The organism is Allobranchiibius sp. CTAmp26 (assembly GCF_017565405.1).
GTDB lineage: Bacteria > Actinomycetota > Actinomycetes > Actinomycetales > Dermatophilaceae > Allobranchiibius.
Map to the genome: position 1 here is coordinate 57672 of NZ_JAGEKR010000016.1, position 115343 is coordinate 173014.

At 69.8% G+C, this 115343-nt stretch carries 106 protein-coding genes, 1 tRNA gene and 1 pseudogene (2 of these 108 cut by a window edge); 58 read left to right on the forward strand and 50 right to left on the reverse strand.

Annotation, left to right across the window (positions count from 1 at the left end; all coding sequences use genetic code 11):
• The 4 genes from J4030_RS11825 to deoC form a co-directional block, all read right to left on the reverse strand.
• Positions 1-277, reverse strand: the start of a protein-coding gene (locus J4030_RS11825) for a glycerophosphoryl diester phosphodiesterase membrane domain-containing protein (RefSeq protein ID WP_208049432.1). 878 nt of this gene lie to the left of the window's left edge; 277 of the gene's 1155 nt are visible here — the first part of the coding sequence; the start codon lies at positions 275-277; the stop codon falls past the left edge of the window.
• A 115-nt stretch (positions 278-392) separates the two neighbouring features.
• Positions 393-1286, reverse strand: a complete 894-nt coding sequence (locus J4030_RS11830; RefSeq protein ID WP_208049433.1) for an aldehyde dehydrogenase family protein — start codon at positions 1284-1286, stop codon at positions 393-395.
• Positions 1286-2743 (reverse strand): aldehyde dehydrogenase family protein, encoded by a 1458-nt coding sequence (locus J4030_RS11835; protein ID WP_208049434.1) that lies wholly within the window; start codon positions 2741-2743, stop codon positions 1286-1288. Before J4030_RS11835 ends, J4030_RS11830 begins: the two co-directional genes overlap by 1 nt.
• A 5-nt stretch (positions 2744-2748) precedes the next feature.
• Positions 2749-3732, reverse strand: coding sequence for a deoxyribose-phosphate aldolase (deoC, locus tag J4030_RS11840; protein ID WP_208049435.1), 984 nt, complete (start codon positions 3730-3732; stop codon positions 2749-2751).
• A gap of 23 nt (positions 3733-3755) precedes the next feature.
• On the opposite strand from deoC, the gene J4030_RS11845 reads away from it, so the two are divergent.
• On the forward strand, positions 3756-4412 hold the full coding sequence (locus J4030_RS11845) for a hypothetical protein (RefSeq protein WP_208049436.1): 657 nt from the start codon (positions 3756-3758) through the stop codon (positions 4410-4412).
• Positions 4413-4631: 219 nt separating this feature from the next.
• Here the strand turns inward: J4030_RS11845 and J4030_RS11850 are convergent, their stop codons facing one another.
• Together J4030_RS11850 and J4030_RS11855 are read right to left on the reverse strand one after the other, a co-directional pair.
• Complete coding sequence (locus tag J4030_RS11850) at positions 4632-6266, reverse strand: phospho-sugar mutase (RefSeq protein ID WP_208049437.1); 1635 nt, start codon at positions 6264-6266, stop codon at positions 4632-4634.
• On the reverse strand, positions 6266-7096 hold the full coding sequence (locus J4030_RS11855) for a purine-nucleoside phosphorylase (protein WP_208049438.1): 831 nt from the start codon (positions 7094-7096) through the stop codon (positions 6266-6268). Before J4030_RS11855 ends, J4030_RS11850 begins: the two co-directional genes overlap by 1 nt.
• Before the next feature lie 40 nt (positions 7097-7136).
• Between J4030_RS11855 and J4030_RS11860 the strand changes: the two genes are divergently transcribed.
• Positions 7137-8534, forward strand: a complete 1398-nt coding sequence (locus J4030_RS11860; protein ID WP_307864671.1) for an NAD(P)H-quinone dehydrogenase — start codon at positions 7137-7139, stop codon at positions 8532-8534.
• Between the two features lie 166 nt (positions 8535-8700).
• On the opposite strand, the gene J4030_RS11865 is transcribed toward J4030_RS11860, so the two are convergent.
• A complete protein-coding gene (locus J4030_RS11865; RefSeq protein WP_208049439.1) occupies positions 8701-8886 on the reverse strand; it encodes a hypothetical protein in 186 nt (61 codons plus the stop codon).
• Between the two features lie 144 nt (positions 8887-9030).
• On the opposite strand from J4030_RS11865, the gene J4030_RS11870 reads away from it, so the two are divergent.
• Entirely contained in the window at positions 9031-9621 is a 591-nt protein-coding gene (locus tag J4030_RS11870; RefSeq protein ID WP_208049440.1) for a TetR/AcrR family transcriptional regulator, read from the forward strand.
• Between the two features lie 107 nt (positions 9622-9728).
• On the opposite strand, the gene J4030_RS11875 is transcribed toward J4030_RS11870, so the two are convergent.
• Positions 9729-11501: a biotin carboxylase N-terminal domain-containing protein gene (locus tag J4030_RS11875; protein WP_208049441.1), complete on the reverse strand. Its 1773-nt coding sequence runs from the start codon at positions 11499-11501 to the stop codon at positions 9729-9731.
• A gap of 93 nt (positions 11502-11594) precedes the next feature.
• On the opposite strand from J4030_RS11875, the gene J4030_RS11880 reads away from it, so the two are divergent.
• Together J4030_RS11880 and J4030_RS11885 are read left to right on the forward strand one after the other, a co-directional pair.
• Complete coding sequence (locus J4030_RS11880) at positions 11595-12443, forward strand: aldo/keto reductase (RefSeq protein ID WP_208049442.1); 849 nt, start codon at positions 11595-11597, stop codon at positions 12441-12443.
• A gap of 385 nt (positions 12444-12828) precedes the next feature.
• On the forward strand, positions 12829-13707 hold the full coding sequence (locus tag J4030_RS11885) for a hypothetical protein (protein ID WP_208049443.1): 879 nt from the start codon (positions 12829-12831) through the stop codon (positions 13705-13707).
• A 63-nt stretch (positions 13708-13770) separates the two neighbouring features.
• Here J4030_RS11885 and J4030_RS11890 read toward each other — a convergent pair whose 3' ends face one another.
• The 9 genes and pseudogenes from J4030_RS11890 to rfbA form a co-directional block, all read right to left on the reverse strand.
• A complete protein-coding gene (locus J4030_RS11890; protein WP_208049444.1) occupies positions 13771-15150 on the reverse strand; it encodes a VWA domain-containing protein in 1380 nt (459 codons plus the stop codon).
• Positions 15134-16027: a MoxR family ATPase gene (locus tag J4030_RS11895; RefSeq protein WP_208049445.1), complete on the reverse strand. Its 894-nt coding sequence runs from the start codon at positions 16025-16027 to the stop codon at positions 15134-15136. The genes J4030_RS11890 and J4030_RS11895 overlap by 17 nt, the downstream gene beginning before the upstream one ends.
• 395 nt (positions 16028-16422) lie before the next feature.
• On the reverse strand, positions 16423-16827 hold the full coding sequence (gene sodN / locus J4030_RS11900) for a superoxide dismutase, Ni (protein WP_208049446.1): 405 nt from the start codon (positions 16825-16827) through the stop codon (positions 16423-16425).
• A 133-nt stretch (positions 16828-16960) separates the two neighbouring features.
• Positions 16961-17284, reverse strand: a complete 324-nt coding sequence (locus J4030_RS11905; RefSeq protein WP_208049447.1) for a S24 family peptidase — start codon at positions 17282-17284, stop codon at positions 16961-16963.
• Between the two features lie 158 nt (positions 17285-17442).
• A pseudogene (locus tag J4030_RS11910) lies at positions 17443-18222 on the reverse strand (amino acid ABC transporter ATP-binding protein); the annotation flags it as partial.
• Positions 18219-19178, reverse strand: a complete 960-nt coding sequence (locus tag J4030_RS11915) for an amino acid ABC transporter permease (protein ID WP_307864672.1) — start codon at positions 19176-19178, stop codon at positions 18219-18221. The gene J4030_RS11915 and the pseudogene J4030_RS11910, both read right to left, overlap by 4 nt.
• Positions 19168-20124 (reverse strand): ABC transporter substrate-binding protein, encoded by a 957-nt coding sequence (locus tag J4030_RS11920; RefSeq protein ID WP_208049449.1) that lies wholly within the window; start codon positions 20122-20124, stop codon positions 19168-19170. Before J4030_RS11920 ends, J4030_RS11915 begins: the two co-directional genes overlap by 11 nt.
• Before the next feature lie 136 nt (positions 20125-20260).
• Entirely contained in the window at positions 20261-20863 is a 603-nt protein-coding gene (locus J4030_RS11925) for a dTDP-4-dehydrorhamnose 3,5-epimerase family protein (protein WP_208049450.1), read from the reverse strand.
• The gene (gene rfbA / locus J4030_RS11930) at positions 20863-21732 is read right to left on the reverse strand and encodes a glucose-1-phosphate thymidylyltransferase RfbA (RefSeq protein WP_208049451.1); all 870 of its coding nucleotides are present in this window, start codon (positions 21730-21732) and stop codon (positions 20863-20865) included. The genes J4030_RS11925 and rfbA overlap by 1 nt, the downstream gene beginning before the upstream one ends.
• Before the next feature lie 43 nt (positions 21733-21775).
• Between rfbA and rfbB the strand changes: the two genes are divergently transcribed.
• The 5 genes from rfbB (at position 21776) to J4030_RS11955 (ending at position 27612) form a co-directional block, all read left to right on the forward strand.
• Positions 21776-22804: a dTDP-glucose 4,6-dehydratase gene (gene rfbB / locus J4030_RS11935; RefSeq protein WP_208049452.1), complete on the forward strand. Its 1029-nt coding sequence runs from the start codon at positions 21776-21778 to the stop codon at positions 22802-22804.
• On the forward strand, positions 22801-23649 hold the full coding sequence (rfbD, locus tag J4030_RS11940) for a dTDP-4-dehydrorhamnose reductase (RefSeq protein ID WP_208049453.1): 849 nt from the start codon (positions 22801-22803) through the stop codon (positions 23647-23649). Before rfbB ends, rfbD begins: the two co-directional genes overlap by 4 nt.
• Positions 23650-23772: 123 nt before the next feature.
• Positions 23773-25260, forward strand: a complete 1488-nt coding sequence (locus J4030_RS11945) for a sugar transferase (RefSeq protein ID WP_208049454.1) — start codon at positions 23773-23775, stop codon at positions 25258-25260.
• 82 nt (positions 25261-25342) lie between these two features.
• Entirely contained in the window at positions 25343-26575 is a 1233-nt protein-coding gene (locus J4030_RS11950) for a serpin family protein (protein WP_208049455.1), read from the forward strand.
• Positions 26576-26643: 68 nt separating this feature from the next.
• Positions 26644-27612: a zinc-binding dehydrogenase gene (locus J4030_RS11955; RefSeq protein WP_208049456.1), complete on the forward strand. Its 969-nt coding sequence runs from the start codon at positions 26644-26646 to the stop codon at positions 27610-27612.
• Positions 27613-27693: 81 nt separating this feature from the next.
• Here J4030_RS11955 and J4030_RS11960 read toward each other — a convergent pair whose 3' ends face one another.
• The 6 genes from J4030_RS11960 to J4030_RS11985 all read right to left on the reverse strand — a co-directional run bounded on the left by J4030_RS11960 (position 27694) and on the right by J4030_RS11985 (position 35747).
• Positions 27694-28350: a GDSL-type esterase/lipase family protein gene (locus tag J4030_RS11960; protein WP_208049457.1), complete on the reverse strand. Its 657-nt coding sequence runs from the start codon at positions 28348-28350 to the stop codon at positions 27694-27696.
• 7 nt (positions 28351-28357) lie between these two features.
• Positions 28358-28531 (reverse strand): DUF6104 family protein, encoded by a 174-nt coding sequence (locus tag J4030_RS11965; protein WP_208049458.1) that lies wholly within the window; start codon positions 28529-28531, stop codon positions 28358-28360.
• Between the two features lie 144 nt (positions 28532-28675).
• Positions 28676-29713, reverse strand: coding sequence for a GNAT family N-acetyltransferase (locus tag J4030_RS11970; RefSeq protein ID WP_307864673.1), 1038 nt, complete (start codon positions 29711-29713; stop codon positions 28676-28678).
• Positions 29714-29721: 8 nt separating this feature from the next.
• Entirely contained in the window at positions 29722-33756 is a 4035-nt protein-coding gene (locus J4030_RS11975) for a multifunctional oxoglutarate decarboxylase/oxoglutarate dehydrogenase thiamine pyrophosphate-binding subunit/dihydrolipoyllysine-residue succinyltransferase subunit (RefSeq protein ID WP_208049459.1), read from the reverse strand.
• Positions 33757-33933: 177 nt separating this feature from the next.
• The gene (locus J4030_RS11980) at positions 33934-34746 is read right to left on the reverse strand and encodes an ABC transporter permease subunit (protein WP_208049460.1); all 813 of its coding nucleotides are present in this window, start codon (positions 34744-34746) and stop codon (positions 33934-33936) included.
• Complete coding sequence (locus J4030_RS11985) at positions 34746-35747, reverse strand: ABC transporter ATP-binding protein (protein WP_307864674.1); 1002 nt, start codon at positions 35745-35747, stop codon at positions 34746-34748. Before J4030_RS11985 ends, J4030_RS11980 begins: the two co-directional genes overlap by 1 nt.
• A 203-nt stretch (positions 35748-35950) precedes the next feature.
• Between J4030_RS11985 and J4030_RS11990 the strand changes: the two genes are divergently transcribed.
• Together J4030_RS11990 and J4030_RS11995 are read left to right on the forward strand one after the other, a co-directional pair.
• Positions 35951-37285: a hemolysin family protein gene (locus J4030_RS11990; protein WP_208049461.1), complete on the forward strand. Its 1335-nt coding sequence runs from the start codon at positions 35951-35953 to the stop codon at positions 37283-37285.
• On the forward strand, positions 37282-38325 hold the full coding sequence (locus tag J4030_RS11995; RefSeq protein ID WP_208049462.1) for a hemolysin family protein: 1044 nt from the start codon (positions 37282-37284) through the stop codon (positions 38323-38325). Before J4030_RS11990 ends, J4030_RS11995 begins: the two co-directional genes overlap by 4 nt.
• A gap of 100 nt (positions 38326-38425) precedes the next feature.
• Here J4030_RS11995 and paaK read toward each other — a convergent pair whose 3' ends face one another.
• From paaK to J4030_RS12030, 7 genes are all read right to left on the reverse strand, one after another.
• On the reverse strand, positions 38426-39721 hold the full coding sequence (gene paaK / locus J4030_RS12000; protein WP_208049463.1) for a phenylacetate--CoA ligase PaaK: 1296 nt from the start codon (positions 39719-39721) through the stop codon (positions 38426-38428).
• A 9-nt stretch (positions 39722-39730) separates the two neighbouring features.
• Entirely contained in the window at positions 39731-40777 is a 1047-nt protein-coding gene (gene paaE, locus J4030_RS12005; protein ID WP_208049464.1) for a 1,2-phenylacetyl-CoA epoxidase subunit PaaE, read from the reverse strand.
• Positions 40774-41292 carry a 1,2-phenylacetyl-CoA epoxidase subunit PaaD gene (gene paaD, locus J4030_RS12010; RefSeq protein WP_208049465.1) on the reverse strand — a complete coding sequence of 173 codons (519 nt, stop codon included), beginning with the start codon at positions 41290-41292 and terminating at the stop codon, positions 40774-40776. Before paaD ends, paaE begins: the two co-directional genes overlap by 4 nt.
• Positions 41286-42146, reverse strand: a complete 861-nt coding sequence (paaC, locus tag J4030_RS12015; protein ID WP_208049466.1) for a 1,2-phenylacetyl-CoA epoxidase subunit PaaC — start codon at positions 42144-42146, stop codon at positions 41286-41288. Before paaC ends, paaD begins: the two co-directional genes overlap by 7 nt.
• 10 nt (positions 42147-42156) lie before the next feature.
• Positions 42157-42441, reverse strand: coding sequence for a 1,2-phenylacetyl-CoA epoxidase subunit PaaB (gene paaB / locus J4030_RS12020; RefSeq protein WP_208049631.1), 285 nt, complete (start codon positions 42439-42441; stop codon positions 42157-42159).
• Between the two features lie 74 nt (positions 42442-42515).
• Positions 42516-43490, reverse strand: a complete 975-nt coding sequence (paaA, locus tag J4030_RS12025; protein WP_208049467.1) for a 1,2-phenylacetyl-CoA epoxidase subunit PaaA — start codon at positions 43488-43490, stop codon at positions 42516-42518.
• A gap of 106 nt (positions 43491-43596) precedes the next feature.
• Entirely contained in the window at positions 43597-45891 is a 2295-nt protein-coding gene (locus J4030_RS12030; protein ID WP_208049468.1) for a hypothetical protein, read from the reverse strand.
• A gap of 86 nt (positions 45892-45977) precedes the next feature.
• Between J4030_RS12030 and paaI the strand changes: the two genes are divergently transcribed.
• Complete coding sequence (paaI, locus tag J4030_RS12035; protein ID WP_208049469.1) at positions 45978-46388, forward strand: hydroxyphenylacetyl-CoA thioesterase PaaI; 411 nt, start codon at positions 45978-45980, stop codon at positions 46386-46388.
• On the forward strand, positions 46385-47014 hold the full coding sequence (locus J4030_RS12040) for a TetR/AcrR family transcriptional regulator (protein WP_243763259.1): 630 nt from the start codon (positions 46385-46387) through the stop codon (positions 47012-47014). The genes paaI and J4030_RS12040 overlap by 4 nt, the downstream gene beginning before the upstream one ends.
• 15 nt (positions 47015-47029) lie before the next feature.
• On the opposite strand, the gene J4030_RS12045 is transcribed toward J4030_RS12040, so the two are convergent.
• Positions 47030-48109 carry a peptidoglycan-binding protein gene (locus J4030_RS12045; RefSeq protein ID WP_208049470.1) on the reverse strand — a complete coding sequence of 360 codons (1080 nt, stop codon included), beginning with the start codon at positions 48107-48109 and terminating at the stop codon, positions 47030-47032.
• Between the two features lie 192 nt (positions 48110-48301).
• Positions 48302-48373, reverse strand: a tRNA-Arg gene (locus J4030_RS12050).
• A 203-nt stretch (positions 48374-48576) separates the two neighbouring features.
• On the opposite strand from J4030_RS12050, the gene lysA reads away from it, so the two are divergent.
• From lysA to rho, 5 genes are all read left to right on the forward strand, one after another.
• Positions 48577-49947 (forward strand): diaminopimelate decarboxylase, encoded by a 1371-nt coding sequence (gene lysA / locus J4030_RS12055; RefSeq protein ID WP_208049471.1) that lies wholly within the window; start codon positions 48577-48579, stop codon positions 49945-49947.
• A 1-nt stretch (position 49948) separates the two neighbouring features.
• The gene (locus tag J4030_RS12060) at positions 49949-51253 is read left to right on the forward strand and encodes a homoserine dehydrogenase (RefSeq protein WP_208049472.1); all 1305 of its coding nucleotides are present in this window, start codon (positions 49949-49951) and stop codon (positions 51251-51253) included.
• Positions 51254-51258: 5 nt separating this feature from the next.
• Positions 51259-52344, forward strand: a complete 1086-nt coding sequence (thrC, locus tag J4030_RS12065; protein ID WP_208049473.1) for a threonine synthase — start codon at positions 51259-51261, stop codon at positions 52342-52344.
• Positions 52345-52352: 8 nt separating this feature from the next.
• Complete coding sequence (gene thrB, locus J4030_RS12070) at positions 52353-53261, forward strand: homoserine kinase (RefSeq protein WP_208049474.1); 909 nt, start codon at positions 52353-52355, stop codon at positions 53259-53261.
• A gap of 313 nt (positions 53262-53574) precedes the next feature.
• On the forward strand, positions 53575-55539 hold the full coding sequence (gene rho, locus J4030_RS12075; RefSeq protein ID WP_243763290.1) for a transcription termination factor Rho: 1965 nt from the start codon (positions 53575-53577) through the stop codon (positions 55537-55539).
• A gap of 132 nt (positions 55540-55671) precedes the next feature.
• Here rho and J4030_RS12080 read toward each other — a convergent pair whose 3' ends face one another.
• Positions 55672-57063 carry an MFS transporter gene (locus J4030_RS12080; RefSeq protein ID WP_208049476.1) on the reverse strand — a complete coding sequence of 464 codons (1392 nt, stop codon included), beginning with the start codon at positions 57061-57063 and terminating at the stop codon, positions 55672-55674.
• Between the two features lie 283 nt (positions 57064-57346).
• Here J4030_RS12080 and rpmE point away from each other — a divergent pair, with 283 nt between their 5' ends.
• The 11 genes from rpmE to J4030_RS12135 all read left to right on the forward strand — a co-directional run bounded on the left by rpmE (position 57347) and on the right by J4030_RS12135 (position 71205).
• Positions 57347-57565 (forward strand): 50S ribosomal protein L31, encoded by a 219-nt coding sequence (rpmE, locus tag J4030_RS12085; RefSeq protein ID WP_208049477.1) that lies wholly within the window; start codon positions 57347-57349, stop codon positions 57563-57565.
• A gap of 93 nt (positions 57566-57658) precedes the next feature.
• Positions 57659-58747, forward strand: coding sequence for a peptide chain release factor 1 (gene prfA, locus J4030_RS12090; protein ID WP_208049478.1), 1089 nt, complete (start codon positions 57659-57661; stop codon positions 58745-58747).
• Complete coding sequence (prmC, locus tag J4030_RS12095; RefSeq protein ID WP_208049479.1) at positions 58747-59604, forward strand: peptide chain release factor N(5)-glutamine methyltransferase; 858 nt, start codon at positions 58747-58749, stop codon at positions 59602-59604. The genes prfA and prmC overlap by 1 nt, the downstream gene beginning before the upstream one ends.
• Before the next feature lie 535 nt (positions 59605-60139).
• Entirely contained in the window at positions 60140-61372 is a 1233-nt protein-coding gene (locus tag J4030_RS12100; protein ID WP_307864675.1) for a nucleotide sugar dehydrogenase, read from the forward strand.
• Positions 61373-61453: 81 nt separating this feature from the next.
• The gene (locus J4030_RS12105; protein ID WP_243763261.1) at positions 61454-62458 is read left to right on the forward strand and encodes an NAD(P)-dependent oxidoreductase; all 1005 of its coding nucleotides are present in this window, start codon (positions 61454-61456) and stop codon (positions 62456-62458) included.
• A 17-nt stretch (positions 62459-62475) separates the two neighbouring features.
• Positions 62476-63699, forward strand: coding sequence for a glycosyl hydrolase family 18 protein (locus J4030_RS18545; protein WP_208049481.1), 1224 nt, complete (start codon positions 62476-62478; stop codon positions 63697-63699).
• Positions 63642-65057, forward strand: a complete 1416-nt coding sequence (locus tag J4030_RS12115) for a glycosyltransferase family 2 protein (protein WP_208049482.1) — start codon at positions 63642-63644, stop codon at positions 65055-65057. The genes J4030_RS18545 and J4030_RS12115 overlap by 58 nt, the downstream gene beginning before the upstream one ends.
• A gap of 130 nt (positions 65058-65187) precedes the next feature.
• Positions 65188-66756, forward strand: a complete 1569-nt coding sequence (locus J4030_RS12120) for a polysaccharide deacetylase family protein (RefSeq protein ID WP_208049483.1) — start codon at positions 65188-65190, stop codon at positions 66754-66756.
• A 433-nt stretch (positions 66757-67189) separates the two neighbouring features.
• Positions 67190-67819, forward strand: a complete 630-nt coding sequence (locus J4030_RS12125) for a hypothetical protein (protein WP_243763262.1) — start codon at positions 67190-67192, stop codon at positions 67817-67819.
• 204 nt (positions 67820-68023) lie between these two features.
• Positions 68024-69646 (forward strand): GMC family oxidoreductase, encoded by a 1623-nt coding sequence (locus J4030_RS12130; RefSeq protein ID WP_208049485.1) that lies wholly within the window; start codon positions 68024-68026, stop codon positions 69644-69646.
• On the forward strand, positions 69643-71205 hold the full coding sequence (locus tag J4030_RS12135; RefSeq protein WP_243763263.1) for an aldehyde dehydrogenase family protein: 1563 nt from the start codon (positions 69643-69645) through the stop codon (positions 71203-71205). Before J4030_RS12130 ends, J4030_RS12135 begins: the two co-directional genes overlap by 4 nt.
• A gap of 127 nt (positions 71206-71332) precedes the next feature.
• Here the strand turns inward: J4030_RS12135 and J4030_RS12140 are convergent, their stop codons facing one another.
• Entirely contained in the window at positions 71333-72760 is a 1428-nt protein-coding gene (locus J4030_RS12140; RefSeq protein WP_208049486.1) for an amino acid permease, read from the reverse strand.
• Between the two features lie 201 nt (positions 72761-72961).
• On the opposite strand from J4030_RS12140, the gene J4030_RS12145 reads away from it, so the two are divergent.
• The 15 genes from J4030_RS12145 (at position 72962) to atpD (ending at position 87877) form a co-directional block, all read left to right on the forward strand.
• Positions 72962-73459 carry an SRPBCC family protein gene (locus tag J4030_RS12145; protein WP_208049487.1) on the forward strand — a complete coding sequence of 166 codons (498 nt, stop codon included), beginning with the start codon at positions 72962-72964 and terminating at the stop codon, positions 73457-73459.
• A gap of 49 nt (positions 73460-73508) precedes the next feature.
• Positions 73509-73964: a helix-turn-helix transcriptional regulator gene (locus tag J4030_RS12150; protein WP_307864676.1), complete on the forward strand. Its 456-nt coding sequence runs from the start codon at positions 73509-73511 to the stop codon at positions 73962-73964.
• A gap of 5 nt (positions 73965-73969) precedes the next feature.
• The gene (locus tag J4030_RS12155) at positions 73970-74380 is read left to right on the forward strand and encodes a VOC family protein (protein WP_208049488.1); all 411 of its coding nucleotides are present in this window, start codon (positions 73970-73972) and stop codon (positions 74378-74380) included.
• A complete protein-coding gene (locus J4030_RS12160; RefSeq protein ID WP_208049489.1) occupies positions 74377-76746 on the forward strand; it encodes an excinuclease ABC subunit UvrA in 2370 nt (789 codons plus the stop codon). Before J4030_RS12155 ends, J4030_RS12160 begins: the two co-directional genes overlap by 4 nt.
• A gap of 231 nt (positions 76747-76977) precedes the next feature.
• Positions 76978-77898, forward strand: a complete 921-nt coding sequence (locus J4030_RS12165) for an L-threonylcarbamoyladenylate synthase (protein ID WP_208049490.1) — start codon at positions 76978-76980, stop codon at positions 77896-77898.
• 9 nt (positions 77899-77907) lie between these two features.
• Positions 77908-79197 carry a serine hydroxymethyltransferase gene (gene glyA / locus J4030_RS12170; RefSeq protein ID WP_208049491.1) on the forward strand — a complete coding sequence of 430 codons (1290 nt, stop codon included), beginning with the start codon at positions 77908-77910 and terminating at the stop codon, positions 79195-79197.
• Between the two features lie 28 nt (positions 79198-79225).
• Positions 79226-80326 (forward strand): glycosyltransferase family 4 protein, encoded by a 1101-nt coding sequence (locus J4030_RS12175; protein ID WP_208049492.1) that lies wholly within the window; start codon positions 79226-79228, stop codon positions 80324-80326.
• 98 nt (positions 80327-80424) lie between these two features.
• Positions 80425-80904 carry a hypothetical protein gene (locus J4030_RS12180; protein WP_208049493.1) on the forward strand — a complete coding sequence of 160 codons (480 nt, stop codon included), beginning with the start codon at positions 80425-80427 and terminating at the stop codon, positions 80902-80904.
• 166 nt (positions 80905-81070) lie between these two features.
• Positions 81071-81889: a F0F1 ATP synthase subunit A gene (gene atpB, locus J4030_RS12185; RefSeq protein WP_208049494.1), complete on the forward strand. Its 819-nt coding sequence runs from the start codon at positions 81071-81073 to the stop codon at positions 81887-81889.
• A 70-nt stretch (positions 81890-81959) separates the two neighbouring features.
• Positions 81960-82166 (forward strand): ATP synthase F0 subunit C, encoded by a 207-nt coding sequence (atpE, locus tag J4030_RS12190; RefSeq protein WP_179482036.1) that lies wholly within the window; start codon positions 81960-81962, stop codon positions 82164-82166.
• Positions 82167-82225: 59 nt separating this feature from the next.
• Positions 82226-82825: a F0F1 ATP synthase subunit B gene (locus J4030_RS12195; RefSeq protein ID WP_307864677.1), complete on the forward strand. Its 600-nt coding sequence runs from the start codon at positions 82226-82228 to the stop codon at positions 82823-82825.
• Positions 82825-83646 (forward strand): F0F1 ATP synthase subunit delta, encoded by an 822-nt coding sequence (locus J4030_RS12200; protein ID WP_208049495.1) that lies wholly within the window; start codon positions 82825-82827, stop codon positions 83644-83646. The genes J4030_RS12195 and J4030_RS12200 overlap by 1 nt, the downstream gene beginning before the upstream one ends.
• Before the next feature lie 85 nt (positions 83647-83731).
• Positions 83732-85375: a F0F1 ATP synthase subunit alpha gene (gene atpA, locus J4030_RS12205; RefSeq protein ID WP_208049496.1), complete on the forward strand. Its 1644-nt coding sequence runs from the start codon at positions 83732-83734 to the stop codon at positions 85373-85375.
• Positions 85376-85456: 81 nt separating this feature from the next.
• The gene (locus J4030_RS12210; RefSeq protein WP_208049497.1) at positions 85457-86365 is read left to right on the forward strand and encodes a F0F1 ATP synthase subunit gamma; all 909 of its coding nucleotides are present in this window, start codon (positions 85457-85459) and stop codon (positions 86363-86365) included.
• A 27-nt stretch (positions 86366-86392) separates the two neighbouring features.
• A complete protein-coding gene (gene atpD, locus J4030_RS12215) occupies positions 86393-87877 on the forward strand; it encodes a F0F1 ATP synthase subunit beta (protein ID WP_208049498.1) in 1485 nt (494 codons plus the stop codon).
• Positions 87878-88127: 250 nt separating this feature from the next.
• Here the strand turns inward: atpD and J4030_RS12220 are convergent, their stop codons facing one another.
• From J4030_RS12220 to J4030_RS12230, 3 genes are read right to left on the reverse strand one after another with little or no spacing between them, the layout of a single operon-like run.
• Positions 88128-88961: a hypothetical protein gene (locus J4030_RS12220; protein WP_208049499.1), complete on the reverse strand. Its 834-nt coding sequence runs from the start codon at positions 88959-88961 to the stop codon at positions 88128-88130.
• A gap of 6 nt (positions 88962-88967) precedes the next feature.
• Entirely contained in the window at positions 88968-89687 is a 720-nt protein-coding gene (locus J4030_RS12225) for a type 1 glutamine amidotransferase (RefSeq protein ID WP_208049500.1), read from the reverse strand.
• A complete protein-coding gene (locus J4030_RS12230) occupies positions 89687-90979 on the reverse strand; it encodes a MurT ligase domain-containing protein (protein WP_307864678.1) in 1293 nt (430 codons plus the stop codon). The genes J4030_RS12225 and J4030_RS12230 overlap by 1 nt, the downstream gene beginning before the upstream one ends.
• A 149-nt stretch (positions 90980-91128) precedes the next feature.
• On the opposite strand from J4030_RS12230, the gene J4030_RS12235 reads away from it, so the two are divergent.
• The 3 genes from J4030_RS12235 to J4030_RS12245 are packed head-to-tail and all read left to right on the forward strand — an operon-like array spanning position 91129 to position 93182.
• Complete coding sequence (locus tag J4030_RS12235; RefSeq protein WP_179482021.1) at positions 91129-91395, forward strand: F0F1 ATP synthase subunit epsilon; 267 nt, start codon at positions 91129-91131, stop codon at positions 91393-91395.
• Between the two features lie 33 nt (positions 91396-91428).
• Positions 91429-91869 (forward strand): DUF2550 family protein, encoded by a 441-nt coding sequence (locus J4030_RS12240; RefSeq protein WP_208049502.1) that lies wholly within the window; start codon positions 91429-91431, stop codon positions 91867-91869.
• A gap of 2 nt (positions 91870-91871) precedes the next feature.
• The gene (locus J4030_RS12245) at positions 91872-93182 is read left to right on the forward strand and encodes an alpha-amylase family protein (RefSeq protein WP_208049503.1); all 1311 of its coding nucleotides are present in this window, start codon (positions 91872-91874) and stop codon (positions 93180-93182) included.
• Positions 93183-93269: 87 nt separating this feature from the next.
• On the opposite strand, the gene J4030_RS12250 is transcribed toward J4030_RS12245, so the two are convergent.
• The 3 genes from J4030_RS12250 to nucS all read right to left on the reverse strand — a co-directional run bounded on the left by J4030_RS12250 (position 93270) and on the right by nucS (position 96203).
• A complete protein-coding gene (locus J4030_RS12250) occupies positions 93270-93878 on the reverse strand; it encodes a cob(I)yrinic acid a,c-diamide adenosyltransferase (RefSeq protein WP_208049504.1) in 609 nt (202 codons plus the stop codon).
• 116 nt (positions 93879-93994) lie between these two features.
• Complete coding sequence (locus J4030_RS12255; protein ID WP_208049505.1) at positions 93995-95503, reverse strand: gamma-glutamyltransferase; 1509 nt, start codon at positions 95501-95503, stop codon at positions 93995-93997.
• A gap of 4 nt (positions 95504-95507) precedes the next feature.
• On the reverse strand, positions 95508-96203 hold the full coding sequence (nucS, locus tag J4030_RS12260) for an endonuclease NucS (protein WP_208049506.1): 696 nt from the start codon (positions 96201-96203) through the stop codon (positions 95508-95510).
• Between the two features lie 44 nt (positions 96204-96247).
• Between nucS and J4030_RS12265 the strand changes: the two genes are divergently transcribed.
• Together J4030_RS12265 and J4030_RS12270 are read left to right on the forward strand one after the other, a co-directional pair.
• Positions 96248-97837, forward strand: a complete 1590-nt coding sequence (locus tag J4030_RS12265) for a 3-hydroxyacyl-CoA dehydrogenase (RefSeq protein WP_208049507.1) — start codon at positions 96248-96250, stop codon at positions 97835-97837.
• A gap of 4 nt (positions 97838-97841) precedes the next feature.
• Positions 97842-98147 carry a hypothetical protein gene (locus J4030_RS12270; protein WP_208049508.1) on the forward strand — a complete coding sequence of 102 codons (306 nt, stop codon included), beginning with the start codon at positions 97842-97844 and terminating at the stop codon, positions 98145-98147.
• Positions 98148-98214: 67 nt separating this feature from the next.
• Here J4030_RS12270 and J4030_RS12275 read toward each other — a convergent pair whose 3' ends face one another.
• Positions 98215-98949: a TerC family protein gene (locus tag J4030_RS12275; protein ID WP_208049509.1), complete on the reverse strand. Its 735-nt coding sequence runs from the start codon at positions 98947-98949 to the stop codon at positions 98215-98217.
• Between the two features lie 106 nt (positions 98950-99055).
• Positions 99056-99490 (reverse strand): methylmalonyl-CoA epimerase, encoded by a 435-nt coding sequence (gene mce, locus J4030_RS12280; RefSeq protein ID WP_208049510.1) that lies wholly within the window; start codon positions 99488-99490, stop codon positions 99056-99058.
• An 85-nt stretch (positions 99491-99575) separates the two neighbouring features.
• Here mce and J4030_RS12285 point away from each other — a divergent pair, with 85 nt between their 5' ends.
• The 3 genes from J4030_RS12285 to J4030_RS12295 all read left to right on the forward strand — a co-directional run bounded on the left by J4030_RS12285 (position 99576) and on the right by J4030_RS12295 (position 103570).
• Positions 99576-100784 (forward strand): acetyl-CoA C-acetyltransferase, encoded by a 1209-nt coding sequence (locus tag J4030_RS12285; protein WP_208049511.1) that lies wholly within the window; start codon positions 99576-99578, stop codon positions 100782-100784.
• Between the two features lie 29 nt (positions 100785-100813).
• Entirely contained in the window at positions 100814-101773 is a 960-nt protein-coding gene (gene meaB, locus J4030_RS12290) for a methylmalonyl Co-A mutase-associated GTPase MeaB (protein ID WP_208049512.1), read from the forward strand.
• 72 nt (positions 101774-101845) lie between these two features.
• A complete protein-coding gene (locus J4030_RS12295; RefSeq protein ID WP_208049513.1) occupies positions 101846-103570 on the forward strand; it encodes an FAD-dependent oxidoreductase in 1725 nt (574 codons plus the stop codon).
• Here the strand turns inward: J4030_RS12295 and J4030_RS12300 are convergent.
• A complete protein-coding gene (locus J4030_RS12300) occupies positions 103521-103886 on the reverse strand; it encodes a hypothetical protein (RefSeq protein ID WP_208049514.1) in 366 nt (121 codons plus the stop codon). The genes J4030_RS12295 and J4030_RS12300 overlap by 50 nt on opposite strands.
• Here J4030_RS12300 and J4030_RS12305 point away from each other — a divergent pair.
• Positions 103879-104283 carry a DUF4232 domain-containing protein gene (locus J4030_RS12305; RefSeq protein WP_208049515.1) on the forward strand — a complete coding sequence of 135 codons (405 nt, stop codon included), beginning with the start codon at positions 103879-103881 and terminating at the stop codon, positions 104281-104283. The two genes, J4030_RS12300 and J4030_RS12305, sit on opposite strands and share 8 nt — an antisense overlap.
• A 29-nt stretch (positions 104284-104312) precedes the next feature.
• On the opposite strand, the gene J4030_RS12310 is transcribed toward J4030_RS12305, so the two are convergent.
• The 7 genes from J4030_RS12310 to J4030_RS12340 form a co-directional block, all read right to left on the reverse strand.
• Positions 104313-105104 (reverse strand): DUF2127 domain-containing protein, encoded by a 792-nt coding sequence (locus J4030_RS12310; RefSeq protein WP_208049516.1) that lies wholly within the window; start codon positions 105102-105104, stop codon positions 104313-104315.
• A 24-nt stretch (positions 105105-105128) separates the two neighbouring features.
• Entirely contained in the window at positions 105129-106811 is a 1683-nt protein-coding gene (gene ptsP, locus J4030_RS12315; protein ID WP_208049517.1) for a phosphoenolpyruvate--protein phosphotransferase, read from the reverse strand.
• Position 106812: 1 nt separating this feature from the next.
• On the reverse strand, positions 106813-107091 hold the full coding sequence (locus J4030_RS12320) for an HPr family phosphocarrier protein (RefSeq protein WP_208049518.1): 279 nt from the start codon (positions 107089-107091) through the stop codon (positions 106813-106815).
• A gap of 54 nt (positions 107092-107145) precedes the next feature.
• Positions 107146-108714: a PTS fructose transporter subunit IIC gene (locus J4030_RS12325; protein WP_208049519.1), complete on the reverse strand. Its 1569-nt coding sequence runs from the start codon at positions 108712-108714 to the stop codon at positions 107146-107148.
• A complete protein-coding gene (locus J4030_RS12330; RefSeq protein ID WP_208049520.1) occupies positions 108711-109157 on the reverse strand; it encodes a PTS sugar transporter subunit IIA in 447 nt (148 codons plus the stop codon). Before J4030_RS12330 ends, J4030_RS12325 begins: the two co-directional genes overlap by 4 nt.
• A gap of 67 nt (positions 109158-109224) precedes the next feature.
• Positions 109225-110172: a 1-phosphofructokinase gene (gene pfkB / locus J4030_RS12335; protein ID WP_208049521.1), complete on the reverse strand. Its 948-nt coding sequence runs from the start codon at positions 110170-110172 to the stop codon at positions 109225-109227.
• Positions 110169-110930 (reverse strand): DeoR/GlpR family DNA-binding transcription regulator, encoded by a 762-nt coding sequence (locus tag J4030_RS12340; RefSeq protein ID WP_208049637.1) that lies wholly within the window; start codon positions 110928-110930, stop codon positions 110169-110171. Before J4030_RS12340 ends, pfkB begins: the two co-directional genes overlap by 4 nt.
• A gap of 156 nt (positions 110931-111086) precedes the next feature.
• Here J4030_RS12340 and J4030_RS12345 point away from each other — a divergent pair, with 156 nt between their 5' ends.
• The 4 genes from J4030_RS12345 to J4030_RS12360 form a co-directional block, all read left to right on the forward strand.
• Positions 111087-112808: a methylmalonyl-CoA mutase gene (locus J4030_RS12345; protein ID WP_208049522.1), complete on the forward strand. Its 1722-nt coding sequence runs from the start codon at positions 111087-111089 to the stop codon at positions 112806-112808.
• 141 nt (positions 112809-112949) lie between these two features.
• Complete coding sequence (locus J4030_RS12350; RefSeq protein ID WP_208049523.1) at positions 112950-113795, forward strand: alpha/beta fold hydrolase; 846 nt, start codon at positions 112950-112952, stop codon at positions 113793-113795.
• 172 nt (positions 113796-113967) lie between these two features.
• Entirely contained in the window at positions 113968-114924 is a 957-nt protein-coding gene (locus J4030_RS12355; RefSeq protein ID WP_208049524.1) for a tetratricopeptide repeat protein, read from the forward strand.
• A gap of 12 nt (positions 114925-114936) precedes the next feature.
• On the forward strand, positions 114937-115343 hold the 5' portion of the coding sequence (locus tag J4030_RS12360; RefSeq protein ID WP_208049525.1) for an esterase family protein. It continues 331 nt past the right edge of the window; the window shows 407 of its 738 coding nt (coding positions 1-407); the start codon lies at positions 114937-114939; its stop codon lies beyond the right edge, outside the window.

Here is a 115343-nt window from a genome sequence, read left to right on the forward strand (position 1 = left end):
AGGCGCCGCCGAAGATGTCACCGAGGGTGAGCGGGCGCAGCGGCACGACACCGGGTTTCGGTGCCATCGGCCGGAACGGCGGCGCGGTGTACTGCGGCTGACCGCCCTTGGTCGGCGGACCCTGGGGTGGTCCGGCGGGGGGCACCGGTCCGTAGGCGCCGTACTGCGGGGGTGGTCGCTGGCCGGTCTGCTGCGGCGGGGGTGCCTGCGTGCCGTAGGCCGGCTGCTCACCGGTGTGGTTCGGACCCCCCGACGGGCTCACCCATCCGTCACTCATGGCCGAACCTTAACCGGCGCCGTCTGCCCATCCCGCCGAGTGGCGTACATATGTTTCGAGTGGCGCACTCCTACGGGGTGCACTCGAAATATATGTACGCCACTCGGGAAGGGAGTCAGGTGCCCTTGGGGTGCCAGACCGTCTTCGTCTCGAGGAATGCCCGCATCCGACGCAGGCTGGGAGCGGGCGCGAAGTCGGGTTCGACGGCGTCCGGCCCGTCGCCGGCGGGCCGCAGCACGCGCTTGACGGTGCCGGCGGCTGATGCCTCCAGCGCGGCCCAGTCGACGTCGGCGGCATTCGCCGCGCCAGTCAGGTCGATGGCGTTCACGTCATGGTGGGACGCGAGCCAGGGAGCGAGCTCCGCGGTGCGCCCCGTGACGATGTTGACCACGCCGCCGGGCACGTCGGAGGTCGCGAGCACCTCGGACAGCGTGACGGCCGGCAGCGGCCGATCCTCGCTGGTGAGCACCACCACGGTGTTACCCGAGACGATCGCCGGGGCGATCACACTGATCAGTCCCAGCAGCGAACTGCGTTGGGGCGCAAGAATGCCCACGACACCAGTCGGTTCGGGCGCCGACAGGTTGAAGTACGGGCCGGCGACGGGGTTGAGGTTGCCGAGCACCTGGGCGAGCTTGTCGGGCCACCCGGCGTACCAGACCCACCGGTCGATGGCGGCGTCGACCAGTCGTTCCGCGCGGGGGCGGGTCACGCCCTCGCTCGCGATCACGTCGGCCACGAACTGCTCGCGGCGACCCTCCAGTACCTCGGCCACGCGGTAGAGCACCTGACCGCGGTTGTACGCCGTCGCCCCGGACCAGCCGGCGAACGCCCCCCGCGCCGCGACCACGGCGTCGCGGACGTCCTTGCGGGAGCCCTGTGCGGCGTTGGCCAGGAAGGACTGCGAACGCCCCTGGGACACAACGGCGTACGAACGCCCGGACTCACTGCGCGGGAACTTGCCGCCGATGTAGAGCTTGTAGGTCTTGCGCACGTCCACCCGAGCCATCAGTCCTCACTCCCCGCCGCGACATAGGCCTCCAGGCCGTGTCGACCGGCCTCGCGGCCGTATCCGCTCTCCTTGTAACCGCCGAAGGGCGACGTCGGGTCGAACTTGTTGAACGAGTTCGCCCACACCACCCCGGCGCGCAGCCGGTCGGCGGTCCAGAGCACCCGCGATCCCTTGTCGGACCAGATGCCAGCGGACAGCCCGTACGGCGTGTTGTTGGCCTTGGCGACCGCCTCGGCCGGCGTGCGGAAGGTCAACACGGACAGCACCGGTCCGAAGATCTCCTCCTGCGCGACCCGGTGCGCCTGCGACACGTCGGTGAAGATCGTCGGCGCGAACCAGTAGCCACGGTCGGGCAGCTCGCACGGCGCGCTCCAGCGGGTCGCGCCCTCCGCCTCGCCGGCCTCGACGAGCGCGGTGATGCGGGCGAGCTGCTCGGCGGAGTTGATGGCGCCGACATCGGTGTTCTTGTCCATCGGGTCGCCGACCCGCAGCGTGCCGAGGCGGCGCTGCAGACGGCGTACGACGTCCTCGGCCACCGACTCCTGCACCAGCAGCCGCGACCCGGCGCAGCAGACGTGTCCCTGGTTGAAGTAGATGCCGCTGACGATGCCCTCGACGGCCTGGTCGATCGCAGCGTCGTCGTAGACGATGTTGGCGCCCTTGCCGCCCAGCTCCAGGGTGAGCCGCTTGCGGGTGCCGGCGATGGTGCGCGCGATCTGCTTGCCGACGTCGGTGGAGCCGGTGAAGGCGATCTTGTCGACGTCGGGGTGCTCGGTGAGCGCCTGTCCGGTCGCGCCGGCGCCGGTCACGATGTTGACGACCCCGGCGGGCAGGTCGGCCTGCTGGCACACTTGCGCGAAGAGCAGCGCCGTGAGCGGAGTGGTCTCGGCGGGCTTGAGCACCACCGTGTTGCCGGTCGCCAACGCGGGCGCGATCTTCCACGCCAGCATCAGCAGCGGGAAGTTCCATGGGATGACCTGGCCGATGACACCGAGAGGTGCCGGGCGCGCGCCCGTGGTGAGACCGGCGTACTCCAGTTTGTCGGCCCATCCCGCGTGGTAGAAGAAATGCGCCGCCGCCAGGGGGATGTCGACGTCGCGCGACTCCTTGATCGGCTTGCCGTTGTCGAGCGTCTCCAGCACCGCGAACTCGCGGGCCCGCTCCTGCAGCAGCCGTGCGATCCGGAAGAGGTACTTGCCGCGCTCAGCACCCGACATCGGACCCCACACCTGCGTGTAGGCCCGCCGGGCGGCGCGTACGGCGGCGTCGACGTCGGCCGCGCCGGCCTCGGCGACGTCGCTCAGCCGTTCACCGGTGGCCGGGTTGACGGTCTTGAACGAACCGCCGTCCGCCGGATCGACGAACTCGCCGCCGACGAAGAGTCCGTAGGAGGACGCGATGTCGACGACCCCCCGCGATTCCGGCGCCGGAGCGTATTCGAAACCCGTTGGCATGTCTCTCAATCCTCGGTGACGTAGTCGGATCCGGAGTAGGCGCCGGTGCGCAGCTTCTGCCGTTGCAGGAGCAGGTCGGTCAGCAGACTCGACGCGCCGAACCGGAACCACTGCGGGGTCAGCCAGTCCGGACCTGCCGTCTCGTTGACGGTGACCAGATGCTTGACGGCGTCCTTGGTGGTGCGGATGCCGCCCGCGGGCTTCACCCCGACCATCGCGCCGGTCAGCCCGCGCCAGTCGCGGACGGCCTCCAGCATGACCAGGATCACCGGGAGGGTCGCCGCGGGCGAGATCTTGCCGGTGGAGGTCTTGATGAAATCGGCGCCGGCGAGCATCGCCAGCCAGGAGGCGCGGCGCACGTTGTCGTACGTCGCGAGCTCGCCGGTCTCGAGGATGACCTTCAGGTGCGCGTCGGCCCGGTCGGGGTTGCTGCGGCAGACCTCCTTGACGGCGGCGATCTGGTCGAAGACGGTGCGGTAGTCACCGGACAGGAACGCTCCACGGTCGATCACCATGTCGATCTCGTCGGCGCCGGCGGTGACAGCGTCCTGGGTGTCCAGCAGCTTCACGGGCAGCGACGCGCGCCCCGAGGGGAAGGCGGTGGTCACGGCGGCCACGTTGATCCCGCTGTCGCCCAACGCCTCTCGCGCGACGGTGACCATGTCGTTGTAGACACAGATCGCTGCGACGCGCGGGGTCGACGGGTCGGCGCGGTCGGGGAGCATCGCCTTGGCGCACAGGTTGCGCACCTTGCCGGGGGTGTCCGACCCCTCCAATGTGGTGAGGTCGATCATCGAGATGGCCGTGTCGATCGCCCACGCCTTGCTGGTGGTCTTGATCGAGCGGGTGCCGAGCGCCGCTGCGCGGGCCTCGGCTCCGACCTGGTCGACCGCCGGGAGGCCGTGGAGCCAGGTGCGCAGGGACCGATTGGACAGGGCGGACACCCCGAGAAGGTCCCTCGCCTGCGACGTTGCAGTGGTTGCTGACACCGACGCAGCGTACCGTCAGCGCCATGCCGTCCCGACTGGCTCACACCCCCGACACCACAGCCCAGCGCCGGCAATTCCGGCAGACCGGGTCCATGGCGCTCGGCATCGTCACGATCGCGGTCTGCGCGCTGATCCTGCTGCTCGGCGTCCGGACGCTGGGCCGGCTGCATGTGCTCGACGTCGCCCTGCCCGTGGCCGTCGCCGTGTTCGCCTGGGCGATCTTCGTGCGCCCGTGCGTCGTCCTCACCGACCAGGCGATCGTGATTCGCAACCTCGTGCGCGACGTGCAGATCCCCTGGCAGTGCGTGAAGTCGACGCAGTCGCGGTGGAACCTGAAGGTGATCACCACCGGCGACGCGGGATACGGATCGTGGGCCATCACCAGCCAGCGCCGCCGCACGCCCCGCGTGCAGCGGTTGGGCTTCGGGGGCGGCGGCATCATGCCGTCGCGGGCCGAGCGTAGGCAGCCGATCGACACGGCGGCCTACCGGAACGCCCCCGAGCGTCCCCAGTCCGCGGCCGCGGTCGCCGCTCGGATCGGCGAGGAGAAGGCGCTGTTCGATCAGCGGCCGACGGACCTGGGCACTGGCGACGCCGTCGTACGCGTGCAACCCGCCTGGTGGGGCATCGCGGCTCTCGTCGGGGCCGTGGTCCTGGTGGTCGTCGGCATTCTGGGCTGAGCCGCCCCCGGCGCGTGGGTTGTCGGCGCTGCGGTCACTTTCCTGCACGCGCATACGCCGGCCGGGTGGGTTGTTGGCGCTGCGGTCACTTTCCTGCACGCGCGTACGCCGGCCGGGTGGGTTGTTGGCGCTGCGGTCACTTTCCTGCACGCGCATACGCCGGCCGGGTGGGTTGTCGGCGCTGCGGTCACTTTCCTGCACGCAAGCCCGGCGGCAGCGTCACTCCGGCGCGGTCAGGCGCTCCATGTCGGCGCGGATGGCCGCGAGCCGGCTCTGTGCGCTCGCCCGGTCGGCGTCGATCGCCTCCAGGTAGACCTTCAACTTGGGCTCGGTGCCGCTCGGCCGCACGATCACGCGGGTGTCGTCCGCCAGCAGATAGCGCAACCCCTCGGTGGGGGGCAGGCCGCCGTCACCCCGCGCCAGGTCATCGATGGACGAGACGCCCTGTCCGCCGACGCTGCCGGGCGGTGTCGTCCGCAGACGCGCCATGACGTCCCCGATCACCCCCAGATCCTCGACTCGCACCGAGAAACTGTCGGTCAGGTGATGGCCGTACGTCGCGGCGAGTTCGTCGAGCGCGTCCAGGAGAGTGGCGCCACGGCCGGCGAGCGACGCGGCGTACTCCGCTACCAGCAGCGCCGCGCTCACGCCGTCCTTGTCGCGCACCTGCGTCGGATCCACGCAGTAGCCGAGCGCCTCCTCGTAGCCATAGACCAGGCCGGGCACCCGGCTGATCCACTTGAAACCGGTCAGCGTCTGCTCGTGGCGCACGCCGTGGGCCGCGCACATCGCGGCCAGCAGCCGGGACGACACGATCGAGTTGGCCATCACCGCGTCGGCCGGCCAGTCCCGGCGCAGCAGGTGGTCGCCGAGCAGCGCACCGACCTCGTCGCCGCGCAGCATCCGCCACCCGTCGGTGTCCGCCACCGCGACGGCGCATCGGTCGGCGTCGGGGTCGTTGGCGATGACCAGGTCCGCATCGACCTCTCGCGCCAGGTCGAGGGCGAGGTCGATCGCACCTGGCTCCTCGGGGTTGGGGAAGGCGACCGTCGAGAACTCCGGGTCGGGCGTCTCCTGCTCGGCGACCGAGTGCACATCGTGGAAACCGACGCGGGCCAACGCATTTCGCGCCACCTGGGATCCCACGCCATGGAGGGCGGTGTGCACGATCCGTAGCGCACGCGGACCGCCGGGGGTGACGACGCGGCATACGGAATCGAGGTAGTCCGCCACGATCCCGTCGTCGAGGGTCTGCCAGCCGTCCTGCGCCTGTGGCACGGAGGCGGCGTCGGGCACCGCGGTGATGGCGTCGGCGATCTGCTCGTCGACCGGCGACACGATCTGGCTGCCGTCGCCGAGGTAGACCTTGTAGCCGTTGTCCTGCGGCGGATTGTGGCTCGCGGTGACCATGACGCCGGCATCAGCGCCGAGATCGCGGATCGCGAAGGCCAGCACCGGTGTCGGCAGCGGGTGCGGCAGCACCATCGCGTGCCCGCCGGCCGCCGTCACGACCGCCGCGGTGTCGCTGGCGAAGACGTCGGAGTTGTGCCGGGCGTCGTAGCCGATCACCACGGTGGCGTCGCGCGCGCTGCGCTGCTCCTGCAGGTACGCCGTGAGGCCGGCTGCTGCTCGCAGCACGACGACACGGTTCATCCGGGCCGGCCCTGCGCCCAGCGCGCCGCGAAGGCCGGCGGTGCCGAACTGCAGCAGTCCCGCGAACCGGTCCTCCAGGTCGGCCACCGCATCGGCGTCGCCGGCTTGCACGGAGGTCAGCACCCCCTCCAGCTCAGCGCGGGTCTGCGGGTCGGGGTCGTCGGCGATCCAGGCCCGCGCCCGCGCCTCGAGGGAGGCCATCACATCGCCCGTACGACGTCGGCGAGCAGCGCCCCGCACCGTGCGGCGGCGGCCTGCCCGGCCTCCAGCACCTCGCCGTGGGACAGCGGCTGGTCGCTCACCCCGGCCGCGGCGTTGGTCACCAGGCTGATGCCGAGCACCTCCAGACCGGACTGGCGCGCCGCGATGGCCTCGAGCGTGGTGGACATGCCGACGAGCTGGGCACCGAGGACACCGGCCATCCGCACCTCGGCCGGTGTCTCGTAGTGCGGCCCGCGGAACTGCGCGTAGACGCCTTCGTCGAGCGACGGGTCGACGGTGCGGGCGAGCTCCCGCAAGCGCGCGGAGTAGAGGTCGGTCAGGTCCACGAAGTTCGCGCCCTCGATCGGCGAGGCGGCGGTGAGGTTGATGTGGTCGGAGATGAGCACGGGGGTGCCGGGTGCCCATTCGCGGCGCAGGCCGCCGCACCCGTTGGTCAGCACGATCGTCGTGCAGCCTGCAGCCGCCGCCGTGCGTACGCCGTGCACCACCGCGCGCACGCCGCGACCCTCGTAGAAGTGCGTGCGAGTGCCGAACACCAGTGCGCGTCGGTCGGTCTCGCCGATCCGCACCGAGCGCATCGTGCCGGTGTGCCCACTGACGGCCGCGGCGGCGAAGCCCGGCACGTCGGTGTTCGCGACGGTGGCGAGAGTCTCGCCGATGTGGTCGGCGGTCTGACCCCACCCCGATCCGAGCACCAGCGCGACATCGTGTCGCGGCACTCCGGTGGCCTCGGCGATCACCGCCGCCGCGCTGCGGGCGACCTCGAACGGGTCGGTGGCGGGGTCTGCGAGGTCGGCTGCGATCGTCACCGGCACAGGCTAGCGAGGACCCGCGTGATGAAATGAACCCGTGACGCGTCAGAAAACCGTGGCCATCATCGGCGGAGGACCAGGGGGCTACGAGTCGGCCCTGGTGGCCGCCGCGGCCGGTGCCTCCGTCACGATCATCGAGAACGAGGCGATGGGCGGCGCTGCCGTCCTCACCGACTGCGTGCCCAGCAAGGCGCTCATCGCCACCTCCGACTTCATGTCGCGGTTCGCATCCGCCGGACGTCTCGGCGTCGGTTTCGAGGGTGCCGGTGAGGACCAGCACGCCGAGGCCCACCTCATCCAGGTCAACGAGCGCATCCTGGCGCTCGCGCAGGCACAGAGCCACGACATCCGTGCCCAGGTCGAGGGCACCGGCGTGCGGGTCTGCCGTGGTGCCGGCCGCATCAGTGCACCCGGCAAGGTCACGATCGAGAGCGAGGACGGCGCCGAGGAGATCTCCGCCGACGTCATCCTGCTCGCCGTCGGCACCCGACCCCGCACGATGCCGGCGGCGCAGCCGGACGGCGACCGGATCCTCACCTGGCAGCAGATCTACGACCTGAAAGAGCTACCCGAGCACCTGATCGTGGTGGGTTCGGGCGTCACCGGCGCCGAACTCGCGCACGCCTACCTCGGTCTGGGCTGCGCGGTCACGCTGGTCTCCTCGCGCGACCGGGTGCTGCCCGGCGAGGACGCGGACGCCGCGCTCGTGATCGAGAACGTCTTCCGCCGGCGCGGGATGCAGGTGCTCAACCGGTCCCGGGCGAAATCGGCCGAACGCACCGACGACGGCGTCCTCGTCACGCTCGAGGACGGACGTACGGTCGAGGGCTCGCACGTGCTGCTTGCCGTCGGATCGATCCCGCAGACCCGAGGCATCGGGCTGGAGGAGGCCGAGGTCGAGATGACCGAGTCCGGCCACATCGTGGTCGACCGGGTGTCACGTACGTCAGCGCCGGGGGTGTACGCCGCGGGCGACTGCACCGGGGTGATGCCGCTCGCCTCCGTCGCGGCCATGCAGGGCCGTCTCGCGATGGCCCACGCCCTGGGCGACGCGGTGGCGCCGCTGAACCTGCGCGGCGTATGCGCCAACATCTTCACCGATCCCGAGATCGCCACGGTCGGTTACTCGCAGGCCGACGTCGACGAGGGCCGCGTGGAGGCCCGGCTGGTGACCCTGCCGCTGTCGACCAACCCGCGCGCCAAGATGCGCAACATCCGGGACGGATTCGTGAAACTGCTGGTCCGCCCGGGCAGCAACACCGTCATCGGCGGCGTGGTGGTCGCGCCGCAGGCGTCGGAGCTCATCTTTCCCATCGGGCTCGCCGTGCAGAACAGGCTCACGGTCGACCAGGTGTCCTCGACCTTCTCCGTCTACCCGTCGATGACCGGGTCCATCACCGAGGCCGCGCGCCGGTTGCACTCGCTCGACTACTGAGCCTCACCGCCGACTCTGCGCGAGATGTCGGTTTCGGAGGGTCTGCTGGCTTCGCGACCCTCCTGAAGTGACATCTCGGCGTACGGCGAAGGCGTACGGCGTGCGGGCATGCGAAAGGCGCACGTCCCTTGGTGGGACGTGCGCCTTCGCGTTGAAGTGTGGGGGCTCAGTGGCCGAGTGCGAGGCCGCGGTAGTACGTCACCAGCGGCTTGTGCTGCGCGACGCGCTCCTGGCGGTTGCGTGCGAAGAACTGCACGGTCCAGGTGCCGGCGCAGGCGATGAGGGCCACGAGAGCGACGGCGACGATGATCATCGTGCCGGTGAAGAACTGGTCGATGTTCATAACGTTCATGAGTCTGCCTCTGTCTCGATCTTGGTGATCACTACGTCTGTAGTGCTCATGTCTTTGACACTACGCCTGTAGTGATGAGGGTGCAAGCGCAGGTCTTGTGTGCTGCCTCACAGGGATGCCCGGGGGACGTGAGAGGCTGCGGTCGTGGCCAAGAAGCGCAGGCGTCCGGAGGGGACGGCGGAGCGGCAGGCGCACCTGCTGGAGTCCGCCATCACCGTGGTGGGCCGCGGTGGCCTGCGGGGTCTGACCCACCGGGCCGTCGACCGCGAGGCGGACCTGCCCGAGGGCTCCTGCTCGGTCTATTTCCGCACCCGGCTCGCGCTGCTGACGGCGTTGACGACGTTCGTGGCGGAGCGGCTCACCGATGACGTACGTCGGATGGGCGAGGCGCTGCCGGAGTCCAACGGCGACCCCGTGCCGGCCATCGAGGCGACGGTCGAACTGGTGGTGCGCTGGTCGGGTCGCCCCGATCTGCTGATCACGATGACCGAGCTCTACCTGGAGTCGGTGCGCACGCCCTCGCTGCGCTCGGCCTCAGGGGCGTGGCGCGACGGGCTGGTGAGCGTCGTGGAGGAGCTGGTGCAGCGCTCGGGCAAGTCCGACCCCCGACGGCGTGCCCAGGGCATCGTCGCGAGTGTCGAGGGCGTCGCGGTGGCGTCCCTGCCGTTGTCCGCGCGCGACCGCAAGGCCTACCTGCGCGACACCCTCACCCTGGTGGTCTCCAGCCTCGCCTGACCCCAGTCCCACACCTTCGCCGAGTGGCATACATATGTTTCGAGTGCACCCCGTAGGAGTGCGCCACTCGAAAGATATGTATGCCACTCGACGGGCAGGGGCTTCGGTCAGTCGGTGATCTGCGCCAGCACCGCACCGGAGGTGACGGTCTGACCGATCTCGGCCGTCAGCCCCGAGAGGGTGCCCGCCTTGTGCGCGGTGATCGGCTGCTCCATCTTCATCGCCTCGATCACCACGACCGTGTCGCCGGCCGCGACGGTGTCGCCCTCGGAGGCGACCACCTTGACGATGGTGCCCTGCATCGGCGCGGTCAGCGCATCTCCGCCGGCAGCAGCCCCGCCACCGCCGGAGCGGCCGCGCTTGGGTGCCTTCTGGCGGCCGGGGGCAGCGCCACTGCCGCCACCCAGCTGCAGGTCACCCGGCAGCGACACCTCGACCCGCTTGCCGCCGACCTCGATGACGAGCTGCTGGCGCGGGGCCGTCTCGGTCGCCTCCGCGGCCGGACCGTCGTACGCCGGGATGTCGTTGTCGAACTCGGTCTCGATCCACCGGGTGTGCACGGTGAACGGCGTGTCGCCCGCGGGCGCGAACGCCGGGTCGCTGACGACCTTGCGGTGGAAGGGCAGCACGGTCGGCATGCCGTCCACGACCATCTCGGCCAGGGCGCGGCGGGAGCGTTCGAGCGCCTGCTGCCGCGTCGCGCCCGTGACGATCAGCTTGGCGAGCATCGAGTCGAACGCGCCGCCGATGACGTCGCCGCTGGTCACGCCGGAGTCGACGCGCACGCCCGGGCCGCTGGGAGCCTCGAAGCGGGAGACGGTGCCCGGTGCGGGAAGGAAGCCGCGTCCGGCGTCCTCGCCGTTGATGCGGAACTCGAAGGAGTGCGCGCGCGGCTCGGGGTCGTCGTACCCGAGCTCCTCACCGCGCGCCAGGCGGAACTGCTCGCGCACGAGGTCGACGCCGGTGACCTCCTCGGAGACCGGGTGCTCCACCTGCAGGCGGGTGTTGACCTCGAGGAAGCTGATGACACCGTCCTGCCCCACGAGGAATTCGCAGGTGCCCGCGCCCTGGTAGCCGGCGGCACGCAGGATGTCCTTGGACGCGCGCAGCAGTTCGGTGTGCTGCTCGTCGCTGAGGTATGGCGCGGGCGCCTCCTCCACGAGCTTCTGGTTGCGGCGCTGGAGCGAGCAGTCGCGGGTCGAGACGACGACCACGTTGCCGTGCGCGTCGGCCAGGCACTGGGTCTCCACGTGCCGCGGCTTGTCCAGGAACCGCTCGACGAAGCACTCGCCCCGGCCGAACGCCGACACGGCCTCGCGGACCGCCGACTCGAAGAGGGAAGGGATCTCCTCGATGGTGCGGGCGACCTTCAGGCCGCGCCCGCCACCGCCGTACGCCGCCTTGATCGCGATCGGCAGCCCGTGCTCCTTCGCGAACGCCACGATCTCGTCGGCGTCGTTGACGGGTTCCTTGGTGCCGGGCACGAGCGGGGCGCCGGCCGCGGTCGCGATGTGGCGCGCCTTGACCTTGTCGCCCAGGGAGTCGATGGCCTGCGGCGACGGACCGATCCAGGTCAGTCCGGCGTCCAGGACGGCTTGCGCGAAGCTGGCGTTCTCGGCCAGGAAGCCGTAGCCGGGATGTACGGAGTCCGCACCGGAGGCGCGCGCCACCTCCAGCAGCTTCTCCTGCACCAGGTAGGAGTCGCCCGGCGTCGTGCCGCCGAGCGAATGGGCCTCGTCGGCCACCCGCACGTGCAGCGCGTCACGGTCCGGATCGGCGTACACCGCGACCGACGCGATGCCCTCGTCCTTGCACGCGCGCGCGATGCGGACGGCGATTTCCCCCCGGTTGGCGATCAGCACCTTCTCGACAGCAGCCATGGTCCCGGACTCTAGTGGGACGGGCATCACACGGGTCGTCCGGGTGATGAGACGCGCGGGCATACCGCGGCGAGGCCCGCGGTTGGACCGGACATGACGGACACAACCAGTACTGCAGTTCCCGAGGTCGCCCTGCGCGCCGCTTCCGGCACCACCCCGATCCCGCAGTTGGGATTCGGCGTCTTCCAGGTGGACGACAAGGACGCCCCGCCCGCCATCGCTTCGGCGCTCGAGGTGGGCTACCGCTCGCTCGACACCGCGCGCATCTACGGCAACGAGGAGGGCGTCGGCCGTGCCCTTGCCGCGACCGACGTACCCCGTGACGAGATCTTCCTGACCACGAAGGTCTGGAACGACGACCAGGGGTACGACGCGACGCTCAAGGCGTTCGACGCCTCGGTCGTCAAGCTCGGCTCCGAGCCGGACCTCTACTTGATCCACTGGCCGACGCCGAAGCACGACACCTACGTCGACACCTTCCGTGCGCTGTTGAAGCTGCGCGAAGACGGCCGCATCAAGGTCGCCGGTGTCTGCAACTTCAACATCGACCACCTGCAGCGCGTGTACGACGAGCTGGGGGAGTACCCCGCCATCAACCAGGTGGAGCTGCACCCGCTCCTGCAGCAGCAGGAACTGCGCGATTTCCACGCCACGCACGACATCGTCACCGAGGCGTGGAGCCCGCTCGCGCAGGGCGGCGACCTCCTGGGCGACGCCACGATCGGCAAGATCGCCGACACGAAGGGCGTCTCGCCGGCCCAGGTGATCCTGCGCTGGCACATCCAGATCGGCAACGTCGTCATCCCCAAGTCGGTGACACCGTCGCGGATCAAGGAGAACTTCGACATCTTCGGATTCGAGCTGGACGCGGACGACCTGAGCACGATCGCGCGGCTGGACAAGGGCGGTCGGGTCGGTCCCGACCCCGCCGAGTTCAACTGACCGACCGCAGCACCAGACCACCGAGGGGTGGGGAAACCGTCGGAAGGTGACGGCATCCCCACCCCTTCGTGGTCCCCGGGAGCGTCGACGACGGTGCTCGGCGAATCTACGAACGGGCGGCAATCCGTTGCGGGGTCGGCGTCGAATGCACGTGGCCAGCTCGCCGTTCGTGCGTCGGGGCCGGATGTGAAAACCTGGATTCGCGCTATTGGTGTTCGGTCGCAACTAACTGCTCGTCAACTGCAACAGAGGGACAGGCGTGGAGAAGTCGAGAGACGGGTCACCGCGGGGGCCGTCTCGACGGGCCGTCGCCGGCGGTCTCATCTGGACGATTCCGGTCATTGCCGTGGGGGCTGCGGTGCCCGCGATGGCGGCGAGCCCGCCAGTGACGAACACCTACTCGACCGCGGGCACCTCCACGCTCACCATTCCTGCAGGGAACCGGAGCGCCACGTTCACCGTGGTCGGAGCCGGCGGTGCCAGCACGTCCAAGACCGCTGGTGGGGCCGCCGCCTCGATCCAGGGCACGCTCGCGTTGGCGGGGACGACCGCGACGACCCTGACGATCGTGGTGGGCGCCGGCGGCAACACCAGCGGTGTCGGAGGCGCCGGGTACGGCAGCGGCGGATCGTCCACCACGGCCCTCGTCACCGGCGACGTCGGGCGCGGGGGTGGGGGCGGAAGCGCGATCCTCAACGGCACCACGGTGCTGGTCGCGGCCGGGGGTGGCGGTGGCGCGGGAGCCAGCTCCGCATCCGGTTACACAGTCGTTGTCGGGCCGGGCGGGAACGCGGCCACGAGTGCCACCACTGCGACGACGGCCACGCTGACCAGCGACAGCAGCACGTACACGGCACTCGGTGGCAGCGCGTCCAGCGGGACCACGGGTGGGGCCGGTGGTGCGGTCGGCACCGGCACCGTCACGACCCGCTATCCCGGCAACGCGGGCGGGAACAACGGCACCGGCACGAACAACGGTGGGAACGGCGGCGCAGGGGCCTACATCGCCCACACCACCAACGACGGCACGGCCAACATGGCCAGCGGTGGTGGCGGAGGCGGGTACGCCGGCGGCGGGAGTGGTGCCGGGGCCCAGGCGTCGGCTGCGGCGGCCAACGGCGCCTATGCCCTGTTCGCCGGCGCGGGCGCCGGTGGTGGCAACTTCACCGCCGCCAGCGTGACGAACGTGACGACGTCGACCGCCACGAACACGGCGGTCGGTTCCGCAGCCGGCAGCACCGGCTCGGTCACCATCACCTACTGAGAGGGCGGGGCGGCGCACCAGCGCCGGCGGGGACACGGCGTCGGTGCTGCCCGACGAGTGCTCTCAGATCGGGAGGACCCGCGCGACGAATGCGCGCAGCTGGTCCAGATTGCGGCACTCGTGCATGTCCACGACCGCGCCGTAGGCGGCCGCCACCGAGTCGCCGGTGTCCCACATCCGGGCCGGTTCGGGGTTGAGCCACGCGACGTGCCGCGCCCGCGCCGCGATCGCCGCGACGTGCGCCACCCCCGGATCGCCGTAGTTGGTGCGTGCGTCGCCGAGGATGAGCACCGTGCTGCGGGGCCCGATGCTCTCCCACTCGCTGCGCACGAAGCCGCGGAACGCCGTGCCGTAGCTGCTGCTGGTGCCGTGCGCGGTGAACTCCCGGGTGCGGCGGGCCCAGATGCCAAGCGGCGCCCCGGGTTCCGCGTCGCGCAGCACATCCGTGATCTCGGCGGCGCTGCTCACGAAACCGTAGGCGCGCACCTTGCGGAACTGCGCGTGCAACGCCTGCATCAGCAGCATGGTGAAGGTGGAGAACGCGCCCACCGAACCGGACAGGTCGGCCAGCACGATGAGGTCCGGCCGGTGCCGGCGCCGCTCCCGGTACGCCGGGTCGATCGGCACCCCGCCGGTGGACAGCGATCGACGCAGCGTGCGGCGTACGTCGATCGCGCCGCGCCCGGCGGCCCGCCGAGCCGACATCCGGGCCGCGAGCTTGCGTGCGAGTGGATCGATGTGTCGGCGCAGCTCGTCCAGGTCCTTGGTGCCGGCACTGAGGAAGTCGCGCTGCTCGATGCCGCTGCCGACCCCGAAGCGGGCGACCCGCTCGCGCGAGCGCACCTGGGTGTTGCGGCGCAGGGCCTCGGCCTCGACCCGTCGGCGGAACACCGCGACCCGCGCGCGCAGCTCGTCCCGGTCGAACCGGTCCGACAGCTGCTCGCCGCCCTGTCCGCTGCCCTCACCGCGAGGGCCGCGAGACTGCTGCTGCGCAGCGGCGATCGCCCGCTGCGGCTGCAGCCGGGAGATCGTCTGCGCTGACGAATAGCCCTGCTGTTCATCGCCGTTCGCCACCTCACCGAGCAGGTCGACGGCTGCGGCCGCGAGGTCATCGAGAGTCTGGGCGTCGTTGTCGGCCAGAGCCTGCACCAGCTGTTCGCGCAACTGGTCCACCGACTCGGCCTGCGGCACCGTCCGCCGGCCGGGCGCGGCGGGGAAGTAGAGGTCGAAGAGCCGGTCGAAGACCTCCCGGTCCCCGGCGCGGCGCAACATCGCCGCGGCGACGCCACCGCGCAGCCGGATCCGGTCGTCCAGGCCAAGGGCGGTAGCGATCCGGGCTGCGTCGGCGATCTCGCTCGTGCCGACTCGCACGCCGTGGTCGCGCAGCGAGGTCGTCAGCTCGACCAACCGGTCGCCGAGCGCGCTCTCAGCCGTCGAGGGCACGGTCCAGGTCCAGCGTGCTGGTGGCGGTGCGGATGTCGTCCTGGTGCTTCAGGACGACTCCCAGGGTGCTGCGGACCAACGCCGGGTCGAGCTGCTCGGCGCCGAGCGCGACCAGGGTCTGCGCCCAGTCCAGCGTCTCGGCGACCGACGGCGGCTTGCGCAGCGACCCCGCGCGCAGGGCGCCCACGATGCGCACGAGGCTCTGCGTCAGCGTGTCGTCCAGGCCGGGCGCCTGGAGGCCGACGATGCGGGCTTCCAGTTGCGGGTCCGGGTAGTCGATGTGCAGGAAGAGGCAGCGGCGGCGCAGCGCCTCCGACAGCTCGCGGGTGGCGTTGGAGGTCAGCACGACGAACGGCCGGTGCCGGGCGGTGATCGTGCCCAGCTCGGGCACCGTCACCTGGAAGTCGGACAGGATCTCCAGCAGGAGGCCCTCCATCTCCTCGTCGGCCTTGTCCAGCTCGTCGATGAGCAGCACGACCCGCTCCTCGCTGCGGATCGCAGCCAGCAGCGGCCGGGGAAGCAGGAACTCCTCGCCGAAGATGTCCGAACGCAAGCTCTCCCAGGCGTGTTCGTGGCTGTCGCGCTCGGCAGTGATGCGTAGCAGCTGCGCCGCGTGGTTCCACTCGTAGAGGGCCCGGGCCTCGTCGACGCCTTCGTAGCACTGCAGGCGGATCAGGTCTGCGCCGATCGCCCGGCTGACGGCCTTGGCGAGCTCGGTCTTGCCGACGCCCGCGGGCCCTTCGACCAGCAGGGGCTTGCCGAGCGCTTCGGCCAGATAGACGGTGGTGGCGATCTCGTCCGAGGCGAGGTATCCGACGTCGGCCAGGGACTGCAGCGCCTGGTCGACACCGGCGAGCGCGGGGTGCGGGGTCGTCATACCGGCCATCCTCGCGTATGCCGCCCGGTCGACTCGCGACTGTCCGCGCTTTCGTGCACCCGTCCGCACGAATCTGCGGACACTCCGGGCGGAAACTGAACGAGAGTCACCGCGGCTCGACTGCCGGCTCCGACTCACACCCCTTGTCCCCGGAAAGTGACTGTAGGGCCGACAACCCACGCGGCCGTGACCTGGCAGCGTCAGCCAACAACAGCACTCCTCGGCCATGCCGCATGAAAACCAGCCCGACCTACGAAAGTGACACAGCAGCGACTGTCCGCACTTTCGTGCACCCGTCGATCCGGAACTGCGGACACTCGCTCGGCGGAAACGAGCCGAGGGTCGTCGCGCGCTCCATTGAGCGCGCGACGACCCTCGTCGTCAGGAGGTGTGGCTCAGGCCTTCTTGGTCTCCGCGAAGATCGCGGCGATCTCGTCGATCTTCGCGAGCAGCTCGTCGGCCTTGGCGACGTCGAACGTCGCCTTGGTGCCGCCACCGCCACCGGCCAGCTTGGTCGCCTCGTTGACGAGGGTGTGCAGCTGGGGGAACTTCTCGAAGTGCGGGGGCTTGAAGTAGTCGGTCCACAGCACCCACAGGTGGTGCTTGACCAGCTCGGAGCGCTGCTCCTTGATGATCGCGGCGCGGATCCGGAAGTCGGCGTCGTCGTTGTCGGCGACCTTCTCGCAGATGGCCTTCACGGACTGGGCCTCGATACGGGCCTGGGCGGGGTCGTAGACACCACACGGCAGGTCGCAGTGGGCGCTGACCTCGATGGTGGGGGCAAGGAAACGGCGGAGCATCAAGTCATCCCTTTCATAGGTCGCCGCGCAGTGACGCGCGACCGGGTGTGGATGTTGCCACCCTACGACCGTACGACGAGCCGCGTCCGGCCAGTTCGGCCCGTGCGACCCGGTCGCATCGATGCCGGTCGCTTCAGGCGTTACGCCGTCCGCCGGGCAGGCGCAACAGCACCAGCCCCAGCACGTCGTGGTCCGGGATGGCGCCGACCAGCCAGGAATCGACCCCCTCGGCGGGGTTGTCGCGCTCGGCCCACCAGCCGTCGCGCTCGCGGCGGGTCAGTCGCTTCACGGCGACGGGTCGCGGCCCGTCCGGCCCGTCGGGCAGTCGGATCACGTGCACCCGTCCGGGAGCCGGACGTACGCCGTAGGCGACCAGCAGGCGGTCGCCCTCGGCGTACGTCGGCTCCATGGAGCGGCCGCGGACGACGGCCACTCCGATCCGCGGCAGACCGCGCATCGTCGGCGTCAGTCGACGTCGGAGGAAGAGGTCCCGGCCCGCCCGGCCGCACCGTCCGGTGCTGGGGGCTGCCCGGCGCCCTTCGGATCGCCGTCGGCAGAGCCCTCCAGCCCGACCAGGGCGGTGACCGCCTCGACGCGGTGCTCCTCCTCGGCGTGCACTCGGCGCAGGAAGGACTTGGTGCGTTCGTGCTGGGGGTGGTCGATCACGTCGCGCGGAGCGCCGGACTCCACGACCACACCGCCGTCCATGAAGACCACCTTGTCGGCGACGCCCCGGGCGAAAGCCATCTCGTGCGTCACCACCACCATGGTCATCCCGTCCCGGGCCAGCTCGCGCATGACCGCCAGCACCTCGCCGACCAGCTCCGGGTCCAGGGCGGACGTCGGCTCGTCGAAGAGCATCAGCTTGGGCTTCATCGCCAGGGCACGCGCGATCGCGACCCGCTGCTGCTGCCCACCGGACAGCTGCGCGGGGAAGTGGTCGCAGTGATCGCCCAGGCCCACGCGTTCGAGCAGCGCGAGCGCCTCGGCGCGGGCGGTCTTCTTGTCCACGCCCTTGACGTGGATCGGCGCCTCCATCACGTTCTCCACCGCGGTCTTGTGCGGGAAGAGGTTGAACCGCTGGAAGACCATCCCGATTTCACGGCGCTGCTCGGCGATCCGCTTCTCGGTCAGCCGGTAGAGCTGCCCGTCGCGGTCGTCGTACCCCATGAGATCGCCGTCGACCCAGACGCGGCCGCCGTCGATCGTCTCCAACTGGTTGATGCACCGCAGGAAGGTCGTCTTGCCCGAGCCGGACGGCCCGAGCAGGCAGACGACCTGTCCCTGGTGCACGTCGAGGTCGATGCCCTTGAGCACCTCGTTGCCATGGAACGCCTTGGTGACGTTGAGCGCTCGTACGATCGGCAGATCGTGCTGCGTGTCGGTGGTCGTCATCGGGGCCCTCCTCCGGCGAGTCCGAGCATGCGTGCCCGAAGGCCGCCGTCGGCGCGCTGGTTGCCGATGCCCCGGCCGAACTTGCGCTCCAGGAAGCTCTGCACCACCGCCAGGATCGAGCAGATGATGAGGTACCAGAGCACCGCAGCCATGATCGCCGGCATGATCTTGAACGTAGTGCTGCCGATCCGCTCGGTCTGGAAGAACAGCTCGACGCTGATCGGGATCGCGGACAGCAGCGAGGTGTCCTTGACCATGGCCAGGGTCTCGTTGCCGGTGGGCGGCACGATCACGCGCATGGCCTGCGGCAGCACGACGCGCCGCATGCTCTTGCCCGCGGACATCCCGAGGGCCTGGGCCGCCTCGCGCTGACCCTGGTCGACCGACTGGATGCCGGCGCGGGCGATCTCGGCCATGTACGCGGCCTCCGAGAGCCCCAGCCCGAGGATGCCGATGATGATCGAGTTCGACAGGTGGGCCACGTCGATGTGTCCCACTGTCGTCGCGTCCGCGCTCAGTCCGATGAAGTGCCCCAGCTGCTCGGCGAAGGGAATACCCAGGCTCACCGACGGGTAGAGGTATCCGAGGCCGGTGCCGAACATGACCAGCAACACCAGTCGCGGGATGGAGCGGAAGAACCACACGTAGACGGCCGCGACTCCACGCAGCACCGGATTGTCCGAGAGCCGCATGATCGCCAGGATCACTCCGAGCACGACACCGATGACCATGGCGCCGACGGTGCCGACGATGGTGCCGCGCCACAGCCCGTTGACGACCGGCTTGAACTTCATGATCTGGAAGGCGAAGGACCAGTCCCAGTTGGCGTTGGTCACCGCGGAACTGACCATCATCGCCACGATCACGGCGATGACGACGATCGCTACGTAGCGGCCGGGATGCCGGACCGGCCGGGCGTCGATCCTGCCCGGCCGGTCAGCGGTCTCAGCTGACACTGGGATTCACGGCGAAGCTGGTGACGGCGCCGCTGGTGTTGCCCCACTTGGCCAGGATGTTCTTGTAGACGCCGCTCTTGTCGAGGGCCTGCAGGGCCTCGCTGAACGCGGTCGCGAGTGCGGTCTCCTTCTTGGGCACCACGATGCCGTACGGCGCGGTGCCGTAGAGCGCGCCCGCCGTCTGGAGCTGGTCACCGGTCTGCTTGATCGCGTAGAGGGTGATGGGGGAGTCGGCGCTCATGGCGTCGACCTTCCCCGAGATGAGGTCGGCGGTGACCTTGGACTGCTGCTCCTCGACGATCTGGGTGATCGGCTTCTTCCCTGAGGAGGTGCACTTCTTGCTCCGTGCGGTCAGATCGTCGATCTCGACGGTGCCCTTCTGCACGCCGACGGTCAGCCCGCAGGCGTTGCCGATGTCGACCTTCTTGGGGTTGCCCTTCTTCACGGCCCACTGGGTGCCGGCGCTGAAGTAGCTCACCATGGCGACCTGCTTCTCGCGGTCGGCGTTGATGGTGAAGGAGGAGACGCCCACGTCGTACTTGCCGGAGTTGACGCCCAGGATGATGGTGTCGAAGCTCGCGTTCTGGAAGTTGGTCTTCAGCCCGAGCGTCGTCGCGACGGCGTTGAAGAGGTCGACGTCCATGCCCTGCACGGTCTTGCCGTCGGAGCCGAGGAACTCGTTCGGCGCGTACGACGCGTCGGAGCCGATCGTGAGCGTGCCCTTGGCCTTGATCGCGGCCGGGACCTTGGCGGCGAGCGTGCTGTTCAGCGTGGCGGTGCTCGAGCCGGCGGGCGCCGTGCTGGAGGAGCCGGACCCGGAGGCGGTGGTGGAGCTGGAACCACCCAGCGAGTTGGAGCCGCACCCGGTGAGGGCGAGGCAGCCGAGGGCCGCGATGGAGCCGAGGGCGGCGACCTTGGTGGTGGTCGCGTGGCGAAGCTGGGTCATCTGTGTCTCCTGCAACAAGTGGTGGGATCCGACGGCGACATGCCCGGTCCAGGGCGACATCCTGGCATCACCCGGCGCATCGGCTCCACGGCCGCGGCCGGTCGTGACCACCCCGTGACCCGATGGCGGTTCGAGGTCAGCGGTCGGAAAGCGTTTTCAGATGGGCCAGGCATGCGTCGTACGACGGCAACAGACCGATCTCTTGCGCCTCGGCCAGGGTGGGCGCCGCCTCGTCCTTGGGCGACAGCAGGGGCTCCAGACCGGCGGGCAGCTCCAGCCCGATGGCCGGGTCGAGCGGGTGGATGCCGTGCTCGCCGCTCGGGTTGTACGCCGCGGAGCACAGGTAGCACGCGGTGCTGTCGTCCTCGAGGGCGATCAGAGCGTGTCCGAGGCCCTCGGACAGGTAGACCGCGCGCCGGTCGTCGGTGTCGAGCAGGACCGACTCCCACTGCCCGAAGGTCGGCGAACCCACCCGGATGTCGACCACGAAGTCCAGGAACGACCCGTGCAGCGCCGTGACGTACTTCGCCTGGCCGGGCGGCACGTCGGCGAAGTGGATGCCGCGCACCGTGCCTCGCGACGACACCGAGATGTTGGTCTGCACCACCCGCGGTTCGTGGCCCAGGTGCTCGGCCAGGAGGTCGCCGCGATACCCCTCCAGGAACACCCCGCGGTCGTCGGGGAACTGGCGCGGGGTCACGACGTACGCGCCCTCGATGCCCAGCGGTTCGATCTGCATCAGACGCCTTCCTCTACGAGCGCGGTGAGGTATTCGCCGTATCCGCTCTTGGTGAGCCCGTCCCCGAGCCGCATCAGTTCGTCGTCGCCGATCCAGCCGGCGCGCCAGGCGATCTCCTCGACGCAGCCGATCTTCAGGCCCTGTTGCGCCTCGACGGCGTGCACGAACTGCGCCGCGGACATCATGGCCTCGAACGTGCCGGTGTCGAACCACGCGGTCCCGCGCGGGAGCGTGGTGACGGTGAGCTTGCCGGCCCGCAGGTAGGCGTCGTTGATCGCGGTGATCTCCAGCTCCCCCCGCGCGCTCGGGCGCAGCCCCCTCGCGATGTCGACCACGTCGTTGTCGTAGAAGTAGAGCCCCGGCACGATGTACCGCGACTTGGGGACCTTCGGTTTCTCCTCGATCGAGAGCACCCTGCCGTCGGCGTCGAACTCCACTACGCCGTACGCCGAGGGGTCCGGCACGTGGTAGGCGAAGATCCGCGCGCCGTCGGGGTCGGCCTGGTCGCGCAGCCGTCGCCCGAGTCCGGAGCCGAAGAAGATGTTGTCACCGAGCACCAGGGCGACGCTGTCGCCGGCGATGAAGTCCGCGCCGATGACGAATGCCTGGGCCAGCCCCTCCGGGCGCGGCTGCACGGCGTACGTGAGGGAGATCCCCCACTGCGAGCCGTCGCCGAGCAACCGGGAGAACTGCTCGGAATCATGCGGTGTGGTGATGATCAGGACATCCCGGACGCCGGCCATCATCAGCGTCGCCAGGGGGTAGTACACCATCGGCTTGTCGTAGATGGGCATCAGCTGCTTACTGATCGCCCGGGTGATCGGATGCAACCTGGTGCCCGATCCACCTGCCAGAATGATCCCCTTCATGGGCGCCGACAGTAACGGGCGCGCCCCGAGCGGAGGTTGTTGCGTGCGTGTCCTGGTGACAGGTGGGGCCGGTTTCATCGGCAGCAATTTCGTCTATCTGACCGGGCGCACCCGCCCGGACGCGCGGATCACCGTGCTCGACGCGATGACGTACGCCGGCAACGAGCAGTCGCTCGCGGGCACGAACGCGACCCTGGTGCGTGGTGACATCGCCGATGCCGGCCTGGTCGATCGTCTGGTGGCCGACGCCGACCTGGTGGTGCACTTCGCCGCCGAGTCGCACAACGACAACTCGCTGCGCGAGCCCTGGCCCTTCGTGCAGACCAACGTCGTCGGCACCTACACGCTGCTGGAGGCCGTCCGGCGGCACGACGTGCGTTACCACCACATCTCCACGGACGAGGTCTACGGCGACCTGGCCCTGGACGACCCGCACCGGTTCACCGAGAGCACGGCGTACAACCCCTCCAGCCCGTATTCGTCGACGAAGGGCGCCAGCGACCTGCTGGTGCGCGCGTGGGTGCGCTCCTTCGGTGTCCGCGCGACGCTGTCGAACTGCTCCAACAACTACGGCCCTCGCCAGCACGTGGAGAAGTTCATCCCGCGGCAGATCACCACGCTGCTCGACGGCGGCCGCCCGCGGCTCTACGGCGACGGGATGAACGTGCGCGACTGGATCCACGTCGACGACCACAACGACGCGGTGTGGACGATCGTCGAGCGCGGTGAGATCGGCGCGACGTACCTGATCGGGGCCGACGGGGAGGCCGACAACCTCACCGTGGTGCGCACGCTGCTGGACCTGACCGGCCGCGCGGCCGACGACTTCGAGCACGTGACAGATCGCCCGGGTCACGACCGGCGGTACGCCATCGACTCCACCCGACTGCGTACCGAGCTGGGTTGGGCGCCGCGCTACGCGGACTTCCGGGCCGGGTTGGCCGCGACGATCGACTGGTACCGCGACAACGAGGAGTGGTGGCGGTCCGCGAAGGCCGCGACGGAGGCCGGGTACGCCGCCGCAGGCGAGGTGGCCGTGCCGCAGGACCGCGCAGACGAGGTCTCCTCGTGACCCGCTGGTTGCTCACCGGCGGCCGCGGCATGCTCGGCCAGGACCTGTCGCGGGCCGTCGAGGGCATCGGCGACCAGGTGGTCGCGACCGGGTCCGCCGACCTGGACATCACCGACCGACACGCGGTGCGCGAGGCTGTCGGCGACTTCGACGTGGTGGTCAACTGTGCTGCCTGGACCGCCGTGGATGAGGCGGAAACGCATGAGCCGCAGGCGTTCTCGATCAACGCAACGGGCGCTGCACACGTGGCGCGGGCCTGCGCCGAGCGCGGCGTACGCCTGGTGCAGATCTCCACCGACTACGTCTTCGACGGCACCGCCACCACCCCGTACGCCGAGGACACCACCCAGCGCCCGCAGACGGCGTACGGGCGGACCAAGTGCGCCGGGGAGTGGGCGGTGCGCTCGCTGCACCCGGACGCGCTGGTGGTGCGCACCGCCTGGTTGTACGGCGCCGGAGGGGGCAACTTTGTCGCCACGATGGGGCGGCTCGCCGGTGAGCGAGACGTGCTCAGCGTCGTGGACGACCAGCACGGTCAGCCGACCTGGACGGTCGACCTGGCCGATCTCGTGGTGCGTCTGGTGGGCGCGGGAGCGCCGGGCGGCTACTGGCACGGGGTGAGTGCTGGGGAGACGACCTGGTGGGGGCTGGCGCGGGCCGTCTTCGAGGGCGCCGGGTGGGATCCCGAGCGGGTTCAGCCGGTCGGGAGCGAGCAGTTCGCGAGACCGGCGGCGCGGCCGGCGTACTCCGTGCTGGGCACCGAACGGCTCACGGCACACGGTGTGACGCCGGTGCGGGACTGGGCCGACGCACTGCGCGAGGCGCTGCCCGCGCTCCTTGCGTAGGAGCCCGACGATCCGGCCCGAATTGGGTCGACGCTCAGCCGACTTCCGGCCTCCGAAGATTGCTAAATTCGCACGGGCTGCACCAATGGTGCGGTGAATCTTGTCAGGCGTGAAAGGTGTGGGGTGTCCGCACAGGTTGAGGTCGATGTCACCGAGGGGCACCCGGTCGCCGAACCGGTGTTCGTCGAGGTGTCGCGCTGGCGGCCGCGGTTCGTGCTCACTGCGATCGGGGTGGACGCGCTCGCGATCGCGGTCGCGCTGACCTCCGCCAAGTTGGCCCGGTTCGGCGGTGGCCGCGTGGCATTGCCCGGCGCCCCCCAGGCCAACTACCTCATCGTGTCCGTCTCGCTCCTGACGGCGTGGATGGCGGCCCTGGCCTTCACCCAGAGCTACCGCCCCGAGCACGCCACCATCGGCAACGAGGCGTACCTGCGGGTGGTGCGCTCGTCCTTCTTCATCTTCGGCGCGCTCGCGATGGTCGCCCTGGCGCTGCGACTGCAGTTCGCGCGTGGGTACATCGCCATCGCGTTCCCGCTCGGCGTCGTGCTGCTGATCCTCGGCCGGTTCACGATCCGGCTCTGGCTGGTTCGGCAGCGCTCCGCGGGGCGGTGCATGGACACCGTGCTGCTGGTGGGCGCGCCCCAGGAGGTCCGGTACGTCGCCGACCGGATCGGCCGTACGCCGGAGGCGGGTTTCACCATCTCCGGGGTCCTCACCGACGCGGAGCGTCCGGGAGCCTTCGAACTGCGGGACGGGCGGGTCGTGCCGGACGCCGGCTCGGTCGACAACGCGCTGGCCACCGCCCTCGCGCACGATGTCAGCGCGATCATCGTGGCCGGTCACGCGCAGGTCTCCGACACCTATCTGCGCGAACTGGGGTGGTCCCTCGAGCGCACGGGCATCGGGATGGTGCTCGCGAACCGGATGACCGATGTCGCCGGACCGCGCATCCACCGCACTCCCGTCGAGGGTCTGCCGTTGATGAGCGTGGAGGCGCCGCGCTACGACGGCGGCCGCTACCTGCTCAAGCGGGTCTTCGACGTCGTGGTGTCCGGGGCGTTGCTGGTGGTGACGTCACCGTTGTTCGCCGTCATCGCGCTGGCGATCAAGCTCAGCGATCGAGGTCCGGTCTTCTTCCGCCAGGACCGCGTCGGCGTCAACGGCGAGACCTTCGCGATGACCAAGTTCCGCTCCATGGTCGTGGACGCCGAGGCGCAGCTTGTCGGCCTCACCCCGGACGCCGGACTGGCGCACCCGTTGTTCAAGATGCGCCAGGACCCGCGGGTGACCCGCGTCGGCCGGGCGCTTCGCGCGTACTCCCTCGACGAACTCCCGCAGCTGCTGGACGTCTTCGCCGGGAAGATGTCGCTGGTCGGCCCCCGCCCCGCGCTCACCCGTGAGGTCAGCGTCTACCGGGACAACGCCCACCGGCGCCTCAACGTCAAACCGGGCATCACGGGCCCGTGGCAGGTCGGGGGGCGGTCCAACCTCAGCTGGGAGGACAGCATCCGCAAGGACCTGTACTACGTGGAGAACTGGACGCTGGTCGGTGACTGCCTGCTGCTGGTCAAGACCGTCAAAGCGGTGCTGACCCGCGACGGTGCCTTCTAGCCGTCAGCCCCACGCACCGAGATCCGCGACACTCGGGCACCAACCGATCCGCCCCGCAGGGCGTCTGCGGATCATGAGAACCGTGCGCGGGGTCGTCCTCGCGGTGGGCGTCGGCTGCGGGTTGCTCACGGCCGGCTGCGGCGAGCCCGGCCCGATACCGCCGGCCGGGAAAATTAACGACGCAGGCACGGTCTTCACGGGCCACCTCGAAGCGGTGCATCTCGGCGCCGTGAGCCCTGCCGATCTGGGAACGGCCGACCGGTCCTTCGGGCTGCGACTCCTGCAGGACGAGTGCGCGGCAGCCCCGAAGGCGAACGCGGTGCTGTCACCCGCGAGCGCGGCACAGACGCTCGGAATGATGCAGACCGGTGCCGTCGGGGCGACCCGCACCGCCCTGTCCACGCTACTGCATCAGCCGGCGTACGGTCCCGCGGTCATCGCCGCCGAGCACGAGCGAGTCTCCCGACTTCACAAGCTCGCAGGACTGAACATCGCCAACCGGGTCTTCACCCAGAAGGGGACGACGCCGCACCAGACGATGCTGAACGATCTGCGGACGGCGTACGGCGCCCAGCTGCGAACGCTCGACTTCCTCCGCCATACCAAGGCATCCACCGACATGATCAACCAGCTGGTCTCCGGTGACACCCATGGGCTGATACCGCGACTGCTCGACTCTCTCGACAGCACGACGGTCGCGGTGCTGACCAATGCGATCTACCTCAAGGCCCAGTGGGAGGACCCGTTCCAGCCGGCTGTGCCAGGCGCGTTCACCACGGCGGACGGCAGACACGTCACAGTGCCCACCTTGAAGACCCCGATCGGGCGCGTCATGTCGAGCGCCTCGGCGGACGGCTGGCGGTCAGTGCAGCTGCCCTACGTGCACGGTCAACTCGCCGCGTACGCGCTGCTGCCGCCGGCAGCCGCGAAGCCCTGCGCCGTGCCCGACACCCCGACCCTCACCACGCTCCTACGCCCGGACGCGCCCGACGCGGCCACCGTCACGATGCCGAAATTCCACCTCGCCCAGACCAACGAACTCCTCCCGGTGCTGACCCGTGAAGGGTTCCAGCCCGCGGGCGACTACCCAGGGTTCGGCCGGGGGGTGTCGGTCAGTGAGATCGTCCAGAAGGTGGACATCTCCGTCGACGAGAACGGCACGACGGCCGCTGCGGCCACGGGCGGCGTCTTCGCCGCGTCGGGGGCGATGGGAAACACCCACGTGGACCTGAACCGGCCGTTCCTCTTCCTGGTCACCGACACCGCCACCCACACGCCCCTGTTCCTGACCCGCGTCGCAGACCCCCGCGGCTGATCCCAGCATCGCGGGGTCGACCGACACCCGGCGGCTGCCGGGGGCGCAGTCGTCGTAGGGTCGGCACCATGCTTGCTGCGTACGCCGCCCGTCAGGATTCCGCCGACCCGCTCAGTGCTCTGGAAGTCGGTGACATCGAGCCGGGGGCGACGCCCGCGGACTGGATCGACGTCGACCTGCAGGCCGCTGCGCTCAACCACCATGACGTCTTCTCGCTGCGAGGAGTCGGACTGCCGCAGGATCGGCTGCCGATGATCCTCGGTTGCGACGGCGCCGGCACCACCAAGGACGGCACCCGTGTGGTCATACACTCCGTCGTCCCGAGCGAGGGCTGGGCCGGCGACGAGACGCTGGACCCCAAGCGCACCCTGCTGTCCGAGCTGCACCCCGGCACGTTGGCGGAGCGGGTACGGATCCCGGCCGCGAACGCCGTACCGGTGCCCGACGGCATGCCGATCGAGCACGCCGCGTGCATCTCCACCAGCTGGCTCACCGCGTACCGAATGCTCTTCGTGCAGGCGGGCGTTCGTCCCGGCGACACCGTGCTGGTCCAGGGTGCGGGCGGCGGCGTGGCCAGTGCCGCGGTGCAGCTGGGCTCCGCCGCCGGTCTGCGGATGTGGGTGACCAGCCGCGACGAGAAGCGCGGTGAGCGGGCCGTGCAGCTCGGTGCCGAGGCCGCCTTCGGCAGCGGTGAGCGGCTGCCGCGCAAGGCCGACGCCGTCCTGGAGACGGTGGGCAAGGCGACCTGGTCGCACTCGGTGAAGTCGCTCAAGCCCGGCGGCACGCTGGTGATCGCCGGTACGACGTCCGGTCCGCAGCCCGACAACGCGGAGCTGACCCGGATCTTCTTCCAGCAGATGCGTGTGCAGGGCTCCACCATGGGCACCCGCGCCGAGCTCACCCAGCTCCTGTCGTTCATGACCAGCCGCGGCATCGAGCCGGCGATCGACTCGGTGCGCCCGCTGGATCAGGCGCGCGACGCGTTCGCCGCGATGATCGACGGATCGGCGTTCGGCAAGCTGGTGCTCACCGTCTGAGCCACCTCGACACGAAGTTGGGGGTCGTTGCGCGCTGTATAGAGCGCGCAACGACCCCCAACTTTCGTCAGGTGACGAGGTTCAGTCGAGCTGCAGCCAGGACTGCCAGCCCGCGTGCAACACCAGCCAGGCGATCAGCCCGTAACCGGCCTGGCCGGGGTGCCAGCCGTCGCCGGACGCGAGGTCGGAGTGCCACTGGTCGTGGCCGAGCAGCGGCCGGAAGCAGTCGACGTACGTCACGCCACGCCGCGAGCAGACATCGGCCTGCGCATCCACCAGCACCTCCAGGCGCTCGTTGAGCTCCGGGTCGAGGGTGGGCGGGGGACCCACGACGAACGTCGCGATGGCGCCGGACGACGCGTCATCCAGGATGTTGGCGAGGTTGAGGCGCGAGCGGGCGGTGCTCATCTGCGACAGCACGTCGTGCAGCCCCAGCCCGAGCACCAGGCGGCGTTCGTTGCTCTGGGACCAGCGCGGCTCGCACTCGCGCTGCCAGCGGGCGAGCACGTCGGTGGAGCTCTGCCCGCGGATGCCGAGGTTGTACGTCGCGAGCTCGACCCCCGCCTGCGGCGTACGAGCGATCACCCGCGACACCCAGCCCAGCGCCTTGGGGTCGCCGATCCCGGCCACGTAGGAGTCGCCCACGAAGCACAGCCCGATGGCCCGGATCCCCTCGGCGACCTGGAACTCGGCACTGGGGTTGAAGTGGGGTTCACTTCCCTGCGTCGGGTAGATCACGTCGGCCTCACTCTTCGTCGTCGAGGCGCGCGAGCCAGGTCGCGAGCCGGTCTACTGCTGTTTCGAACTCGGGGTGTATGTCGACGAAGGCCTGGAGCTGGTCCGCGACCCACGCCAGGCTCACTTCGTCCTCACCGCGTCGGGAGGCCAGCTCCTCGATGCCGCGGTCGGTGAAATACACAGTCGGCAGGTTATCCCGGCAGCGGCCCACCATCCGCCAGCGACCCGCATACGACGGTCGCACAGGTAGGGCCGAGAGACACAGGCCGACCTGTGGCGCTCGGACCTACCTGCGCCACGGTGGGCCGGCCGAGCCTGCAAGGCCTTACGCGTCGATGTCGCGGTGCCAGGACTGGGTGCGGTACTTGGTGACCCACCCCATCGACAGGTAGAGACCGTCGGCCTGGGTGGGGGAGTCGGCGTCGACCTCGAGGTCCACCCGGTTGCGGCCGCGCGTGGCGGCGTCGGCGATGACGGCGTGCAGCAGCCCCTTCGCGACGCCCCGCCCGCGCGCCCGTCGGTGCACCCCGATGTAGTCGATGTAGCTGCCGTCCTTCCCCGCGTCGTCCGGCGGGAGCACGGTGCCCACCAGGGCGCCGCCGGGCGTCGGGGTGCCGTCGATGTCGACCGTCGCGATCCACCAGTGGTCCCACCGGTGTCCCGGGTCCTCGCGCAACCGTTGGACGAACTCCCCGAAGGACTCCCGGTAGGAGTTGAAGTGGTCCTCGAAGGACTCCTCCAGGATCTGGTGTACGGCGCGCAGCTCGGCGCCGACCGGCGTGCCGTCGGTGTGCTCGGCGACCCGGCGTACGACGACCCCCTCGCGCAGCGGGGGAAACGCACCGGGATCGCCCTCGTCGGAACTCACCGGCCGGGACATCTGCAGCCACGTTCGAGTGCAGGTCAGGCCCGCGGCGGTGAGCCAACGGGTCTGTGCCTCGTCGCCGTCGTACACCCCGGCGTCGAGCTGGGTGTGGGACTCGCCGCGCTCGGCGGCGACCTGGCCCGCCACGACCGTGCACCACGAGTACAGCTGCCCTGCAACGGAGTCCGCTTCGTCGACCGCTAGGGACCGATCGACGAACACCGCGATGTTGGTCCGCCCCGCGGCTCGGTCGTGCACCGAGGCCCAGCCCCGGACGACACCGCCCTCATCGGTGACGACCAGCTGTCGGCGGGTCCACGAACCGGGTCCGATCGCCTCGGCGCGCACCGCGTCCTCGTCGACGTGCGATTCGCCGCGGGCGGCGAGCTGCTCGCCCGCCCGCAGGTCGACGAGGGCCGCGACGTCCGCCTCCGTGGGCGGACGCACCGACCATCGGTCCGGCAGCTCGGGCGTGGGACCGTCGGGTGCCAGGGTCACGGAGGCGATCAGCGGTCGAACGAACCGGAGAGCAGCTCGGCCAGCTGAGCCTGGTGCCGCTTGCTGGAACCGGACGCCGGGGACGCGGACGCGCGCCGACTGACCACCCGCAGACCGCGGGTCTCGCCGAGTTCGGCGAGCTCCTCAGGCAGGTTGAGCGCCATGAAGGGCCAGGCGCCCTGGTTCTTCGGCTCGTCCTGCACCCAGACCAGCTCGGCGTTCGGGTACGCCGCGACGGCCTCGGCGATCTCCTTGACCGGGAGCGGCGCCAACTGCTCGACTCGGACGATGGCGGTGGTCTCGTCGCCGCGGCGCTCGCGCTCGGCCTCCAGGTCGTAGAGGATCCGCGCGGACGCGAGCAGCACCCGGGTCACCTTGTCGCCGTCGAGCTTCTTGGCGTCGGGGATCACCGGACGGAAGCTGCCGGTGGTCAGGTCGCCCGGCTCGGAGACGGCCGCCTTCAGGCGCAGCAGCTGCTTGGGCGTGAAGACCACCAGCGGGCGACGCGGCCGGGCGAACGCCTGCCGGCGCAGCAGGTGGAAGTACGACGCCGGCGTCGAGGGATAGGCGATCGTCATGTTGTCCTCGGCGAAGAGCGTGAGGAACCGCTCGATCCGCGCCGAGGAGTGGTCGGGCCCCTGGCCCTCATACCCGTGCGGCAGGAGCAGTACGACCGAGCTGCGCTGGGTCCACTTCTGCTCCGAGGAGCTGATGAACTCGTCGATGATCGTCTGGGCGCCGTTGGCGAAGTCGCCGAACTGGGCCTCCCACAGGACGAGGGCGTCGGGCCGCTCCACGGAGTAGCCGTATTCGAAGCCCATCGCCGCGAACTCCGACAGCAGCGAGTCGTAGATCCACAGCCACGCCTGGTCGTCGGACAGGTAGCGCAGCGGGGTCCACTCGTTGCCGTTCTGCTTGTCCACCAGGACGGCGTGACGCTGGGTGAACGTGCCGCGGCGGGTGTCCTGACCGGCCAACCGGACCGGCACACCCTCCATCAGCAACGACCCGAAGGCCGCGAGTTCGCCCATGGCCCAGTCGATCCCGCCGTTGCGCACCATGTCCGCACGCCGCTGCATGAGCTTCTGCAGCTTCGGGTGGACGGTGAAGCCCTCGGGCGGGTTGACCCAGGTGTCGCCGATCTTCAGCAGGGTCGACTCGCTGACCGAGGTGCCGTAGCCGCTGCGGTCCTCGCGGGTGTCGTCCTCCTCCTGCGCCGACGGCCGCTCCAGGCCGCCGTGGCCCTCGGCGTCGGTGCCGGCGGAGCTGCGGCTCGGGGCCTCGGGTGCGCTCTGCGACGCGGCCTGCTTGGCGGCCTTGGTCTCAGTGAACGCCCGCTCCAGCTGCTTCTGGTAGTCGCGCAGCGCCTCCTCGGCGTGCTCCAGGGTGATGTCGCCGCGGCCGACCAGCGCCTCGGTGTAGAGCTTGCGGACGCTGCGCTTGGCCTCGATGAGGTGGTACATCAGCGGCTGCGTCATCGAGGGGTCGTCGCCCTCGTTGTGACCGCGGCGCCGGTAGCAGATCATGTCGATGACGACGTCCTTGTGGAACGCCTGGCGGTAGTCGTACGCGAGCTCGGCGACCTGCACGCATGCCTCGGGGTCGTCGCCGTTGACGTGGAAGATCGGCGCCTGCACCATCCGGGCCACGTCGGTGCTGTACGTCGAGCTGCGTGAGCTGCTCGGCGCGGTGGTGAAACCGACCTGGTTGTTGACGACCAGGTGGATCGTGCCGCCGGTGCGGTAGCCGCGCAGCTGGGACAGGTTGAGGGTCTCGGCGACCACGCCCTGCCCGGCGAACGCCGCGTCGCCGTGCATCAGGATCGGCAGGACGGTGTACGCCGACCCGGCCAGGTTGACGCGGTCCTGCTTGGCGCGGGCGATGCCTTCGAGCACCGGGTCGACCGCCTCCAGGTGGGAGGGGTTGGCCGCGAGATAGACGTCGATCTTGCGACCGGTGTCGGAGGTGAACTCGCCCTCGGTGCCCAGGTGGTACTTCACGTCACCGGAGCCCTGGACCGATTTGGGGTCCTGGGTGCCCTCGAACTCGGCGAAGATCTGCGCGTACGACTTGCCGGCGATGTTGGCCAGCACGTTCAGCCGGCCGCGGTGCGGCATGCCGATGCAGACCTCGTCGAGGTCGTCGTCGGCGGCGTGCGACAGGATCCGGTCCATCATCGCGATGGCGGACTCGCCGCCCTCGAGGCTGAAGCGCTTCTGGCCGACGTACTTGGTCTGCAGGAACGTCTCGAACGCCTCAGCGGCGTTGAGACGTCGCAGGATCCGCAGCTGCTCGTCGGTGGTGGCCTTCTGGTAGCCGACCTCGACCCGGTCCTGGATCCACTTGCGCTGCGCGGGGTCCTGGATGTGCATGTACTCGATGCCGATGCTGCGGCAGTACGAGTCGCGCAGGACACCGAGGATCTTGCGCAGCTTGAGGAACGGCGCGCCACCGAACCCACCGGTGGGGAAGGTGCGGTCCAGGTCCCACAGCGTCAGACCGTGGGTGGTGACGTCGAGGTCGGAGTGCCGCCGCTGCTTGTACTCCAGCGGGTCGGTGTCGGCCATCAGGTGACCGCGCACCCGGTAGGCGTGGATCAGCTCCTGTACGCGGGCGGTCTTGTTGATGTCGTCGTCGTGGCTGGTGTCGATGTCGCGGATCCAGCGGATCGGTTCGTACGGCACCTTCAGCGCGCCGAAGATCTCGTCGTAGAAGTCGTTCTCGCCGAGCAGCAGCTCGCTGACGACGCGCAGGAACTCACCGGAGACCGCACCCTGGATGACCCGGTGGTCGTAGGTGGAGGTCAGCGTCATGATCTTGCTGACGGCGTTCTTGTTGAGCGTGTCCAGGCTCGCACCGGACCATTCGGCGGGGTAGTCCAGCGCCCCTGCGCCGATGATCGCGCCCGCGCCCTTCATCAGGCGCGGCACCGAGTGCACCGTGCCGATACCACCGGGGTTGGTGAGGCTGATGGTGGTACCCGCGTAGTCATCGATGGTGAGGGCGCCGGTGCGCGCCTTGCGCACCATCTCCTCGTACGCGCTCCAGAACTGCGCGAAGCTCATGGCCTCGGCGCCCTTGATGCTCGGCACCACGAGGGTGCGGCTGCCGTCGTCCTTCTTCAGGTCGATGGCCAGGCCGAAGTTGACGTGTCCGGGCTGCACGAGGACCGGCTTGCCCTTCTCGTCCTCACCGAGCGCGTTGTTCATCTCCGGGACGACGTGCAGGGCCTTGACGATCGCCCAGCCGAGCAGGTGGGTGAAGCTGACCTTGCCGCCCCGGCTGCGCGCCAGGTGGTTGTTGATGACCGTGCGGTTGTCGATGAGGAGCTTGGCGGGGACGGCCCGGACGCTGGTCGCGGTCGGGACGTCCAGGCTCGCCTCCATGTTGGTGACGATGCGGGCCGAGACGCCGCGCAACGGGATGCGGGTGTCCTGCGCGGGCGCCGCCTCGGGCACCGTGTCGTTGACGGTGTCGCGTGCGATCGGCTGGGTGTTGGACAGTTCGGCCGAGCTCGGGTCCGGCGAGCTGTGCGCCTGGTGCTCGTTCGCGGCGTGGTCGCCGTCGGGGCGACCGTCCGGCTTCGGGTCGCGAGAGGGGATCTTCGCGCGCGCCTTGGACCGCTCGGCCGCGACCTCCTTGGCGGGCGTCGGCGCCTGGTCGGCGTCGGCGGCGGGCTTCGCGGCGGCGTCCCCACCGTTGCCCGCACCAGCCGGGCCACCGACGGCGGTCGCGGCGCCGGAGCCGGCCGTCGTACGGGACTGGGGGGTGGCTGCCTTCGTGGCCGACCCGTTGGACGTGCCGTTCGCCGAGGACCCGTTGGCTGCGCCGTTCGGCGCGGAGCCGGAGCCGTTGGACGACGCGGCGCCCTCGCCCTTACCGCCGGAGGCGGGGCCGCCGCCTTCGGGCCGGTAGTCGGCGAAGAAGCTCCACCACGCCTTGTCGACGGAGTTCTTGTCCTTCAGATATTGCTGGTACAGATCGTCCACCAGCCACTCGTTCGGTCCGAACGTCGCGAGCGGGTCGGGAGACTGGGATGACACGCGGAATGCGCCTCTTTCGGGGGAGTACGGCGGGCAGTGAGCGTCCGTCAGGGGTGGAAACGACAACGGCTCCAGCCTAACGCGGGACGAGGGTGACCCGACGGCGTGGTCCACGCCTTGTGTTACAAGTCGATGCCGGCGCTCACCCCCGTCGTGTCGCGGGGCCGTGCGGGTGGGTCAGAGCACGTCCTTGCGCTGGTTGATCGCGCTGCCGACGACCGCCAGCACCAGGCCGTACGCCGTGAGGACGAGCGCGCCCGCCCACCAGCTGAAGGTGTCGGTGCCGCCGGGGAAGTTCGGATTCAGGATCGAGCTGGTGAGGTCGCCGGGCAGGTACTTCGGCGCCCACTTCCAATGCAAGAGGGTGGTGAAGAGCACGTTGAAGAGGATGTTGCCGATGAACGCCAGGCCGATGGCGATGAAGACCGCGGCGATCTGATTGCGGATCAGCATGCCGAAACCGAAGCCAAGCAGCGTCCAGACCACGAAGATCAGCAGCATCAGCGCGAGCGTCTGCTGCACGTCGGAGTTCCCGAGGAGGAGCCCCGAGTTGCGGAAGCTCTTGAGCGTGATGGCGCCGCCGATGACCGAGGCGATGTCGTAGACGACGCCGTAGACGATGCCGACCACGATGATCGAGACGATCTTCGAGACCGTGATCGGCCAACGCTTCGGCTGCGCGAGCACCGTCGAGGTCCACGTCTTGTGGCGGAACTCCGAGGTGATCAGGATGACCCCGAGCGCGAGCGGGAAGAGCTGGGCGATCGTCGTGACGAAGCCGGCCGAGTAGACCGAGGAGATCGAGGCCGAGTTCGCCGTGGCGAAGAGATGCTGCTGCGGATCGGAGCTCTGCTTCGCGCTGTCGGTGCCGATCTGGAACGCCCACGCGAAGGAGATGAGCGCGCCCAGGAGGACGTCGCCGATCAGCAACCCCCACCACAGGCGCGTCGTGAAGATCTTGCGGATCTCTGCCTTGATCGCGCCCCCCATCAGCGGGCACCCCCCTCGGTTGCCTGCGGCCCGGCGGGTGCCGGCGTACCACCCGGGCCTGCGCCCAGGTTGCGATTGGTGTTCTCAGTCAGTTGGAAGAACAGGTCCTCCAGGTCGGCGCGCTCGGCGCGTAGCTCGTGGACGGGCACCCCGGCGGAGAACGCCGCGTCGCCCACCTGGATCAGGTCGTCGGTCGACACGGCGTACCGGCCCTCGGGCAGCGCCTCGACCTGCAGCCCGGCCCGGCGCAGCGCCTCGGTGAGGCGGTCGCCGCTCGGTGTCCGTACGACGACCCGGGCCTGACCGCGCAGCTCGCCGATGGTGCCCTGCCGCACGAACTGGCCGTTGGCGATGATCACGACGTCGTCGACCGTCTGCTCGACCTCGCTCAGCATGTGGCTGGAGATGAGCACCGTCTTGCCCTGGCCCGCCAGGTGGCGCAGGAAGCCGCGCAACCACCGGATGCCCTCGGGGTCCAGGCCGTTGGCGGGCTCGTCGAGGATCAGCACCTGCGGATCGCCGAGCAGCGCCGCGGCGAGCCCGAGGCGCTGCCGCATGCCCATCGAGTACCCGCCGGCCCGCTTCTTCGCGGCGGCCGGGATGCCCACCAGCTCCAGCATCTCGTCGACGCGCTTGTCGCTGAATCCGCCGGCGGCGGCGATCACCCGCAGGTGGTCCCGCCCGCTGCGGCCGGGGTGGAAGTTGGTGGCCTCGAGCGCGGCGCCCACGGTGTGCAGGGGGTGCGGCAGGTCGGCGTACTTGCGACCGCCGATCGTCGCGGTGCCGGAGGTCGGATTGATGAGCCCCAGCGCCATCCGCAGAGTCGTGGTCTTGCCCGCGCCGTTGGGCCCGAGGAAACCGGTGATCCGGCCCGGCTCGACCGAGAAGCTCAGGTCATCGACGGCCTTGAAGTTGCCGAAGGACTTGGTGAGGTTGCTGATCTGCACCGGCGCGCCGGGATCGCTCCCCGCGGCAGACGGTCGTACGGAACTGGCTGACACGGTCCCTCTCCCCTTCGTCGCTACGTGACATCGTTCCCGATCCGGCGCCGCTGCCCGACGATGTTGCGTTGGGTGCAGGCGTCCATCCGCGCGCGATTCCTCGCGGCGCAGACCTGCCGCCATCATCGAGCATCCCGCCGAGCGGCGGGTGCAGGAGTGGTCAACGGCGCGCCGGACGGCGTTCGTCGTGGAAGATGGTCCCGATGACTCAGTGGCTCCTGGTGTTCGCCGGCGTGGTGCTGACCCTCGGCACCGCGCTCTTCGTCGCTGCCGAATTCTCCCTGGTGGCCCTCGACCGTCCGACCGTGCAGCGGGCCGTCGACGAGGGTGACTCCCGGGCGGGAGTGGTGCTCGCGTCGCTGCGGCACCTGTCGACCCAGCTGTCGGCCGCGCAGGTGGGCATCACCATCACCACCCTGGTGCTGGGCTTCATCGTGGAGCCGTCGCTGGGGGCGTTGCTGCGGACGCCGCTTCGCGGGCTCGGGGTGGACGGCAGCGGCGCGGGGGCGGTGTCCGCGATCGTCGCGCTGATCATCGCCACCCTCTTCTCGATGATCGTCGGAGAGCTAGTGCCCCAGTTCCTCGGCTTCTCCGATCCGCTGCGGGTGGCCAAGGTGGTGGCCCGCCCGGTGCGGGCCTTCGCCCTCGTCGTACGCCCCCTGATCGTCCTGCTCAACGGCTCGGCCAACGCCTTGTTGCGTCTGGTGGGTGTGCAGCCGCAGGAGGAGCTGAGCGCGGCGCGTACGCCGCAGGAGCTGGCCTCGATGGTGCGCCGGTCCGCCGAGGCCGGAGTGCTGGAGGAGGGCACGGCCCGCCTGCTCACCCGGTCGCTGGACTTCGGCGAGCGGGTGGCCGCCGACGTGATGAGCCCCCGGGTGCGCTGCGCGTCCGTGTCGCGGACGGCGTCCGCGGCCGACGTGGTGGAGATGGCACGGACGACCGGACACTCCAGATTCCCCGTCCTGGGGCACGACTGGGACGACGTCGACGGCGTCGTGCACGTGAAGAAGGCCATCGCCGTGCCGCCCGAACGCCGCGACGACGTACCGGTCACCGCGTTGATGATCGAGCCCGTGCTCGTGCCCGAGACGATCACGCTGGACCCCTTGCTGCTGTTGCTGCGCGCGAGCGGTTTCCAGCTGGCGATCGTGGTCGACGAGTACGGCGGCACCAGCGGTGTCGTGACCCTCGAGGACGTCATCGAGGAGATCGTCGGCGAGGTCAGCGACGAGCACGACCGGGTCAGCGACCCGAGCAGGCTGCTCCCGGACGGGTCGTGGACGGTCCCCGGGTTGTGGCGCCCCGACGAGGTGCACGAGCGGATCGGCGCCGACGTCCCCGACGGGCCGTCGTACGAGACGATGGGCGGCTTCGTGATGGCCCGGGTCGGCCGCGTGCCGGTCGTCGGCGACGAGGTGCAACTTCCCGGCTGGGTGGTGCGGGTGGTGTCGATGGACGGGCGGCGGGTGGACCGTCTGCGGCTCTCGCCCTTGCTGTCCGAGGACTCGACGGCGTCGAGCAGGGAGGTCGCACCGTGAACCTATGGCTGTCCTTGATCTTCCTGCTCGGCAACGCCTTCTTCGTGGGCGCCGAGTTCTCGGTGATGGCGGCGCGGCGCTCGCAGCTGGAGCCGATGGCCGCCGCAGGCTCCAAGCGGGCGCGCGCGAGCCTGCAGGCACTGGAGCAGGTCTCGTCCCTTCTGGCCTGCGCGCAGCTCGGCATCACCGTGTGCTCAGTGCTGCTGGGTGCGGTCGCCGAGGGCGCGGTGCACCATCTGATCGCCGGGCCGTTGGAGTCGGTGGGCGTCCCGGAAGCGGGGTCCGAGATCGTCGCGCTGGTCCTCGCGCTGCTGATCGTGGCCTATCTGCACGTCGTGCTCGGCGAGATGGTGCCGAAGAACCTGGCCATCGCGGGGCCGGATCGTGCGGCGCTGTTGCTCGCGCCCGCTCTGCTGGCCGTGACCCAGGTGCTGCGCCCGGTGATCCGCGCCGTCGAATCGGTGTCGAAGTTCATCGTGCGGCGCTTCGGCATCGAGCCGAAGGACGAGATGCCCTCGACGTTCTCGGCCGAGGAGGTGCAGTTGATCGTCCAGGAGTCGCACCGGGAGGGGCTGCTGGCGGCGCAGCAGCAGCGGCGGGTGCAGGGTGCACTGGAGTTCAGCGACCGGGTGGCGGCCGACGTCGCCGTACCCCTCGACGAGCTGGAGACGGTCCCGGTCGGCATCACGCCCGCGCAGTTGGAGCGGCTGGTCGCCACGCGCGGCTACTCCCGCTATCCCGTGCTCGACCGCTCAGGCGTGATCGCGGGGTACCTGCACCTGAAGGACGTGCTCTACGCGCGCGACGAGGCGTACGACGAACCGGTGCCGCCCAAGCGGATCCGCCGCCTCGCGACGGTGCGCCGCCAGGACGAGGTCGAGGACGTCCTGCTCACGATGCAGCGCAGCGGCAGCCACGTGGCGCGAGTGGTCGACGACCTCGGCACCGCGACCGGGGTGGTGTTCCTGGAGGACGTGCTGGAGGAGCTGGTGGGCGAGGTCGACGACGCGACCCAGCGCCGCCCGGTCGCCCGCCGCTGACGCACTCCTGCCCGCCGAGTGGCATACATATCTATCGAGTGGCGTACCTACGTGTATGCCACTCGACACATATGTATGCCACTCGGTGGTGTGGGAGGCCCTAGCGGGAGTCGACGATACGGCGCATCTTGCCCACCGACCGTTCGATGGTGTCGGGGTCGACCACCTCGACGCGCACGCTGACCCCGATCCGTTCCTTGATGGCCGAACGGAGGTCCGCACCGGCGCGGGACGCGCGATCGGCGGGGGCGTCGGCCAGCCGCTCCACGCGTACGACGAGTTCGTCCATCCGCTCGGGGCGAGTGAGGACGCACTGGAAGTGCGGGCTGAGCGACGGCGTCGCGAGCACCAGTTCCTCGATCTGCGTCGGGAAGAGGTTCACCCCGCGCACGATCATCAGGTCGTCGGACCGGCCGGTGATCTTCTCGATACGCCGCATCGGCCGGGCCGTCCCGGGCAGCAGTCGGGTCAGGTCACGGGTGCGGTAGCGCATGATCGGCATCGCCTGCTTGGTGAGCGACGTGATGACCAGCTCACCGACCTGCCCGTCCGGCAGCACCTCGTCGGTGATCGGATCGACGATCTCGGGGTAGAAATGGTCCTCCCAGAGATGCAGCCCGTCCTTGGTCTCCACGCACTCCATCGCCACGCCCGGGCCCATCAGCTCCGACAGGCCGTAGATGTCGACCGCGTCGATCCCGACCCGCCGTTCGAGCTCCTCGCGCATCTGCTGGGTCCAGGGCTCGGCACCGAAGATGCCCACCTGCAGTGAGGATTCGCGCGGGTCGATGCCCTGGCGCTCCATCTCGTCGGCGATGACCAGCATGTAGCTCGGCGTCACCATGATCACGTCGGGTCGGAAGTCTCGGATCAGCGTCACCTGCCGCTGGGTCATGCCCCCGGACACCGGTACGACGGTCGCGCCCAGGGCCTCCGCGCCGTAGTGGGCGCCGAGCCCGCCGGTGAACAGGCCGTACCCGTAGGCGACGTGGATGATGTCGCCGGCCCGGCCGCCGCCCGCGCGGATGGATCGCGCCATGAGGCTCGACCAGGTGGTGATGTCCTCTGCGGTGTACCCGACAACGGTGGGCCGACCCGTCGTCCCCGAGGATGCGTGCACCCGTGACACCTGCTCGCGTGGCACGGCGAACATCCCGAACGGGTAGTTGTCGCGCAGGTCGGCCTTGGTGGTGAAGGGGAGCCGCGCGAGGTCGGACAGATCGCGTACGTCGTCCGGGTGGGCGCGGACGGCCTCGAACGCTGCGCGGTAGTGCGGGACGTTGTCGTACGCGTGCCGCACCGACCACTGCAGCCGGGTCAGTTGCAGTGCCCGCAACTCATCGACGCCGACGCGTTCGATGGGGTCGAGCGTGTCCCGCGCGGGCGTGCGATCCATCGCGACTCCTCAGCCGTCGTAGTCGACCGTCAACCGGTCGCTGGTCGGAATCGCCTGACAGGTCAACACATATCCGGCATCGACCTCCTCAGGTTCGAGGGCGTAGTTGCGCAGCATCCGCACCGACCCGTCAGTGACCTTGGCACGGCAGGTGCCGCACACGCCGCCCTTGCAGGCGAACGGCAGGTCGGGACGCACCTTCTGTCCGGCGTCCAGCACCGGCGTGTCGGTCGGCACGGTCACCAGACTGCTGCGGCCCTCCAACACGATCGTCGCCTGTGCGCCGTCGACCGGCGCGGCGTCCGTGTGGGTGGCCTCGACCGGCGGCACGTCGCCGACCCAGAAGAGCTCGCGGTGGATGCGTTCGCGCGGTACGTCACGACCGGTGAGGACGTCGTACGCCGCCTCGACCATCCCCAGCGGTCCGCACAGCCACCAGTGGTCCACCGACGGGACGTCGACGGTGCCGGCGAGGACGGCCGTGAGTCGCTCCACGTCGATCCGACCGCCGAAGAGCTCGACCTCCTGCGGCTCGCGCGAGAGCACGTGGACGATCTGCATCCGGGTGGGGTGGGCGTCCTTGCAGTCGGCGATCTCGTCGGCGAACATCACCGAGTCGGTCTGCCGGTTGCCGTAGAGCAGGGTCACGGTCGAGGCGTCGTCGGCCTCCAGCACTGACCGCGCGATCGACATCATCGGGGTGATGCCCGAGCCGGCGGCGATCAGCACGTGACGAGCTGGTGTCGTGAGATCGGGCACGAATCGGCCTGTGGGCGTTTGTACTTCGAGACTGTCACCGGCGCGTACGTCGTGCACGAGCCAACTGCTGACCGCCCCGCCTGCGACCTCACGCACTCCGATCCGCGGCGCCTCACCGCTCGCGGCGCAGATGGAGTAGGAGCGCCTCTCCTCACCGCGGCGCACGGTCAGGCTCTGCCCGGGCGCGAAGCGGAAGTCGTCGGCGAGCGCGGGCGGCACCGCGAAGGTGAGCGCTGTCGAGTCGTCGGTGAGCTGCTCGACGTGCTGCACGGTGAGCGCGTGGAAGTCGGTCCTCATATCGCCTTCACTGCTTCAAAGGGCTCGCCGCACGTGTGACAACGATGCAGCGAGCGACACGCTGTCGCACCGAATGCGGCGGTGTGGGAGGTGCTCGCAGATCCGCAGTGCGGGCACGGCGCGCTGGTGGGAAGTCCGAGCGTCACCGGCACCGGACCGGTGCCGGTCCATGCGGCTCCGGGGGGTGCGATCCCTGCGGCGCGCAGCTTGCCACGGCCCTCCTCGGTGATCCAGTCGCTGGTCCAAGCCGGCGCGAGTTGCGTTGCCACCTGGACGTTCTCGTATCCCGCAGCCTCGAGTCGACGGCGTACGTCGAGCCCGATCTCGCGCATCGCCGGGCACCCCGAGTAGGTCGGTGTGATGGTGGCGACGACGCGGTCCTCGAGTTCCTGGACGTCGCGCAGGATCCCCAGGTCGGCCAGGGTCAGCATCGGCAGCTCGGGGTCGGGAGTCTGCGCGGCCGCCGCCCACGCCGCACCGTGTGTCGTGGCCGAGCTGGCGGCCGCGGTCACCATGTCGCCTCCGGGTCGGCCCGGGCGACGCTCTGCAGCTCGGCGAGGAGATATCCGAGCGCCTCGGTGTGGATGCCGTCCCGGCCGGTGCGACCGTCGACGGCACCGACGGTGTGGGCGTCCTCGGGGATGCGCAGCGTGGCGGTCTCGAAGACACCCGCGAGCACGTCGAGCACCTGCGCCTCTGGCGGTTCAACGCCCAACGCCGACTGCGCGGCGCAGTGCCGCCACAGCTCGGGCACCACCGGCCAGACACGATCGAGCGCCGCCGCCGCCCTGTCGTGTGACAGGGGAGTGCCGTCGCCCAGCCGCACGACCCAGCCCGCGGCGTAGTCGCGGTGGTAGCGCAATTCCTTGACCCCCTTGGCGGCGATGGCGGCGAGCACCGGGTCGGCGACCAACTGCACCTGCTCGAACAGCGCGAGACGCCAGGTGCTGAAGACCATCAGGCGCACCACGAGCTGGGCGAAGTCGTCGTCGACGGGCTCGACGAGCCGCACATTGCGGAAGTCCTGCGCATCACGGAAGTAGGCGAGCTCGTCCTCGCTGCGGCCGAGGATCGTGCCCGCCCGGGCCAGCAGCATCCGCGCCTGACCGAGCAGGTCGAGAGCGACGTTGGCGACGGCGGTCTCCTCCTCCAGCTCGGGCAGCCGGGTGACCCACTGCTGCAGCCGGTGCGACATCACGAGGGCGTCGTCGCCGAGCATCAGGCAGTACGCCGCGAGCGCGTCGGCGTCCAGCTCGGGGGGCACGGTGGTGTCGATGCCCTCGAGAGCGTCCGTGAACCCGGTGCCGAACGCCCAGCGTTCGTCGCCGGTGTGGACGTCGGCGAGCGCGTCATAGAGGTGATCGGTCATCGCAGCCTCGTCACATGTGCGGCACGTCGGCCGGGATGTCGTAGAAGGTCGGGTGGCGGTAGACCTTGTCGCCGGAGGGCGCGAAGAACGGGTCCTTCTCGGCCGGGCTGGACGCCGTGATGTCGGCGGAGGCCACGACCCAGATGCTGACGCCCTCGTTGCGGCGGGTGTAGAGGTCCCGGGCGTGGTGCAACGCCATGTCGGCGTCCGCGGCATGCAGCGATCCGACGTGGACGTGGTTCAGCCCGCGCTTGCCGCGCAGGAAGACCTCGTAGAGCGGCCAGTCCGAGCGCACGGCACCGGGTGTCGGCTCGACCGGGACGCCCTCGGTGGGCACGGCCCCGTGGCCGCCCTCGGCGGTGAATTCACTCACGAGACAACCTTCTTCGCACCCTGTCGTGCTGCGGTCTTGGCGGCGTACGCGGTCGCGGCCTCACGCACCCACGCACCGTCCTCGTGCGCGGTGCGGCGGTGCTGCACGCGCTGGGTGTTGCAGGGGCCGTCGCCCTTCAGCACGGCGTCGAACTCCGACCAGTCGATCTCGCCGAAGTCGTGCCGCCCCCGCTCCTCGTTCCACCGCAGGTCGGGGTCGGGCAGGGTGACGCCGAGCTTGGCGGCCTGGGGCACCGTCATATCCACGAACCGCTGACGCAGCTCGTCGTTGGTGTGCCGCTTGATGCCCCACCGCATCGACTGCTCGGTGTTGGGGGAGCGATGGTCGGGCGGCCCGAACATCATCAGCGACGGCCACCAGAAGCGGTTGGTCGCCTCCTGCACCATCGCGCGCTGCTTTGCCGAACCGCGCATCATCGTGAGCAGCAGTTCGTAGCCCTGCCGTTGATGGAAGGACTCCTCCTTGCAGATGCGCACCATCGCTCGCGCGTACGGCCCGTACGAGGCCCGGCACAGCGGCACCTGGTTGCAGATGGCCGCCCCGTCGACGAGCCAGCCGATCACCCCGACGTCGGCGTAGCTGAGGGTCGGATAGTTGAAGATCGAGGAGTACTTCTGCCGTCCGGTGACGAGCTTGCCGGTCATGTCGGCGCGATCGGCGCCGAGGGTCTCGGCGGCGCTGTAGAGGTACATCCCGTGCCCGGCCTCGTCCTGCACCTTGGCCAGGAGGACCGCCTTGCGGCGCAGCGAGGGCGCACGGGTGATCCAGTTGCCCTCCGGCTGCATGCCGATGATCTCCGAGTGGGCGTGCTGGGCGATCTGCCGGATCATCGTCTTGCGATAGGCGTCCGGCATCCAGTCGCGCGGTTCGATCCGCCGGTCGTCGGAGATGGTCGTGTCGAAGTGCTGTTGCAGATCGTCAACGTGCGGGGCGGGAAGAGTCGTCGTCACGCCGTACTCCCTGGTGTCGAGACGCCGTCGGAATTACCGACCAGTCGTTCAGTAATTTACCCCGAGTACGTGACCTGCGCCACCTCCGGCGGTGCTCCGGTCCACCTCAGGGCCGGTGGAGGCGGTAGATCGTCACGTCACCGGAGTGGAAGACCCGCTGGGCCAGGTTCGCCAGTTCCGGTGACACCTCACTCGCTCGGCTGCTGCCGAAGAGGTAACGCACCCCGCGGTCGTAGAGCACGCGCAGGTCCTCCGCCGTGGGCGCGTTGAACGCGGCGTCGTTGAGCTTCAGCCGCGGCTTGTCATAGAACGAGGCGCTCCAGTAGAAGACGCCCTTCTCACCAGGTCGCGGGTGCTTCGCCGTCGCGTACGCCTGATCGGTGTAACCCCACGACTCGACGTACGCCCGACGCCCGCTCAGTCCGGTCACCCACAGGGCTCGCGCGTCGCACAGCGGGAACGTCGGCCCTTTGCGGCAGTGCACATTGGTCGCGATCAGCGTGGTCTCGGGGGTGTGGGCGCGCAGCCAGGTCGTGCCCGCGATGTCGCCCCTGGTGAGCAGGTTGGACGGCTGGTCGACAGTGGAGTGGCTGAGGCCGGTCTGGGCGAAGGGGACGGCGGCAGGGATCACGGCCGCACCGATCAGCAGGCCGGCGAGCACGCCGCGCACCCGGGTGCCGTAGCGGCGCCAGGCCATGAGCCCCGCCACGACGAGCACCACGCAGATCCCTGCGACGACCGTCACCGTGGTGAGCGCGGCGTGCGGTCCAGGGGCTCGGGTTCCGCTCAGTCGGCGTACGAGGCCGATCACCGCGCCGCCTGTGAGCGCGCTCGCAGCGAGCATCCACAGGGGCGGTCGGGTGCGGTGCACCACCACAGCGAGACCCCACGCGATGAGCACCTCGGAGATCGGCGCCACGCCGCGCAGGAAGTAGACCTCCGAATCGCTGGGATGGAAGACGAGCTGGGTCGCCACGAACCCGGCCACGAGCATGCCGGCGAGCAGGACGACGGCGGGGTCGGCGCGGAGCGGCAGTGCGAGCAGCAGGGCGGCGAACTGCAGCAGCGTGAGGACGCTGAGGACGATCAGCAGCCCGTAGAAGAGCGGGCCGCCGGGGTGGCTTCCCGGATCGAAGAGGGCGGCCACCCGGTTGCGTGACAGGGCCAAGGACTTGAGGGTCGAGACGTTGCTGCCACCCGCGAGGAACGGTGCGGTCAGGCCCAGGACGACCACGCAGACGCCGAGAGCGATCCAGGTGGCACGCGCGGGGCCCTCCCGGCCTCCCGGGCCGGCGGGCTCGCCTGGCCCCCCAGGCTCTCCTTGCGCCCCCGACCGACGCCGTCGGCGGAGGAGCTGCACCGCGCCGACCAGCAGCAGCCCGCACGCGATGACCGGCAGGTTGGAGGACTTGGACCCGGCACAGGTGAGCATCATCAGCCCGAGCAGCACCCAGCCGGCGCGGGTCGGCCGTGCCCCGCGCACGATCTCGATGAGCCACCACGTGGTCACCAGCAGCACCGGCACCCCCAGGATCTCCGATGGGGACAGGGGGACGAGGGCATCGGTCCCCTGCGCGCTCACCCAGCGCACCGGGTTGATCCCGGCGTCGGTCAGGAGCAGCACCAGCGCCACCACCCCGGCCTTGGGGGTTCGTGCCAGCCGGGTGGCGAGCAGGTAGGTGAGCGCGACGATGGCGGCGTACACCGGGAGATACCAGAGACGGCTGGCGACGACGAGCACGTCGACGTGCGACACGAGGGAGTCGGCGGCCATGTGCGCGTGCGAGAACCAGTGGTACACGAGGGTCTGACCGGACACCTGGGGCACGAGGGGCGGCACGGAGGTGCGCGCCGACGCGGCGACCGCGACGTGCCAGTAGAGGTCCGGGTACCAGCGCACTCGCGATGGCGGCAGCGGATTGGTCGCGAAGGTGCGGGTCGCGAGGAGCCCGACCGACACGACGTACGCGGCCGTGAGCGACCAGACCCCCCACCACGGCTCCCGTCGGGCGTACGGCGTGCTGCGCAACCGCGCCCGCCACTGGGGGATGAGGGCGGCCGCGGCCACCACCGGCAGTGGGTAGAGCACGAGCAACTGACCGGCACCGAGGGAGACGAAGGCGGCCCAGGCGAGCAGTTGGACCATGATGCCCACCACGAAGCCGATGGCGAGCTCTTCGAGCAATGACGCCGCCTGACCCCGGCACAAGCGCAGCACCAGCACGCCGGGCAGCAGGACCGACCAGATCGTGGCGACCAGGTAGATCGAGCTCTCGGCCAGGGGCACATGCGTGTGCGCCGCGGCGTACGAGGCGAGCAGGCAGACCACGACCGGCAGCCACCGCGCCGACGCTCCCACCACCGTGCGTCGCGCGGGGGTGGAGTGGCGTCCGGATGTCACGGCCCGACGGTATCCGCTGGAACGACGGGCTAGGTTCGGTTGCCGAGAGTGACCGATCGTTCGGTCGGTAAAGGCGAGGAGGCGAGATGGCGGATCTGCAAGCCGTGCACGCCATGATGGCGGCCGATCGGGCCTCGCAGTCACTGGGGATCGAACTGGTGGACTGCGCCGACGAGCGCGCCAGCACCCGGATGACCGTGCGTCCCGACATGGTCAACGGACACGGGATGGCGCACGGCGGGATGATCTTCAGCCTCGCCGACACGGCGTTCGCCTGCGCCTGCAACGCTGCCGGGCCGGTCACCGTCGCCAGCTCCGGCGACATCGTCTTCGTCTCGCCGGCGCGCGTGGGCGAGGTGTTGCTCGCCGAGGCGGTGCAGCGCGTCGGCTTCGGCCGCCAGGGCGTCTACGACGTGACGGTGCGCTGCGGCGACCGCGTGGTCGCGGAGTTCCGCGGCCGCAGCCACCGGATGGCGACCCCGGGGCGCGGCGAATGACGTCCGGTGAGGCACCCGGGCCCCCGCCCCTGCCCCGGACCGCGCGACGCGGCCGGCCCGGGTACGACCTGGACTCCCTGCTCGCGGTCGCGGTGGAGGTCTTCAACGAGCGCGGCTACGACGCGACGAGCATGGGTGATCTGTCCGAGCGTCTCGGGATCGCGAAGTCGGCGATCTACCACCACGTCGCGAGCAAGGAGGTGCTGCTGCGGCTGGCCCTCGACCGGGCCCTCGACGGCCTCGAGGCAGTGACCCAGGGCGCTCGCGAACTGGAGGTCAGCGCCGTACGCCGGTTGGAGCACCTGGTCCACGCGAGTGTGGTCCTCCTGCTGGACCATCAGCCGTACGTGACGCTGCTGCTCCGGGTGCGGGGCAACAGCCCGGTGGAACTCGCCGCGCTGCAACGCCGCCGCGCATTGGACCGGTACGCCGCCTCGCTGGTGCGCGACGCGGTCCGGGAGGGTGATCTGCGAGCAGACCTGGACCCGACCGTCACGGCACGGTTGATCTTCGGGCTCGTCAACTCCCTGGTGGAATGGACCCGTCCGGCGAGTCGCCAGCACACCCAGACGCTGCCGGATGCGATCGGCGCCCTGGTCTTCGACGGCCTGCTGGTCCGCGCCTGACGCCCGGGGGTGCCGCTAGCGGGGCAGGACGCTGTTCCGGGAGATCGTCGAGGCGGGGTGGCCGGGGTTCGCCGCCGCGTAGTAGCGCAGTTGGCTCTCGGTGAGCGCGTGGACGTAGTCCGTGGTCGGGTCGCTCAACGGGTCCGCCACCAGGTAGTGGGCGCCGGTCCAGCCGAGCACGGTCACCCAGTGCGATGCCGGGTGCGTGACCGACTTCTTGTACGGCATCCGGTACGCGTCACCCCCGCAGATCGAGGGTCGGCCGGCACGCGCGTACGCGAGCGTGTCGTCGATGCCGCCGTGCCATGCCGATAGTCCGTACGCCGCGAATGCCGTTGCCAGGTCGGGAAACTCGGTGCCTCTGGCGTTCCGCACCGTCGTGTCGGGCACGCGCATCGTGGTGTAGCGCATGTACCGCACGGCGGCGGCCCGGTCGGCGGTGATCCCGTCCCAGCTGTGCGGTGTCCTTCCCAGTGTGAGCAGCAGCGTGACCATCGCGACCGGGCCGCAGTTGGCCCACTGGGCAGCCCCGGTGTCCCGCTGCATCATCGCCATCAGGGGGCCGGACGTGACCGGTCCGAAAAGCGACTTCCACCCGTCCCGATCGACGTACGCGGCGCGGTTCATCCCGTGGCCGATCAGGAAACCGCGCACGTTCCGGTCGGTCTGGGTGTCGTCGTAGGGGGTGCGCAGGGTCATGCCGTAGCCGTGCTTGTCGAGCAGTGTCTGCACGGCGTACGTGCGGATATCGCTGACGCCGTAGCGCACCGAACGGCTGCACAACGACTGCACGGTGCCCGTGCCGGCGAGGCCCGTGGCGCTCAGCCCGACGCTGCGCTGGAAGGCGGCGGTCGCGGCACGGGTCGCCGGCCCGTAGGTCGATTCCCACGCCGTCACCTTGAAGCCGCCCGCGTAGAGCAGGTACTGCAGGGCCCTGACGTCATGGAAGCCACTGGAGGGGCCGATCGCCGACCACGAGGGGTAGGGCCGGCTCGGAACGGTCGCAGCGGACGCGCCCCCTCCCCGCACGACACTCGCCCCCGCGACCGCCGCGCCGACGCCTGCTCCGAGCAGCGTTCGCCTACTGGTGGTCATCACCGGTGGTCCCTCGCTTCGTTGCGCTCCGCGCCAGCCCCCGCCGCTGCCATCGACGCTACCAACCGAGCGGTGCCGACGGTTTGCGTCGTCGGCCAGGGCTGCAGCACTGTCCACGGACGCAGAACGCACACGTGGGCCGAAAAAAGGGCGAGACCGCAGGTCGCCCTGCGGTCTCGTGGCCTTGCTGGGTGCCCCCGGCAGGATTCGAACCTGCGCTTTCGCCTCCGGAGGGCGACGCTCTATCCCCTGAGCTACGGGGGCGGGCAGCGCTTTCACAGCGCGGCGTCACCGTACCAGTCAGGGCCGACCCACCTGCAATCCACACCGGGCGCCGGGGCTCCGACAGGACTTCGACAGGAACGGTCACGAACGGCGTCCGCCGACCGTGGCGCGCCCCGCGGGCGCGTCTCTCCCAGCGGTCGCCCGCTGCCCGTGGGCCGCGAGGTCGGTACCTTTACCCCGCCATGTCTGACATCAGCGCGCACGACTCCCGCGAGGCGGTGCTGGAGCGGGTCTTCCCGTCCGGCGCCGGCCTCACCGACGACGGCGCCGTCCGCATCGCCGGTCACGATCTGCGCGATATCGCCCGCGAGTGGGGGACACCGGCGTACCTGCTCGACGAGGCCGACATCCGGCGTCGTGCGAGGCAGTTCCGCGAGGCATTCACCGACGCCTTCGAGGCCATCGGCACCCGTGCGGACGTCTACTACGCGGGCAAGGCGTTCCTGTGCACCGCGATGGCTCGCCTGCTGCAGGAGGAGGGCCTGCGTCTCGACGTCTGCTCTGGCGGCGAGCTCACCGTGGCGCAACGCGCCGGCGTTCCGGGGGAGCGGATCGCGCTGCACGGCAACAACAAGTCACCCGCGGAGATCGCGCAGGCACTCGATGCGGGGGTCGGGCGGATCATCGTCGACTCGTTCGAGGAGATCGATCGCGTGGCCGCCGCCGCGCGCGAGAGGTCCGTGGTGGCGCAGGTGATGCTGCGCACCAAGACCGGGGTCGAGGCCCACACCCACGAGTTCATCGCCACCGCCCACGAGGACCAGAAGTTCGGATTCAGCCTCGACGGGCAGGTGGGCGAGGCCGTACGCCGCGTCCTCGCCGCGCCGGATGCGTTGCAGCTGCTCGGTTTCCACTCTCACATCGGCAGCCAGATCTTCGAGTCCGACGGGTTCCGCGAAGCCGCCCGACGGTTGATCGCGCTGCAACTGGAGGTGGCCTCCGACCATGGAGTGCAGCTGCCGGAGCTCGACCTCGGGGGAGGGTTCGGGATCGCCTACCTGCCGACGGACGAGCCGCTCAGCGCCCGTGAGATGGCCGGGGAGCTCGCGGCCATCGTGCGGGACGCGTGCGCGCAGGCCGGCATGCCGCTGCCGCGTGTCTCGGTGGAGCCCGGGCGGGCGATCGTCGGACCGGCGGGCGTCACTCTCTACGAGGTCGGCACCGTCAAACCGGTCCGCGTCAGCGACGACCTGGTGCGCACCTACGTCGCCGTCGATGGCGGGATGAGCGACAACCCCCGTCCGGTGCTCTACGACGCCGACTACACCTGCGTGCTCGCCGGGCGGCCGGGCAGTGCCACCACGACGCAGACCCGGGTCGTGGGCAAGCACTGCGAGAGCGGCGACATCGTGGTCCGTGACGTGGCGTTGCCGGACGACGTACGCGCCGGCGACCTCCTGGCGGTGCCGGCGACCGGGGCCTACTGCCGGTCGCTCGCCAGCCAGTACAACCACGTGCCGCGTCCGCCCGTGCTCGCCCTGCGCGACGGCGAGGTCGCCGTGTGGCTGCGGCGCGAGACCATGGACGACCTGTTGGCGCTGGAAGGGGAGTGACGTGAGCGAACCCGTGCGGGTGGCCCTGCTGGGCTGCGGAGTGGTGGGCTCGGCGGTCGCGCGACGGCTGCAGGAGCGGGCCGGTGAGTTCGAGGCGCGGATCGGGGCGCCGCTGCAGATCATCGGAGCGGCGGTGCGTGACGTCGAGAAACCGCGACCCGAGTCCGGCTTGTCGCAAGACCAGTTCACCACCGACGCAATGGGATTGGTCGCACGTGCCGACCTCGTGATCGAGCTGATGGGCGGGTTGGAGCCGGCCCGCGAGCTGCTGCTGCATGCGATGTCGTCCGGCGCCGGTGTCATCACCGCCAACAAGCTCCTGCTCGGCGAGAACGGTCCGGAGCTCTACGAGGCCGCCGAGCGCTCCGGTGTCGACTTCTACTACGAGGCCGCGGTGGCCGGTGCGATCCCGCTGCTGCGCCCGCTGCACGTCTCCCTGGCGGGCGACTCGGTGCACCGGGTGACCGGCATCGTCAACGGCACCACCAACTTCATCCTCGACAAGATGGACCGCACCGGCGCCGAACTCGCCGACGTGCTGCGGGAGGCGCAGGAGCTGGGGTACGCCGAGTCCGACCCCACGGTCGACGTCGAGGGGTACGACGCGCGCGCCAAGGCCGCGATCCTGGCCTCCCTCGCCTTCCACACCCGGGTGTCCAGCCGCGAGGTGCACTGCGAGGGCATCATGGCGATCACCTCCGAGGACATCCGCGCCGCGCGGATGACGGGGCATGTGATCAAGCTGCTCGCGATCTGCGAGCGGGTGGCCGACGACGGCGGCGACGCAGCGCTGAACGTGCGGGTGCATCCGGCACTCGTGCCTCGTTCGCATCCCCTCGCCTCGGTGCGAGACGCCTACAACGCCGTCTTCGTACAGACGGAGCTGGCCGGTGAGCTGATGTTCTACGGGCCCGGCGCGGGTGGGGACCCCACGGCATCCGCGGTGCTCGGCGACGTCGTGCAGGCCGCCCGGCACCGGGTGAGCGGCGGACGCGGACCGGGGGAGTCGGCGTACGCCGGCCTGCCCGTCCAGAGCATCGGCTCCGCGCTGACTCGCTATTTCATCCGCCTGGAGGTCGACGACCGGCCCGGAGTGCTGGCGCAGGTGGCGAATGTCTTCGGCGCAGAGGGCGTTTCGATCGAGAGCATGCGCCAGGGCGTGGCACGGTCGGACACCGGTCGCGCCACCTTGCACTTGGTCACCCACGAGGCCACCGACGCCGCCCTCGCGCGCACGGTCGACCTGTTGCGGGTGCACGACGACGTCACGGCCGTGGCCTCGGTCCTGCGAGTCGAAGGAGCCTGACCCACATGGCACACCTGTGGAAAGGCGTCATCCGGGAGTACGCCGACCGGTTGCCGATGCTGGCGGGCGCGCCCGTCATCACGCTCGGGGAGGGCGGCACCCCGCTCATCCCCGCGAAGCACCTGAGCGACTTGGTGGGCGCGCAGGTCCACGTGAAGTTCGAGGGTCTGAATCCCACCGGCTCGTTCAAGGACCGCGGCATGACCGCGGCGATCTCGATGGCCGCCAAGGCCGGTGCGAAGGCCGTCATCTGCGCCTCGACCGGCAACACCAGTGCCTCGGCCGCGGCGTACGCCACCAAGGCCGGAATGACCTGCGGGGTGCTCGTCCCCGATGGGAAGATCGCCCTGGGCAAGCTCAGCCAGGCGATCGCGCATGGAGCCGAGTTGCTCCAGGTGGCAGGCAATTTCGACGATTGCCTGACCCTCGCCCGCAAGCTCGCGGAGTCCTATCCGGTCGAGCTGGTCAACTCCGTCAACCCGGCGCGCATCGAGGGTCAGAAGACCGCTGCCTTCGAGGTGGTCGACGTGCTGGGCGACGCACCCGACATCCACTGCCTACCCGTGGGGAACGCCGGCAACATCACGGCGTATTGGAAGGGCTATCGCGAATATGCGGGCGTGACAGGCGATCCGGCGGTCGCATCCCGTACGCCGGCCATGTGGGGTTTCCAGGCCGCCGGCGCCGCCCCGATCGTCAGGGGCCATCCGATCGACGAGCCGGACACCATCGCCACGGCGATCCGGATCGGCAACCCGGCGTCCTGGAAGCAGGCCGAGCAGGCGCGGGACGACTCCGGCGGTGTGATCGACATGGTGACCGACGATCAGATCCTGGCCGCCCACCGGCTGTTGTCCAGCCGTGAGGGCATCTTCGTCGAGCCCGGGTCGGCGGCGAGTGTCGCGGGTCTGCTGATGATGCACGAGCGGGGCGCGGTGCCTGCCGGCGCGACCATCGTGTGCACCGTCACCGGACACGGCCTGAAGGATCCGAGCTGGGCTCTGAAGACCGCCGACGGTTCGGACATCCAGCCCACCAAGGTCTCTGTCGACGCCGTCTCGGCAGCCGCGGCACTGCACCTCGAAGGCTGAATCTCCCGATGGCCCAACTGTTCCCACTCGGGCAGAGAGTCCGCGTCGAGGTCCCGGCGAGCACCGCGAATCTCGGGCCCGGCTTCGATTCGATCGGTCTGGCGCTCGGCATGGGTGACGTCGTCACCGCCGAGATCGTGCCCGCGGGCCTGCACATCAGCGTCGACGGCGAAGGCGCCGGCGTCGTACCCGACGACGAGACGCACCTCGTCTGGCGATCGATGCGCACCGCGTGGGAGCGCCTGGGCGTGTCGGGTCCACCGGGGTTGAAACTGCACTGCCACAACGGAGTTCCCCACTCTCGCGGTCTCGGGTCGTCGGCTGCCGCCATCGTCGCCGGAGTGGCGGCCGCGGTGGCGCTGGTGGAGCCGCACCTGGACGAGGCGGCCCGGCGTACCGTCAGCGACATCGCGAGCGACCTCGAGGGTCATCCGGACAACGCGTCGGCGAGCGTCTACGGCGGACTCACCGTCTCCTGGCGCGCCGGTGACCGGTGGCTGACGACGTGCCCGCCGGTGCACCCCGAGATCGAGCCGGTGATCTTCATCCCCGACAGCACTCTGTCGACCGACCGGGCGCGCGCCGTCCTGCCGGATGTCGTCCCGTTGGCGGACGCCGCGCGGACTGCAGGCCGCGCGGCACTGCTGATCGAGGCCATGACCCGCCGACCGGATCTGCTGCTCGCCGCGACGGCCGACTGGCTGCATCAGGAAGCGCGCCGCGCCTCCTACCCCGCCTCGATGCAGCTGGTGGACACCCTCCGGGCCGACGGGCACCCCGCCGTCATCTCGGGCGCCGGTCCGTCGGTCCTCGTGCTCACCACCCGCGGGCGAGCCGGCGCGATCCGCGCGGACGATCGGTGGGCGCGGACGACGCCGGGAATCGCCGCAGACGGTCTGCGCGTTGTTTCGCTCTGAGCGCTACGACGGTGTAGGTTTGCATTGCACATCACACCAAAGGCCGCGTGACGAAGTCCGGGTCTGTGAGTGCATCACCATTGCGAAGAACCCATCGCCGGGCTACCCCGGGCGGTTCCTCGCAAGGAAAATCGTGGCTGCCGAAAGTGCTTGCCACGCAATCTGATAACCGGTTCAGCCGGTTTCTGACGAGGGGGAAGGAACCTTCGTGACAGACACCACCGAACTTGCCGCGCCTGAGCAGGGCGCGCCTCGTTCCACCGGCTCGCTCAGCACTCTGAAGCTGGACGAGTTGAAGCAACTGGCCTCGACGATGGGCATCAGCGGTACATCCAAGATGCGCAAGAGCGACCTGTTGACCGCCATCCGCGAGCGTGGCCAGGGGGGCAGTTCGTCCACGAGCGCCGCGCCGCGTCGCGAACGCGGCCGGGTCACCGCGCCGGCCACCACTCCGCAGTCCACGCCCCCCGCGGCGGCCGTGCAGGCACCTGCACGCACTGCCGACGTCGAGCAGGGCAGCGCTCCCGAGCCGTCCTCGGCGCCGGAGCAGCCGCGTACGACGCCCGACGTCACCGATCGCGTGCAGCGGAACGGGCGGACCACCCAGACCCGCCAGGACGACGAGCCGCGTCGCGCACGTCGTGACGAGGGCGACCGCTCCTCCAGCGAGCAGTCCGGCAACGACCGCCGTGACCAGCAGGGCGCGAGCGACCGCGACGAGCGCAGCGAACGCAACCCCGAGAACCGCGGCAGCGACAGCCGTGGGGGCGACAACCGCGACGGGCGCCAGGGTGGCAACGCCCAGCAGGGTGACCGCGGCAACGACAACCGCGGGAACGACAACCGCGGGAACGACAACCGCGGGAACGACAACCGCGGTGGTCGACAGGGTGGCAACACCCAGCAGGACGGCCGTGGCGGCAACCGGGGCCAGGGGAACACGGGCAACACCGGCAACGCCGGTCCGAGTCGTAGCAACCAGGGCAACCAGGGCAACAACGCGAGCCGTGGCGGCGACGACTGGAACGACGAGCGCGGCGGCCGTCGTCGTCAGCGTGGTCGTGACCGCAAGCGCGGCCGTGGCGCCGACGATTTCGGCGACGTCGACACCCAGGTGCGCGAGGACGACGTCCTCGTGCCCGTGGCCGGCATCCTCGACCTGCTCGACAACTACGCGTTCGTGCGGACCACCGGTTACCTGCCGGGGCAGAGCGACGTCTACGTGCCGATCAACATGGTCAAGAAGAGCGGCATGCGCAAGGGCGACGCCATCACCGGCGCGGTCCGTGCGCTGCGCGAGGGCGAGCAGCTGCCGGCGCGTCAGAAGTTCAACGCGCTGGTCCGTCTCGACACCGTGAACGGCATGACGCCCGAGAAGGCGCGCGAGCGGGTCGAATTCGGCAAGCTGACGCCGCTCTACCCCCAGGAGCGTCTGCGCCTGGAGACCGAGTCGAACATCCTGTCCACCCGGATCATCGACCTGGTGGCTCCGATCGGAAAGGGCCAACGCGGACTCTTCGTGGCGCCGGCCAAGGCCGGTAAGACGATGATCATGCAGGCCGTGGCGAACGCCATCACGGTCAACAACCCCGAGGTCCACCTCATGGTGGTGCTGGTCGACGAGCGACCCGAAGAGGTCACCGACATGCAGCGCGCCGTGAAGGGCGAGGTCATCGCCTCGACGTTCGATCGGCCCGCCACCGACCACACCCAGGTCGCCGAGCTCGCCATCGAGCGCGCGAAGCGGCTGGTCGAGCAGGGTCTGGACGTCGTCGTCCTGCTGGACTCCATCACCAAGCTGGGCCGCGCCTACAACCTCGCCGCACCGGCGAGCGGGCGCATCCTGTCCGGTGGTGTGGACAGCGCCGCGCTCTACCCGCCGAAGAAGTTCTTCGGTGCGGCGCGCAACATCGAGTTCGGTGGATCGCTGACGATCCTCGCCACAGCGCTCATCGAGACCGGGTCCAAGATGGACGAGGTCATCTTCGAGGAGTTCAAGGGCACCGGCAACATGGAGCTGCGGCTGTCCCGGATGCTGTCCGAGCGGCGCATCTTCCCGGCGGTCGACCTCAACGCCTCCAGCACGCGCCGCGAGGAGATCCTCCTCGCGTCCGACGAGCTGAAGATCATGTGGAAGCTGCGCCGGGTGCTCGCCGCACTCGACCCGCAGCAGGGCATCGAGCTGCTGCTGGACCGGTTGAAGAAGACCAAGAGCAACACCGAGTTCCTGATGCAGGTGCAGCAGACCAGCTCGATCAAGCTCGACGACGAGGACTGATCCCGCACCCCGCGGTTGTCAGCGGATCGATGGCGCCCGCGCCAGGAATCCGCTGACAACCAGCGGTCGGTACGACGAAACGCCGCCCCCACCAGCTGGTGGGGGCGGCGTTCTCGTTGCCGTACGGGAGGGTCAGGCGGCCGTGGGCATCGCCGGCACGGCCTTGCGGTGTGTCAGGTCGCGGTGCGAGCTCTCGGTGAGCGACTGACCGTTGGTCTCCGGCGCCCACATGTAGGAGATGATGCCGCCGCCCAGCGAGACGGCGCCCATGATGATCAGGACGACCGACGTGCCGTAGGCGTCGTTGATGACGGGAAGCATGAAGGTGCCGAACGCCGCCGCGACACGGCTGGTGGAGCTGGCGACACCCAGGCCCGATGCGCGTACCGAGCTCGGGAACACCTCGGACGGGTAGATGCCGGTGGTGATCGACATGATCCCGTACGAGAAGAGGTACCCGAAGTACGCGACCACTGCCACGCCGACAGGCACGACGGAGTACGCCGCTGCCGTGAAGAGGAACGCGGCGCAGACGAACATCGGGACGATGGTGATGGGCCGGCGGCCGATCTTGTCGATGTAGAACCAGGAGAGCGTGGCGCCGACGAGGGCGATCAGGGTCCCGATCAGGGCGCCGAACAGCGCGTTCTTGAGGCCGATCGACGTGAGGATGACAGGGCCGAAGAAGGTTAGCGCGAAGTACGGCATCACGATCGCGCTCCAGGACAGGGAGGCGAAGAGCGTGCGCCGGATGTACTCCTTGGAGAAGAGCAGGCCGAAGTTGGTCTCCTGCGGCTCCTCGTCGGCGAGATCGCCCAGATCGCGCACCTGCAGCTCTTCGCGGTAGATCCGCTCGGCCTCGGTGTCGCGGCCCTTACTCATCAGCCAGCGCGGCGACTCGGGCAGGCCGTGGCGGATGACGAGGCAGATGAGGGCTGGTACGACGCTGGCGCCGAGGATGACCCGCCAGCCGCCGGGCCAGTAGGAGTTGATGGTGTATCCGACGAGATAGGCGATGACGTAGCCGACGTTCCAGCTGATCTCCAGCAGGCCGAGGTAGTTGCCGCGATCCTTCTTCTGGGAGAACTCGCCGAGCAGCGGCGAGCCGATCGCGTAGTCCCCGCCGACGGCGACACCCATCACGACGCCGAGGGCGAACACCTGCCACGCCGACTGCACGAAGAACAGCGCGAAGGCGCAGCTGCTGAAGAGGATCAGGTCAAAGGTGAACATCGGCTTGCGGCCGATCTTGTCGGTGATGTAACCGATGATCAGGCCGCCGAAGAAGGTGCCGATCAGCACCGACGCGGAGATCATCTGGTCCCAGAAATGGGTGACGTGCAGCGCCTCGTGGGCACGTCCGGCCATGGCCGCCGCGAACGTCGCGAAGACGAAACCGTCGATGAACATGCCGCCGCCGGTGGCCACCGTCATCTTGCGCAGGAAGTGCCGCACGGGTGGCGTCAGCGGTGCCTCGTGGTCCCTGCGCAGGGCGTGTTCTGGCGGTGAAGTGGCGGTTGTCATTTCTATAGGATCTCTCAGGAATCGCCTCATGGCTACTTATGGGTAAGCACACAGACCGCTCGGATACCTAACGGTCTCGAGTTTCCCCGGGGCCCGTGCGGGGCCCTTCGGCCGACGATCTTGCGACCGCCGACGGCGCGGTCCGCCCGTCGGAATAGCCCTCGCGGCGGTGTCGTTTAGGAGGAGGTCAGAGGTTCTGGCAGAATGGCCCGCTGGCCACCGGTTCACGCAGCGCGCGCATCGAGCGGGCGACCCGGAGGCAACCGACAGCTAGGAGAAACCCGTGAAGAAGGACATCCACCCCGCGTACGGTCCCACGACCGTCACCTGCACCTGTGGCGCGACGTTCGAGACCCGCAGCACGGCCGAGGGCGGCACCATCACCGCCGAGACGTGCTCGAAGTGCCACCCGTTCTACACGGGCAAGCAGCGAATCCTGGACACCGGTGGCCGCGTGGCCCGCTTCCAGGAGCGCTACGGCAAGAAGGCCGAAGCCAAGTAGCTCCTCCGACGCGCCGGCTCCACCCGCACGGGTGGGGCCGGCGCGTTGTTTGTGTCCCGAAGAGTCCCGACCCGACCGTCCCAAGGAGTCGCCGTGCTGGAATCCGCAGCCGCCGTCGCACAGGAGTACGCCGACCTCGAGGCCCGGTTGGCCGACCCCGCGATCCACGCCGATCCGACGGCCATGCGCAAGCTCAACAAGAGGTACGCGGCACTGGCACCGACCGTCGCGGCGTACCGGGCCTGGCTCGCGGCCGGCGACGATCTCGGCGCAGCGCGTGAGCTGGCGCAGGAGGACGCGTCGTTCGCGGCCGAGCTGCCGTCCCTGCAGGAGCGCTTCGACGCTGCCCAGGACACCCTGCGCAAGCTGCTGCTGCCGCGCGACGAGGACGACGACCGCGACGTGATCCTCGAGGTCAAGGCCGGCGAGGGCGGCGAGGAGTCGGCGCTGTTCGCCGGGGACCTGGTGCGGATGTACCTGCGATACGCCGAGCGCGCCGGATGGCGGGCGGAGCTGGTCGACGCCACCGAATCCGACCTCGGCGGCTTCAAGGACGCCCGGCTGCAGGTGCGCGCCAAGGGCACCATGGACCCGGGCACCGCACCGTGGGCGCTGCTGAAGTACGAGGGCGGCGTGCACCGCGTGCAGCGCGTCCCGGTCACCGAGAGCCAGGGGCGGATCCACACCTCGGCGGCGGGCGTCCTGGTGATGCCCGACCTGGATGACGGTGACGACGACGAGATCGAGTTCGGTCCGAACGACCTGAAGATCGACGTCTACCGCAGCTCCGGCCCGGGCGGGCAGAGCGTCAACACCACCGACTCCGCCGTCCGCATCACCCACCTGCCGACCGGCGTGGTCGTGTCCTGCCAGAACGAGAAGAGCCAGCTGCAGAACAAGGAGTCGGCGTTGCGGGTGCTCAAGGCCCGGCTGCGCCAGATCCGCCAGGACGAGCGGGACGCCGAGGCCTCGGCCGCGCGCAAGAGCCAGGTCCGCACCGTCGACCGCAGCGAGCGGATCCGCACCTACAACTTCCCGGAGAACCGGATCGCGGACCACCGCACCGGGTACAAGTCCTACAACCTGGACGCCGTGCTCGACGGTGACCTCGGCGCGGTGGTCGCCTCGGCGGTCGAGGCCGACGAGTCCGCGCGGATGGCAGCGGTCGCCGACCGCGACTGATGAACGAGCTGCGCCTGTTGCTGCGTGACGCCTCGCTGCGGTTGTCGCACGCCGGCGTCGGGTCGCCGGATACCGACGCGATCGCGCTGCTCGCGCACGCCTGGTCCACGGACGTCGCCGACGTGCGTCGCGCCGAGGTGCTGGGGCGGATGCCGGACGACGCCGTGCTGCGGCGGTTCTCGGCGCTAATCGGCGAGCGTGCGTCGAGGGTGCCCCTGCAGCATCTGACGGGCCGGGCGGCGTTCCGGCACCTCGATCTGGCGGTCGGCCCGGGGGTGTTCGTGCCCCGGCCGGAGACCGAGATGCTCGTCGATCTGGTCGCTCCCACCCTGGAGGCGCTCGCCGCCCCGGTCGTGGTCGACCTGTGCACGGGCTCCGGCGCGCTGGCCCTCGCAGTGAAGGACGAGCACCCGGCTGCTCAGGTGTACGCGGCGGAGCTGTCACCGGACGCGTGCGCCTGGGCGCAGGCCAACCGGGACCGCCTCGGACTCGACGTACAGATCCGTTGTGCGGACGCGCTGACGGCGTTCCCGGAGCTCGAAGGGGGTGCGGACGTCGTGCTCAGCAATCCGCCGTACATCCCGGTCGGCATGGTGCCGGTCGATGCCGAGGTGCGCGATCATGATCCGGCGCTCGCGCTCTACGGCGGCAGCGACGACGGGCTGCGAATCCCCCTCCAGGTGGCGGCGCGAGCGGCGCAGCTGCTTCGGCCCGGTGGCGTGATGGTGATGGAACACGCCTCGACACAAGGGGATTCGCTGCCTGCGCGGCTCCGGGCGCAAGACGTATGGCGCGAGGTCGGTGACCATCGGGATCTCACCGGTCTCCCTCGTGCGGTCCTGATAGTGCGCTCCTGAGAGTCGTCCTCATCTGGACGGTATGACTTATACCATGAGGTTCGACCGCGCGCTACGACCGCTGCGTTGATGGAAAAATTGACCAAATCCTTACCATTCACATACCTCTACTTGACGTCAGGTATACGTTCGGGTCGTTCTCGCCCGAGGGGTATCGATCGGGAGGGAATGATCGGCGAGACGCCACGGCTCTGAGCCATCCCGTGCTCTCGGTGACGCATGGGTGTCGCCGCGTGCGCAGGGCGAGGTGCCTGATTGTGGTGCGCGGTCGTGAGAGGCCGCGTGCGACAAGGCGAGCAACCGGTCGGCGTCCCCCGTTGCCTCGGCCCCCATCTCCGTACCCCATCTTGCGATTCCCCGCACCTTGTAGACCCGGTGTGGTGATGCAACACGTCATTTTCAGGAGGATGATGTGACTCAACTCCAATCAGCGCCCGAAATCGCTCTGGCGAGAAACGCATTGCTGGAGACTGTCGACCCCGCGCCGGCCGGCGTCGATCGAGGTCCGGCACGTTCGTATCAGTCGGTCGCCGTCGTGGGGCTCGGATACGTCGGCCTTCCCACTGCTCTCTCCCTTCTCGACGCGGGCGCCGAGGTCATCGGCATCGACATCTCCAGCCAGCGACTGGACAACATCCGGCGAGGCGACGTCGATCTCCTCAGCAGGGATCTGGGCCGCTTGCAGCGCACCACGGGCCACCCGCGGTGGTTCCTCTGCGACGACTTCGCCCGGCTGTCCTCGGCCGATGCGGTGCTCATCTGCGTGCCCACACCGGTGACCGAGAACCTCACACCCGATCTCGATGCGTTGCGGGGCGCGTGCGCCGCGGTCGTCGGGGCTGCCCGCAGCGGACAGACGATCATCCTGACCTCGACGACCCACATCGGAGCGACGCGGGAACTGTTGAGCGAGCCGTTGAGCTACCGCGGGCTCATCGCGGGCAGGGACATCCATGTCGCCTTCTCGCCGGAGCGGATCGACCCCGGGGTGGCGGACCACGTACCGGAGAACACCCCCCGGGTCGTCGGAGGGATGACGCCGAGCTGCACGGAGAGCGCAGCGCAGGTGCTCGAACTGACGAGCCCGACGATGCATCGGCTGACCTCGCCCGAGGCCGCCGAGATGACCAAGCTGGTCGAGAACACGTTCCGTGCGGTGAACATCGCGCTGGCCAACGAGTTCGCCGATGTGGCGGGTGAATTCGCGCTGTCGGTGTCCGAGGTGATCAATGCGGCCGCGACCAAGCCGTACGGCTTCACGGCGTTCTTCCCCGGGCCCGGCGTCGGGGGACACTGCATCCCCTGCGATCCGCACTACCTGCTGTGGCAGCTGCGCGGGCGGCGCCGCTCCGCGCCGCTCATCGACGCCGCCATGACGGCGATCGCCCTTCGGCCGCGGCGGGTGGTGGCACGAGCAGAACAGGTCCTGTCGCAGCAGCGCAAGCCTCTGCACGACGCGCGGATCCTCGTGCTGGGGGTCGCCTACAAACCCGGCGTCGCCGACCTTCGCGAATCGCCCGCTCTGGAGATCCTCAGGGACCTGCAGGCGCACAACGCGAACGTCTCGTTCTGCGATCCCTACGTCCCATCTCTCATGCTCGACGGCGAACAGCTCGAGCACTGCGAGAACCCGCAGGACGAGCGCTGGGATCTCGTCATCGTCCACACCCGGCACCCGGAGATGGACCTTCGGTGGCTCGTGGACCAACCGCTGGTGCTGGATTCCACCTACCGCCTCTCCGAAGTCGCGCGCGCCGCGCTGGTCTGAGGAATGACCCGTGATCCGTCACGGTTGCCGCTTTTCACCTACGAGACATGAATGTCGCGTACGAGACGATGGAGACGAACGATGAAGGCTCTGATCACCGGAGGGGCTGGTTTCGTCGGTTCGCATCTGACCGACCACCTCATTGCCCAGGGGCACGAGGTGACCGTGCTCGACGACCTGAGCACCGGTCAGCTGAGCAACCTCTCGGACGCGCTGGACGGCCCGAACGGCGCTCGCGTGAGCATGGTCGAGGGGTCGATCACGGACGCCGCACTGGTCGACGAGATGGTCGCGCAGGTCGACACCGTGTTCCACCTCGCAGCGGCGGTCGGGGTGTTCACGATCCAGACCAAGACCCTCGACAGCATGCGGGTCAACCTGCACGGCACGGAGACCGTGCTGGACGCCGCCCACCGCCACGGCGCCCGGTTCCTGCTCACGTCCACGAGCGAGGTCTACGGCAAGAACACCGCGATCGGTCTGCACGAGGACGCGGATCGCATCATCGGCTCACCGCTCAAGAGCCGATGGTCCTACGCCGAGGCCAAGGCGCTCGACGAGGCGTTCACCCACCAGTACGTCGTGCACCTCGGACTCGCTGCAGTCATGGTCCGGATGTTCAACACCGTGGGTCCGCGCCAGTCCGGCCGCTACGGGATGGTCCTGCCGCGTCTGGTGAAACAGGCTCTGGCCGGTGAGCCTCTCACCGTCTACGGCACGGGGAACCAGAGCCGCTGCTTCGGCCACGTGGGCGATGTCGTGCCGGCGCTGGCCACCCTCATCGAGACCGACGCCGCGATCGGTCAGGTCTTCAACATCGGCAATCCCGAGCAGGTGTCGATCAACGAACTGGCCGAGCGGATCATCGCCAAGACCGGGTCGGCCAGCCCCATCGTGCACCTGCCGTATCTCGAGGCGTACGGGCCGGGCTACGAGGACATGGAACGGCGCGTGCCGGACTGCTCCAGGTTGCACGACCTCATCGGGTTCACTCCCACCCACTCCTTGGACGACAGCATCGAGGCGGTCATCGACGACCAGTTCGATCAGGTCGGTCTCTCAGCCGACCAGTCGATCGCCGGCTGAGATGAGGGGAGCGACTGGTGCCGCACGAACACGCGGCCACTGACGAGCGCCTCTCGCTGCCCGGGGTCCTACCACGCGAGAGCGCGGGCCCGGGCACCCGACGCGACTCGTCGGACGATCGACGCGGGCGCCGGGCAGCCCGTTCGCAGTACCGGGTCGCCGTCGTCGCGGTCGTCGTGGTCGCCACGACGGCCGCCACCGTCCTGTTCGGCGGCTACCGGCCGTGGCACGTCGGCTCGCGCGCGCCCGCGTTCCAGGAGTCGGTGACGGTGCCGTACTGGAATCTCGCGGCCGGCAGCCAGGCTCTGGTCGCCCACCAGCGGGTGGTCACGGGAGCATCGCCGTGGATCTATGCCGTCGACGACCGGGGCGGCGTGATCTCTCAGACCCCGGTGACGTCGACCGGCCGGGTGAGCGATGCCCTCGCACGGCTCGAGAAGGCGGGTATCCCGCTGATGCCGACGGTCTCCAACGCGTGGGCGGGATCGTGGAGCCGTGAGCGCGTGGCACGGATCATCGACGACCCCGGCCTGCGTGCCCGCCACGTGAAGGCGTTGGTCGACCTCGCTTCCCAGCATGGCTTCGACGGCGTCGACATCGACTACGAGGAGATGCTCGCCCAGGACCGCGCGGCGTTCACCGCCTTCATCCAGCAGTTGGCCACGGCGTTGCACGCGAAGCACAAGAAGCTGGCGGTCGATGTCTTCGCCAAGACCACGAACCGCGGTTACGACCAGCGCAACGTCGCCCAGGACTACGCCGCGCTGGGCGCCGCGGCCGACCAGATCCGGATCATGGCCTACGACTGGCACTGGAGCTCCTCGGCGGCCGGTCCGGTGGCGCCGGTGGACTGGGTCGGCTCGGTGCTGCGGTACGCCGTCACCCAGATTCCGCGCGGCAAGATCATTCTCGGGGTGCCGACCTACGGGTACGACTGGGTCGGGACCAGCGGCCAACTCGTGAGCTGGGTGCAGGCCTTCGAGCTCTCGCGGAGACACAAGGCCGTCGTGCACTGGGACAACCAGTTCCAGAGCCCGTGGTTCACCTACACCTCGGCCACGGGTCGACGGCACACCGTGTGGTTCGAGAACGCCTACAGCTCCAGCGCCAAGATCGCCCTGGCCAGAAGCATGCGGGTGGGCGGGGTCTACCTGTGGCTCGTCGGGAACGAGGACGACCTGATATGGAAGCAGCTCGGGCCGAGCGGCTCGGCCTCGGCGACGGCTGGTGGGCGTACATGATCGTGTATCTCACCGCGGTCCTGGTGATCGGCCTGAACTTCAGCCTGTGGGGCCTCGTCGGCGCGCTGCGTCTCGGCGACGAGGCCCTGCGGGGGATGGGCCGCAGACGCCTGCCCCGCCTGGTGTGGCACCAGGGTCGGGCGGAGGTGGAGATCGTTCGCCCGCGCATGGTCAAACGGTCCGGCCTCCTGACCTGCGACGACGTGGCCATCCTGATCGCCGCACACAACGAGGAGCTCGTGATCGGGGCATCGCTGGCCGCGTTGTCCCGGCTGATCCCGTTGGACAACGTCTACGTCATGTCCGACGCGTCCTCTGACCGCACGGTGGACATCTGCCGCGACCAGGGCGCGACGGTCGGCGAGACGGTGACGAACATCGGGAAGGCCAACGCCCTGCGCTACGGGATTGAACACTTCGGGCTGCTCGACGCCTACCAGGCCGTCATGATCCTGGACGCGGACACCCAGCTGGACCCGTGCTACTTCGACGTGGCGCTTCCGCTGCTCGACGACCCGCGGGTCGCGGCCGTCGCCGGCTGCGCCCACACGCGCTGGCAGCGCAAGACGGGTTTCGTCGGCTCGGTGCTCGTGGCGCACCGGCAGCGGGTCTACGTCCTCACTCAACTGCTCCTGAAGTACGGCCAGACGTGGCGGGGAGTCAGTGCGACACACATCGTGCCGGGGTTCGCGAGCATCTACCGGACCCGGGTCCTTCGACAGATCGACATCAACCCCGAAGGCCTGGTGATCGAGGACTTCAACATGACGTTCGAGTTGCACGCGAAGAAACTCGGGCGGATCGCCTTCCACCCGGGTGCGCGCGCCTACACCCAGGACCCGGACCAATACCTGGCCTACGTCCGTCAGACCAAACGGTGGGCCCTCGGCCTGTGGCAGACGGTCCGACGGCATCGGTTCCGGGTGAGCGCGTTCAACGCGACGCTCGTGCTGCTCCTGCTGGAACTGATCGTCAGCAGCGTGCTGTACCTGCTATTCGTCCCGGTGCTTCTCCTGCTCGTCGTACCGGACGTGGTGCACCCGTTGTCGTCGGTGCCCCTCGTGGGCAGTCTGCACTCCGGACTGTCCGCGCACATCAGCGTGACGATGCTCGTCGTCGGCGTTCTGCTGCCCGACTACGCGTTGTCATGTTTCACCGCCGTCGTCGAACGGCGTCCTCGATATCTCTTCCTCGGCCTGTTCTTCGTTGCGATGAAACTGACCGATGCGGCGATAGCGCTCTACTCCCTGCCCAGAGCGTGGACCGAGCAGTCCACGGGTCGGTGGGTGAGCCCTCCGCGGAGAACCGTGCGGTCCTCTGCCCGAACACCAGAGGACGCCGGGGTCTCTCCCTCGTGAAGACGAGGCGACGCCACGGGTCCACCCCGATTGCGCGAGTTCATCAGAGCAAGCCATCAGTGATTGGAACGGGAGAATCATGTTGAAGGAAAAGACCGCGCGCGGCACCCGCGTCAGGAGGGGGTTGGCGATGGCGATCGGCACGGCGCTGAGTCTTTCCGCGCTGGTGGCCGTGAACTCCTCCCCGGCCGGTGCCGCGACGAGGCCCCCCACCGTGGTGTCGTTGACGTTCGACGACTCCAACGCCGACCAGATGGCCGCCGAGCAGACGCTGAAGGCCAACGGGCTGCCGGCCACCTTCTACACGGTCGACGGGTGGATCGGCGCCCAGGGGTATCTGACCCGCGCCAACCTCTCGACGATCAGCGCGGACGGGAACGAGATCGCCGGACACACCGTGACCCACCCCGACCTCATCGACATCAACCCGGCGGAGGCGCAGCGACAGATCTGCGACGACCGGGCCACCCTGGACAGCTGGGGTTACAAGCCCGTCGATTTCGCCTACCCCTTCGCGGACGCGAACCCGACCGTCGAGGCGATGGCCAAGAACTGCGGGTACAACACCGCGCGCGGTCTGGGCGACGTGGTCAGCCCGGGAGACTGCGCCGGATGCCAGTACGCCGAGCAGACACCCCCGGCCGACCCGTACTACCTGAAGGTCCCCGACCAGGTCGATTCCACCTGGACGCTGGCCCAGATGAAGAGCGAGGTCACCAACGCCGTCTCGCACGGGGGCGGTTGGCTCGTCCTCACCTTCCATCACATCTGCGCACCCATCACCGCGGCCGGAACACTCCCGTGTCCCGCGGACCAGTCGACGACCCCGACCATCTTCAACGCCTTCGCCAGCTGGCTGGCGAGCTACGCCAAGACCGTCGCCAACAACACCAGCGTCGCCACCGTCGACCAGGAGGTCCGCAAATACCTCGGCTCGGCCTACCCGGCGTACGTCACCCCGCAGGCCGTGCCCAACCCCGCACCGGCCCCGGTCGGGGTGAACGCGCTCAGCAACCCCTCGCTGGAGACCACCGATCCCAACACCGGGTTCCCCACCTGCTTCCAGCCCGGAGGGTGGGGCTCGAACAGCGCAGCCTGGTCCGCGAGCACCCCCGGGCACACGGGGACGGCGGCCGAACAGCTCACCCTCTCCAACTACTCCAGTGGGGATGCCAAGCTGCTCCCGACGCTGGATCTGGGCACCTGCTCACCATCGGTCGTGCCTGGTAAGACCTACAACCTGAGCACGTGGTACACCTCCACCGGCACCACTCAGTTCGCGCTGTACTACCGCGACAGCACCGGTGCTTGGTACTACTGGACCTCCAGCCCATGGTTCAACACCGCGTCGACATGGACCCAAGCCACCTTCACGACACCGCCGGTGCCCGCGAACGCCGTGGCGATGACCTTCGGGCTGGCTCTGATCAGCAACGGCACGCTGAACACCGACGACTACAGCCTGGTCGATCCGGGAACCGCGGCTGCCGCCAAGTCCGCTACGGCCGTCCCGGGGCTGAGCAACCCCACGTCGTTCCTGGATCCGGCGAGCGTGTTCGGCGCCGGGCTCGTCGCGGCGAATCGCACGGTGGCCAAGGCCCCGCACTCTCACTTGCGGCCACTGCTGCCGGGGGGCAGGACGGTGAAGTCGGGACACCGGATCGCGGTGCCGGAGCTGGGGCCGGTGGGCCGCGGGTAGTCGTCGTCGTTTGCCGGAGTCTGACGGGTTCCGGTTCGGTGCGAAGTGGCGGAACATAGGCAAGGAAACGTCACGACGTACGCGGAGGTGAGCCGGTTCGATGAAGCTGCGGTTTCCGGCCCTGTCCAGAAGGCTCGTCCTCCTGGGCGCGGTGCTACCGGTCGCGCTCGTGGCTGCCGTCCTGATCTGGGCGGTCTCGGGCACCACCCCGTCTCAGAATGCCGGCGCCGGGACGAGCCGGACGCCCTCGACCTCGTCGACCTCGTCGGCTTCGTCGACGTCCTCGACCTCGTCGGCTTCGTCGACGTCCTCGACCTCGTCGCCCCCCACATCCCTGCCGAAGCCCGGCCTTCGGCAGGGATCCGGTGGGGGTGGTGGTCGACCGGTCTCTCCGACGCTGGCCAGCAGGCGCTATCCGGTGCACACGGGGATCGTGGCCACGACGTTCTGGGTGGGGGAGATCTTCGACCCGAACGCGGCGGACGGTAGTCAGGTGATCTCGACCTACGACTCGTCGTGGGAGGTGCATTACGGGGGATGTGACGGGATCGTGTCGTCGCGACGATGCGCGACCGAGAAGCGCTTGGCGCCCACCTTCTTTCCGCGTCACATGAAGCCCCGGCAGAACCCGTTCTATCTCGATCTCCCCTTCGACGATGTGAACGACGCCGCGGCGTTCAAGCGACGCTGCGCGGTCGTCCCGTGGGCCTCCGACCCCGGATACGCCGGCCATTGCACCGACCCGAACTTCTCGTACATGAAGAACAGGTGGGTACGGATGACCGGCGCTACCGGGCGGGTCTGTTACGGCCAGATCGAGGACGCCGGCCCAGGGCAGTACAACGATGCCGCGTACGTGTTCGGCGCCAACAACGCCAGGCCGGTGAACGCTCGCTACGGCGGCGCGGGCATGGACGTCTCTCCCGCGCTCAACGGCTGCCTGGGGATGACGCAGCTGGACGGTGATACCGACCGGCTGTCGTGGAAGTTCGTCGACGCGGGCAATGTGCCACGGGGCCCCTGGAAGGTGCTCGTGACGACCCGGGGCGTGCTCAACCAGTGACCGTGGTCGTCGCCTCGTCGCATGTTTGGTCCCCGGTGGGCGACCACTACGTGCGCTCCGACCGCGGTGTCATCAAGGGCGCGGTCGCAACGGGCCGGTCGACGCCATCGCGCATCGGTCGGAGCTACTGATGGGTAAGGTGAGCCCCATCACACCGGATCGGTAGCGAGCAGGCCACCGTACGGTCGTCATCGTGGAGGCTCCATGAACGACACCTACGACTACGTCGTCATCGGCGGGGGAAGCGCGGGTTGCGTGCTCGCGGCCCGGCTCACCGAGGACCCGGGCACCACCGTGCTGCTGATCGAGGCCGGTGGTGAGGCGGACGCCGACGAGATCAGCATCCCGGCGGGTTTCCCGTCGCTCTTCCGCACCCGGTGGGACTGGAACTACCACACGACCGGGCAGAAGCAGTTGGACGCGCGCACGACGTACTGGCCGCGGATGAAGGCCCTCGGCGGGTGTTCGTCGATGAACGCGATGATCTACATCCGCGGCAACCGGCTGGACTACGACACCTGGCGTGACGCGCACGGCGCGGTGGGCTGGGGATACGACGACGTACTGCCGTACTTCAAGCGGGCAGAGCGTAATTCGCGTCTCGGTGATCCGTTCCACGGGCAGGACGGCCCGCTCCACGTCGAGGACCGCCGCTACGACCACGAGCTGAACGACGCATGGATCGCCTCCGCGGTCGCGTCCGGGATGGGCGCGACCGACGACTTCAACGGCGCCCGGCAGGAGGGCGCGGGGTTCTACCAGGTGACGTGCCACAACGGGCGTCGCTGGTCCACCGAACGCGCGTACCTCGAGCCCGCTCGGAGCCGCCGCAACCTGGACGTCGTCACCGGAGCGATGGTGCAGCGCATCGAGCTCGAGGGGGATCGGGCGGTCGGCGTGACGTTCGAGCATCTGGGGGAGCGGCGTACGGCGCGCGCGGACGCCGAGGTGCTGCTGAGCGCCGGCGCGATCAACTCACCGCAGCTGCTGATGCTGTCGGGGATCGGGCCTGGCGCGCACCTGCGCGAGACCGGGATCGACGTCCGGCACGATCTGCCCGGAGTGGGCGCCAACCTGCACGACCACCCGTTCGTGCCGCTGATCTGGGAGACCAAGGGCACCACCGACCTGCTGGAGTTCAACACCCTTCCCGGTGTCCTCAAGGCCAAGGTCCTCGGCCGCGGGCCGCTGACCTCGAATATCGCCCAGGCCGGAGCGTTCTTCCACAGTCGTGAGGGTCTGGCCGCGCCGGACCTGCAGGTGCACTTCACGCCGACCGGGTTCTGGGACAACGCCGCTCATGAATCCGGCTCGCGCAAGGTGTCGATCGGCGCAACGCTGGTCAATGTGGCCAGCCGGGGTCACCTGCGGCTGCGTTCGGCCGACCCGTCGTGGCACCCGAGCATCGACCCGGCGTACTACGACGACCAGAGTGACCTCGACGCGATGCTCGCAGGGTGTGAGCGGTTGTTGGACGTCGCGAACTCCGGTCCGCTGGCGGCGTACCTGGACACACCGTTCATGCCCGCCTCGGCGGCGCCGACCACCGCGCAGCTCGAGGCGCACATCCGCCGGGAGACACAGACGCTCTACCACCCGGTCGGCACATGCGCGATGGGCGAACATCCCGACGCGGTCGTCGACGCGGAGCTGCGGGTGCACGGGCTCACCGGCCTGCGCGTCATCGACGCCTCGGTCATGCCCGAGGTGCCGCGCGGCAACACCAACGCACCGACCATCATGATCGCCGAACGCGCCGCGGACCTGCTCCGCGGTCGCATCTCGGATCCGTCCCAGCACCTCGCCGACGCAGGAGTGAACCGATGAGCACAGCCATGGCAGACACCGCGGTCGACACCGCCGAGCACGACCCGCACACGTTCGAATCGCTGAACCCGGCGACGGGCGATGTGGTCGGCGTCCACTCGATCGACGACGAGGCGACCGTTCGCGAGGCCGTACGGCGCGCGCGCGCCGACGCCGCGTGGTGGGACGAGCTGGGCTTCGACGGCCGCAAGGAGATCCTCGGGAAGTGGCGTGGGGTGATCGCGCGGCGGATGGCCGAGCTCGCGGTCGTCGTACACGACGAGACCGGCAAACCGCACGCGGACGCCCAGCTGGAGATCGGCCTGACGGTCGAGCACCTGGCGTGGGCAGCCGGTCACGCCCGCAAGGTGCTCGGTCCGACCAAATCCTTCGCCGGGCTGCTGATGGCCAACCAGTCGGCGGTCGTCGAGCACCGTCCGCTCGGGGTCATCGGCGTGATCGGGCCCTGGAACTACCCGGTCTTCACCCCGATGGGTTCCATCGCCTACGCGCTCGCCGCCGGCAACTGCGTGGTCTTCAAGCCCAGTGAGCTCACGCCCGGCGTGGGTGAGTGGCTCGCCGCGTCGCTGCGCGAGGTCGTGCCGGACCGTGCGCTGCTGCAGGTCGTGACGGGCCTCGGCGAGACCGGTGCCGCTCTGTGCACCGCGGGCGTCGACAAACTGGCGTTCACGGGTTCGACCGAGACCGGCAAGAAGGTCATGGCTGCCTGTGCCCAGACCCTCACACCGGTGATCATCGAGGCCGGCGGGAAGGACGCCCTGCTGGTGGACGAGGACGCGGACGTCGCCGCGGCCGCCGACGCCGCCGCATGGGGCGCATTCTCCAACGCCGGTCAGACCTGCATCGGCGTCGAACGGGTCTACGTGCACGAGCGGGTCTACGACTCCTTCGTCGACGCGCTGGTCGCCCGGGCCAAGGACGTACGCCCCGGTGGTGGACCGGGGGCCAGTTACGGTCCGGCCACCATGCCCAAACAGCTGGACGTGATCCGCGGGCACATCGACGGCGCGCTCGCCTCCGGCGGACGCGCCCTGGTCGGTGGCGAGGGTGCGGTCGGTGACCGGTTCGTGCAAGCGACCGTGCTGGTCGACGTACCGGAGGACAACCCGGCCAACACCGAGGAGACCTTCGGCCCGACCGTCACCGTGAAGAAGGTCGCCTCCATGGACGAGGCCGTCGAGCTGGCGAACGCCACGCGCTACGGCCTGGGCTCGACCGTCTTCTCCAAGGCCAACGGCTCCGCGATCGCGCGGCGGCTGCGCTCCGGTATGACGGCCGTGAACGACGTCATCTCCTTCGCCGCCATCCCGTCACTGCCCTTCGGCGGTGTCGGAGATTCCGGCTTCGGGCGGATCCACGGGCCGGACGGGCTGCGCGAGTTCACCTACGCGAAGGCGATCGCGTCGCGGCGGATCAAGCCGGTCATGCTGCTGACCACCTTCGACCGGACCGCCAAGCAGGACTCGACCTTCACCCAGCTGATCACCGTGCTGCATGGCCGTGCGACCACCATGCAGCGTCCTGCAGCGGTGGTGAACAAGCTGCGCAAGTCCCGCTGACGCGTCACGCTTCGGCGGACGGCGTTGACGTTTTGCGTTTGTGGCCAGGGCTGCAGCCCTGGCCACCAACGCAAAAACCCCCACCCCGGCACAGCGGGCGACGTACGTCGGGTGCGCACGGGCCCGGTCAGGCCTCGTCGGTCTGAACGGCGACACCTTCGCCGACCTTGCTGTGCCGGTAGCCGTACGCCGCGTAGATGACGATGCCGAGCAGCGCCCATACGACGAACCGCAGCCAGGTGACCGGCTCCAGCTTGCTGATGAGCCAGATCGAGAACGCGATCCCGATCAGCGGCGTGACCGGCATACCCGGTGTCCTGAAGGTGCGCGGCAGCTCGGGCGAGCGGTAGTGCAGGACGATCACCGCGGCCGAGACCACGATGAACGCGAGCAGGATCCCGATGTTCGTCAGCTCGGCAGCGTCGCCGATGGGGACGAATCCGGCGATCGCGGCCGACACGACACCGATGATCCAGGTCGGGCGGTGTGGTGCGTGGAAGCGGTTGGTCTTCGCGAACCAGCCCGGTAGCAACCCGTCGCGGCTGATCGCGAAGAACACCCGCGAGGCGCCGAGCATGAATCCGAAGAGCACGGTGAGGATGCCGATGATGGCTCCGATGGCGACGACATCGGCGAACCGGTCCAGGCCGACGGATTGGAACGCCGTCGCGAAACCGCTGGTGGTGCTGATCTTGTCGTACTTCTGCATGCCCGTGAGGACGGTGCAGGCGAGCAGGTAGAGCACCATCGAGATCGCGAGCGAGAGCATGATCGCCTTCGGCAGGATCCGCGTGGCGTCCTTGGACTCCTCGGCGGCGGTGCTCATCGCGTCGTACCCGAACACCGCGAAGAAGACCGTGGCCGCACCGGTCACCGCGCCGCCGAAGCCGTAGGGGAAGTAGGGGTGCAGGTTGCCGCCCTTGATGTAGAACGCGCCGACGACGACCACCGCGATGACGATCGCCACCTTCACGACGACCAGCACGGACTCCGCCCGCGCGCTGGAGCGGATGCCGCGGTTGAGCAGCACGGCGATGAGCAGGCACAGGATCATCGCGAAGAGGTCGACCTTGTGACCCGACCCGGTGCCGGGCGCACCCAGCATCCAGGTCGGCAGGTGGGCGCCGAAGTCGTTCAGCAGGAACGAGAAATAGCCGGAGATGCCGATGGCGACGACGGCCACGATGGCCGTGTACTCCAGCAGCAGGTCCCACCCGATCAGCCAGCCGACCAGCTCGCCGAGCACCGCGTACCCGTAGGTGTACGCCGAGCCGGCCGCCGGGATCAGGCCGCCGAACTCGGCGTAGGAGAGGGCCGCACACGCCGAGGCGATGCCGGCGATGATGAAGGAGATGCTGACCGCCGGCCCGGCGACGCCGTTGGCGACCGTGCCTGCCAGGGAGAAGATGCCGGCTCCGATGATGGCGCCGATCCCGATGGCGGTGAGCTGCCAGAGGCCGATCGAACGCTCCAGGCCCCCGGCCTCCTCCTGGCTGACGATCGGCTTGCGGCGCAGCACCCCCTGCCGCGGTGCGATCTTCTGATCCCCGGTCATGACGACCTCCTGTCATCGCGGGTGCACCGGTCCGGCGCGCCCGTCTTGCGAGCCTAGCCACGCAGCGACAGGTTGGCTCTGGTGCCCGGGACCGGTCATGTATACGGTGTGCACATTGGCGCTCGCAGCCGCCCGGCGCCGGCTCGACGAGCTGGAGGGTGCGCTTTCCGGCTCGATATTCGTTCTGGCACAGGAGATCTCATGGCCGACAGCACCGCCGAACAGCTGACTGTCACCCGTTTCGTCGAGGCACCAGCTGCGGAGATCTTCGACGTGCTGGCGCACCCGACCCGACACCAGGACACCGATCCCGCGCCCTGGAGGTGGGTCCGCGAACCCGTGCAACCCGACCCCATCACGCATGCCGGGCAGGTCTTCGCGATGAACATGTACCTGGACAGGGTCGGCGGCGACTACCGCGTCGACAACATGGTCACGGCGTTCGAGCCGCCGCGGTTCATCGCCTGGCGGCCCGGCGGCATCCGGGACGGCGACCTGCACCTCGGCGGCTGGGAGTGGCGCTACGACCTCGCGCCCGAGGGCGAGGGCACCCGGGTCACGCTCACCTACGACTGGAGCGACACCTCCGCGCAGACCCGGGCCGATTTCGGCGGGATGCCGCCGTGGCCGCCGGCGTACCTGCAGGAGTCGATCGACCAGTTGGCCGCGACCTGCGAGTCGTCGCACCAGGGGCCGTGAGTCGTCGTCCGCGGCGCGCGCACTCCGTCGGCGTGGCACGATCGCGCAGGTGAGCCCGAGCCCCGACGCCGACACGCAGGCGCGCCTGCGTGGTCTTGCCCTGTTGCGCCGGGTCCGTGACCGGATGGATCGGGAGTACGCGCAGCCGCTGGACGTCGAGGCGCTCGCGCGCGGGGTGCATATGTCGGCGGGACACCTCAGCCGGGAGTTTCGCGCGGCGTACGGCGAGTCGCCGTACGCCTATCTGATGACCCGGCGCATCGAGCGGGCGATGGCCCTGCTGCGGCGCGGCGACCTCAGCGTCACCGACGTGTGCTTCGCGGTCGGGTGCTCCTCGCTCGGGACCTTCAGCAGCCGCTTCACCGAGTTGGTCGGGGTGTCGCCCAGCGCCTACCGGCGCGAGGCTGAGTCGGGGATGCCGGGCATCCCGTCCTGCGTGGTGAAACAGGTGAGCAGGCCGATCAGGAATCGAGAAGCGCGGATGACCGCGCCCGATCTAGCGTGAGCGTCATGGACATCACTATTCACAATGCCTTTCTGCCACAGACCGATCCGGCCGCGACCCTGACCTTCTACCGCGACGTCCTCGGTTTCGAGGTGCGGAACGACGTCGGTTACAACGGGATGCACTGGATCACGGTCGGACCGTCCGGCCAGCCCGGCACGTCCATCGTGCTCTTCCCGCCCGGCGCCGATCCCGGCGTGACCGACGAGGAACGTCGCACCATCACCGAGATGATGGCCAAGGGCACGTTCGCGATCATCACGTTGGCCACTGCCAACCTGGACGAGACCTTCGGCCGGCTTCAGGCCGCGGGCATCGAGGTGGTCCAGGAGCCGATCGAGCAGCCGTACGGCGTGCGCGACGCGGCCTTCCGCGACCCGTCCGGCAACCTGATCCGCATGAACGAGGTCCGTTGAGTCGTCGCAGCGGGGGCCACGCCGCCGACCGCCACGACCTGATCACGGTGCGGGGCGCCCGGGTGAACAACCTGAAGGACGTCAGCGTCGAGATCCCGAAGCGTCGGCTGACGGTCTTCACGGGGGTGTCGGGTTCGGGCAAGAGCTCGCTCGTCTTCGGCACCATCGCCGCGGATTCCCAGCGGCTGATCAACGAGACCTACAGCGCGTTCGTCCGCGGGTTCATGCCTACCCTGGCGCGGCCCGACGTCGACGTGCTCGACGGCCTCACCACGGCGATCGTCGTGGGGCAGGAGCGGATGGGCGCCGATGCGCGGTCCACGGTCGGCACGGCCACGGACGTCAACGCGATGCTGCGGGTGCTCTTCAGCCGCGTCGGCACGCCGTACGTCGGCTCACCCCAAGCGTTCTCCTTCAACGTCGCCTCGATGAGCGGCGCCGGCGCGGTGACCATGGAGCGCGGTGGTCGCCAGACCAAGGAACGCCGCAGCTTCAGCATCACCGGTGGGATGTGCCCCCGCTGCGAGGGCCGGGGCTCGGTGAGCGACTTCGACCTGACCCAGCTCTACGACGCGGATCGCTCGCTGAACGAGGGCGCGCTCATCATCCCCGGCTACAGCATGGAGGGCTGGTACGGCCGGATCTTCCGCGGCTGCGGCTTCTTCGACCCCGACAAGCCGATCAGGAAGTTCACCAGGAAGGAACTGGACGCGCTGCTGTACAAGGAGGCGACCAGGATCACGGTGGACGGGATCAACCTGACGTACGAGGGGGTCATACCGAAGATCCAGCGGTCGTTCCTGTCCAAGGACGTCGACACCTTGCAGCCGCACATCCGCGCGTTCGTCGAGCGAGTGGTCACCTTCTCCACCTGTCCCGACTGCGGCGGGACCCGGCTCACGAAGGAGGCCCTGGCCAGCAAGGTCGGCGGCCTCAACATCGCCGAGGCGTCCGCGATGCAGATCAGCGACCTCGCCGGGTGGCTGCGGGGTCTCGAGGAGCCGTCGGTGGCGCCCCTGCTCGAGTCGTTGGGGGAGTCGCTGGACTCCTTCGTCGAGATCGGCCTCGGCTACCTCAGCCTCGACCGTCCGTCGGGGACGCTGTCCGGCGGGGAGGCGCAGCGGGTGAAGATGGTCCGCCACCTCGGGTCGTCCTTGACCGACGTCACCTACGTCTTCGACGAGCCCACGATCGGGCTGCACCCGCACGACATCCAGCGGATGAACGAGCTGCTGCTGCGCCTGCGCGACAAGGGCAACACCGTGCTCGTCGTCGAGCACAAACCCGAGACCATCCAGATCGCCGACCACGTCGTCGATCTCGGTCCCGGAGCCGGTACGGCGGGCGGCGAGGTCCGGTTCGAGGGCTCCGTCGCGGGGCTGCGCACGGCCGACACCCTCACCGGTCGCCACCTGCAGGACCGCGCGCGTCTCAAGAGTGGGGTGCGTACGTCGACGGGTGCGCTGGAGATCCGGGGCGCCGACCTGCACAACCTGCAGAGCGTCGACGTGGACATCCCGCTCGGAGTGCTGGTCGCCCTCACCGGCGTCGCCGGGTCCGGCAAGAGCTCCCTCGTGCACGGGTCGCTCGCGGGCCGGGACGGGGTCGTCACGATCGACCAGAGCGCGATCAAGGGGTCACGGCGCAGCAACCCGGCGACGTACACCGGCCTGCTGGACCCGATCCGGAAGGCGTTCGCGAAGGCCAACGACGTGAAGGCCGCGCTCTTCAGCTCGAACTCCGACGGTGCATGCCCCGCGTGCAAGGGCGCCGGCGTGATCTACACCGATCTGGCGATCATGGCCGGGGTGGCCACGACCTGCGAGGTGTGCGAGGGCCGGCGTTTCCTGACAGCGGTGCTCGAATACCGGCTCGGCGGCCGCGACATCAGCGAGGTGCTGGCGATGTCGGTGACGCAGGCCGAGCGGTTCTTCGGCGAGGGCGATGCGGCAGTCCCCGCCGCGCACACGATCCTCAGACGGCTGGTGGACGTCGGCCTCGGCTACCTCACCATCGGCCAGCCGCTGCCGACCCTGTCGGGCGGCGAGCGGCAACGGCTGAAGCTGGCGACCCATCTCGGCGAGAAGGGTGGGGTCTACGTCCTGGACGAGCCGACCGCCGGGCTGCACCTGGCCGATGTCGAGAGGTTGCTCGCGCTGCTCGACCGGCTCGTCGACTCCGGCAAGACGGTGCTCGTGGTCGAACACCACCAGGCGGTCATGGCGCATGCGGACTGGATCGTCGATCTGGGCCCCGGCGCCGGTCACGACGGCGGCCGCGTCGTCTTCGAGGGCACGCCGGCCGATCTCGTCCGGGCCCGATCCACCCTCACCGGCGAGCACCTCGCGGACTACGTCGCCCGCTGACGAACGTCGTACGGACGGTGCCGGGCGCCCGAGTGAGCTGCGAGGGCGCCGCGTGGTCCCGGGCGAGCCACCGGCAGGTCTTCGTGCGTGCGCCAGGGCGCCGCGCGGTCCCATGTCGAGGGCAGTACCTGCTGCGCAGAGCATCCGGGTCGGTGGCAGGCGTGTGCTCTGGCCGGTGCGGACCATTAGCCTGGAGCCTCCTACCCCGACAGCCTCTGCAGGAGTCCTTCGTTGAGCCCCGTCTTCGACTGCGCGATTCCGCAGACCAGGGAGGACGGTCTCGCCGCTGCGAAAGCAGCGCTCGACCAGGGCGAGTGCGTCGTCCTCCCGACCGACACGGTCTACGGCATCGGGGTCGACGCGTTCAACCCCTCCGCGGTGCAGAAGCTGCTCGATGCCAAGGGTCGCGGCCGTGAGATGCCGCCGCCGGTCCTCGTGCCCGGACTCCCGACCGTCGACGGTCTCGCCATGTCGGTGCCGTCGTACGCACGGCGCCTGATGGAGCGGTTCTGGCCCGGTGGCCTCACCCTCATCCTGCGCGCGCAGCCTTCGCTGGCCTGGGATCTCGGCGACAACAACGGCACCGTGGGACTGCGGATGCCGGACGACCAGGTCGCCCTTGCGCTGCTGGAGCAAGTGGGCCCGATGGCCGTGAGCTCGGCGAACCGGACCGGGAAGCCGACCGCCACCACGGTCACCGAGGCCGGGTTCGCGCTCGGGCCGGCGGTGGAGGTCTACCTCGACGGTGGCGAACGCAGCGGACACGAGCCCTCCACGATCCTGGACTGCACCAAGCCCGACCCGGTCCTGCTGCGTGCCGGTGCCGTCAGCGCCGAGGCGTTGCGTGAGGTGCTGGCCGGCGTCGAACTGATCGAGCCGTCGACCGGCGACGGCGTCAGCCTCTCGAAGGCTCCCGAGAACGACCCGTGGTCCTCCGGGGAGCCGGTCGACCTCTCGCAGACCGCACCTGAGGGCGTCGCCGACAGCGTCGAGGACGACGCCGAGGTGATCACCGAGCCCGGGTTCGAGCCGCCGCAGGACGGCGTTCTCCCGTCCGGGGCACCCCTGCCCACCGACGTACCCGACCCGTCCTCGGACCTGCCCGAGGGCGCTCACCCTGCACCCCGTTCCGCTCCCACGTCCGACGCCTAAGGTGACCCGATGACCGCTTCGCCCACGCCCTTCTACGGCTCCGACTTCGATGCCCTCGCCGCGTTCGATCCCGAGATCTCGGGGGTGCTGCTGTCCGAGCTGGACCGGCTGCGCAGCGGCCTGCAGCTGATCGCCAGCGAGAACATGTCCAGCCCCGCGGTGCTCACCGCCCTCGGCTCGACGCTCTCCAACAAGTACGCCGAGGGCTACCCCGGCCGCCGCTACTACGGCGGGTGCTCGGAGGTCGACAAGGCCGAGAACCTCGCGATCGAGCGGTGCAAGGCCCTCTTCGACGCCGAGCACGCCAACGTGCAGGCGCACTCCGGCGCGAGCGCGAACCAGGCCGTCTACGGCGCGTTCCTCAAGCCGGGCGAGACCATCCTCGGCATGTCGCTGCCGATGGGCGGGCACCTCACCCACGGCACCAAGGTCAGCTTCTCCGGCAAGTGGTTCAACGCGGTCGGGTACGGCGTGGAGAAGGAGTCGGAGAACATCGACTACGCCGAGGTCGAGGCGCTCGCCAAGGAGCACCGCCCCAAGGTGATCCTCGCCGGCGGGTCGGCCATCCCGCGGCTGATCGACTTCGAGTTCTTCCGCAAGCTGGCCGACGAGATCGGCGCGATCTTCTGGGTCGACGCCGCGCACTTCATCGGCCTGGTCGCCGGCAAGGCGATCCCCTCGCCCGTGCCGTACGCCGACGTGGTCACCTTCACCACGCACAAGGTGCTGCGCGGTCCGCGGTCGGGCGCGCTGGTCTGCAAGGCCGAGCACGCCGCGAAGCTGGACAAGGCCATCTTCCCGATGATGCAGGGCGGCCCGCAGATGCACACCATCGCGGCCAAGGCCGTCAACTTCAAGGAGTGCGCGACACCCGAGTACGCGGCGTACGCCCGTCAGGTCATCGAGAACGCGCAGCAGTTGGCGACGTCGCTGGGGGAGAAGGACATCCGCCCGACGACCGGCGGCACCGACACCCACCTGTCCCTGCACGACCTGCAGGGCGTGCAGGTGACCGGCGCGCAGGCCGAGGAGCGGGCCGACGCCGCGGGCATCGTGCTCAACAAGAACGCGATCCCGTTCGACCCGCAGAAGCCGAACGTCGCCTCCGGCATCCGGGTGGGCAGCCCCAGCGTCACGACGCAGGGGATGGGCACCCCCGAGATGGTGCAGATCGCCGACCTGATCCACCGGGCCATCACCCAGACCGACGGTGACCCCGACCACCCGGTCGCCAAGGACGTACGCGCCGAGGTCACCGACCTCGTGGGCCGCTTCCCGGCGTACCCGAGGCCGGCGTAGGGCTCACGCCCGACCCCTCGTCCTCCCAGTGCGCGAATACCTGCTCGTCGCGGTCGTCGCCGGGGTCGTCACCTATCTGACGACCCCGGCGATCCGTGCGTTGGCGGTGCGGTTCGGCGCTGTCACCCCCGTGCGCGGGCGCGACGTGCACTCCGTGCCGATCCCGCGGCTCGGCGGGGTCGGCATGCTGCTGGGGTTCGCCGCGGCCGTCCTCATCGCGAGCCGCCTGCGGTACATGTCGCAGCTGTTCCAAGGCGCGAATCATCAGGTGGTGGCGACGCTGATCGCGGCGGCGTTCATCACCGCGGTGGGCGCGGTCGACGACTTCCGCGAGCTGGACCCCCTGACCAAGCTCGCCGGTCAGATGATCGCCGCGGGCGTGATGGCATTCGGTGGCGTGCAACTGTCCGCGCTGCCCACCGGCGACTCCTCGACGATCCTGCCGCAGCCGATCCTGATCCTGCTCACCTTCGTCATCGTGCTGGCGACGACCAACGCGGTGAACTTCGCCGACGGCCTCGACGGCCTGGCCGCGGGCTTCGTGGCCATCGCGGCGATCGCGTTCTTCCTGTGGGCCTACCAGGTCGCCCATCAGTATCAGAACGCCTCCGACAGCGTCTTCCGTACGTCGGCCTTCGTCTCCGCGGTGACCGCCGGGTGCTGCCTGGGGTTCCTGCCGCACAACTTCTTCCCGGCCCGGCTCTTCATGGGAGACGCCGGCGCACTGCTGCTCGGTCTGCTCCTGTCGGCGTCGACCATCTCGTTCACGGGCAACATCCAGCCCAGTCAGGTGGGGTCGCAGTCGGCGGCCTTCTGGGTGCCGATCGCCCTGCCGATCGCCATCCTCGCGCTGCCGGTCCTCGACGTGATCCTCGTGGTACGGCGTCGCGGATTGAAGTTCTGGAAGCCGGATCGCGGGCATCTGCACCACAAGATGCTCGACATCGGTCACTCCCATCGCCGTGCCGTGCTCCTGCTCTACCTCTGGTCGGCGTCGCTTGCGCTGGGCGTCCTGATGTTCACCTACGTCTCCACGACGTGGGCCCTCACGGCACTCGTGCTGCTGGTCGCGCTGAGTGCCGCGCTCACCCGATGGCTGCCGAGGTGGAAGCGCACCAGGAGCTTGTGATAGTTTTCACAAAGTAGCCGAACGGCTATTTTGCCCCTTCGCGTGACGCCCCGGGAGACCGATGCGGACGCCCACGATCCGGCAGGAGAGCGAGCCCAATGACGGACTCAGTGCCCTCGCAGCCCCCGCCTGACGCCGTACCGGCGCAGGGGGAGCGAGCCCAGCCGTCGCCGTTCGACACCATGCTGAAGACGGCGTTCGTGCCGAGCCTCGGAGCCGGTGTCGTGACCGCCGTCGTGGCATGGATCGCGGCCGGCGGTCGAGCGGGTCTCTCCGCAGGTTTCGGAGCGGCTCTGGCCCTGGTCTTCTTCGCTGCCGGTCTGCTGGTGATGCGCAAGGTGATCGACGTGAACGCGGTGGCCCTCATGGCCGCTGCGATGGCCGTCTTCTTCGGCCAGTTGATCCTCGTGCTGCTGGTCATGCTCGCGGCGACCACCGTGCTCGACCTCGACGCTCTGCCGACGATGATCGGCGTCGTGGTGGTCGTCCTGGTGTGGCAGATCTTCCAGGTGCTGGGCTTCCTGCGCAGCCGCCGACCGGTCTACGACCCACCATCCGCCGGTGGTGAAGCGACGTGAAGGACGGTCGACGGGGTCGGGTAGTCTGGGCGCCGGATTTCGCGCAGACTGGCGCATCCGTGAGCCACTACCGTCCTTCGCCACCCTGGTGCGTGCTGTCAATCGCATCAGAAGGTGGCACCACAAGCTGGACAGTTGCTGAATCCATGACGACGAAGGAGATTCTGTGAGCGCGACACTCGCTGCCGCCGCCGCCCCTCACGCGGCGGTCGCCGCAGACGGCGGCTTCAAGGCTCCCGGCGTCGCCGACTTCTGGCAGCCGCTCGTCGGTCAGGGCGCTTTCGCGTTCACCCGCCCGGCCCTGGTCCTCATCCTCTCGGTGGGACTGCTCGGCTGGTTCTTCGTCAGCGTCAGCCGGAAGCTGGAGGTCGTGCCGAGCAAGCGGCAGTTCAAGGCCGAGCTCGTCTATGGCTTCGTGCGCGACACCATCGGCCGCGACGTTATCGGCAGCAAGGACTTCCGCCGGTTCCTGCCCCTGCTCTTCACCTTGTTCACGGTCATCCTCGTGAACAACCTCGGGGGCATCATCCCGTTCGTGCAGTTCCCGACCTTCAGCCGGATCGCCTTCCCGATCGTGGCGGCCCTGATCGTCTACGTGGCCTACCACGTGGTGGGAATCCGCTCCAAGGGTGGCGTCGGGCCCTACATGAAGTCGATCATGCCGCCGGGCATCCCGTGGTGGATCGGCTGGTTCGTCTACCTCCTCGAGCTGGTGACGTTCTTCATCACCCGTCCGCTGACGCTCGCCCTGCGACTCTTCGGCAACATGCTGGCGGGCCACCTGCTGCTGCTGGTGTTCACGGTCGGAGGGGAGTACATGCTCCTGCACGGCGGCAACATCGGGATCCGTGGCGCCGGTGTGGTGTCCTTCCTCTTCACGATCGTGATGACCCTCTTCGAGCTGGTCATCGAATTCCTGCAGGCCTTCATCTTCACCATGCTGGCGGCGATCTACATCGCCGGCGCCCTGGCCGAAGAGCACTGAGTCTCCACCCCGACTTTCACACGTCCGACGTGTCGACATCCGAGTCGACTCGCCAACGAAAGGAAACACCATGAAGGGCAGTCTCTCGATCGTCGGCTACGGCCTCTCCGCGATCGGCCCCGGGATCGGCATCGGCCTGATCTTCGCGGCATACATCAACGGTGTGGCCCGTCAGCCGGAGGTCCGCGGTCAGCTGCAGACCATCGCCTTCATCGGCTTCGCACTCGCCGAGGCGCTCGCGCTGCTGGGTCTGGTCTTCGGTTTCGTCTTCACCTGATCGAGGCGAACACCTCGACGTACGTCAATAGCCCGATACGCGGACAGAAGGACTAAGCCGTGCACATTCCAACGCAGGTCACCGCGGAGAGCCCCTGGGCCCAAGCCGGTCACGTGATCGTTCCGCATTACGCGGAACTGATCATCGGGATCATCGCGTTCGCCGTCATCTACGCCCTCTACGCCAAGTTCGTCGTGCCGCGACTGGAGCAGATGTACGACGAGCGCACCGCCGCGATCGAGGGCGGCATGGCGCAGGCAGAGGAAGCGCAGGCTCAGGCCGCCGCTGCCAAGCAGAAGTACGAGGAGCAGCTGACGCACGCCCGTGCGGAGGCGTCCCGGATCCGCGAGGACGCCAAGGCCCAGGGCGCGACGATCATCGCCGAGGCTCGGGAGCAGGCAGGCACGGAGGCCGAGCGCATCGTCGCCTCCGCGCACAAGCAGACCGAGGCCGAGCGCCAGCAGGCGTCGGTGCAGCTGCGCAGCGAGGTCGGGGCCATCTCGACCAACCTCGCCAGCCGCATCGTCGGTGAATCCCTCGACGACGAAACCCGTCGCCGTGGGATCGTCGACCGGTTCCTCGCAGACCTGGAGTCCGGTGACGTGAAGCCGGAGAAGGTCGGGTCCACCGGCACTCCGGACGCTGGGGCGGGCAACTGATGGACGGAAGTTCGCGAGCGTCGTACGCCGCCGTCCGGGGCACGCTGCGCGAGCAGCTGTCGGGCGACGGCAACGACGCGGACGCGACCACCGTGGGCGAGCAACTCTTCGCTGTGACCTCGGTGCTCGACAGCAGCGCCTCACTGCGCCGTGCCCTGGCCGACCCGTCGGCTGGGGACGACGCGAAGACCGGTCTCGCCGACCGCCTCTTCGGCGGCAAGGTCGGCGACCAGACGCTGGCCGTCGTCCGGGCCCTCGCGAGCAAGCGCTGGGCGGCCGAGCGCGACCTGGCCGACGCTGCCGCCGGTCTCGCCGTCGAGGCCGTTCTGACCGGCGCCGAGCGCGCCGGGCGGATCGATCAGGTGGAGGACGAACTCTTCCGCTTCGAGCGGACCGTGGCAGGCAACCCCGAGCTGCGTGACGCGATGACTGATTCGCAGCGCAGCGGCGAGGACAAGAGCGGCCTCGTGCGCACGCTGCTCGACGGCAAGGTCGCGCCCGAGACCGAGCTGCTCGCACGGCAGGCCGCCGACCACCCCCGAGGGCAGCGCTACGAGCGCGTCCTGGATTCCTACGTCGCCTCGGCGGCACGGTTGCGCGAGCAGCTGACCGCCACCGCGTTCGTCGCCCACCCGTTGGACGAGGACCAGCGGCAGCGGCTGGCCGGCGCGCTGACGGAGATCTACCGCCGCGAGGTGCAGGTCAACGTCATCGTCGACCCGCAGGTCGTCGGCGGCGTCCGGGTGCTGGTCGGCGACGAGGTCATCGACGGCAGCCTCGCGAATCGACTGGACGAAGCACGACGGTTGATGTCGCGCTGACGCACGCCGACCGGCGTACGCCGGTCACCTTGAACTGACAGCCCATGCTTGACCGGCCGCAGCGGCCGACACGAAGGAGAAGAAGATGACGGAGCTCTCGATCCGCGCAGACGAGATCCGGGACGCGCTGGAGGGGTACGTCTCCTCCTACGAGCCCGGCGCCGCGGCCCGCGAAGAGGTCGGCCGGGTGAGCGACGCCAGCGACGGCATCGCCCACGTGGAGGGTCTGCCCTCCGCCATGACCAACGAGCTGCTCCGCTTCGAGGACGGCACGCTGGGTCTGGCACTGAACCTCGACGTGCACGAGATCGGCGTCGTCGTGCTCGGTGAGTTCGACGGCATCGAGGAGGGCCAGGAGGTCAAGCGGACCGGAGAGGTGCTCTCCGTGCCCGTCGGCGACGCGTTCCTCGGCCGGGTCATCGACCCGCTCGGTCACCCCATCGACGGCCTCGGAGACATCAAGCCCGACGCGCGCCGCGCCCTGGAGCTGCAGGCTCCCTCGGTGGTGGAGCGCAAGTCGGTGCACCAGCCGCTGATGACCGGCATCAAGGCCATCGACGCGATGACCCCTATCGGCCGCGGCCAGCGCCAGCTGATCATCGGTGACCGCAAGACCGGCAAGACCGCGATCGCGACCGACACGATCATCAACCAGAAGGCCAACTGGGAGTCCGGCGACCCGGAGAAGCAGGTCCGCTGCATCTATGTGGCCATCGGTCAGAAGAACTCCACCGTCGCGGAGGTCCGCGGCGCACTGGAGGAGGCCGGTGCGATGGAGTACACCACCATCGTCAACGCCTCCGCGGGTGAGCCGGCCGGCTTCAAGTACCTCGCGCCGTACACCGGCTCGGCCATCGGCCAGCACTGGATGTACGACGGCAAGCACGTCCTGATCGTCTTCGACGACCTGTCCAAGCAGGCCGAGGCCTACCGCGCCGTGTCGCTGCTGCTGCGTCGCCCGCCGGGCCGCGAGGCCTACCCCGGCGACGTGTTCTACCTGCACAGCCGCCTGCTGGAGCGCTGCGCCAAGCTGTCCGACGAGCTGGGCGCGGGCTCGATGACCGGTCTGCCGATCATCGAGACCAAGGCCGGTGACGTCTCGGCGTACATCCCGACCAACGTCATCTCCATCACCGACGGCCAGATCTACCTGCAGGCCGACCTCTTCAACTCCAACCAACGTCCCGCCGTGGACGTCGGTGTGTCGGTCTCCCGCGTCGGTGGCGCGGCCATGACCAAGGCGCTGAAGGCGGTCACCGGATCGATCAAGGTCGACCTCGCGCAGTACCGCGAGATGCAGGCCTTCGCGATGTTCGCCTCCGACCTGGACGCGGCCTCGCGCCGGCAACTGGCCCGCGGTGAGCGGCTCATGCAGCTGTTCCGGCAGCCGCAGAACGCGCCGTACCCCGTGGAGGACCAGGTCGTCAGCATCTGGGCCGGTACGACCGGTCAGGTCGACGACATCGAGCCGGAGGACGTCGGCCGCTTCGAGCGGGAGTTCCTGGACTACCTGCGCCGCGAGGACAAGGGCACCCTCGACTCGATCCGCGAGACGCTGAAGTTCGACGACGACAGCCGCAGTGCGCTGGAGTCGGCGATCACGAAGTTCAAGCAGCAGTTCGAGGGCGGCAAGAAGAAGAGCGGAGCCGGCGCCGAGTCGCACGACGAGATCGACAGCAACGAGGTCGACCAGGCGAAGATCGCCCGGCAGAAGAGCAAGCAGGACTGAGCAGCCTTCCCGGTACGCCGCGCCGCGGCGTACCGGGACAGCCTCACTCACGTTCTCGATCACCACAACGGAAGGGCACTCATGGCAGGGCAAATGCGGGTCTACCGACAGCGCATCCGCTCGGTGCAGTCCACCAAGAAGATCACCCGCGCGATGGAGCTCATCGCCGCGTCCCGGGTGGTCAAAGCGCGGCAGGCCGTCAACAAGTCGACGCCGTACGCGCTGGCGCTGACCCGTGCGTGCTCGGCCGTGGCGACCCACTCCAACACCGATCACGTGCTCACCACCGAGCGTGACAACCCCCAGAACGCCGGTGTCGTGATCTTCACCAGCGACCGCGGGCTCGCGGGCGCGTACTCGGTCAACGCGCTGAAGAAGAGCGCCGAGCTGGTCGAACGGCTCACCGGCGAGGGCAAGCAGATCTCGTCCTACCTCCTCGGCCGCAAGGCGATCGGCTACTACCGGTTCCGCCGTCGCGAGTCGGTGGAGAGCTGGGAGGGCTTCTCCGACAGCCCCACCTTCGAGATGGCCCGCGAGATCGGCGAGCGCGTCGTGGAGGACTTCCGCAAGGGCTCCGAGAACGGCGGCATCGACGAGGTGCACCTGGTCTACACGCGCTTCCAGAACATGGTCGTGCAGGAGCCGGTGGTGCTGCGCCTGCTGCCGCTGGAGATCAGCGACTCCGACGACGTCGATGGCGACGGTCAGGCAGATGCCGTCGCCCCCCTCTACGAGTTCGAGCCGAGCGCCGAGCAGGTCCTCGACGCGCTGCTGCCGAAGTACGTGACGGCGCGCATCTTCAACGCCCTGCTGCAGTCGGCCGCGTCCGAGCTGGCCGCCCGTCAGCGCGCGATGAAGTCCGCGACGGACAACGCCGAAGAACTCATCAAGACCTACTCCCGCCTCGCCAACCAGGCGCGCCAGGCGGAGATCACCCAAGAGATCAGCGAGATCGTTGGCGGGGCCAGCGCACTCGAAGACGCCAGCTGACCCCGGCTACGACGAAGGACTGAACAGATGAGCACAGTTGCCACCCCAGAGAAGGACCAGACCGCCCCTGAGGCGGGCGGCGTCGGCCGGATCGCCCGCGTCATCGGGCCCGTCGTCGACGTGGAGTTCTCGGTCGACTCGATGCCCGAGATCTACAACCTGCTGACCCTCGAGGTCGACCTCACCGGCGAGAACATCGAGGGCGAGGGCAAGACCCACGTCAACCTCGAGGTCGCCCAGCACATCGGCGACAACATGGTCCGGGCCATCTCGTTGCAGCCGACCGACGGTGTCGTCCGCGGCGCCCCGGTGCAGGACACCGGCGGCCCGATCAGCGTGCCCGTCGGCGACGTCACCCTCGGCAAGGTCTTCAACGCCACCGGTGACTGCCTGAACCTCAAGGACGGCGAGAAGCTCGACATCACCGAGCGCTGGGGCATCCACCGCCGCTCGCCGGCGTTCGACCAGCTGGAGTCCAAGACCCAGATGTTCGAGACCGGCATCAAGGTCATCGACCTGCTCACCCCGTACGTGCAGGGCGGCAAGATCGGCCTCTTCGGTGGTGCCGGTGTCGGCAAGACCGTGCTGATCCAGGAGATGATCGCCCGCGTCGCCCGCGACCACGGTGGTGTCTCGGTGTTCGCCGGTGTCGGCGAGCGCACCCGTGAGGGCAACGACCTCATGGTCGAGATGGAAGAGGCCGGAGTGCTCGGCCAGACCGCCCTCGTCTTCGGTCAGATGGACGAGCCGCCGGGCACCCGCCTGCGCGTGGCGCTGTCCGCGCTGACGATGGCGGAGTACTTCCGCGACGAGCAGAACCAGGACGTGCTGCTCTTCATCGACAACATCTTCCGGTTCACCCAGGCCGGCTCCGAGGTCTCCACGCTGCTCGGCCGGATGCCGTCCGCGGTGGGTTACCAGCCGACGCTGGCCGACGAGATGGGTGTGCTGCAGGAGCGCATCACCTCCACCCGCGGTCACTCGATCACCTCCATGCAGGCGATCTACGTGCCGGCCGACGACTACACCGACCCGGCGCCCGCGACGACGTTCGCGCACCTGGACGCCACGACCGAGCTCTCGCGTGACATCGCCTCCATGGGTATCTACCCCGCGGTGGACCCGCTGAGCTCCAGTTCGCGCATCCTGGACCCGCGCTACATCGAGCAGGACCACTACGACACGGCCGTCCGGATCAAGGGGATCCTGCAGCGCAACCGCGAGCTGCAGGACATCATCGCGATCCTCGGTATCGACGAGCTGTCCGAAGAGGACAAGGTGCTGGTGAACCGGGCCCGCCGGATCCAGCGCTTCCTGTCCCAGAACACCTACGTCGCCAAGCAGTTCACCGGCATCGAGGGTTCGACCGTGCCGCTGTCGGAGACGATCGAGGGCTTCACCAAGATCGCCGACGGCGACTACGACGACACCCCCGAGCAGGCGTTCTTCATGTGTGGTGGCCTCGAGGACGTCGAGCGTCGCGCCAAGGAACTGCACGAGCAGGGCGACTGATCGCTCTCGTTCGACCCGCTCCACCGAGAACGGCCATCCGGTACCCCCGGGTGGCCGTTCCGGCGTCCGGGCGGGTGTGCCGAGCGCCGTACGCGGATCGGCGCGCGGCCCAGTAGGGGTCGAGGTGGGGGTTTTGCGTCTGCGGCCAGGGCTGCAGCACTGGCCACGAACGCAAACCGGCACCACGGACGCAAACTGTCCGCCAACGACGCAAACCTGCACCACCGTCGGATCCGGGTAGGAGAGCGCCTCAGCCGGGGTCGGGTTCGGCGCGGCTCGCGAGCGCCAGGCAGCTGCCGAGCGTGACCACGAAGCCCAGGACCGCTACGACCGCGAGATGCCGGCGTACCCCGTCGCCCAGCAGGGTCAGGCCGATGGCGGCCGGCAGCACCGTCTCGACGGCGAACGTGACGGCGGCGACGGTGGTGGTGCGGCCGCGGTCGAGCGCCAGCCCATAGGAGACGGCGGCCAGGACACCGTGGGCGATCAGCGCCCAGAACACCGGCTCGGTGAAGAACCCCCACCAGTGGTGGGGGAGGTGCAGCACGCGCGCAGCGACCCCGAGCATGCCGAATCCGACACCGGACGCCGTGGCGAGCGTGAGCGCGGAGGCTCCGGCATCCGCGACGGCGTACCAGCCCGTGACCAGCAGGGCCGCGACCAGGACGGCGGCCGCCAGGAGCAGCCATCCGGCGAGATGACCGACGTGCCGGGCCGGTCCCTCATGCGCGCTGACGGCGAGAAGCGCGAGGCCGACCACCACCCCGATCAGAGCGCCGATCTCCCGGCGCTGCAGTCGGACTCCGAGGAAGAGCACGGCGAGCACGGCGGTGATCGCGACGGACGAGGCGACGGCGGACTCGACGAGGAAGAGCGGCAGCGTGCGCAGGGCGGCCGCCGACAAGGCGAAGCCGACCAGGTCCAGGATCAGCCCCCAGACATACATCGCGACGCCCGGCACCCGAGCCCGCCAGCCCGGTTCCGGCGGCAGCGCCGACAGGCGGCGTACGGCGATCGCCTGCAGGATGGTCGCGGCGCCGTACGCGATCGCGGCCGCGAGCGCGCCGAGGAGGCTGAGGGTCACGGGACGTCAGCGAGGGCGGGTCATCGCGACGCGGCGGGCCTGGTCGGCGTACCGGTCATCGATGGCGCCGGGGGCGAACTCGCCGTACCGGTTGCGGACGGCCTGCTCGAGCAGCAGGTCGGCGAGGCGGGGATTCTTGGGCAGCACCGAACCGTGCAGGTAGGTGCCGAGCACATGGTGGTGCTGCGCGCCCTCGGTGCCGTCCTCGCCGTTGTTGCCGGCCCCTTGGACGACGGTCGCGAGCGGCTGGGCGCCCGCGCCGAGATAGGTCTTGCCGCTGTGGTTCTCATACCCCACCAGGTCCCCGACGTCGGGATGGCGGGTGGTGATGTTGCCGATCAGACGGGTCGTGCCGCCGACGGTGTGCACGTCGAGCAGCCCGATCCCTGGCAACCGCCGGCCGTCGACGGTGTCGAAGTGATGGCCGAAGAGCTGGTAGAGGCCGCAGACCACGAGCATCGGCACGCCGTTGCCAGCCAGGCTGTGCAGGCGCGGGCCGAGCCCTTGCAGGTCGTCCACGATGACCCCCTGCCCGCTGTCCTGCCCACCGCCGCCGACGATCAGGTCGACGTCGTCGGGGAAGGCATCCCCGGGGTTGTAGTCGAGGATCTGCGGGTCGTACCCGTGCCAGGTGAGGCGCTGCTTCAGCACCAGGGTGTTGCCCCAGTCGCCGTAGATGTTCATGTCCCGCGGATAGAGCTGCAGGATGCGGACCGGCCTGCTCATCACGCGATCACCTTGTCCAGCGCGCCCTTGGTGCCGAGCACCTTGCGGATGGCCAGCATGGCCGTGTACGTGCAGTAGATGCGCTTGTCCTGACCAGTGGTCGCGCCCAGGAACTCCTCCAGGGCGCGCTCCGGGTCGGGGGTCACGCCGCCGACCGGCACGTCGTCGTACTGCAGGCGCAGCGCCATGTCGTACGCGCGGACGCCGCCGACCGTCGTGACCCCGCCGGCGCGCAGCGACCCGAAGTCGACGTCCCAGAGCCAGCTCATGTCACGCCCGTCGGCGTAGTTGTCGTTGATCGCGATCATCGTGGCGGTATCGGCCGGGTCGTACGACGAGAGCGCGAGCCGGAAGCCCGCCGGGTTCTTCACAAGCACCATGGCGCACGTCTGCCCGTCGATCTGCAGGGTCTCGCCGCGACCGAACGCCGGTCGCACCTTGGAGAGCGCCTCGAGCATCTGCGGCTCGCGCAGATCGTCGCCGAGCACCGCCCGGGTGAGGGCGATCGCCGCCGTCGCGTTCAGCACGTTGTAGACGCCGGTCAGCATCAGGCGGGCGCTGTGCGCGCCGCCGGCATAGGAGATCTGCGCGCGATCGCCTTCGAAGGAGTCCAGTTGGGTGTCGTCGACATAGACGGCGGGGGCGGGGTGCGGCGCACCCTCCGAGCCGCCGTACAGGTTGTCGTCGGAGGGGAAGCGCGCCGACACCTCGATGCTCGTGCCGTAACTGCGCAGCGCGGGGCCGACGATCCCCTCGGCGAAGGCCTGCGCACCGAGCCGGGGGTCGTCGCGGTTGACCACGACGGCGTCGGTGGTGGCGCGGGCGATCGACTGCAGCATGCGCGCGGTGTGGTCGATCTCACCGAACCGGTCCAACTGGTCGCGCATCACGTTGAGCAGCAGCGAGTAGCGGGGCGCGACCTCCTTGACGAAGTGCACGGCGTGCGCCTCGTCGAGCTCCAGGACCGCGATGTCGGCCGGCAGGTGGCCTCGCAGGTCGACCGCACCGAGCAGCGCAGCCGCGACACCGCGTACGAAGTTGCTGCCGGTGCGGTTGGTGAAGACCCGAAGGCCTTGCGACTCCAGCAGATCCACCACGATCTTGGTGGTGGTCGTCTTGCCGTTCGTACCGCTGACGACGACCACGCCGCGGGGCAGGGTGGCGAGCACCCGGCGTACGTACGACGGGTCGAGACGCTCGACGAACAGGCCGGGGAAGGCGGAGCCCCCTCCGCGCGCGAGTGCGGCGCGACGGACGACCTTGCCGAGCGCGGTGGTCAACGGGATCGGCACCCGGCGATGGTATCCGCCGGAGGCGCGGGATCGAGGGACAGGCCGGTTCGAAGCCGGTGGGTACCCGGTAGGCTTGGGCTCGTCCGACGCACCCGGCCGGCGCCTGCGCGATGCCATCCATCGCCGGCGCCCGACCAAGGAGTTCTACCGTGGCCCCACTCGACGTCCAACTTGTCGCCGCCGACCGTCTGGTCTGGGAAGGCGAGGCGAACGGGGTGAGCGCTCGGACCACCGAGGGCGAGCTCGGGATCCTGCCCGGTCACGCGCCGTTGCTGTCGGTGCTCGTCGACGGCGAGGTGCGCATCGATCCCGCTGACGGACAGCGTCGGGTCGCCAAGATCGACGGTGGCTTCGTATCGGTCGACAACGACAAGGTGACCGTCGTCGCCGAGACCGTCGACGCCTCCGACTTCTGAGCCGGCGCATCGATCCGCAGGACGCCCAGTCTCGTGAGCAAGAGCTTCCTGCAGTCCAGTGAGCTGGTCGCGTTCGGTCTGGGGGTGTTGCTGGCCCTGCTAGCGGTTGCCGTCGTCGCGTTCGTGCTGCGCAACCGGTCGATCGGGCGTGGCCACACCGCCTACCTGGTCGCCGTGCAGAAGGGGCCGCACTTCCGACTCGGCCAGGCCCAGGTGTCCACCTCGAGTGTGCGCTGGTACGGGATGCGCAGCATGTCGGTGCGTCCCTCGCAGGTCTGGCGGCGTGGCGACCTCGAGCTCGGCCCGCCGCGGCCCGCGCCCAAGAACTCCTCGATGGTGCTGACCGATCCGGTGCGGGTCACCTGCCGGATCGACGACCGGACGTTCGAGATCGCGATGAACAACGCCGACTACACGGCGCTGCGCTCCTGGTCCGAATCCGCACCGCCCGGCATCCACGCCGACGTCGCGTGAGGGTGCCTGAGCCCGCGTGGGTCGAGCACGTCGTCTGGTGGCAGACCTACCCCCTCGGTGTGGCGGGTGCCGACACGACCGGCGCATCGCGGGAGCCGACGCCGGCGTTCGCCCGGATCGGTGACTGGCTCGACTACGTCCTCGCACTCGGCGCGTCCGGCATCGCGCTGGGACCGATCTTCCGGTCCAGCACCCACGGGTACGACACCACCGACTACCTCAGCATCGACGAGCGGCTCGGCACCGACGCGGACTTCGACGCCCTCGTCGCGGCGGCGCACGCCCGCGGAGTGCGGGTGCTGCTCGACGGGGTCTTCAACCACGTCGGGCGGGACCACCCGGCGTTCCAGGACGTGCTCGCCCGCGGTGCCGACTCGCCGTACGCCGGGTGGTTCCGGCTGCGCTGGCCCTCCGGTGCCGACGGCCCGCCGGAGTACGACGACTTCGAGGGGCACTCCCAACTGGTCGCGCTGGACCACTCCTCGCCGGCCGTCGCCGAGATGGTCACCGACGTGATGCGGCACTGGCTGGACCGCGGCGCGGACGGCTGGCGACTGGACGCGGCGTACGCCGTGCCGCCCTCCTTCTGGTCCCGGGTGCTGCCCGCCGTGCGCGAGACCCACCCCGACGCGTACGTCGTGGGCGAGGTCATCCACGGCGACTACCCGGGCATCGTGCGCGAATCGGGGATGGACGCGGTCACCCAGTACGAGCTGTGGAAGGCGATCTGGAGCTCGGTGCACGATGGGAACCTCTTCGAGCTGGCCGCCGCGCTGCAGCGGCACGACGACTTCCTCGACACCTTCGTGCCGCTCACCTTCGTCGGTAACCACGACGTCACCCGCATCGCCAGCCAGATCACCGACGAGCGCCACGTCGCGCACGCCGTGGTCGTGCTGCTGACGGTCGGGGGTACGCCGAGCATCTACTACGGCGACGAGCAGGCCTTCCGCGGCGTGAAGGAGGAGCGCGTGGGGGGAGACGACGAGATCCGGCCCGCACTGCCCGCGCACCCGGAGGACCTCTCGCCGCTCGGGGAGCCGACGCTACGGCTGCACCAAGAGCTGATCGGACTGCGCCGACGCCACCCGTGGCTGCACTCCGCCCACACCTCGGTGGTCGAGCTGGCCAACGCGACGATGGTCTACGACGCGACCGGCGACGGCGGCGAACGGCTGCGCGTCGCGCTCAACCTGAGCGACGACGGCTACACCATCGACGCGGACGGGCTGTCGTTGCAGGCGGGTTCGGCATCCCACCCGGGCGACGGGCACCTCGTGGTCGACCCGCACGGCTGGGCCGTCCTCGGCTGATCCGCCCTTCGCCGAGTGGCATACATATATGTCGAGTGGCACAGTCCTACGGGGTGCACTCGAAACATAGGTATGCCACTCGGGGAGTCAGCGACCGCCGCCCGGGGTCCACTGGACGTCGCCGCCACGCTCGAGGTTCGCGGTGCGGGCGGCGAGGAAGAGCAGGTCCGAGAGCCGGTTGAGATAGCGCGCGGTGAGCGGGTTGACCCCACCCGGCTCGCCGCTGTCCGCGGAGGCCTCGCCGTCGCCGTACTCCGCGATCGCGGCCCAGGTAGAGCGTTCGGCGCGCCGGGCGACGGTCCGCGCCAGGTGCAGGTGGGCTGCCCCCACCGATCCCCCGGGCAGGATGAACGAGCGCAGCGTCTCCAGCTCCTCGTTCAGCCGGTCGCAGTCGGCCTCCAGCTCGTCGACCCAGGCGGCCTGTACGCGCAGTGGCGGGTGCTCGGGGTCGGCCACGAGCGGCGTACAGAGGTCGGCGCCGACGTCGAACAGATCGTTCTGGATACGGCGCAGCATCGTGGTCAGGTCCGCGCGCAGCCCACCTGCCGCGACCGCCACGCCGATGCAGGAGTTGGCCTCGTCGACGTCGGCGAAGGCGACCAGTCGCGGATCGGTCTTGCCGGTGCGGCTGAAGTCGCCGAGCGAGGTGCTGCCGTCGTCGCCGGTGCGGGTGTAGATCCTGCTGAGGATGACCATGGCCCGATCCTCTCAGGGCCGGCCCCCTCGCGCTCCCGACAGTGGCGCAGTCGAGGCCGAGTGACGCAGGTAGACCTGCGTCGCTCGTGCATACCTGCGGCACTGCCGACCGAGGGTCAGCCGACCGCGGTCGCCGCCGCGCGGCGCGGGTCGGCCGCTGCGAAGAGCGAACCGTCACCGGAGCGGTACGCCGCCGCGACTCCGCCGAAGTACATGGCCCGGGGCGGGTGCGCCACGGCGTCCCGACCGACCACCGCCGCCTCGATGCGGGGGTCGGGTTCGTGCTGGACGACCTCCCGGTCGCCGACGAGCTGCACGTGCAGCCGCGGTGCGTCGATGCCCTCCTGCAGGTCGGCGTCGGCCAGGCAGTAACGGCCCATCACCTGCATCAGCGCGGAGGTGATCCGATCGGCGCCGGGGCTGCCGATGGCGAGCAGGCCGCCGTCGTCGCTGCGTGCGGTGGTCGGCGCCATGTTGGAGGCGATGCGGGTGCTGGGCGGCAGCGCGTGCAACCCGAGCCGGTTCAGCTCCGGCTCGCCCAGGCAGTTGTTCAGGATCAGGCCGGTGCCGGGCACCGTGACGCCGGAGGAGTATCCGGCCGACGTCGTGATCGAGCACGCGGTGCCGGTCGCGTCGACCACGGACACCTGCACGGTGTCGCCGCTGGTCGACAGGGCGGCGCGCGCACCGTCGGTGGCACTGCTCAACAGTGCGGTTCCGGCCGCCGCCAGGTCGACCGCGGTGTCCAGATGCGCCTCGCGGTAGCGCAACACGCGGGTCTGCACGTCGATCAGTGCGGCAGGGTCAGTGCCGGTCTCGGCCAGCAGCCGCAGCATGGTGGTGAGCACCGGACCGCCGATGGACGGCGGTGGGTTGGTGGCGACGTCCCAGCGGCCCAGACGGGTGCGGTTCGCAGGGCGGCCGACCGCGGCGTACGCCGTGAGGTCGGCCCTGGTCAGCAGGCCGCCCTCGCGCTCCAGGTGGTCGGCGACCGCGCCGGCGAGGTCGCCGTCGTACAGGGTCGAAAAGCCCTCGCGCTCGACGATTTCGAGAGTGTTCGCAAGGTCGGGGTTGGTCATCATGTCACCCGGGCCGAGCGGCGCGCCGTCGTGGAAGTGGGCCTCCCGCGTCACGGGATCGAACGCGTAGAGCGGGTCGCCCACCAACTGCAGATAGCTGCCGCTCGCCGAGCCCAGCTCGAACCCGTCGCGTGCTGCCGTGATCGCGGGTGCGAGAACGTCGGCGAGCGAGGCCCGCCCGAAGCGCTCGCGTGCCATCGCGAACGCCGCGAAAGATCCTGGGGTCGCGGCGGATCCGGCACCGGCGTACACGGTGATGCCGCCGGCGTAGTTCAGCGACAGCTCTCGCAACCCCTGGCCGAAGCGTTCGCCGGGCACACCACGGCCGGGCATCTCGCAGTTGCCGTCGATCACGATCGGCGAGCCGTCCGCCGGCCACACGTTCACGAACGCGCCGCCGAGGGCGCTGACGATGCCGGGCTCGGTCACGTACGCCACCATCACCGCGGCGATCGCGGCGTCGACGGCGCTTCCGCCGGCGTGCGCGACCACGAGCGCCGCGTCGGTCGCCGACCGGCTGGGGGCGGCGACCGCGATGCTTGTCATGCGGTCAGAAGAGCCGGGTGGTGGCGTCGTCGATGCCGCGCAGCGCGTCGTAATCCAACGTGACGCAACGAATCCCGCGGTCCTGCGCGAGCACGCGCGCCTGCGGTTTGATCTGCTGCGCGGCGAAGACCCCGGACACCGGGTGCAGGTGCGGGTCGCGGTTGAGCAGCTCCAGGTAGCGGGTGAGCTGCTCGACGCCGTCGATATCGCCGCGGCGTTTGATCTCGACGGCGACCGTGGCACCGCCCGCGTCGCGACAGACGATGTCGACCGGCCCGATGGCCGTCGGGTACTCGCGGCGCACTAGCGAGTAACCGTCGCCCAGGGTGTGGATATGCTCGGCGAGCAGCGCCTGCAACTGCGCCTCGACGCCGTCCTTGACCAGGCCCGGGTCGACCCCGAGGTCGTGGGAGGAGTCGTGCAGCACCTCGTGGATCAGCACCCGCAGCCGGTCCTCGGACTTCGCGTGCTGCACCGACCACGTCATCACCACGCCGGTCTCGCGCTCGTCCTCGGTGGGGTCCACCTGCGCCATCGAGCACGGCGGGGACATCCAGTTCAGCGGCTTGTAGGACCCGCCGTCGCTGTGGACGAGGACCGAACCGTCGGCCTTGACCATCAGCAGTCGGGTCGCCAGAGGCAGATGGGCGGTCAGTCTCCCGGTGTAATCCACGCTGCAGCGGGCTATGACGACGCGCACGACCGGCAGCCTAACGGCAGTACGCGGTCTGGGAGACTGCGCGCATGACGGGCGAGATCGCACAGGTAGGGGTTATCGGGCTGGGCACCATGGGTGCCGGCATCGTCGAGGTCTTCGCTCGCGCGGGGCTGCGGGTCGTCGGCGTCGACGGCAGCCAGGAGCTCGCCGATCGCGGCCGCGGCTTCCTGGAGTCCTCGACCGGACGGGCCGTCTCGCGCGGCCGGCTGCAGGAGAACGAGCAGCAGGAGATCCTCGACAGAGTCACGTGGACCGCGGAGTACGACGCGCTCGCCGACTGCGACCTGGTCATCGAGGCGGTGCCCGAACGGTTGGACATCAAGACCTCGATCTTCACCAGGCTGGACGAGGTCGTGCGCCCCGATGCCGTCCTCGCGTCCAACACCTCCAGCCTCTCGCTGACCGAGATCGCAGCCGCCACAGCGCATCCCGATCGGGTCGTCGGCATGCATTTCTTCAACCCCGCGCCCGTCCTGAAACTGGTCGAGGTCATCACCACCGTGCTGAGCGACGACGCCGTCGTCGAGCGGGTCCGCGGCCTGGCCGAGCGGCTGGGTAAGAAACCCGTCGTCGTACGCGACCGCGCGGGCTTCGTCGCCAACGCGCTCCTGATCACCTACCTGGCCCGCGCGATCCGCACGTACGAGACCGGCCACGTGACCCGCGAGGACCTCGACGACGCCGGGCGCGTGGGCGTCGGCTTCCCGATGGGGCCGCTCACGCTGTCCGACCTGATCGGGCTCGATGTGGTCAAGGAGGTCTGCGACGTGCTGTACGCCGCCACCCACGACCCTTCTGCCGCGCCGCCCGCCCTGTTGCAACAGTTGGTCGCCGCAGGGCGACTGGGGCGCAAGACCGGCTCCGGCTTCTACGACTACGAGAAGCCGGGCTCCGGCACCGTGACACCCGCCCCAGTGGAGGCCGACGGCCCGCCCGCAACCGAGGTCGTCGTGGTCGGCGACTCGACTGCGGCGTCCGACCTCGCCGGGCAGATCGGCGGCGGAGGCGCGTCGTCGGTCGAATGGGTGAGCACCGCGGGCGCCCGCGACTCGCTCGCCGGGATCGACGTGGTGATCCTCGCCAGCGACACCAGTCCCGACTGGGTGGCCGAGCTGTTGGCCACCATGGACGGCGGCGCCACCCTGGCCGTCGCGTCACCGGGCGGTGCCGCGGCGACGCCGGCTGCCTCCAGCGGCGTCACGGTGGTGGCCCTGCGTGTGCACCCGGCGACCAAGGGTGGGCGTCTCGCCGAGATCCTGCGCTCGACGGGCGCGGCGCACGTCGCGTCGTTGCGCGCGACGTTGGCCTCGGCCGGTTTCGTCGTGGTCGGTGGCCGGCTGCGCGCCGGCGGCGTCGTCGACGCACTGCTCTACCCGCACCTGAACGACGCGGTGCGGATGCTGGACTCCGGATACGCCACCGCGAGCGACATCGACACCGCCATGACAGCTGGGTGCGGCTACCCCGAGGGTCCTCTGGCGATGATCGACCGGGTCGGTTCTGCGCAGGTCGCCGCCGTCCTCACCACGATGCGCGACGAGACCGGCGAGGTGGGGCTGACCCCCTCGCCGCTGTTGCGCGAGGCCACCGCCGCCGGCCAGTCGCTGCACGGCTGAGCCCATGCCGCGGCGCAGGCGGCCACCCCGTCGTACCCCAGGACCAGCACCCGACATCTCCCGGGTGCTGGAGACGGGGGTACGCCGCGAGCAGTATGCCGGCGGCTCGTGGATGGTGCGCCCGGTGCGAGGCAACGCGAACGGGCGGGTCTACACCTGCCCGGGCTGCAGCCAGCAACTGCCTGCCTCGCTCGCGCACGTCGTCGTGTGGCCGGACGACGGCCTGGGTGACGTGAGCGACAGGCGGCACTGGCACACGGGCTGCTGGACCGCCCGGGACCGCCGCCCGCCACGCGGCTCCTGGAGGTAGGACCGCCGACGAGAGTGGGGGTCGCCGCGCGCCGTATAGAGCGCGCCACGACTCCACCTGTGACCGGCTACATCGTGCGGCCGGCCTCGTGCTTCTTGCGGTAGAGCAGGTTGAGCGACTCCACGCCGATGGCGAAGGCGATCGGGCCGTAGATCGCGGCCTTGGACAGGTGCACGTCGAAGCCCTCCGCGATCAGCGTCGACCCGATCAGCACCAGGAAGCTCAGCGCGAGCATCTTGACGGTCGGATGCGCGTTCACGAAGTCGCTGATCCGCCCCGCCAGCACCATCATCAGACCGATCGACAGCACGACCGCGGCGATCATGATCGACAGCTGGTCGACCATCCCGACGGCCGTGATGACCGAGTCGAGGGAGAAGACGGCGTCGATGAGCAGGATCTGCACGATCACCTTGCCCATCGTGGAGGTCACCCCGGTCGCCAGATGGGCCTCGCCGGCGCCCTCGATCTTGTCGTGGATCTCGGTGACGGCCTTGTAGACCAGGAAGAGTCCGCCGGCCAGCAGGATCAGGTCACGGCCGGAGAATTCCAGCGCCTTGGCGTCCCCGATCGAGAAGATCGGCGAGGTCAGCCCCACGATCCAGGACGCGACCGCCAGCAATCCGATGCGCAACAGCAGTGCCAGGGCCAGTCCGATGATCCGCGCCCGCTGCTGCTGGGACTTCGGCAAGCGGCTGGTGAGGATCGAGATGAAGACGACGTTGTCGATGCCGAGCACGAGCTCGAGTGCGAAGAGCGTGAGGAAGGCGACCCACAGGTCCGGGCTGGAGAAGAAGTCCATGATTGAACGGCCAACGATCAGTAGGGGTGTGGGGGTTCCGGTTCCGCGCCGCCTCAGACTTGTGGGGAGTTGCGCGCTCTATACAGCGCGCGCGTTCCCACAAGTCTCAGCCGGCGGGCTGGACCAGCTCGACCAGGACCCCGCCCGCGTCCTTGGGGTGCACGAAGTTGACCGAGCTGCCTGCCGTGCCCCGCCGCGGCTCGTCGTACAGCAACCGCATGCCACGGTCGCGCAGGGTGGCGCTCACGGCTTCGAGGTCGCCCACGCGATAGGCGATCTGCTGCATGCCCGGGCCGGAGCGGTCCAGGAACTTCGCGATCGTGGAGTCGGGGCCGGCGGGCGCGAGCAGCTGGATCTGGGCACCGTCGTCGCTGCCGGCCCGCAGCATCGCCTCGTGCACGCCCTGGTCCTCGTTGGTCTCGCGGTGGGTGAGCTGCATCCCGAACGTCGCCTGGTAGAAGTCGATCGCTGCGTCCAGATCGGGTACGGCGACGCCCACGTGGTCGATCGCGGTGAACAGATGGGTGGGCAGGCTCGGCATACCGGCAAGGCTAAAGTGAAACCGGTCACCCGGGATATCCCGGGACCGCATCCACTCGTCCGCAACTCGCTGGAGCAGATCCCTGATGACCGACAGCGCGACCGATCGCACCCCCGTCCTCGTGGCCGGATCCCGTACGCCCATGGGCAAGCTGATGGGGGGCCTCAAGGACCTGTCCGCGGCCGACCTCGGCGGTTTCGCGATCAAGGGCGCGCTGGACAAGGCCGGCATCAGCGGCGACCAGGTCGACTACGTGATCATGGGCCAGGTGCTCACCGCGGGCGCGGGCCAGATCCCCGCTCGCCAGGCCGCGGTGAAGGGTGGCATCCCGCTCACCGTGCCCGCACTGACCATCAACAAGGTGTGCCTGTCCGGTGTCGATGCCATCGCGCTCGCCGCCCAGTTGATCCGCGCCGGTGAGTTCGACGTGGTGGTGGCCGGTGGCCAGGAGTCGATGTCGCAGGCGCCGCACCTGCTGGAGAAGAGCCGCGGCGGTTTCAAGTACGGCGACGTCACGATGCGCGACCACATGGCGCACGACGGCCTGTGGGACGCCTTCACCGACCAGGCGATGGGCGGGCTCACCGAGGACGCCAACAAGGCCGACCAGGAGTTCAGCCGCGAGGAGCAGGACGCGTTCGGCGCGCGCAGCCACCAGCTCGCGGCCCAGGCGTGGAAGAACGGCCTCTTCGACGACGAGGTCGTCAGCGTGCTCATCCCGCAGCGCAAGGGCGACCCGGTGGAGTTCCGCGACGACGAGGGCATCCGTCCCGACACCACGGTGGAGTCGCTCGCCAAGCTGCGTCCGGCGTTCCGCAAGGACGGCACCATCACCGCCGGCTCGGCCTCGCCGATCTCGGACGGGGCGTGTGCCGTCGTCGTGATGAGCGCGGCCAAGGCCGCCGAGCTGGGGGTGACCCCGCTCGCCGAGGTCGGCGAGCACGCGGTGGTCGCCGGTCCCGATTCGAGCCTGCAGTCTCAGCCGGCCAACGCGATCGCCGCGGCGTGCGCGAAGGCGGGCATCGAGCCCACCGACCTCGACCTGGTCGAGATCAACGAGGCGTTCGCCGCCGTCGGGCTCGCCTCGACCAAGCAGCTCGGTCTGGACCCGGAGAAGGTCAACGTCAACGGCGGCGCCATCGCGATGGGCCACCCGATCGGTATGTCGGGTGCGCGCATCGCGCTGCACCTCGCGCTGGAGCTGAAGCGGCGTGGCGGCGGTGTCGGCGCTGCTGCCCTGTGCGGTGGCGGTGGCCAGGGCGACGCGCTGATCGTGCGCGTCCCGAAGTCCTGAACACCAGCCAAGCGCAAGGGATCTCACGGATGCGCTCGCGACCGGCCGACGTGCCGGCCCTGGTTGCTGCGGCCCGCGACGGTTCACCGCGGGCCGTCGCCCGGCTGATCACCCTGGTCGAGAACGCCGACCCCGCCCTGCGCGAGGTCATGGCGGCCCTCGCGCCGCACACCGGGTCGGCGTGGGTCATCGGCCTGACCGGCAGCCCCGGCGTGGGGAAGTCGACGACCACCAACACACTGGTCGCGGCCTTCCGGGAGCGGGGGATGCGGGTGGGCGTCCTCGCCGTCGACCCCAGCTCGCCGTTCTCCGGCGGCGCGTTGCTCGGCGACCGGATCCGGCTGCTGGACCACGCGCTCGACCCACAGGTCTACACCCGCTCGATGGCCAGCCGCGGGCACCTGGGCGGGCTGTCGTTCGCGGCTCCGCAGGCGCTGCGGGTGCTCGATGCTGCCGGGTGCGACGTGATCCTCGTGGAGACGGTCGGCGTCGGCCAGAGCGAGGTCGAGATCGCCGCGCTCGCCGATACGACGGTCGTCCTGCTGGCGCCCGGCATGGGTGACGGCATCCAGGCCGCCAAGGCCGGGATCCTGGAGATCGGCGACGTCTTCGTGGTCAACAAGGCCGACCGCGACGGCGTCAACGTCACCGTGCGCGACCTGCGCGCGATGATCAGCCTGGGGGAGCGGACCGAGGCCGACGGGTGGCGCCCACCGGTGGAGAAGCTCGTCGCCGAACGCGGCGAGGGCCGCGACGACGTCGTCGCCGCGCTCGACAAGCACCACGCCTGGCTGGTCGAGCACGACGTGCTGCGCGAACGGCGGATCGCCCGCGCCGAGGGCGAGATCGCAGCGATCGCACTGCAGACGCTGCGCCTGCGGATGACCGATCCGCGCCGGGACGACAACCTGAACGAGCTCGCGGCGCGCGTCGTCGCTGGCAAGATCGACCCGTACGCCGCCGCGGACGAGCTGGTCGACGCCCTCTGAGGCTGCCCGGCGCCGGCGCGGCGGCGCGGTCGGCGTGAAGCTGGGGGGTGGCGGCCCTCCTAGACTTTCGGTATGACGATCCGCACTCCCGCGATCCTGTTGATCGGCACCCAGCAGCGCGACGCACTGACCCGAGAGTTCCGCCGGTACGAGGTCGACTACCGCATCGAGTACGCCGACGGGCTGGCCGCCGCGATCGCGGTCACCCAGACGCTGCACTCCCAGGACGTGCCGATCGCGCTGGTCGCGGCGCAGATGGAGCTGCCGGACGCCGCCGGTCTGGTCGCGCTGGACTGTGTGCACGCCATCAGTTCCGCCGCCAAACGGGTCATCGTGCTCGCCTGGGAGGAGTTCAAGTCGGCGATGGAGGTCGTGCGCGAAGCCCAACTCGCCGGACGGATCGACACCTCCCTGACCGTGCCCCGCGGCGTACGCGACGAGGAGTTCCACACCGCGGTCACCGAGCTGCTCTCGGACTGGGGCTGGACCTCCGACGTCCCCGTGGTCGAGTCGGTCCAGATCGTCAGCGACGGCATCTCGCCGCTCAAGTCGCAGATCTGCGACTTCCTGGAACGCCTCGGTGTCCCGTTCCGCGTCTACGCACCGGACAGCGACGTAGGCCGCGACGCCTTGGCCGGGCTGCACGGCGCGGAGCCGGCGTACCCGCTCGTCGTCTCGCCGCTCGGCGGGGTGATGAACTCCCCAAGCATCGCCGAGATCGGTGCCCTCTTCAGCATGGGCCGCGAACCGCAGGACGGGCGCGTCTACGACCTCGCGATCGTCGGTGCCGGGCCCGCCGGACTGGCGGCGGCGGTGTACGGCGCGTCCGAGGGGCTGACGACGATCATGCTGGACGCCGACGCCGTCGGGGGCCAGGCCGGCAGCAGTTCGATGATCCGCAACTACCTGGGCTTCCCCCGCGGGATCTCCGGGATGCGTCTCGCGCAGCGGGCTCGCACCCAGGCGAACCGCTTCGGCGCGCACATCTACTCCGCGCGGCCGGTGCACGCCGCGCGACTGGCGAGCGGGCCGAACGACGTGCACACCCTCACCCTCGACGACGCGCAGGTGCAGGCACGCGCGCTGCTGGTGGCGACAGGGGTCGCCTACCGACGACACGGCGTCCAGGCCGTCGAGGACTTCGTGGGGCTCGGGGTGCACTACGGCGCGGCGACATCGGCGGCCCGGGGGTGTGAGGGCAAGGACGTGCACATCGTCGGCGGCGGCAACTCCGCCGGACAGGCAGCCGTGCACCTGGCGCGCTGGGCTCGGTCGGTGACCATCGTGATCCGACGCCCGGACCTGTCCGAGACCATGTCGGACTACCTGACTCGCGAGATCGCGGGAAACCCGCGCATCGCGGTGCGTGCGTGCAGTGAGGTGATCGACGCCGGCGGTGCAGGTCGCCTGGACTGGATCACGTTGCGCGACAAGAACACCGGTGGCGAGGAGAAGGTCTCCTCGCACGGGCTCTTCCTGCTGCTCGGTGCCAAGCCGTGCTGCGACTGGTTGCCGGACGACGTCGTACGCGACCGGGCCGGCTTCGTGGTGACGGGGCGGGACACCCCGCAGCACACCTGGGTCGCCGGTCTGCCCCCGGCGTCGCTGGAGACCACGGTGCCCGGTGTCTTCGCCGCCGGCGACATCCGCGCCGGGTCGATGAAGCGGGTGGCGTCGGCCAGTGGGGAGGGCGCGGCCGCCGTACCCCTCGTGCACGCCTACCTCGACAGTGGCGAAAGACCTGTTCTCACACCGGTGCCAACCTCCGCGACCCCTTCGTCGTCTTCACCTGTATGAACACAACTCGCCGAGCGCTCTCCGCTGCCGCTCTCATCAGCCCGTTGGCCCTGCTGGCTGCCTGTGGCAGCTCGAACTCCGCCGGTTCGTCATCGACGGCCGCCCCGGCGTCCGTGACCAGCACCGCCTCCACCACGCCGTCCGGCAGCGCGACGACCTCCGGGTCGGGCAGCGTGTCGGGCACGAGCTCGTCGGTGACTACCTCGTCGGCCACGACATCGGCCGGTTCGTCGTCGGGCACCTCGACCCCGACCGGCGTCAACGGGTCCGCCGGCCCTGCGTCCGCCGGACGCTGCGCCGCGACCTCGTTGAGCACGGGCGTCAGCCGGGTGGGCGCCGCTGCGGGGTCGGCGTACTACACGATCAGTCTGCGCAACACCGGTCAGGCGACGTGCACGCTGGACGGGTATCCCGGAGTGAGCCTGGTGGGCGCGAACGGGGTCCAGCTCGGACGTGCCGCAGACCGCAACCCGGCCGGGACGTCGAAGACGCTGACCCTGGCCAAGGGTGCCGGCACCACCTTCATCCTGCAGGTGGCCAACGCCGGCGACTACTCCTCAGGTCAGTGCCGGCCGACGGCAGCGCGCGGCTTCCGCATCTACCCCCCGGGCAGCACCCAGGCCCTCTTCCTGGCGCGCTCCGGCGTGACCGGATGCGCAGCCACGACCGTGCACCAGCTGACGGTCGGTCGAGTCGGCTACAACCCGGGCTGACCCGCTTCGAGCGTGCCGCCGCCGACGCGTCAGACGCGGGCGGCGGCGCGCTCGACCTCCAGGAGTGAGGTGCTCTCGCGCTCCTTCTCGAACGCCGCATGGCCACCGCGCAACCCGAAGAGGCGCTTGCTCCAGATCAGCCACGCGACGGCCGCGAGGTTGATCAGGAACGCCACGATCTTGAACGCGCTCACCTTCTCGGTGAGTTCGTAGATCTCCAGCGGCAGGAAGATCGCGGTGCCGACGACGGCGACGTACTCGCCCCAGCGCTTCATGATCCAGAGCCCGTAGGCCTCCAGGAGCTCCAGCAGCCCGTACGCCAGCACGCCGGCGGCCAGCAGCACCAGGGTCCCGTGGCCCGCGTCGAGCGCCCGCTGCAGCAGGCGGGTGGGCGCCGCGTCCGCGAAATCGATGCCGGTGCGCCGGGACAGGTCGCGCACCGCCGGCAGGTCCTTGTCGAACACCCGCTGCACAGAGTCGCGGGCGCCGACGAACCTCCAGACGACGTACGCCGCCGCGATCAGGAACAGTCCACGGAGCAGACGTTCGATCGCGAGCAGCCGGATGATGAACGCGTCGCGCAATGCCTTCCCGCGCAACGGCGTCGGCGCATCGTCGGCCGGGCCTGACGCGGCCGGCGCCCCGATGGCGTAGTCGCCGCACCGCAGGCAGCGCCATGCCTCACCCTGGGCGGTCTCGGTCCGCAGACGGCCGGCGAGACCGCTCTCGTCCGGTGCGTAGGTCAGGTGGCCGCGCCGTCCGCAGAATCGCAGCTCCCAGCGACGGGCGGTCGTCTTCCTGCGGGCTTCCTTGTCCTTCACGGTCCGCAGCCTAGGCGCGTCACCTCAGAGCACGTCGCGCAGCGCAGCGTCGACCTCCCGCAGGACCGCGGCGTGGCCGTCGCTCGCCGTCCGCGCCGCGCGGGCCACCGCCGCGAGTCGCTCACACGTCGCGAGGTCGTGCAGCGACAGTGCGTAGCGCACCAGGTCGACCTTGCCGGGAGCCATCGACAGGCTGGTGACTCCCAGACCGGCGAGCACCAACGCCATCAACGGGTCTCCTCCTGACTCCCCGCACACGCCCATCGGCTTGCCGTGGGCGCGGGCACCGGCGCACGCGGCGTCGATCACGTCGAGCACCGCCGGCTGCCAGGGGTCGAGCAGGTCCGACAGCGCGCCCTGCATCCGGTCGGCCGCCATCGTGTACTGCGCCAGGTCGTTGGTGCCGAGCGAGCCGAAGTCGACGACGTCCAGCACGTCGCGCGACCGCAGCGCCGCAGCGGGGATCTCGATCATCACGCCGGCCGAGGGCAGGCCGTGGGCGCGGACCCGCTCGGCGAACCATTGCGCCTCGTCCACCGTGGCGACCATCGGCGCCATCACCTTGACCTCGGCCGCCGTGCCCTGCGCTGCCGCACCGAGCGCCTCCAGCTGGTGGTCCAGCAGATCGGGGATCGCCTGACCCATCCGCAGCCCCCGCCGGCCGAGCGCGGGGTTCTCCTCCTCGCCCAGATCGGCGAACGCCAGCGGTTTGTCGGCGCCCGCGTCCAGGGTGCGGACGACGACCCGCCGGGTGCCGAACGCCGCGAAGACCGAGCGGTAGATCTGCGTCTGCTCTTCCACAGTCGGGGCGCTCTGCTTGCCGAGGAAGAGGACCTCGGTACGGAAGAGGCCGACTCCCTCCACGTCCATCGGTCCAGCGCTGATCGCGTCCTGGGCGGTGCCGATGTTGACCAGCAGCGCGACCGGGTGCCCGTCCATGGTGCGGCCGGGTCCGGACGCCGCCTGCAGCGCCGTACGACGGGCGAACGCCTTGCGCTGCATGGTGTCCTGGGTGGCCTGGTCCGGGTCGACCGTGACCACTCCGGTGTCGCCGTCGACGGCGACCACGGTCCCGACCTCCAGGTCGGTCGCCCCGGCCACCTGGACTGCGGCGGGGATGCCGAGGCCGGCGGCAAGGATCGCGGTGTGGCTGTTGCGGCCGCCCGCCTCGGTGACGATGCCGCGCACCAGCGTCGCGTCGAGCGTCGCCGTCTCGGCGGGCGCCAGGTCACGGGCCACCAGCACACACGGGCCGTGCAGCGCCGGGATGCCCGGCTCGGGCTGGCCGAGCAGTCGGGCCACGACTCGGTCGCGTACGTCGCTCAGGTCGGTGACCCGTTCAGCGAGGTATCCGCCTGCTGCCTGGAACATCGCGCAGTACTCCGCGACGCTGGCCTCGACCGCACGGGCCGGCCCGGAGCCGTCGGTGATCCGTTTCGTGACCGCCTTGAGCAGTGCCCGGTCGCGGGCCATGAGCGCCGCCGCGCCCAGGATCTCCTTGGCCGCGCCGGGGGCGTCCTCGGCACGACGTTCCAGACCCACGGCCACGTCCTCGAAGGCCCGCTCGACCGCGGTGATCGAGGCCGCCGCCTCCTCGGGCCCCTGGGGCCCGGGCTCGGCGGCGGGTGCGGTGATCGCAGGGCTGACCTGCACCACCGGTCCGACGGCCGAGCCCGGGCTGACCGGCACACCGCTCAAGGTGCGCATCTCAGTGGGCCGCGTCCAGATCCTGCGACAGCAGGTCCACCAGGGAATCGAGCGCTGCGTCGGGGTCGTCGCCGGTGACGGTGAGCTCGACGTCCTCCCCGTGCTTGGCGCCGAGTGCCATCACTCCGAGGATGCTGGTCGCGTCGACCGGCTCCTCGCCGGGCCGGGCGATCGTGACCTCGGCGCCGGTGGCACCTGCCGCCTGCACGAAGAGTGCGGCCGGCCGGGCGTGCAGACCCACGCTGGAGGCGATGGTCGCCGTACGGGATTGCGTTGCCATGTGAGATTCCTTGTCGTTGCTGGTGATTCGAGAGTGTGCGAGTCGTACGGCGGGTCAGGCGCTGACGAGCTGGTCGGCAGCCGCCGTCGCCTGCACGCTGGTCGTGGAACGCATCGACTTCAGCCCCACGACGATCGCCGCGGTGATGAGGGTGCCGATGATCACGGCGAGCACGTAGGTGAAGGGGTTGCCGATCAGCGGCGCTACCCAGATGCCGCCGTGCGGGGCGCGCAGGGTGTTGTTGAAGAGGATCACCAGTCCGCCGGTCGCACCGGAGCCGACCATCGAGGACACGATGACCCGCCACGGGTCCGCCGCAGCGAACGGGATCGCTCCCTCGCTGATGAACGAGGCGCCGAGCAGCCAGGCCGCCCGCCCGTTCTCCTGCTCCGCCGGGGTGAAGAGCCGCTTGCGCACGGTGGTGGCGAGCGCCATGCCGAGCGGGGGCGTCATACCGGCCGCCATGACCGCGGCCATGATCCGCAGCTGCGGGGCGTCGCCGTTGCTGGCCGCGACCGTCGCCAGACCGGTGGTCGCGAAGGTGTAGGCCACCTTGTTGACCGGGCCGCCGAGGTCGAAGCCCATCATCAGACCGAGGACCACACCGAGGAGCACCAGACCTGCGCCGTTGGTGCCCAGGTTGTTGAGCCCGTCGGTCAGGTGATCGGTCAGCCACTTCAGGGGCCGGCCGAGGATGATGATCATGATCGCGCCGGTCAGCAGGGTCGAGATGAGCGGGATGACCACCACCGGCATCACGCCGCGCACGCCCTTGGGCACCTTCCACCGGCTGACGAAGAGGGCGATGAAGCCGCCGATGAAACCGGTGGCGATGCCGCCGAGGAATCCGGTGCCCATCGTCGCGGCGATGGAGCCGCCGACGATACCGGGCGCGATGCCGGGCCGGTCGGCGATGCCGAACGCGATGAAGCCGGACAGGATCGGCACGAGGAAGCCGAACGACGCGGCACCGACGACGAAGAGCAGCCCGGCCCAGTTCATCCCGCTGGTGGGGTCGAAGTGGGTCATCAGGTTGTAGGACTTCGCGAGCCCCGCGGCGTCGGTGAGGCTGTAGTTGGTGACGCCGATCGCACCCTTCTTCCCACCCGCGACCTGCGCGAGCATGAAGGACAGGGCGATGAGGATGCCGCCGGCTGCGACGAACGGGATCATGTAGCTCACACCGGTCATGAGCCACTGGCGGATCCGGGTGCCCACCGACGCGCCCTGGTCGACCTTGGTCACCAGTGCGCCGCCGCCGGCGGCTGCGCCCGCGCCTGCGCCCGCTGCGGAGGCGGCCTGCGGGTTCGCCGCGCGCTCCTCGGCGAGCCGCACGGCCTGCGCGATGAGCGCCGGCGCGTCGGCGATGGCCTTCTTCACTCCCACGTCGACGGTGGGCTTCCCGGCGAACCGGGACTTGTCCTTCACCTCGAGGTCGTGGGCGAAGATCACCGCGTCCGCGGACGCGATCGTCTCGGTCTTGAGGGGAGACGAGCCGGCCGAGCCCTGGGTCTCGACCTCCATCTCGTGGCCGGCGTCCCGGGCGGCCTGTTCGAGGGCTTCGGCCGCCATGTAGGTGTGCGCGATACCGGTGGGACACGAAGTGACACCAACGAATTTCATGATCCGACTACTTCCTTGTTGACGAGGTCGACGACGGCGGCCGGGTCGGCGGCCTGGGCGAGGGATTCACGGAACTCCCGGCGCATGAGCTTCCGGGCGAGGGCGGCGAGGATCTTCAGGTGGTCATCGCCGCCGCCCTCGGGAGCGGCGATGAGGAAGATGAGGGTGGCCGGGCCGTCCTCGGCGCCCCAGTCGATGCCGGTGGTGCGGCCGAAGACCAGTGACGGCTCGGTCACCGCGGCGCTGCGGGCGTGCGGGATGCCGATGCCGCCGGGCAGGCCGGTCGCCATCTGCTCCTCGCGCTTGCGGACGTCGGTCAGGAACTGCTCCAGGTCGGTCACCCGCCCGCTCGTCACGAGGGTCTGCGCGAGGGTGCGGGTCGCCTCGTGGCGGTCCGTCGCGCTCAGGTCGAGGACGACCTGGTCGGTGGTGATGATGGACATGGGCTGTTCCTTTCGTGGGGTTGCTGTGCGACGGGCCGGACCGGCCGTCGGATGGGGTGCGTCGATGTCAGTCCGCGAGGGCCAGGTCCTCGTCGGGCGCGTACGTCGTCTCGGGGCTGATGCCCGCGAGGTCCGCCGGGCGGGGCACCTGGGTGCCGGGAAGCTGCACCGCCGCGGTGCCCCAGGTCACGCCGGTGGCCAGTGCCTCCGCGAGCGTCCCGGAACGCTCCAGGGTGAAGAGCATCCCCGCGAGGAGCGAATCTCCCGCTCCCACAGTAGATTTCGGGCGGTTCGTGGTGGCCTTGCTGAGGGCGACGGTGTCGGCGTCGACGGCCAGGGCTCCGTCGCGTCCCAGGCTCACGACCACGGCACCGACGCCACCGCGCACCAGCTCGGCGGCTGCGGCGCGTACGTCGGCGAGCCGGTCGAGCGGCCGCCCGACCAGCTCGGCGAGCTCGGTGCGGTTGGGTTTGATCAGGTCCGGCCCGGCGCTGACGCCGGACTCCAGGGCCGCACCCGACGCGTCGACGGCGCACCGGACGCCGGCCTCGCGCGCCAGGCGTACGGCGTGGGCCGGGAAATGCGCGGGCATGCCCGGGGCGAGCGATCCGCAGACGGCGAGCCAGGTCGCGTGGGGGAGCAGGGACGCGGTCTGGTCCAGGACGGCCGCGGTCTCGGCGTCGCTGAAACGGCTGCCCGGCTCGTTGACCTTGGTGGTGGTGCCGTCGGGCTCCACGATCGCGGTGTTGACGCGGATCGGCCCGCCCACGGGCACCACACGAGCGGTGACCCGCTCCTCGGCGATGAGCAGCTCCATGAGGCGTCCGTTGTTGCCGCCGCACGGGAAGACCGCGATGCTCGTGGACCCGTTCGCCACGAGCGCGCGGGTGACGTTGACGCCCTTGCCGCCCGGCTCGAGGCGGCTCTCCAGGGCGCGGTTGACCTCGCCGCGGGCCAGCCGGTCGAGCACCAGGGTGCGGTCCAGCGACGGGTTGGGGGTCAGCGTGACGATCATGCGCGCACCACCTGCGGTCCGAGCTGCTGGATGGCGCGCGCGTCGTCGGCGCTCAGCGCGTCGTCGGTGACGACCGTGTCGATCTCGTCGAGGTCGGCGAACCGGGAGAAGTGCGCCTGGCCGTACTTCTCGGCGTCCATCAGGACGACGCGTTCCTTGGCCGAGGCGATCATCGCCCGCTTGGCCGCGGCCTCGCGCTGGTCGGGCGTGCTCAACCCGTGCTTCAGGCTCAGCCCGTTCGTTCCGAGGAAGGCCACGTCGGCGTAGATGCCGGCGAGCGCCGCGGTGGTCCAGTCGCCCACGGCGGTCAGCGTGCGCCCGCGCAGGTAGCCGCCGACCAGGTGCAGGGAGATGGACGGGAAAGCCGCCAGCGTGCTCGCGACCGGCAGGGATGTGGTCACGACGGTCAGCTCGCGGTCCCGCGGGAAGAGCTCGGCGAGCCGCGCGGTCGTCGTGCCGCCGTCGATGATCACGGTGCCCTCGGCCGGGAGCAGGTCGATCGCCGCGCGGGCGATGCGCTCCTTCTCCTGCGCGTTCGCCTCCGTGCGGGCCGCGACCGTCGGCTCCACGTCGAACCGTTCGACCGGGATGGCGCCCCCGTGCACGCGGCGTACCCGGCCGCGGCGCTCCAGGACGGTGAGGTCGCGCCGCACCGTCTCCGGCGTCACGTCCAGCTCGCCGGCGATGGCCGCGACCTCGACCCGGCCGTCCGCCTGCGCCGCGCGCAGGATCAAGGCCTGCCGTTCGGCGGCGTACAGGGTGGGGGCGCTCTCCCGTGTGTGTTCGGTCACAGGGATAGGTGTAGTGGGTCACACGGGGCGATGTCAACAGAAACGGGTAAATACAAATCGAAACGGACATTCAGGCCACGCGGTACGAGGGAGTAGCACGCGTGCCGACGTAACCTGGCTCACATGGAAAACCACCGCGAGTCGAGCCAGGGCCACCGCCGCTGGCAGGACCGCTTCGCCGCCGCCGAGACCAAGGGCCTGGTGCGTGACGCGGACTTCACCACCTTGTCCGGAGTGCAGGTCGATCCCGTCTACGGGCCCCCCGAGGGGGAGGCGCCGGAGGACATCGGGTGGCCGGGTGAATTCCCTTTCACCCGAGGGCTGTACGCGACCGGTTACCGCGGTCGTCCATGGACGATCCGGCAGTTCGCCGGCTTCGGGAACGCGGTGCAGACCAACGAGCGCTACAAGATGATCCTCAAGCGCGGTGGCGGGGGGCTGTCCGTCGCGTTCGACATGCCGACCCTGATGGGCCGTGACTCCGATGACGCGCTCGCCCTCGGCGAGGTCGGGCACTGCGGGGTCGCGATCGACTCGGCCGCCGACATGGAGACGCTCTTCGCGGACATCCCGCTCGGCGAGGTCACGACGTCCATGACGATCAGTGGACCTGCGGTGCCGGCGTTCTGCATGTATCTGGTCGCGGCCGAGCGGCAGGGCGTGGACATCACCACGCTCAACGGCACCCTGCAGACCGACATCTTCAAGGAGTACATCGCCCAGAAGGAGTGGCTCTTCGCGCCCGAGCCGCACCTGCGTCTGATCGGCGACCTGATGGAATACACGAGCGGGAACATCCCGGCCTACAAACCACTCTCGGTCTCCGGGTACCACATCCGGGAGGCCGGTTCGACGGCCGCGCAGGAGCTCGCGTACACCCTGGCCGACGGCTTCGGCTACGTCGAGCTGGGCCTGTCCCGGGGCATGGACGTCGACGTCTTCGCTCCTGGCCTGTCCTTCTTCTTCGACAGCCACATCGACTTCTTCGAGGAGATCGCCAAGTTCCGTGCGGCGCGCCGCATCTGGGCGCGGTGGCTGCGCGACGAGTACGGCGCGAAGACCGACAAGGCGCAGTGGCTGCGTTTCCACACGCAGACGGCCGGGGTCTCGCTGACCGCCCAGCAGCCGACCAACAACGTCGTGCGTACGGCGGTCGAGGCGCTCGCGGCCGTGCTCGGCGGCACGAACTCGCTGCACACGAACGCGCTCGACGAGACGCTGGCGCTGCCGAGCGACCAGTCCGCGGAGGTCGCGCTGCGTACCCAGCAGGTGCTGATGGAGGAGACCGGCGTGGTCAACGTGGCCGACCCGCTCGGCGGCTCCTATTACGTCGAGGCGCTGACCGACCGGCTCGAGGCCGAGGCGGAGGCCATCTTCGACAAGATCCGGGAGATGGGCGAGTTCGGCCGGGAGCGCGACGCCTCCGGCGCGGTCGAGCACTCGATCGGCCCGATCACCTCCGGGCTGTTGCGCGGCATCGAGGACGGGTGGTTCATGTCCGAGATCGCCGAGGCGGCGTTCCAGTACCAGGTCGCGCTGGAGAAGGGCGAGAAGCGGGTGGTGGGCGTCAACTGCCACACCGAGTCGCTCGCCGGGGACCTGGAGATCCTGCGCGTCTCGCACGAGGTGGAGGTCGAGCAGGTGCGTGCGCTCGGTGCCCGCAAGGCGGCCCGCGACGGGGTCGCCGTCGACGCCGCACTGGCGAAGATGGTGGCGGCCGCGAAGGGCAGCGACAACCTCATCGAGCCGATGCTGGCCGCGGTGCGGGTCGAGGCCACGATGGGCGAGATCTGCGACGCGCTGCGCGACGTGTGGGGCGTCTACCGGGAGCCCGCGCGCTTCTGAGCGCACCTTTTCCATCGAGCGGAGGGGTCCGGCCTCGAGCGGAGGGGAGATGACCCCTCCGCTCGTCGGTGGACCCCTCCGCTCGGTGCTGTCTGCCGTTGCTCGTTGTCCGTCCAACGGTGCGGGTGGTTGATTGGCGTGATGGAGACACAGGTTCGGCTGTCCGACATCACGATGAACGTCCGCAGTGCCGGGGAGGGGCCGCTGCTCGTTCTCCTGCACGGCTGGCCGCAGACGTTGTACTGCTGGCGAAAGGTCACTCCCGCCCTCGCCGAGCGGTTTAACGTCGTCGCGCCCGATCTGCGGGGATACGGGCACACCGACAAGCCGGTGGGCGACTACACCAAGCGGCGGATGGCGGCCGACATCCGCGAGCTGGTCGAGGTGCTCGGTTACGACCGGGTGCAGATGGTCGGTCACGACCGGGGCGGGCGGGTCGCGCACCGGTTCGCGCTCGACCACGCCGACGTCCTCACCCACCTGACCGTGCTCGACATCACGCCGACCCTGGGGATGGTCCGCACCGCCACGTACGAGGTCGCCGCCGGCTACTGGCACTGGCTGTTCCACCAGCGGCCCGATCTGCCGGAGCTGCTCGCCGGTGCGAACGTCGACGGGTATCTGCGCTATCTGATCGACGACTGGACCTTCCAGCACGCGGCGATGGCAGACGGGGTCCCGCACTACGTCGAGGCGTTCAGCCGGCCCGGTGCCCTGCGGGCCGGTTTCGACGACTACCGCGCCACTCCCCAGGACGTCGAGCACGACCAGGCCGATCAGGATGCCGGCCATCGGGTCGAGTTGCCGGTGCAGGTGCTGTGGGGTGACGCCGGTCTGGCGGCCGGCGCCGGCGCGCTCGATGCGTGGAAGGACTTCGCCCCGGCGGCGTTCGGTCGGGCGATCCCCGAATGCGGTCACTTCATCGCCGAGGAACAGCCCGAGCAGCTGGTGGAGGCCATCCTCGCCCACCACCCCGCAGGCGTTTGATCGGTGAGTCGGGCGCTGCTGAGCGCACCCCTCCCATCGAGCGGAGGGGTCCCGCCTTGAGCGGAGGGGACATGACCCCTCCGCTCGTCAGTGGACCCCTCCGCTCGGTGAGTCGGTGCCGGTTCGCGGGACCCTGGCGCCGGTGCCGGGCGGCACACGACAGAATGGGCGCATGAGCGACCAGCCGATCACCCCTGCGTCGTTGCGCGGCGCCATCGACCTCTCAGGACTGGCCAAGAAGCCGGCGCGTCCCACTGGGGGCCCTCGGGCCTCCGCTGCTGCCGGTGCACCCGCAGCCCCCGGCGCGGACCAGCTGGTCCGCGAGGTCGACGACGTCAGCTTCGGCGACGCCGTCCAGCAGTCGATGGACGTCCCGGTCATCTTCGCGCTCTACTCCGGAGCCCGCCCCGCGAGCCGCGACCACATCGACGTCCTCGCCGGCGTGGTGCGGGAGTACGCCGGGCGCCTCGTGTTGGCCTCGGCCGACATCGACGTCGCCATGCAGATCCGTCAGGCGCTGCAGGTGCAGCAGGTGCCGATGGTGCTGGCGCTGGTCAAGGGCCAGCCGCTGCCGCTCTACGCTGGCGATCAGCCGGTGGATGCCGTCCGCGACGTCTTCGACAAGGTGCTCGAGGCGGCGGCGGCGAACGGCGTCACCGGGCGGGTCCCGGTCGGTGAGGCGGCGGCTCCGAGCGATCAGCCGGCGGAGCCCGAGGTGTCGCCGTTGCACGAACAGGCCTACGCCGCCATCGAATCCGGCGACTACGCCGCTGCGGTCACGGCGTACGAACAGGCGATCGCCGCGGATCCTCAGGACGAGGAGGCCGTGCTGGGCCTGGGCCAGGTGCGGTTGCTGCAGCGCACCGATGGCGTCGATCTGAACGAGGCTCGTGCGGCGGCCGCTGCCGCTCCGACCGATGTCGACAAGCAGACGGTGGTCGCCGATCTGGACGTCCTCGGCGGACACGTCGAGGACGCCTTCGTGCGTCTGGTCGACCTCGTGCGCGTCACCTCCGGCGACGAGCGCAATGCCGCCCGCCAGCACCTGATAGGACTCTTCGACGTCGTCGGGCCGTCCGACCCCCGGGTGAAGAAGGCGCGCACCGCGCTGATGTCCGCGCTCTACTGAGCCACGCGCGAGATGGACTGGCGGCGTACGCGCCACGAGCTGCCGAGCGCGTTCTCCGGGCCCCTGTACGTCCAGGTGTGTCGTCCTGACCACCTCGCGGACGATCAGCCCGTGCCGTTGCTATGGGTGCACGACGGCCCGGCGTACGACACCGAAGCCGGGCTGGTCGACTGGGCCGCGCAGCGCGTGGATCGCGACGAGCTCCCACGAATGCGGTTGGTGTTGGCTGATGTCCGGCGTCGCACCCAGTGGTACACCGCCTCGCCGCGTTACCTGAGCACCTTCTCGATGGGGCTGATGGCGCTCGAGCGGCGGTACGCCGTGGGCTCGCCGGTCGCGGTGCTGGGCGCCAGTCTCGGCGGCCTCACGTCCGTGCTGGCGGGGTTGGCCGATGAGCGGGTCGGTGGGGTCCTCGCCCA

Bases quoted from the DNA above. Each gene is read 5' to 3' on its own strand.
- J4030_RS11830 (WP_208049433.1), bottom strand. From the start codon at position 1,286: ATGGCTCGGGTGGACGTGCGCAAGACCTACAAGCTCTACATCGGCGGC.
- J4030_RS11835 (WP_208049434.1), bottom strand. From the start codon at position 2,743: ATGCCAACGGGTTTCGAATACGCTCCGGCGCCGGAATCGCGGGGGGTC.
- J4030_RS11845 (WP_208049436.1), top strand. From the start codon at position 3,756: ATGCCGTCCCGACTGGCTCACACCCCCGACACCACAGCCCAGCGCCGG.
- J4030_RS11850 (WP_208049437.1), bottom strand. From the start codon at position 6,266: ATGGCCTCCCTCGAGGCGCGGGCGCGGGCCTGGATCGCCGACGACCCC.
- J4030_RS11865 (WP_208049439.1), bottom strand. From the start codon at position 8,886: ATGAACGTTATGAACATCGACCAGTTCTTCACCGGCACGATGATCATC.
- J4030_RS11875 (WP_208049441.1), bottom strand. From the start codon at position 11,501: ATGGCTGCTGTCGAGAAGGTGCTGATCGCCAACCGGGGGGAAATCGCC.
- J4030_RS11880 (WP_208049442.1), top strand. From the start codon at position 11,595: ATGACGGACACAACCAGTACTGCAGTTCCCGAGGTCGCCCTGCGCGCC.
- J4030_RS11895 (WP_208049445.1), bottom strand. From the start codon at position 16,027: ATGACGACCCCGCACCCCGCGCTCGCCGGTGTCGACCAGGCGCTGCAG.
- sodN (WP_208049446.1), bottom strand. From the start codon at position 16,827: ATGCTCCGCCGTTTCCTTGCCCCCACCATCGAGGTCAGCGCCCACTGC.
- J4030_RS11905 (WP_208049447.1), bottom strand. From the start codon at position 17,284: ATGCGCGGTCTGCCGCGGATCGGAGTGGCCGTCGTCCGCGGCCGCTCC.
- J4030_RS11920 (WP_208049449.1), bottom strand. From the start codon at position 20,124: ATGACCCAGCTTCGCCACGCGACCACCACCAAGGTCGCCGCCCTCGGC.
- J4030_RS11925 (WP_208049450.1), bottom strand. From the start codon at position 20,863: ATGCAGATCGAACCGCTGGGCATCGAGGGCGCGTACGTCGTGACCCCG.
- rfbA (WP_208049451.1), bottom strand. From the start codon at position 21,732: ATGAAGGGGATCATTCTGGCAGGTGGATCGGGCACCAGGTTGCATCCG.
- J4030_RS11955 (WP_208049456.1), top strand. From the start codon at position 26,644: ATGCTTGCTGCGTACGCCGCCCGTCAGGATTCCGCCGACCCGCTCAGT.
- J4030_RS11980 (WP_208049460.1), bottom strand. From the start codon at position 34,746: ATGGGGGGCGCGATCAAGGCAGAGATCCGCAAGATCTTCACGACGCGC.
- J4030_RS11990 (WP_208049461.1), top strand. From the start codon at position 35,951: ATGACTCAGTGGCTCCTGGTGTTCGCCGGCGTGGTGCTGACCCTCGGC.
- paaK (WP_208049463.1), bottom strand. From the start codon at position 39,721: ATGGATCGCACGCCCGCGCGGGACACGCTCGACCCCATCGAACGCGTC.
- paaE (WP_208049464.1), bottom strand. From the start codon at position 40,777: ATGAGGACCGACTTCCACGCGCTCACCGTGCAGCACGTCGAGCAGCTC.
- paaD (WP_208049465.1), bottom strand. From the start codon at position 41,292: ATGGTGACCGCGGCCGCCAGCTCGGCCACGACACACGGTGCGGCGTGG.
- paaC (WP_208049466.1), bottom strand. From the start codon at position 42,146: ATGACCGATCACCTCTATGACGCGCTCGCCGACGTCCACACCGGCGAC.
- paaI (WP_208049469.1), top strand. From the start codon at position 45,978: ATGGCGGATCTGCAAGCCGTGCACGCCATGATGGCGGCCGATCGGGCC.
- J4030_RS12040 (WP_243763259.1), top strand. From the start codon at position 46,385: ATGACGTCCGGTGAGGCACCCGGGCCCCCGCCCCTGCCCCGGACCGCG.
- J4030_RS12045 (WP_208049470.1), bottom strand. From the start codon at position 48,109: ATGACCACCAGTAGGCGAACGCTGCTCGGAGCAGGCGTCGGCGCGGCG.
- lysA (WP_208049471.1), top strand. From the start codon at position 48,577: ATGTCTGACATCAGCGCGCACGACTCCCGCGAGGCGGTGCTGGAGCGG.
- thrC (WP_208049473.1), top strand. From the start codon at position 51,259: ATGGCACACCTGTGGAAAGGCGTCATCCGGGAGTACGCCGACCGGTTG.
- thrB (WP_208049474.1), top strand. From the start codon at position 52,353: ATGGCCCAACTGTTCCCACTCGGGCAGAGAGTCCGCGTCGAGGTCCCG.
- rho (WP_243763290.1), top strand. From the start codon at position 53,575: ATGGGCATCAGCGGTACATCCAAGATGCGCAAGAGCGACCTGTTGACC.
- J4030_RS12080 (WP_208049476.1), bottom strand. From the start codon at position 57,063: ATGACAACCGCCACTTCACCGCCAGAACACGCCCTGCGCAGGGACCAC.
- prmC (WP_208049479.1), top strand. From the start codon at position 58,747: ATGAACGAGCTGCGCCTGTTGCTGCGTGACGCCTCGCTGCGGTTGTCG.
- J4030_RS12105 (WP_243763261.1), top strand. From the start codon at position 61,454: ATGAAGGCTCTGATCACCGGAGGGGCTGGTTTCGTCGGTTCGCATCTG.
- J4030_RS12115 (WP_208049482.1), top strand. From the start codon at position 63,642: ATGGAAGCAGCTCGGGCCGAGCGGCTCGGCCTCGGCGACGGCTGGTGG.
- J4030_RS12120 (WP_208049483.1), top strand. From the start codon at position 65,188: ATGGCGATCGGCACGGCGCTGAGTCTTTCCGCGCTGGTGGCCGTGAAC.
- J4030_RS12130 (WP_208049485.1), top strand. From the start codon at position 68,024: ATGAACGACACCTACGACTACGTCGTCATCGGCGGGGGAAGCGCGGGT.
- J4030_RS12135 (WP_243763263.1), top strand. From the start codon at position 69,643: ATGAGCACAGCCATGGCAGACACCGCGGTCGACACCGCCGAGCACGAC.
- J4030_RS12140 (WP_208049486.1), bottom strand. From the start codon at position 72,760: ATGACCGGGGATCAGAAGATCGCACCGCGGCAGGGGGTGCTGCGCCGC.
- J4030_RS12145 (WP_208049487.1), top strand. From the start codon at position 72,962: ATGGCCGACAGCACCGCCGAACAGCTGACTGTCACCCGTTTCGTCGAG.
- J4030_RS12155 (WP_208049488.1), top strand. From the start codon at position 73,970: ATGGACATCACTATTCACAATGCCTTTCTGCCACAGACCGATCCGGCC.
- glyA (WP_208049491.1), top strand. From the start codon at position 77,908: ATGACCGCTTCGCCCACGCCCTTCTACGGCTCCGACTTCGATGCCCTC.
- J4030_RS12180 (WP_208049493.1), top strand. From the start codon at position 80,425: ATGACGGACTCAGTGCCCTCGCAGCCCCCGCCTGACGCCGTACCGGCG.
- atpE (WP_179482036.1), top strand. From the start codon at position 81,960: ATGAAGGGCAGTCTCTCGATCGTCGGCTACGGCCTCTCCGCGATCGGC.
- J4030_RS12200 (WP_208049495.1), top strand. From the start codon at position 82,825: ATGGACGGAAGTTCGCGAGCGTCGTACGCCGCCGTCCGGGGCACGCTG.
- atpA (WP_208049496.1), top strand. From the start codon at position 83,732: ATGACGGAGCTCTCGATCCGCGCAGACGAGATCCGGGACGCGCTGGAG.
- J4030_RS12210 (WP_208049497.1), top strand. From the start codon at position 85,457: ATGGCAGGGCAAATGCGGGTCTACCGACAGCGCATCCGCTCGGTGCAG.
- atpD (WP_208049498.1), top strand. From the start codon at position 86,393: ATGAGCACAGTTGCCACCCCAGAGAAGGACCAGACCGCCCCTGAGGCG.
- J4030_RS12225 (WP_208049500.1), bottom strand. From the start codon at position 89,687: ATGAGCAGGCCGGTCCGCATCCTGCAGCTCTATCCGCGGGACATGAAC.
- J4030_RS12250 (WP_208049504.1), bottom strand. From the start codon at position 93,878: ATGGTCATCCTCAGCAGGATCTACACCCGCACCGGCGACGACGGCAGC.
- J4030_RS12255 (WP_208049505.1), bottom strand. From the start codon at position 95,503: ATGACAAGCATCGCGGTCGCCGCCCCCAGCCGGTCGGCGACCGACGCG.
- J4030_RS12265 (WP_208049507.1), top strand. From the start codon at position 96,248: ATGACGGGCGAGATCGCACAGGTAGGGGTTATCGGGCTGGGCACCATG.
- J4030_RS12270 (WP_208049508.1), top strand. From the start codon at position 97,842: ATGCCGCGGCGCAGGCGGCCACCCCGTCGTACCCCAGGACCAGCACCC.
- J4030_RS12275 (WP_208049509.1), bottom strand. From the start codon at position 98,949: ATGGACTTCTTCTCCAGCCCGGACCTGTGGGTCGCCTTCCTCACGCTC.
- mce (WP_208049510.1), bottom strand. From the start codon at position 99,490: ATGCCGAGCCTGCCCACCCATCTGTTCACCGCGATCGACCACGTGGGC.
- J4030_RS12285 (WP_208049511.1), top strand. From the start codon at position 99,576: ATGACCGACAGCGCGACCGATCGCACCCCCGTCCTCGTGGCCGGATCC.
- meaB (WP_208049512.1), top strand. From the start codon at position 100,814: ATGCGCTCGCGACCGGCCGACGTGCCGGCCCTGGTTGCTGCGGCCCGC.
- J4030_RS12295 (WP_208049513.1), top strand. From the start codon at position 101,846: ATGACGATCCGCACTCCCGCGATCCTGTTGATCGGCACCCAGCAGCGC.
- ptsP (WP_208049517.1), bottom strand. From the start codon at position 106,811: ATGCGCACCTTGAGCGGTGTGCCGGTCAGCCCGGGCTCGGCCGTCGGA.
- J4030_RS12320 (WP_208049518.1), bottom strand. From the start codon at position 107,091: ATGGCAACGCAATCCCGTACGGCGACCATCGCCTCCAGCGTGGGTCTG.
- J4030_RS12325 (WP_208049519.1), bottom strand. From the start codon at position 108,714: ATGAAATTCGTTGGTGTCACTTCGTGTCCCACCGGTATCGCGCACACC.
- J4030_RS12330 (WP_208049520.1), bottom strand. From the start codon at position 109,157: ATGTCCATCATCACCACCGACCAGGTCGTCCTCGACCTGAGCGCGACG.
- pfkB (WP_208049521.1), bottom strand. From the start codon at position 110,172: ATGATCGTCACGCTGACCCCCAACCCGTCGCTGGACCGCACCCTGGTG.
- J4030_RS12345 (WP_208049522.1), top strand. From the start codon at position 111,087: ATGGAAAACCACCGCGAGTCGAGCCAGGGCCACCGCCGCTGGCAGGAC.
- J4030_RS12350 (WP_208049523.1), top strand. From the start codon at position 112,950: ATGGAGACACAGGTTCGGCTGTCCGACATCACGATGAACGTCCGCAGT.
- J4030_RS12355 (WP_208049524.1), top strand. From the start codon at position 113,968: ATGAGCGACCAGCCGATCACCCCTGCGTCGTTGCGCGGCGCCATCGAC.